We start from the raw sequence: 115,343 nt of genomic DNA, 5'->3' as shown, positions 1-115,343 counted from the left end.
CTACGTGATCTGGAACATACTATTACGTCAGTTCTAATATATCAGTTACAGATCAGTTACGGATCAGGACTTTCAGGTTTAGAAGGAGAAACATGCAGGACGCACTCAACGCCTCGCTCGCAACGGTAGACGCCGACGTCGCCGCCGCCGTTGCACAGGAACTGCACCGCCAGCAGTCCACCCTGGAAATGATCGCCTCGGAGAACTTCGCTCCCTCCGCAGTGATGGAGGCACAGGGCTCGGTCCTCACCAACAAGTACGCCGAGGGCTACCCCGGCAAGCGCTACTACGGCGGCTGCGAGCACGTTGATGTGATCGAACAGCTGGCCATCGACCGGGTCAAGGCACTGTTCGGTGCCGAATTCGCCAACGTCCAGCCGCACTCCGGCGCGCAGGCCAACGCCGCAGCCATGTTCGCCCTGCTCAACCCGGGTGACACCATCCTGGGCCTGTCCCTCGCCCACGGCGGCCACCTCACCCACGGCATGAAGATCAACTTCTCCGGCAAGCTCTACAACGTGGTCCCGTACCACGTCCGTGAGGACGACCTCCGGGTGGACATGGCCGAGGTGGAAGCGCTGGCCCTGGAGCACAAGCCCAAGCTGATCGTTGCCGGCTGGTCCGCCTACTCCCGCCAGCTCGACTTCGCCGAGTTCCGCCGGATCGCCGACCTGGTGGGCGCCTACCTGATGGTGGACATGGCACACTTCGCCGGCCTCGTGGCAGCGGGCCTGCACCCGAACCCCGTCCCCTATGCAGACGTGGTCACCACCACCACGCACAAGACCCTCGGCGGCCCCCGCGGCGGCGTCATCCTTGCCAAGGAGGAGTACGCCAAGAAAATCAACTCCGCCGTGTTCCCCGGCCAGCAGGGCGGCCCGCTGGAGCACGTGGTGGCCGCCAAGGCCGTAGCCTTCAAGCTCGCCGCAACCCCGGAATTCAAGGAGCGCCAGGAGCGCGTCCTTCAGGGTGCCCAGCTGCTGGCCGAACGCCTCCTGCAGCCGGACGTCCAGGAAGCCGGAATCTCCGTGGTCAACGGCGGCACCGATGTGCACCTGGTCCTCGTTGACCTCCGGCACTCCGAGCTCGATGGCCAGCAGGGCGAAGATGCCCTCCACCACATCGGCATCACGGTCAACCGCAACGCAGTCCCGTTCGACCCCCGCCCGCCGATGGTCTCCTCCGGCCTCCGCATCGGCACCCCTGCCCTGGCTGCCCGCGGCTTCGGCGCCGCCGAATTCGCCGAGGTTGCGGACATCATCGCGACGGCGCTCATCGCCTCCGCGTCCACGGGCACCCTGCCCGGGGACACCGCCGTCGAGCTCCGCGCACGCGTTACCGCGCTTGCCGGGCAGTTCCCCCTTTACCCGCATCTTTCCGACAACAGCAGCGACGCCAGCCTGGCCGGTGCAGAAGCAGACCTGATTGGAGCAACCCAGTGAGCGCCCCCCACCTCCCCGAACACCCGGAATTCCTCTGGCGCAATCCGGAACCCAAGTCCTCCTACGACGCCGTGATCGTCGGCGGCGGCGGGCACGGCCTGGCCACCGCATACTTCCTGGCCAAGAACCACGGCATGACCAACATCGCCGTCCTGGAAAAGGGCTGGCTGGCCGGCGGCAACATGGCCCGCAACACCACCATCATCCGTTCCAACTACCTCTGGGACGAGAGCGCCGCCATCTACGAGCACGCCCTCAAGCTTTGGGAAATCCTGCCCGAGGAACTCGAGTACGACTTCCTGTTCAGCCAGCGCGGCGTGATGAACCTGGCCCACACCCTGGGCGACGTGCGCGAAAGCATGCGCCGCGTGGGCGCCAACAAGCTCAACGGCGTTGACGCTGAATGGCTGGACCCGCAGCAGGTCAAGGAACTCTGCCCCATCCTGAACATCAGCGACAACATCCGCTACCCGGTCATGGGCGCCACCTACCAGCCCCGTGCCGGCATCGCCAAGCACGACCACGTTGCCTGGGCCTTCGCCCGCAAATGCGACGAGCTGGGCGTGGACATCATCCAGAACTGCGAAGTCACCGGCTTCCTCAAGGACGGCGACCGCGTGGTGGGCGTCAAGACCAGCCGCGGCACCATCAACACCGAAAAGGTTGGCCTCTGCGCGGCCGGCCACAGCTCGGTCCTGGCTGAGATGGCAGGCTTCGAGCTCCCCATCCAGTCCCACCCGCTGCAGGCGCTGGTCTCCGAACTGCACGAACCCGTCCACCCCACCGTGGTCATGTCCAACCACGTCCACGTCTACGTTTCGCAGGCGCACAAGGGCGAACTGGTCATGGGCGCCGGCGTGGACTCGTACAACGGCTACGGCCAGCGCGGCTCCTTCCACGTGATCGAGCAGCAGATGGCGGCCGCCGTCGAGCTCTTCCCCATCTTTGCCCGGGCCCACGTACTCCGGACGTGGGGCGGCATCGTGGACACCACCCTGGACGCCTCGCCGATTGTTGGCACCACCCCGGTGGAGAACATGTTCGTGAACTGCGGCTGGGGAACCGGCGGCTTCAAGGGCACACCGGCGGCAGGCATGACCTTCGCGCACACCATCGCCACCGGCGCCCCGCACAAGCTGAACGCGCCGTTCTCCCTGGAACGCTTCGAAACCGGCGCGCTCATCGACGAACACGGCGCCGCCGCCGTGGCCCACTAGCCGCTGCCACGAGATAAGGACTAACGCACATGCTGCTGATCCCATGCCCCAACTGCGGCCCGCGGGACGAAACCGAATTCCACTACGGGGGACAGGCCCACGTCGCCTACCCCGAGAACCCCAACGAGCTCAGCGACACGGAGTGGTCCCGCTACCTCTTCTACCGCAGCAACACCAAGGGCACCTTCGCCGAACGCTGGGTCCACAGCACCGGCTGCCGCCAGTGGTTCAACATGCTCCGCGACACCGTGAGCTACGACATCCAGGCGATCTACCCGATGGGAGCCCAGCGGCCTGACCGGGCCGGCACCACCGGCGCCGAGTCCGGTACCGCCAGCGTTGCCGCGGACAGCACCACCACCGGGACCGCCGCGCCCAGCACCTCAGGCACCAGCCTTTCCTCCACCACTGCAGCCCCGGAAGGAGCCACCAAGTGACCTCCCAGAACGCCCGCCTGGCCACCGGCGGCCGCATCGACCGCACCATCTCCTGGCGCTTCACCGTGGACGGCGAGGAGTTCACCGGCCACCCCGGCGACACCCTGGCCTCCGCACTGCTCGCCAACGGCCGCATCGCCGCCGGCAACTCGCTCTACGAGGACCGCCACCGCGGCATCATGTCCGCCGGCGTGGAAGAAGCCAACGCCCTGGTCCGTGTGGAAGCCCGCTTCCCCGGCCACGTGGCCGAATCCATGCTCCCGGCCACCACCGTGTCCCTCGTTGACGGGCTCCAGGCCCTCCAGCTCAACGGCCTGGGCAAGCTGGATCCGGCCGAGGACCGCGCCGAATACGACAAGAAGTACGTCCACACCGACGTCCTGGTGATCGGCGGCGGCCCCGCAGGCCTCGCTGCTGCCCGTGAAGCAGTCCGTACCGGTGCCCGCGTCATGCTGCTGGACGACCAGCCCGAACTCGGCGGTTCCCTGCTCTCCGGCTCCACCGCCGAGGGCCTGGCCGAAACCATCGAAGGCAAGCCCGCCCTGGAGTGGGTTGCCGACGTCGAAGCCGAACTGGTCTCCGGCGCGGAATCCACGGTCCTGAACCGCACCACCGCGTTCGGCGCCTACGACGCCAACTACGTCATCGCCGTCCAGAACCGTACCGACCACCTCACCAGCCCGGCAGCCCCCGGCGTCTCCCGCCAGCGTATTTGGCACATCCGTGCCAGCCAGGTGGTGCTCGCCCCCGGAGCGCACGAGCGTCCCCTGGTGTTCGAGAACAACGACCGTCCCGGCATCATGCTTGCTTCAGCCGTCCGCAGCTACCTGAACCGGTACGCCGTGGCCGCCGGCAGCCGCGTGGTCATCAGCACCACCAACGACAGCGCCTACGCCACCGCCGCGGACCTCGCCGCCGCCGGCGTCAAGGTTGCAGCCGTCGTCGACGCCCGTCCGAAGCTGACCAACGTGGCGACCGCCGCCGTCGAATCCGGCATCCGGGTGCTGATCGGCAGCGCCGTGGCCAACACCTCCGCTGATTCCAGCGGTCGTTTGGACGGCGTCACCGTCCGCAGCATCAACGACGACGGGGAACTCACCTCCGGCGTGGAACAGATCGCAGCAGACCTGCTGGCTGTGTCCGGCGGCTGGAGCCCGTTGGTGCACCTGCACTCGCAGCGGCAGGGCAAACTGCGCTGGGACGACGAGCTGGCAGCCTTCGTGCCCAGCACCGAAGTTCCCAACCAGCAGAGCATCGGCGCCGGCCGCGGCTCGTTCGCCACCGCCGACTGCCTCGCGGAGGGCATCTCTGCCGGCGCGAAGGCAGCGATCGCCGCAGGCTTCGAATCCGCCGTCAAACCGTCCGTGTTCGGCGACCCGCAGGCCTCCGCCCCTACCCGCCAGCTCTGGCTGGTACCGGGAGAGAGCGGCACCCCGGACGACTGGCACCACCACTTCGTTGACTTCCAGCGCGACCAGTCCGTGGCGGACGTCCTCCGCTCCACCGGTGCCGGCATGCGTTCCGTGGAGCACATCAAGCGGTACACCTCCATCAGCACCGCCAATGACCAGGGCAAGACCTCCGGCGTCAACGCCATCGGCGTCATCGCCGCGGCCCTGCGCACGGCCGGCGAGGCTTCCCGGGGCATCGGCGACATCGGCACCACCACCTACCGCGCGCCGTTCACCCCGGTGGCCTTCGCGGCACTGGCCGGACGCCAGCGCGGTGAGCTCTTCGACCCCGCCCGCATCACCTCGATCCACCCGTGGCACGTTGCCAAGGGTGCGCTGTTCGAGGACGTCGGGCAGTGGAAGCGGCCCTGGTACTACCCGCAGGCCGGGGAGGACATGGACGCTGCCGTGCTGCGCGAATGCGCCGCCGTCCGCAAATCCGTGGGCTTCATGGACGCCACCACGCTGGGCAAGATCGAAATCCGCGGCAAAGACGCGGGGGAGTTCCTGAACCGCGTCTACACCAACGCCTTCAAGAAGCTCGCCCCGGGCTCGGCACGCTACGGCGTCATGTGCCTGGCTGACGGCATGATCTTCGACGACGGCGTGACCCTCCGGCTCGATGAAGACACCTTCTTCATGACCACCACCACCGGCGGTGCCGCGAAGGTGCTGGACCACCTGGAGGAATGGCTGCAGACCGAATGGCCTGAGCTGGACGTGCAGTGCACCTCGGTGACGGAGCAGTGGAACACCATCGCCGTCGTGGGGCCCAAGTCCCGCGAAGTGATCGCCAAGGTGGCCCCGGAGCTGGCTGCCAACGGCGGACTCGAGGCCGGGAACTTCCCGTTCATGACATTCCGCGAAACCACCCTCGCCTCCGGCGTCCGGGCCCGGGTCTGCCGGATCTCGTTCTCTGGCGAACTCGCCTACGAGATCAACGTTCCGGCCTGGTACGGCCTGAACACCTGGGAATCCGTGGCCGCTGCCGGAGCCGAATTCAACATCACCCCGTACGGCACCGAAACCATGCACGTGCTGCGCGCCGAGAAGGGCTACCCGATTGTCGGGCAGGACACCGACGGCACCGTCACCCCGCAGGATGCCGGCATGGAGTGGATCGTCTCCAAGGCCAAGGAGTTCATCGGCAAGCGTTCCTACTCCCGCGTGGATGCCCAGCGTGAAGACCGTAAGCACCTGGTCAGCGTGCTCCCCGTGGACCGCACGCTGCGGCTGCCCGAAGGCACCCAGCTGGTGGAAAAGGGACGCTCCACCAACCCCGCCTACGGCCCCGTGCCGATGGAAGGGTTCGTCACCTCCAGCTACCACAGCGCAGCGCTGGGCCGTTCGTTCGGCCTGGCCCTGATCAAGAACGGACGCAACCGCATCGGCGAAACGCTGATTGCCGCCGCCGGCGACCAGCTGGTGGACGTGGTTGTTGCAGAGACAGTGCTTTTTGACTCCGAAGGGACCCGCAAAGATGGCTGAGACAGCAGCTTCCCCCACCCCCGCAAAGACTCCGACGGACAAAGACCTCGCGGTCCGCACCAGCCCGGCCGGAGTGCTCCGGGACGCGTTCGCGGCAGGCTCGCTGGCCGGAACCGTTGAGATCTCCGAGCTCCCCTTCCTCACCATGGTGGGGATCCGGGTGGCCGCAGGCTCCGGCGCTGCGCAGCGCATCGCCGCCGTGACCGGTGGCCTGCCCGCCGGTTCCGGCGCCGTGGCCGGCAGCGGGGACACGTCCGTCCTGTGGCTGGGCCCGGCCGAGTTCCTGGTGGTTGCGCCCACCGAGGCCCACGAGTCCCTGGGCGGTGGCCTGATCCAGGCGCTGCGGGACGCCCTGGGCGGCGATTCCGGCCAGGTGGTTGACCTCTCGGCCAACCGCACCACCTTCGAGCTGACCGGCCCGCAGGCCCGCTCCGTCCTGGAGAAGGGCTGCTCGCTGGACCTGCACCCCCGCGTCTTCAAGGCCGGCACCGCGTACTCCACGGAAATCGGGAACATCCCCGCCCTCCTGTGGAAGACCGGCGAGGAGTCCTTCCGGGTCTTCCCGCGGGCCTCGTTCGCCGAGTTCCTGGGCCGCTGGCTCCTGGACGGCATGCGGGAGTACGCCTCGCCAGAGGTCCCCTGATGGCGCTCAGCGTCCTTGACCTCTTTTCTGTCGGCATCGGGCCCTCGTCGTCACACACGGTGGGCCCGATGCGGGCGGCAAAGCTCTTCGCGGACGGCCTGAAGGGCGACGGCCACCTGGCCTCCACCACCCGGGTCCAGTCCGAACTGTTCGGCTCGCTGGGCGCCACCGGCCGCGGCCACGGATCGGACAAGGCAGTGGTGCTGGGGCTGCAGGGCCTGGAACCGGAGACGGTCAACACCTTCACCGCCGACGACCAGGTGGCTGCTGCGGCACTCAATGCCGAACTCCAGATCGCCGGGACGCACCGGGTGGACTTCAACTGGGAAGAGGACGTGGTCCTCCACCGGCGCAAGTCCCTCCCCGCACACCCCAACGGCATGACGTTCCGGGCGCTGGACCACACCGGTTCCGTGCTGAGCGAGCGGAGCTACTACTCCATCGGCGGTGGCTTCGTGGTGGACGGCGACGCCGAGGGCGCGGACAAGGTGGTGGCGGATGACACGGTGCTGCCGTACCCGTTCTCCACGGCTGACGAACTCCTGGAGATCTGCAGCCGCGAAGGCATGTCCATCTCCGACGTCATGCTCGCCAACGAGCTGACGTGGCGCAGCGAAGCGGAACTCCGGGAGCAGTTGCTGGGGCTCTGGGCCGTCATGAAGGAATGCGTGGAGAATGGCTGCAACGCCGAAGGCATCCTCCCCGGCGGCCTGAAGGTCACCCGGCGGGCGCCCTCGCTGTTCCGTACCCTGACTGCCTCCGCCGCTTCGGCCGAAGCGTCCGCCAAGGCAGCGGCAGCGTCGCCGTCGCCCGTCCAGGCACCGGCCGATCCCTTGCTGGCAATGGAATGGGTGAACCTCTTCGCGCTGGCCGTGAATGAGGAGAACGCCGCCGGCGGGCGGATTGTCACCGCCCCCACCAACGGGGCAGCGGGCATTGTTCCGGCCGTCCTGCACTACTACGTGAAATTTGTTCCGGGAGCCGACGACGATGGTGTGGTCCGCTTCCTCCTGGCGGCGGCCGCCGTCGGAATCCTGTTCAAGACCAACGCCTCCATCTCCGGCGCCGAAGTGGGCTGCCAGGGTGAGGTCGGATCGGCCTGCTCCATGGCCGCCGCCGGGCTCTGCGAGGTGCTCGGCGGAACGCCCCCGCAGGTGGAGAACGCCGCCGAGGTAGGGATCGAGCACAACCTGGGCCTGACCTGCGATCCCGTGGGCGGCCTTGTGCAGATCCCGTGCATCGAGCGGAATGCGATCGCCAGCGTGAAGGCGATCAACGCGGCCCGGCTGGCCCTGCACGGGGACGGCAGCCACAAGGTCTCGCTGGACAAGGCGATCAAGACCATGCGCGACACCGGAGCCGACATGAAAACCAAGTACAAGGAAACCTCCCGAGGAGGACTCGCCGTGAATGTGATCGAGTGCTGAACCATGACTGCCACTGAAACCCACGTCCCCGCGCCCAAGGCGCCCACCACCGTGGAACACGTCCTCACCCTGGACTGCCCGGAAGGGCCCGGCATTGTCCACGCAGTGTCCGGCTTCCTGCTGGAGCACGGCTGCGACATCATCGACAACAAGCAGTTCGGTGAACGCTCCGAAGGCCACTTCTTCATGCGCGTGCACTTCGTCTCCGAGGGCGACGATTCCACGCTGACCGTCCTGCGGGACTCCTTCGCCCCCGTGGCGGAGAAGTTCGGCATGCGCTGGCAGCTGGAACGCCAGGGCTCCAAGCGCAGGGTACTGATCATGGTGTCCAAGTTCGGGCACTGCCTCAACGACCTGCTGTTCCGTGCCCGCGTCGGCGAACTGCCCGTGGACGTGGTGGCCGTGGTGTCCAACCACCGGGACCACCAGGCGCTGGTGGAGTGGCACGGCATCCCGTTCCACCACATCCCGGTCACTGCGGACACCAAGCCCGCCGCGGAAGCCGAGCTGATGGAACTGGTGGACGGCCTCGACGTCGAACTGGTGGTGCTGGCCCGCTACATGCAGGTGCTCAGCGACGACCTGACCCGGAAGCTGGACGGCCGGGCCATCAACATCCACCACTCGTTCCTGCCCAGCTTCAAGGGTGCCAAGCCCTACCACCAGGCGTACGCGCGCGGCGTCAAGACCGTGGGCGCCACCGCGCACTACGTCAACGCAGAGCTGGACGAGGGGCCCATCATCTCCCAGCAGGTGGTGGACGTGGACCACACGTACGGTCCCGAGGACCTGGTGGCCGCGGGCCGCGACACCGAATGCAAGGCACTCTCCAACGCGGTGAAGTGGCACTGCGAGGGCCGGGTCATCCTGCAGGGCAACCGCACGGTGGTGCTCCGCTAGTAAGTGTCTGCGCCGCTACCAGGACTGGAACCGCCTGATTGGCGCCCCGGTCAGCGCCTGACCGGACAGCTTTACAACTGAAGCGCGGCTGGTTGCCCTCTCGGGTGGCCGGCCGCGCTTTTTGCTGCCCCCTGGTACTCCGCCCGGACGTGGCTGGCAGCGCTGAGTCTCCCCACCTTTCGGAGAGCACGACGGCGTGTCCCGGCCACACGCCGTCGTCCGCGGGTTTGCTGGGGTGAAACCCGGGGAGACCCGGCGGGGCGCGCTCCAATTACCGAAGCAGCCCCGCCCCGGGGATCAGGCCTCCGTTGCCGGGGACCCGTCGTCGTCCGCTTCTTCAACCTCGAGCAGCAACGCGGTGCCCTGATACGCCGGCAGGTCGATGAAGAAGCTGTGCAGGTCATCCACCTGGCCCACGGTTTCGCCGCTGAAAAGGTCGCGCACGCTGGCTCCCGGCGGAAGGTGGGTGGACCGGACGCTGCCGGAGATGTCCTGGCCGGAGAAGTTGAGCACGGTGATTTCGACGGCGCCGCCGGCCAGCCCGTTCACCAGGACCAGCAGCCCGCGGTGCGAGACGTCCGGCACGTCCAGGAGCGTTCCTGTCGCGATGCCGTGCTCCTCCCGCACCGCCAGGATCCGCTGGAGCCTGCGGGCAAAGGAGTTTTCGTTCTCCAGCTGTTCCGGGAGCGGCCCGTAGAGGCTGCGGGCGCGGGGCATTCCGGAGGATGAGGCCGTGGCGTCCGGGCTGGTGCCCATGATGTCGTGCGCGCCGCGGTTGATCCAGCGGGTGTCACCCTGCGCGATCAGCTCCCCAACGGTGCCGCGGTCCAGCACCGAAATCCCGGTCAGGTCCCAGCCGGACAGTGCGAAGACGCCCGGCTGCAGCGCGTTGTACATGGACAGCAGGATGTGGGCGTCCAGGACCTGCGCCTCCTGCTCCGGCGTGAGCGCCTCCGGATCCTGGATCCCCAGGGTGGCCATGATGAAGCTGACAGTGGTGCAGGCGATCCCGTTCATGGTGAAAACGGAGTTGTAGGGGGCGTTTTCGCCGGTGAGCCGCTCCCGCATGGTCTGCTGGACGTGCTCGGCGATCTGGGCCCCGGTCATTTCCTGGCCGCCGAGCTCGAAGACGTCGTCCCGGTGGCCCGCGGCGAAGTGCATGAGTTCGTACGTGAGCTCGTCGTGGTTCTGCAGGGCATGGACCAGGGACGCCTGGTCCACCCCGATCTCCTTGGAGAGCCGCAGCGTCAGCCGCAGGAACTCGGTATCCCCGGTGACCAGCGCGAAGTGGTACGCGGGCCGGGTGATGAAGTCGTAGGAAAGGTCGGGGCCGGATTCGGAGGTGGCCTTGATGTCGTCGATGGTCAGGTTCAGTTCCTGGAAGGAGAACCCGCCCACCTTGCGGATCATGGAGCCGATGAGCTGGTTGGCGGCCTCGGACAGCGGGTGCCCCTCGGACCAGCCCGGCTCCTCCTCGGCGCTCTTCTCCACGCCCAGGAATCCGTTGGCATCGAGCCGGAGGGCGCCGGTGCCGAGGTCCACCAGGGAGTGCAGGGCATCGCCCACCACCAGGCGCATGCCGGCGAAGGTGGGGTCCAGCCAGTTGATGGACGGCTGGCCGGCCTTGAAGTAGTGGAGGTAGACCCAGCGGCGGGTCTTGCCGGTGGTGTCCACGATGGCGCGGGTGGCGCTCCAGTTGGTTTCCTTCACGCCGGGTTCGTAGAAGATCACCCGCTGCAGGCGGCCGATGATGTAGCCGGCCTTCTGCAGGGCCTGTTCCGCGTCCGGGCTGAGGTTCACCGAGTCCTTGCCCTCGGGGACGTCCGGCAGCAGGTGCCAGTCCTCCTCAGGGATGTCCACCATGTGGTAGATGCCGGGGTAGTCCCGGAAGTTCATTTCGGCGAGGCGGAAATCGGCGCCCTTGCCGGTGTGGCCCGGGACGATGTCGTCGATGATCGTGCCGCCGTGTTCCGCGGCCACCTCGCACATCCGGCGGAATTCATCCTCGTCGCCGAACACAGGGTCGATGCCCATGCTGATCCGGTCGAAGTGGCCATCCACGCTGGGGGTCTGCATCCATCCGCTGATGCCGCCGGCCAGCTTGACGGGCCCGGTGTGGATGGCGCGGATGCCGATGTTCCGGAACGCCTCCCACATTCCCTCGTCGCCCAGGGCGGACAGGAAGGACTGGCCGGGCTGGGTGATGAAGGACAGGGGATAGGCGGTGAACCACACGGGGGCGCGTTCGACGGCGGCACGCGGGTTGGGGTGCGCGTAGGAGTTCTGCCACATGCTGGCCTGGCCCGAGAGTTGCCTGGCGAGCGTGTTGGCGTCCCCGAGCATCGCCTGGTTCCGCAGCCATTCGACATAGGCTGCGTTGCGTCCGTCGAACTCGAAGGACGGCCTGGTGGCAAGGTACTGGCGGCGCCGGGCGATGGGCCTCAGGGCCTTGGGGCGTGCCGGGTAGAACTGTTCGTCGTAACTGATCTCCGCGTCGGCTGCCTGCTCGGTGGCAGCGGCCGTCTCCTGGCCTTCTTCGACATCGAGGGCATCTGCTTCAAAAATCCCCTCGCTGGTGGTCGGTTCGCTCATGGTTCCTCTTTCCGAAGGTTGCTTCCATGGCCCGGAAGCGAAGCCCCGGGACACCTTGCGCACGAATTCACCGTACCCCGGCGGGCACGGGCTATTCGCGGAACCGCGGCGGTGCGGCAGTAAAGGACTGTCATACGCACCGCTGCGCTCACGGACAAGAACCGGTCGCTGGCGGACAAACGGCCGTATGAGTCCCGCTGCGAAGCTGGATTCCTCAACAACTTCCCCGCTCATGACCGTGAGAAGGACCCTTATGAGTATTTCGAATTCCGAACCCCGGACCACTGACGCTCCGGCCAGGGAGCATTCCACCGCCCTCCGCGCCGGAAGCATCGGAGTGATGGGCATCCTCTTCTTTGTCCTGTCCGCCCAGGCGCCGCTGACCGGCATCGTGGGCGCCTCGCCGCTCGCGGCAGCCCTTGGCAACGGCGCCGGCGCCCCGGGCGCCTACCTGATTGTCGGCGTCGTGATTGTCATCTTCGCGGTGGGCTTCGTAGCCATGAGCCGCAGGATCCAGGCCAACGGCGCCTTCTACGCCTATGTGACGGCCGCGTTCGGCCGGAGAACCGGTGCCGGTGCGGCCTGGCTGGCACTGCTGGCCTACAACACCATCCAGGCGGCCATGTACGGGCTGTACGGTGCGGCCTTCTCGGGGCTGCTCGCCTCCGTGGGCCCCGACGTTCCGTGGTGGCTGCCGGCGCTGGCCACCATGGGCGGCGTCCAGGTGCTCGGGTCCCTGAATATCGAACTTGGCGCCCGCATCCTGGCCCTGCTGGTGGGCCTGGAGGTGGCGGTGCTGCTGCTGTTCGGCTTTACCGTGCTCTTCAGTGGCGGCGGCCCGGAGGGCATCAGCGTTGCGGCCTCCTTCTCGCCCCAGGCCATCGGCGCCGGCGCCCCCGGGGTGGCCATCATGTTTGCCGTGGCGTCCATGTTCGGGTTCGAATCCACCGCCATCTACTCGGCCGAAGCCAAGGACCCGCACCGCACGGTGGCACGGGCCACCTACCTTTCCGTGGGCGTCATCTCGGTGTTCTTTTCCTTCATTTCCTGGATGCTGGTCAGCTATTACGGGCCGTCCAGGGTGATGGACGCGGCAGGGGCAGCCCTGGAATCGGGAGATGCCACCTCCTTCGTGCTCGGCCCGATGGTGGAACTCTTCGGCCCGTGGGCGGGGACGGTCACGGGCATCCTGCTGGTGACGTCGCTGCTGGCAGGGATCATCGCCTTCCATAACGGCATCAACCGCTACCTGCATTCGCTGGCGCTCCGCGGTTCCATGCCCGCCCGGGTGGCCCGGACCAACCGTCACCGTGCACCCGCCATCGCCGCCTGGATCCAGACCGCCGCCGCCGTCGCCCTGGTGATGCCGTTCGCGGCACTTGCCCTGGACCCCGTCCTTACCCTGTTCTCCTGGTTCAGCGGGCTGGCCGTGGCGGCGCTGCTGGTGCTGTACATGCTGTGCTCCGTGGCCGTCGTCGGCTTCTTCCGCCGCGAATCCTCCGGAGCCGGGCTGTGGCAAACGCTGATCGCTCCTGCGCTCGCATCCGTCCTGCTCGCGTGGGTCCTCTACCTGGTGGTCAGCAACTTCACCTCCCTGATCGGCGGCAGCGCGGAAACAGCGGCGGCCCTGCTGGCTGCCGTGCCCGTGGTCTTCGTGGCGGGGGTGCTGGTGGAAGCCAGGGTGCAGCGCCACCTGGACGGTGCCGGCCGCGGAACGGCAAAACCGGACCCGAGCCTCAGCTGAGCGTTGCCCGGCCGGCGGCAGGGCCCGGCGGCAACGGAGTGGCCCGGTGCGGAGCTGACATTTCGCGCCGGGCCAGCCCGTGCGCGGCACAGAACAGCCCGGCTACGGCGATGGCTGCCACCCACGCCGCCTCCGGGCCGGCCGGCCAGGTGCCGGCCAGCCCCAGGAAGGCAGGAACGGTGGCGGTAACGGGGCTGGCCAGCATCAGCGCCCACCCGATAAACGGGTCCATCCGCCGCCGGCCCAGTGCGAGGGAACCGAACAGGGCGCCCCACAGCACCGCCCAGGCGAGCCACAGGACTGCGAGCAGGGGATCGGAACCGACCCAGGCCCCGGCGAGGAGCAGCCCCAGCCCGGCCACCATGCCGCAGAACCAGCCCAGCCCCTTCGATCCCAGGTGCAGCAGCGCGTCCAGCCCCACGTAGACATAGGTCAGACCGAACAGGAACATGCCGGTCACTGTCAGCAGCGGCGCCGCGCCACCCGCCAGGGACATCAGGCCGAGCAGCAGCTGGAGGGACCCCACCGCCAGGTTCAGGATGGCGGCATCCCGCCACGGCAGCCGGTTCAGGGTGGCCAGGCCGTTGACCAGCAGGACGGCGCCGGACAGCAGGAGGCAGAGGTAGGCCATGTCATACCGCCCGTGAACCGCGGTGTCGCCGGACTTCAGATATCGCTGAATGGAATTTTGTTGTCACAATACGGAGATTAGCCCAGAAGGCGGAGTTCGCTTGGCGGTCGGCAGTCGCAATCGGCTAGGTTGAAACGTAAACCTCTTGGGACAGTGCCGCCTCCTGTGTGCCGTCCCGTGTCCGGCCACGGTAAGGAAAACATCATGGATGCACGGCTCGAGGCCATCCGGGACACCGTCCTGGCCAGGAACCCCGGCGAAGCGGAATTCCACCAGGCTGTGGTGGAAGTCTTCGAAAGCCTGGGGCCCGTCCACGACAGGCACCCCGAGTTCCTTGAGGCCGCCATCCTGGAACGGCTGTGCGAGCCCGAGCGGCAGATCATCTTCCGCGTTCCGTGGACCGACGACGCCGGACGCGTCCAGATCAACCGCGGCTTCCGGGTGGAATTCAACTCAGCCCTGGGGCCGTATAAGGGCGGCCTGCGGTTCCATCCGTCCGTGTACCTGGGCATCGTCAAGTTCCTGGGTTTTGAACAGATCTTCAAGAACGCCCTCACCGGCATGCCCATCGGCGGCGGCAAGGGTGGCTCCGATTTCGATCCCCGCGGACGCAGCGATGCCGAAGTCATGCGCTTCTGCCAGTCCTTCATGACCGAGCTCTACCGGCACATCGGCGAATATACCGACGTTCCGGCCGGCGACATTGGCGTGGGCGGCCGCGAAATCGGCTACCTCTTCGGCCAGTACAAGCGCATCACCAACCGGTATGAGTCAGGCGTCCTCACCGGCAAGGGCATCTCCTGGGGCGGGTCCCTGGTCCGCCCCGAGGCCACCGGATTCGGCACGGTCATCTTCACGCAGGAAATGCTGAAGACCCGCGGATCCTCCTTCGACGGCCAGCGCGTGGTGGTTTCCGGTTCCGGCAACGTGGCCATCAACGCGATCGCCAAAGCGCAATCGCTGGGCGCCACCGTGGTGGCCTGCTCCGACTCGTCAGGCTACGTGGTGGACGAGGCGGGCATCGACGTCGGACTTCTTCGTGAGGTGAAGGAAGTGGAGCGCGGCCGCCTGAAGGACTATGCGGAACGCCGCGGCGGCGTCGCGTACGTGGAGGGCGGCTCCGTGTGGGACGTCGACGCCACGGTGGCACTGCCCTGCGCCACGCAGAACGAGCTCGACGGCGATGCTGCCGCCCGCCTGGTGCGCGGTGGCCTCCTGGCGGTCGGCGAAGGCGCCAACATGCCCTCCACCCGCGATGCCGTTGCGGTGTTCCAGGACGCCGGGCTGCTGTTTGGCCCCGGCAAGGCTGCCAACGCAGGCGGGGTGGCCACCTCGGCTTTGGAAATGCAGCAGAACGCCAGCCGGGACTCGTGGTCCTTCGAGCACACCGAAGAGCGGCTGACCGAGATCATGGTGGGCATCCACCACCGCTGCGCGTCCACCGCCGATGAGTACGGCCAGCCGGGCAACTATGTGCTGGGCGCCAACATCGGCGGGTTCGTCAAAGTGGCCGATGCCATGCTGGCCCAGGGCCTGATCTGACCGGGGCTACACCGGGGCCGCCCCGGGATGCCACACCCGGCGGCCGTCCCTGGCCGCGCACCTTCTAGCTGCGGCGGCGCCAGTCCGACGGCGGTACGCCAAACGCATCCCGGAACGTGCGGCTGAAGTGGGCCGCATCCAGGAAGCCCCAGCGGGCGGCCACGGCGCCGACCGGCAGTCCGGCGTGCAGCGGGTCCCGGAGGTCGCGGCGGGCGCCTTCCAGCCGCTGCGTCCGGATCCAAGTGGCCACCGTGGTTCCGGACTCGTGGAAGACGTTGTGCAGGTGCCGGGTGGAAATGAAATGCGCCGCGGCGATGCTGGCCGGCGAAAGCAGCGGATCTGACAGGTTCGCGTCAATGTACTCCCGCACTGCCACCGCCAGCATGGCCTGCGGCTTCATCTGGTCCGGGGAGATGTCCATTTCGGCGTGCAGCATGGTGGACACCAGGTCCAGGGCGTTGGCCGCGAGCCTTGAGCCGCTGGGGCCGTTGAGTACGTCCAGGTTCTGGGACAGCTGCCGAATGAACTGTCCCACGATGCCGCTGAGGCCGCCGTCGCCGGCCATCCGCACTGCCGCCAGCTGCCCCACATACTCCGTGGGCAGGGCGAGGGTATCGCACGGGAACATCACCACCATGATCCGGGTGGTGTCCTCGAAGGCCAGGGTGTAGGGCCTGTTGGTGTCGTAGATGGCGAGGTCGCCGGGCCGGAGGACCGCCTCCCTATTGTCCTGGATCAGCAGGCCGGTGCCTTCAAGCTGCAGGTTCAGTTTGAAGTACCGCTCGTGGGCCCGGGCAATAAGCGCCGGCGTGCGGTGGACTTCGTGGGATGTGGCTGTGACCTCCACGATGGACATCCGGTCCAGGACCCTGGAACGCAGCTGTCCGCGAAATCCCTCAACGTCTGCCGTCCTCGCCGTCAGCGGCACAAAGGACTCCGCCACCAGGTGCTTCCAGTGGTCGAAGGATGAGGCGATGCTGGCGGTGAGGGCCTGGCTGGCGGGGGCCGTAGCCCGGACGGGTGCTGGCATGGCTGCTCCTGACGAGTGGTCACTCTGACGTTCCCCCCGGGACTGTGTCGTGGAACACAGTGACAACAGGTTAGGGTCCGCGGAATCTTTTTTCAACACTTGGCGAAAAAAGACGACGGCAGCACTTTCCCGCGTGCCGCCGTCGAACGTCCCCTGCAGGCGCAGCGGCGTGGAATGATCAGGCCATGGGAGCCATGGAAGGTCCAGACGGGACGCGGCGGGACTTCAATGCGCGCTCGCATCACTCCCGCCTGCGGATGCTGGTGATGCTCGCCGTCGGGCTGGCGACGGCGGTGCTGGTGGGGGTCTTGGGACGTTGGGCCTACGCGCCCGCGCTCGGCTGGGCCGCGGCGTCCGCCACCTACCTGGCCTGGGTCTGGAGCGTCATCGGGCACCTGGGGCCGGAGGCCACCGCCGCCCATGCGCGGCGCGAAGACCCGGGCAGGGTGTTTTCCGACGCCCTGGTCCTGACCGCCACCGTGGCAAGCTTCGCCGGCGTGGGCCTCATCCTCGTTGATGCGTCCAAGGCGGAGGGCTTCGCCAAGGATGCCATCGTGGCCATGGCCCTCGGCAGCATCGCCCTGTCCTGGTTCCTGGTGCACACCCTCTTCACTTTGCGGTACGCCGCGATCTTCTACCGGGACCGGGCCGGGATCGATTTCAACGGGGAGGAACCTCCCCGCTACAAGGATTTTGCGTACCTGGCGTTCACGGTGGGCATGACCTTCCAGGTTTCGGACACGAGCCTCAAGACGCGGGCGATCCGCGGCACGGTCCTCCGGCAGGCGCTGCTGTCCTACCTCCTGGGAACCATCGTGCTGGCCACCACCATCAACCTGGTCTCGGGCCTCGTCCGCTAGGCGGAGCCTGGTGCATGCCCCGGACATGCGAATGGGTGCAGTCCCCCTGAGGGAACTGCACCCATTGATGTACCGGGAGCCGGCCAGGGACTAATCCTTCTTGAAGGCGTCCTTGACTTTTTCGCCGGCCTGCTTCAGGTCAGCTTTGGCCTGATCGGTCTTGCCCTCGGCCTTCAGGCTCTCATCGCCTGAAGCGTGGCCGGCAGCTTCCTTGCCCTTGCCGCCAAGCTTTTCCGCGGCGTTATCAATCTTGTCGTCCAAACCCATGAGCTGCTCCTTGCGTTCGTACCCGCCCCGGGAAGCCCGGAACCTGACCCTCAATACTAAGCATGCTTTTAGTTTCCTGCGTCCCCTTCCCGGCGGGTTTAAGGCAAACTCACAGGATTAGGGTGGGGCGCCTGCGGTGTCCCGGCGGCGGCATGTCCCGGCGGCGGCCTTAGCCGGCACTCCCGGAGGCTACCCTGATCCGGTTCAGCAGCGCAGCAGGGCCAGATAACCGTCCAGCTGCGTGTCGTGGCCGAAGCCTGTCCGGCCCGGCGGGGCAAGTGCGGCCTCGATCTGGGCGCCGAGCAGCATGTTCAGGAGCTGGCGGGCCAGGAGGGAATCGTCGACGGCGGCGCGGACGTCGCCGCTGTTCCGCGCCTCCGCGAGGTAGCGCCGGATGGTGTCCACCCATTCCTCCATGGACTGCCGGTGGATTTCGGCCTTTCCGGGATCGGTGACCGCCTTTTGCCAGAACGGGATCACGATGCGGGCCTCGTTGATGCGTTCTTCGTCCAGGGGGAGGACCTCGAGGCAGAAGGCCTGGAGGGCGTCCAGGCCGGACCTGCCCATGGTGACGTCCGCAATGCGCCGGTTGGTCCGGTTGAACACGTGGCTGAAGGCGAACTCCAGGAGTGTGTCCTTGGTGGGGAAGTAGGGTTTCAGGGCTCCGTTCGCGAAGCCGGCTTCCATGGCGATTTCCCGCATGGTGGCGCCCTCCATGCCCTGCCTGGCGATGATCCGCCAGGTGGCATCCACCAACTCGAGGCGCCGCTCGTCGTGGTCAACAATCTTCGGCACCGCGGCCCACTCCCGGAAATATTTTGGCTCAGACTCTTGTGGGCCATGTTACGGACGTTTATTCTCTACAACTATAGAAAATAAGCCACCGGCAGCCGGCGACGGCCCGATCAAAGGTTTCCCATGACTCTTACCCCCACTGAAACCACCACGGCGTCGGCCTCTGCATCTGCCTATGGGCCGGTCACGGCAGCTGAGATCCTTGAGGTGCGTGCCATCCTCCAGGCCGAGGGGCTCTTTGGCCCGCAGCACCGCATCGCCTACCTGGGGTTGCTGGATCCGGCGCGCGGCACGGATCTCCGTGGTGACGCCGGCGCAGTGAACCGCCGGTTCCGTACCTTCCTCCACGATGTCTCCGGCGCTGCGCCGCGCGATCTTGTGGTCTCGGTGACGCAGCGGCGGGTGGAAACCGCCGTCGAGCTCGATACCGCGGTGACCGGCGAACTGCCGGTCCTCGAAGAGGAGTTCGAGGTGGTGGAGTCACTGCTTGCCACTGACGGACGCTGGCTGCAGGCCCTCGCGGACCGGGGGCTCGACGTCGAAAAGGTCCGGGTGGCACCGCTCTCCGCCGGCGTCTTCGAGTACCCCGAGGAAAAAGGCCGGCGCATCCTCCGCGGCCTGGCGTTCGTCCAGGAGTTCCCGGAGGACAGCGCCTGGGCGCACCCGGTGGACGGACTGGTGGCCTATGTGGACGTGGTCAGCAAGGAAGTCACCCAGGTCATCGACCTCGGCGTGATGCCCATCCCGGTTGAGCATGGCAACTACACCGATCCGGAACTGACCGGGCCTGTCCGCGAAACCCAGAAGCCCATCAGCATCACCCAGCCGGAGGGGCCCAGCTTCGCCGTGACGGGCGGCAACCACGTGGAATGGGAAAAATGGAGCCTGGATGTTGGGTTCGATTCCCGCGAAGGCGTGGTCCTCCACAACCTCGCTTTCCAGGACAGTGACCGGAAACGGCCCATCATCAACCGGGGTTCCATCGCCGAAATGGTGGTCCCGTACGGCGACCCCTCGCCCATCCGGTCCTGGCAGAACTACTTCGACACCGGCGAATACCTGGTGGGCCAGTACGCCAACTCGCTGGAACTGGGCTGCGACTGCCTGGGCGAGATCACCTACCTGAGCCCGGTCATCAGCGACGCGTTCGGCAATCCCCGGGAAATCCGCAACGGCATCTGCCTGCACGAGGAGGACTGGAGCATCCTCTCCAAGCACTCCGACCTGTGGAGCGGAGTCACCTACACCCGCCGCAACCGCCGCCTGGTGATCTCCTTCTTCACCACCATCGGCAACTACGACTACGGCTTCTACTGGTACCTCTACCTTGACGGCACCATCGAGTTCGAGGCCAAGGCCACCGGTGTCGTGTTCACGTCGGCGTTCCCGGAGGGCGGCTCGGACAACATCTCCCAGCTCGCCCCGGGCCTGGGCGCCCCGTTCCACCAGCACCTCTTCAGCGCCAGGCTGGACATGGCCATCGACGGATTCACCAACCGGGTGGAGGAAGAAGACGTCGTCCGGCAGGCCATGGGCCCCGGCAACGAGCGCGGCAACGCGTTCTCCCGGAAGCGCACGCTGCTGGCGCGGGAGTCCGACGGCGTCCGGGAAGCCGATGCGCGGGCCGGCCGCACCTGGGTTATCTCCAACCCCGAATCCCGCAACCGGCTGGGCGAGCCGGTGGGCTACAAGCTCCACTCGCAGAACCAGCCCACGCTGCTGGCCGATCCGGATTCCTCCATTGCCCGCCGCGCAGCGTTCGCCACCAAGGATCTCTGGGTTACCCGCTACGCCGAGGAGGAGCGGTACCCCACCGGGGATTTCGTGAACCAGCACGGCGGCGGAGCAGGCTTGCCCGGGTACGTGGCGCAGGACCGGGACATTGACGGCCAGGACATCGTGGTGTGGCACACCTTTGGCCTCACCCACTTCCCGCGGGTGGAGGACTGGCCCATCATGCCCGTGGATACCGTGGGGTTTAAGCTCCGCCCCGAGGGCTTCTTCGACAGGAGCCCAGTCCTGGACGTCCCCGCGAACCCGAACCAGCAGGCGTCCTCCTGCCACAGCGAGGGCGCCAGCGGTGGTGGCCACTAGCCTGGCGCCCGCCGCGCCGGGCAGCGCAGCCACGCGGACGACGCCGGGCGGCCGGGTCCGTGCCCAGGGTCCTGTCCTGCACCGGCGCCTCTGCGCGGTGGTCACCGCAGTGTCCTGCGGTGCGCACCTGTGGCTGGCTGTCTCGGGGCACCACGGCCCCTGGCTGGGTTTCCTGATGATTACCCTCGCAGCAGTCTGCGTTCCCTGCACCGTGCACATCTGGCGGCACAGCCGGGTGGGGGCCCTGCACCAGGTGGCAGCGTCCGCCGTGGTGATGGTGGCCGTGCACGCTGTCCTCCTGCTGGGCGGGGCCGGTGCGGGGCACGCCCATGGGGGAGAGCCGGCGTCGTCCGCCGTTTCCCTGCCCGCGGCGGCAGCCAGTGCGCAGCTGCTGCTGGTCATCGTCCTTGAACTCACCACCGCGCTGCTCGCCGCAACGCTGGTGGCACGGCTCCGTGCCGCGCACCGGCCTGGCTGAGCCATCCGGTGTCACGCAGGGCACGCTTTTGGCCTTCCCAGGCCCGGTGTTCCGCGGAAAACCGGGGCTCCGCCGTCGGGCGCGCTCCGAAAGGATGCTGCGCGTGACGTGTCCCGGTCCTGCGAGCTACTTCTCGTCCGGCCCCAGGTCCGGGCCGGCCACGAAGCGGACCTCCCGGGTGGTGCTGCCCTGCAGTTCCAGGACGGCGAGCTCGTTGGCGCCCTCGCGGATCAGCGGGCCGGGCACGTACAGGGTGCGCTGCGGGCCGCGGCTCCAGTAGCGGCCCAGGTTGAAGCCGTTGATAAAGGCGTTGCCTTTGGTCCAGCCGTCCAGCCGCAGGTACCGGCCGGCAGAACCACCGGCCGGCCCATCACCGTCAAACGTGGCAAACGAAACGGACGGCCCGGCAACTCCGGTCCCGCCGGACCGTCCGGCGGGAAGCTCCACCGCAGCGGCACGGAACGCCGCCAGTGAAGACAAGTCCACCGGCCGGACGCTCCAGTCCTGCACTTCCACACCGTCCAGCAGCGCCGGACCGGCCAGGCCCTTCGCCTCCCCGATCCGGGGCCCGTAGTTGACCCTGCCCTGGTCCTCCACGAGGACCTGCAGCAAGCCGCCGCCGGGGAGGACGATGGAGCGCTCGCCGAGCTCCCGGCTCAGTGTCCCGAGCGGGAAACCGTCCAGGAAGAACTGCGCTCGGTCTCGGATTTCGCTGAAGGTGAGGACTCCGCCGCGGTCCAGCTGCCGTTCGTAGACGAAGAAGCCGCGATACTGGCCAGTGGCTTCACTCGGCGGCACGGAACCGGGGACGGTCAAGGCGGGGGACGCCGCGGCCACGTCCAGGAGCGGGGCACTGGACGTTACCGGCACGGCCGACGCCGGAACAGCGGCCCGGCGCTCCGGCACCTCCGCGGGAACCGGGAAGTGCTTGGCGATGACGTCCCGGAACGCGAAGTACTTGTCCGTTGGGTGGCCGTCCTCGGTGAGCGGCGCGTCGTAGTCGTAGGAGGTGATGGTGGGTTCGTAGATGCCTTTGTCGTTGGCACCATTGGTGAAGCCAAAGTTGGTGCCGCCGTGGAACATGTAGATGTTCACTGACGCCCCGGCGGCCAGCAGGGCGTCCAGTTCCGCGGCTGATGCGGCGGCATCGGTGGTGTGGTGGTGGGTGCCCCAGTTGTCGAACCAGCCGTTCCAGAACTCCGCACACATCAGCGGCCCGTCCGGCTGCCGCTCCCGCAGGAAGGCCAGCCGCTCGTCCGCGCGCGATCCGAACGTCCCGGTCTTGTGCAGCCCGGGAAGCGAGCCGTCTTCGATCATGGTCCCGAAAGGCTGGTCGCAGGTGAACAGGGGAACCTCGACGCCGGCCCGCTTGGCCGTATCCACGAGATGCTGCAGGTAGGCCTTGTCCGAGCCGTACGCCCCGTATTCATTTTCGATCTGGAACAGGACCACCGGACCGCCGCGGGTGACCTGCCGTTCCACCACGATGGGCAGCAACTGGTCCATGAACCCGTCCACGGCCGCCAGGTAACCGGGCTCGCTGCTGCGCACGCCGATAGCGGGGTCGGTGAACAGCCATGCCGGCAGGCCGCCGTTGTCCCACTCCGCGCAGATATAGGGCCCGGGCCGGACGATCGCTCGCATGCCCTCGGCTGCCACCAGGTCCAGGAAGCGGCCCAGGTCCAGCCCGCCGTCGGTCCGGAAGCTGCCGGGCGCGGGGGAATGCTCGTTCCACGGCACATACGTCTCGATGGTGTTCAGGCCCATAAGGCGCGCCTTGCGGATCCGGTCCGCCCACAGGTCCGGGTGGACACGGAAGTAGTGGATGGCGCCGGAGAGGATGCGGAATGGTTCTCCGTCCAGCAGGAAGTCGCGGCTGCCGATGGCAAAGGTTTGCACGGTGGATCCCGAATCAGTTGGCGGTGCGGAGGGCGGCGGTGTAGGCGTAGGTGGTGTTGCTCCAGATGACGAAGAGCAGTGGCGCGGGTGCCAGGGCGATGCCCAGGACGGGTTGGAGGATGGCGGCGGTGGCGATGATGCCGAGGAGTACGAGGGTGGCGAGGCTGAGGTACCAGCGCTGGACCGCCAGGTAGAGGGCTGCTTTGAGCAGGTTTTTGAGGCGTGTTTCGGGGTGGAGGACGACGCCGGCAATCGCCGTCATGGTCACGGCCAGGGTTGCGGCGGCTGCTACGAGGATCACGGGGACCAGGAGGGCTGCTGCGGGCATGGTTTGGACGATCACGAGGTCCACGCCGAGGAACAGGAGGATGGCGACGGCGGCGAGGCCGAGCGGTGCGGTCTTTCGGAACCCGCGCCGGTACGCGGTCAGGTAGGCGGCGACCGGTTTTACCGCGGCGCCGTCGTCGTGCAGGGCCTTGAAGGCGGCAAAGAGGGCGGCGAGGGAGGGCGGGATGGTGACGGACAGCGCCAGGAAGAACGGCCACGCCGCAGCGGGGTCCGCCACGAGGGCCAGGCACAGCACCAGCGGGGCATTGGCGAACGCCATCAGCACGTTCCCGGCCAGGAAGGTGTAGATGAAGCCGAAGATACCGCCGAACGCCTCGAACCCCGGGCTGGGGATCCGCCCGGCCAGGCCGCGGCGGTTTGCCGGCAGTGGGTGCTTGGCGCCTTCCGGGATGTGCTGTGCCACGGTGGTCATCCTTTCATGCCGCTCGTGGCGATGCCCTGGATAAAGTAGCGCTGGCCGATGAGGAAGATCGCGAGGATGGGGATCACGGAGATTACGGATCCGGTCATGATCATGGCGTATTCGGCGTCGAATTGGCCTACGAAGGAGCGCAGGCCGAGTTGGACGGTCCAGAGCCGGTTGGAGGTGAGGTAGATGAACGGGCCCATGTAGTCGTTCCAGGTGTTGACGAACGTCAGCAGGGCGAGGCTTGCGAGGGCGGGTTTGGAGAGGGGGAGGATGACGCGGGCCCAGATGCCGTATTCGCTGAGGCCGTCGATGCGGGCGGCTTCGCAGAGTTCGTCGGGGATGGTCATGTAGTACTGGCGCATGAGGAACACGCCGAACGCGCCGAAGGCCTGGAGCAGGATGAGGGCGTTGAAGCTGTTGGTGAGGCCGAGGTTCTGCATCATGATGTACTGCGGGACCATGTAGGCCTGCCAGGGCACGGCGATGGTGCCGATGTAGGCCAGGAACAGGACGTCGCGGCCGGGGAAGCGGACTTTGGAGAAGCCGTAGGCTGCCAGGGATCCGGTGAGGACCTGCAGGCAGGTGATGATCACGGCGAGGTAGAGGGAGTTCTGGAGGTAGCCCATCATGGGGATGCGGGTCCAGATGTCGGTGTAGTTGCTCCACACGAACTCGGTGGGGATCCATTGGATGGGGACGGTGAGGACCTGGTTGTTTTCCTTCAGGGAGGAGGAGACCATCCAGATGAACGGCACCATCAGAGCTGCGACGAGGACCACCAGGGCGGCGTAGATGACGAGGTCTGTGGTGCGTTTCTTCGCCTCCCGCGGGGAACGCCGGCGTTCGCTGCGGCGGTCCTCTTCCGCGGTGGCTGCACCGTTCGGGGGCGTGGCTGCGTCGTTGAGATGACTGGTTTTGAGGTCTTCGGCCATGTTGGTCATCAGCGTTCCCTCCGCTGTTGGATCTTGAATTGGAGCACGGTGACGGTCAGCACGATGAGGAACAGCACCAGCGAGATGGCGGACGAGTAGCCGAACTTTCCTTCACCGATGCCTTCCTGGTAAATGAGCTGCGACAGCACGGTGGTGGAGCGGCCGGGGCCACCGTTGGTCATGACGACGATGAGGTCGAAGACTTTGAAGCTGGAGACGGTCAGCATGACGACGACGAAGAACGTGGTGGGGCGGAGCGAGGGGATGGTGACGTTCCAGAAGCGTTGCCAGGCGGAGGCGCCGTCGACTTCGGCGGCTTCGTAGAGTTCGGCGGGGATGGCCTGGAGGCCGGCGAGGTAGAGGACCATGTAGTAGCCCATGTCGCGCCAGACGCTGGTGATGATGACGGCGGGCAGGGCCCAGTCGGAACTGGAGGTCCAGCCGGGTGGGTTGGCAATGCCCACGGCTTGCAGGAACTGGTTGATGGGGCCGCTGTCGGGGCTGAAGAGCATGTTCCAGACCACGGCCACTGCCACCAGTGAGGTGATGTAGGGGAAGAAGATGGCGACGCGGAAGAAGCCGATGCCTTTGAGCTTGCGGTTCAGGAGCATCGCCAGGAGCAGGGCCAGTGCCATGGTCAGCGGGACGTGGCCGATGGCGTAGACCACGGTGTTGCGCAGCGCGATCCAGAAGGAATCGGACGCGAACATCCGCTGGAAGTTGGCCAGACCCACCCACTTAGGGGCGGTGAAGGAGGTCCACTCCATGAAGGACAGCGCGAACGCGGCCAGGACCGGGATCAGGGTGAAGGCCAGGAACCCCAGGAAATTCGGCAGGATGAACGTCCAGCCAATCAGGGTGTTTCGCCGGGCCTGCTTCCGGTTGCCCCGGCTGTGGACAGCCGGGGCAACCGTCGAAGGAATAGTGTCAGTGCTCATGGCTGCCTGTTACTGGCCCAGGACTTCGCTTTTGACGCGCTTGCCCATCTCGGCAACCCCGTCGGACACCGAGCGCTCACCCACCATGATCAGGTCGTGCTCCTGGTTGAGGACCTTGTCCGTGGCGGCAGACTTGTCGCTGACCGGCATTTCCAGGGCAACCTTGTCCGGGGTGAACGCCTTCTTGGAGAGTTCGTCCGTGGGCATGCCGGCAAGCTTGAAGTACTCGGCGGTGATGGAGTCGTTCTGCAGGGCCGGCACAACGCCGATCTTCGAGATGGCCTTGGCGCCTTCCTCACCCGCAGCCCACTCGATGAACTTCTTGGCTGCGTCCGAGTGCGCGGCGTTCTTGTTGACAGCGAAAGCGGTGGGCGAACCGAACGTGGTGACCTTGCCGTCGTCGTTCTTCTGCGGCATCGGGGCCAGGCCCCAGTCCACGGTGGACTTGCCGTCCTTCTTGGCCTGCAGGATGCCGGCGATGTACCAGGTGCCCATGGGCATCATGGCTGCCTGGCCGGTCTCGAACATGGTGCGGTAGCTGGTCTTCTGGCTCTTGGCGGTGCCGAAGTCGAGGGTGGCGCCGCTCTTCTGCAGGTCCAGGGCGGTGTTGTACTGGTCCTCGAAGAAGCCGTAGTCGCCGCTGTTCTGGTCGGCGTCGTCCTGGGCGGCAGCGATGGCCTGCACCACGGAGCGCCAGATGTGGTGGTAGGTGCCGTAGACCTTCTTGCCGTTGGCCTCGGTGGTGAGCTTCTTGGCCAGCGCGGTGTACTCGTCCCACGTCAGGTCAGCGGGGTTCTCCACGCCTGCGGCCTTGAGCAGGTCCTTGTTGTAGTACAGGAGCCAGAAGTCCTGCCGGTAGGGGGCGGCGTAGTACTTGCCGCCGATGTCGAAGGCGTCCAGGCCGGCGAGGTTGTCCTTGCCGACTGTGTCCACCACGCCGTTGATTTCCTGCAGCTGGCCGTTGTTGGCGTAGCGGGCGTAGTCGATGACGTTTTTCATGGTGAGGACGTCCGTGGTGTCTCCGCCGGCCAGCATGGTGGTGACCTTCTGCGGGTAGTCATCGGCGAGGATGTCTACGGGTTCGATGTCGATGTCCGGGTTTGCTGCTTCGTAGCTGTCGAAGAGGGCCTTGAACTCCGGGGTGCCTTCGTAGTTCCATACCGAAACGGTCAGGCGGGTCTTGCCTTCCTGGCCCTGGGGTTCGGCCGGTCCGGCGGCGCCGGCACAACCGGACAGGCCCAGGCCTGCGGTTACTGCCAGTGCGATGGCGGCGAGTGTGGTGCGCTTCATTGCGTGCTCCTTACTGGGTTTTTGGTCTGCCGCGTCCGCGGCCGGGGTGGTTCAGGCGCTCAGGGAGAGGTCTTCGGAGACCACCTGGGCTACGAGCTGTTCTCCGGTGAGGTACCGTTCGAGGTCGTTCAGGGCGGCGTCGGACATCCGCCGGGTTTCGGTGCCGAGGGACCCGGCGATGTGGGGCGTGAGCACCACGTTGGGCAGGTCATAGAGGACCGAATCCTTCGGCAGCGGCTCGGGCTCGGTGACGTCCAGGAGTGCGTGGATCCGCCCGGTGGCGCACTCGGCCTCCAGGGCGCGGGTGTCCACCAGTGAGCCGCGGGCGGTGTTGATCAAGGTGGCGTGGTCCTTCATGGCCCGCAGTTCCGCGGCTCCGATCATGTGCCGGGTTTCCGGCAGCGCCGGGGCGTGGATACTCACCACGTCCGAGGCCGCCAGCAGTTCCGCCAGGCCCACCGGCCGGCCGCCGGCGGCGGCCACGGCGGCGGGATCGGCGTGCGGATCGTGGACCAGGCAGGTGACGTCCTGCAGCTGCTGGACCAGGCGGACCACCCGGCGGCCGATGCGGGAGAACCCCACCACACCGATCACGCGGCCGATGTTGCCCACCTCGCCGCGCGCCGTCGTATAGGACCAGTCCTCACGCCAGGTGCGGGCATCGTTGGCCAGTACCTGTGCCTTCTTCCCGGCCAGCACGATGGACGCGAACGTAAATTCGGCCACCGGGATGGCGTTCGCGTCAGCGCCGTTGGTCACCAGGATGCCCCGGTCCCACAACTCCGGCGTGACGAAACTGCGTACCGTCCCGGCGCAATGGAACACCGCCCGCAGGTTCGGCATCCGCTCCAGTGCCGCCGCATCCAGCCGAGGCACGCCCCAACTGGTCAGCAGGATCTCCACGTCCGCGAGCCGGCCCGCTACCGCCGGATCCTCCAGCGAATCGGTCCACGGCTGCCCGCCCAGATCCACCAGCCCCGCCAACCGGTCCAACCGGGTTGAATCGAATTGGTCAGCAAAGGTTCCGCGGTTCATGACCAGCAGGGCCTTGGGTTTTGGCGACATCCGGGCCTCCCTTCTTTCGTGTTCGTTTGCGCTCACAACCGCAATTCATGTCTTGCATCACATCTAACAATCAGTAGATACTCATGAACAAGATAGAACAACCAAGTTATTCAATGTCGATCCAAAACGATCGTATTCGAACATGAGAGGCGGATGATGACGCCCCCTTCCGGTCCCCGCACCGCGCTGCCGGCACCCGCAGCGCCACTGGCCGCTGCTTGGGGACCCGACAGCTCCCAACCGGCGCTCCTTCGCCTGTTGGCCGGCGCAGCCGGGCGCCTCAGTGTTCCCGCAGCAGGCAGCAAAGCCTGGCATGGCGCGGAGTTGAATCTGCCCGCTCCTGTTGTCCGGCAAGCACAGGAGGAACGGGGAACGCCGTGGCCCCAGCCCCTGGTGTCCCACTACGCCCGGTATTTCCGGGACGGAAACCGGACTGCCTATGAAGGCCTGGTGGCTGCACGCCAGCAGCGGCTGACCCGCGCCGTCGCCATGGCCCTGGCCAGTGATCCCGGCCGCCAGGGAGGGGACGGAGACGAGGCGGAAGCGTGGCTCGACGAGGTCGTCGACGGCGCCTTCCTGCTCTGCGAACAGAGCTCGTGGAGCTGGGCCGCGCACGACGATGTCTTCCGCCGCACGTGCTGCGTTGTTCCGGACCTGGCCACCCCGTACCTGGACCTCGGCGCGGGGGAGGTGGCCGCGCAGCTGGCATGGCTGGACCATGTCCTGGGCAGGCAGCTCGATGACCGGGCGCCGGGGCTGCGGCGGCGCATCCGCCAGGAGGTCACCGGACGTGTCATCCGGCCTTTCCTCGACCGGCTGGACTGGCACTGGCTGGGCCTGGACGGGGATGTCCATAACTGGAATCCCTGGATCCACTCAAACCTGATTGCGGCAGCGCTGTTGCTGGTGGATGACCCCGCCACCCAGGCGCAGGCAGTGGCCCGCTGCATCGAGGGCCTGGACCGTTTCCTGGCATCCCTCCCGGCCGACGGCGCCATTGACGAGGGCTTCGCCTACTGGTGGAACGGTGCCGGGCGGGCCTTGGAGGGGCTGGCCCTGCTGGAACAGGCCACGGGCGGCGTGCTCAACGGCGGCCTGCCGGTGGTCCGCGAATTGGTCGCCTTCCCGCACCGCATGCACATCGGCGGCGCATGGTTCTTCAACGTGGCCGACGGTCCGGCACGCGCTGCGGCTGCCCTTCCCTGGGACATGCTGCACCGCTGGGCAGTCCGTCTGGACGATCCGGAGGCGGCAGCCCACGCCGCCGCCATGGCCACCGGCGCACCGGATCCCGCCGCGGGGCTCGGCCGGGTCCTGCACACGATGCTCGAACGCCCGGATCTCGCTTCCGACGCCCCGCCGCCGCTCGTCGCTGCAACCTACCTGCCATCGGTCCAGATCATGGTGGCCCGCGAAACCGGGGGAACGGTGGAGGGACTGCTCCTGGCCGCGAAGGGGGGCCACAACGGCGAGCACCACAACCACCGCGACGTCGGCTCGGTAGTGGTTGCCGTGGACGGGGTTCCCCTGCTGGTTGACGCCGGGCAGCCCACCTACACCGCCCAGACATTCGGCCCGGACCGCTACGGCATCCGCGCGATGCAGAGCAACTGGCACAGCGTCCCTGCCCCGTTCGGTCTTGAACAGGGAACCGGCAGGGACTTCGCGGCCGCCGTCCTCAATGCGCCTGCCCCGGAGCGGCCGCAGCTGGAGCTCGCACTGGGAGCGGCCTACGGATTCGAACCCCGGGCCTGGATCCGGGCCGCGGAACTGCACCGGGCCCCCGGCCGCATCACCATCGCCGACCGCTGGGACCTTCCGGCACCGGCCGCGGGCGAAACGGCCGACGTCGACATCACCTTCCTGACGGCCGGAACCTTGATCCTCGGCCCGGAAGGGACGGCGACAGTCCGTCCGGACGGCATCCCGGCGGTTGACGCCGCAGACGCGACCCCGCGGGGAGCTGCCCTGCGCTGGGACCCGGCAGCCGTCGTCGTCCTCGTGGACGAATGGCAGCTGGACGATCCGCTCCTCGCCGACGCGTGGGGACCACGGCTGACCCGGCTGCGGTTCCGCACGCGGGCTGCAACTGCACCATCCCCTGCTTTCCGCGCCGCCGGCGCATTCACCCTCACTGTGGAGGCAACACCATGAGCCCTGAACAACCGTCCGAACCCACCGGAAAGTCGTTGTTTTCGCTGCAGCGCCGGGAACGGCTCATGGAGGAACTGAGGGCCCACGGTGCCATCACCGTCCGCGACATCGCGGCGAAGCTGGGCGTCAGCGAACTGACCATCCGCCGCGACGTGAACATCCTCGCGGACGAGGGCCTGGTGTCCCGCGTGCATGGCGGCGCCACGCTGCCCAGCCCGCTGGACCGCTCGGCAGCGGGCCGGGCAGCACAGCACAGCTACTCCATCGGCATGGTGGTGCCGTCACTGGACTACTACTGGCCGCAGGTTATCAGCGGGGCGCGGGCCGAGGCGGAAGAGCAAAACCTGCGGATCATGGTGCGCGGGTCCGCGTACGACGCCGCAGACAACCGCAGGCAGGTGCAGGCCCTGCTGGACACCCAGAACATCGACGGCCTGATCGTGGCGCCGGACATGGGCGGTGACCACGGCCCCGAACTGATCCGCTGGCTGAACGCCCTGCCCATCCCCGTGGTGCTTGCCGAACGGCGTGCGCCGGCGGAGATTCCCGCGCACCGCCTCGAATGGGTGGCCACGGATCACGCGTTTGGCGCCGGCATGGCCGTGCGGCACCTGTGGCAGGAAGGCCACCGGCGGATCGGTTGCCTGACCGATTCGTCCAGCCCCACCAGCCCGCACGTGGTCCGCGGCTGGCACCAGGCCCTGGCCGCACTGAAGATTCCGCTGGAGGGCTCCGTCCACGAGGACTCCGCCAAGCAGGACCCTGCCAACCACGGCAACGGTGGCCGGGCCGGCCACTTCGACCATGTGCTGGAAATGTGCACGAAGACCGGCACCACGGCGATGCTGGTGCATTCGGACACCCAGGCGGTGGCATTCGTGCAGCACTGCGTGGACCGTGGACTCACCGTTCCGGGGGACATGGCGATCGTGGGGTACGACGACGAAGTGGCCTACCTGGCCGAGCCCGCCATCTCCGCCGTCCGGCCGCCCAAACAGTACGTGGGCAAGGTGGCGGTGCAGCTTATGGCCGCCCGGCTGGCCGAGGGCAGGATGCGTCCCGTGCACCGGATCGAGCTGAACCCGGACCTGATCCTGCGGGAATCGTCCATCGGGGCTCCGCGGATTCCTGCTGCCGGCGTACTGCAGGATTCCCTGTGAGCGCCGCGCCCCTGGCCCTGCCCCCGCTGGACCTCAATGTCTCGCCCTATACCGGCCTCACCCGGGACCACTGGTGCGCGTATGCCGACTACCTGCTGCGGTCCGCGCACCGCCATGCCACGGAAGACCACGCCAACCTGTACCTGCCCGGAGCCACCAGCGCTTATGGCCGGAAAAGCGATTCGCTGGAGGCCTTTGCCCGGACCTTCCTGCTGGCCTCATTCCGGATCGCCGGTGATCCGGAGGGCACCGCGTGGCTGGCCGACTGGTACGCCAAGGGCCTCGATGCCGGAACCAACCCCGCGAACCCTGACCGCTGGCCCACCCCGGGCGAACTTGACCAGGCCAAAGTCGAGGCGGCATCGCTGGCCGTGGGACTCGCGCTGACCCGGGACGTCCTGTGGGACCGCCTGCCGCAGCGCGTCCAGGAGCAGCTGGTGGCCTGGTTTGAGACCGTAATCGGCCAGGCATACCCGCCCATCAACTGGGTGTGGTTCCAGATCGTCGTCGAAAAGTTCCTTGCCGGCGTAGGCGGGCGCTGCTCAGATGCGGACATCGACGCCGGGCTGGCCATCCACGACTCCCTGTACCGCTGCCACGGCTGGTTTGCCGACGGCCAGGAGCGCGCCTACGACCACTACGTGGGCTGGGCGTTCCAGGTCTATCCCCAGCTGCTGCAGCTGATGGCGCCGGAGGACCCGCGAGTGACGGCCCGTGCCGAGCTGGACGGCGAACGGCTTGCCGATTTCCTGGACGACGCCATTCACCTGGTGGGGGCTGACGGCGCCCCGCTGGTCCAGGGCCGCAGCCTGATTTACCGTTTCGCAGCGGCAGCACCGTTTTGGGCGGGGCAGTTCGGGGGGCACACCCGGTTGACGCCCGGTGTAACCCGGCGGGCGGCCTCCGGCATCCTGAAGTACTTCCTGGACCGGGGCGCCCACAACGCTGACGGACTGCTGACCATCGGCTTCCATTCCGAGTTTCCGGGGATGAAACAGTCGTATTCCGGCGCGGGGTCCCCGTACTGGGCCGCCAAGGGAATGATGGGCCTCGCGCTTCCCGCCGACCATCCGGTGTGGACGGCCGTCGAGGAGCCGCTGCCGGTGGAAACCGGCGACACGCAGCGCCTCATCACGGCTCCGGGCTGGCAAGTGGACGGGACTGTCTCGGACGGTGTGGTGCGCATCCGCAACCACGGCACCGACCATGCCAACGCCGGCGTCCGGGTGGCCGATTCCCCGCTCTATGCGCGGCTGGGCTACTCCACTGCCACCTTCCCGGACCTTGACGCGGAGTCCGTGGACAACGCCGTCGCGTTCGCCGATGCGGATGGCCGGCTGACGCACCGGACCGGATTCGAGTTCCTTGGCCATTTCAGGCAGGACGGGGTGCAGGTGGGGGCCTCGCGCTTCACCGCGCACTGGATCGAGGTGGATCCCGACGGCGGCCCGGACCACGGGAGCGGCGCTGCGGGAACTGCCACGCCGGGGCCCCAGGTGACGGTGGCCTCCGTGACGCGGGGTGCCGTGGAACTGCGGCTGGTGCGTGTCCGCAACGCGGCAGGCAGCGGCGCACGGCTGCGCATTGGCGGCTGGCCGGTGGACGCCGCGGCCGGCTTGGCCAGCGAGGTCCGCCCCGTTGAGTGGGGCGGGGTCCTTGACGACGCCGGCACCTGGCGCCGCGATGCACCGCACCCGGTGGGGGAGCATCTGGCCATCCCCTGGATTGGCACCGCCGGTGCCGTGGCCGACGCGGACTATGCCGCCGTCGTCGTGCTCTCAGGAGAAGGCTCCCCAGCCGAAACGGGCGAGTTGCGCTTGCTGGCGGATGGCCTGTTCGCCTTCGCCGACGGTGCCACGATCGACGTTGATGCGGTGTTCGCGCAGCTCAATCCCGCCTAGGAACCCCTGGGTCCACTCAACAACCTCTCAACGTTGACGAGTACTCGCGAGTAGCAAAGTAGTCGGAGAGGTACTTAAGACGAGTACTCGCTACTGGTGCCTGTCAAGAGTCCAGCTGATTAATTGGGGCTGTCACTACTTGATTGGCGGGGACCCGGTCAGGGTGGCGGTTGGCGTATCAGGGCCCCCGGAAGCCTGATCCGCCGACGCCCGGACAAGGGGGTGTCGGAGGATCGGGCATCGCGACGTCTACCAGCAGAGGGGGCACCGGGGTGAGCTCAAGGACCTGGCCGCAGATTGGCGGCAGGACCACCGGAGAGGACCTCATCCGCGCCCTGGACGAGTCACGCGCCGGAGTGCTCATCACCGGAGCCTCGGGGAGCGGCAAAAGCTACCTCACCAGCCTCTTGACCAAGGAAATCCGCAATGACGCCTACATTGTGGTGCTCCGGGCCAGCGCCGGCCTCACCGCAAGCCCGTACGGTGCGTTGAACGTTTTGCTGCGGGACCTGGATTCCCAGTTCCTGTCCCATCCTGCGCTGGTCCTCTCCGCTCTGACGGCGCTGCTTACCGCGCGGGCCGAGGGTAAACCCGTGTACCTGGTGATTGAAAATGCAGGGGACGTGGATGAGTTCGCGGGGGCGGTCATCTCCCAGCTCGCCCGCAACGGAACGGCCGGCCTGATCCTGACATGCACCGACCCGCAGCGGCTGGGCAGCGAACTGTCCCGGCTCTGCACGGACGGGTACCTTGCGCGGATCGAGCTCGAACCGCTTCCCCTGCCCGATGCCATCTCCTGGCTGGAAGCGAGCCTGGGTGGCCGCATCTCGGCATCCGCAGCGCACGAGTTCTGGACGGCGAGCGGGGGCAATCCGCACTACCTGAAAATGCTGGCAGGAGAACTGGTTGACTCCGGGGCCCTCGCGGTGCGCGACGGCGTCTGGGTCCTCACCGCTACGGACAGGCCCCACGGCCCTGCCATCACAGACCTGGTGATCACCCGGCTGGGCAAGCTGGGACCCGGGGAACGCATGGCGATGGAGATCGTGTCCCTGGCCGGGACCGTGCCGCTGGAAGCACTGCTGGCCATCGCACTGCCCGACGACGTCGACGCCCTGGAAAAACGCGGGATCCTGGTGGTGGACGATTCCCTGCCACGGATGGTGGGAATGCAGAACCAGCTGCTGTGCGACGTCATCCGCGCCAACATCCCCACCGGCCGCAGCAGCGATCTCCGGCGACGGTTCTGCGAGGCAGTGGAGCCGACGCTGATGCACCCGGCGCTCAGGGTGGCCCTTGCCGCGTGGGCCCTTGAATGCGGTTCGCCGCTCACCGAAGCGGAGGCCCTGCATGCCGCCGCGATGGCCAACACCCGTGCTGACTACCCGCTGGCCCTTCGGCTGGTCCGCTCAGTACCCGGCCATTCACTCAGCGCCGTGGCGGTTGCGGAGGAAACCACCGCCCTCGCGGCCCTCGGTGCCGTCAGCGAAGCCCGTACCGTGCTTCAGCAGTACCGGGAACTGGCCGGTGGCATCGCGGACAGCAACGGTGCGGACACGCCGTCCTCCTCCGACACCCTGCGGTTCCAGCTGGCGGAGGCCGCGGTCCTGCAGTCCGACCGGGAAACCATGGACCAGGCCGCGGAACGCCTCCGGCATGTCCGGAAGATGCTGGACGGGGACCTGATGCCGGGGAATGTTGCTCCCGCTGGCGTGCCGCAGGAAATGCATGGTGGGCCGGACGCTGAAAGGGCCTTACGGGAAGAGCTGGTCCTTGCCGAAGCCCGGGTTGCGGGCCACCTTGGCCGTTACGCAGAAGCCGCGGCGCTGCTGGAGGATGCGCTGCAGGACTTTGAAACCCACGGACCGGAATTCCGCTTCATGGCAGGCAGCTTGTTGTGTGAGGCGTGGGCACTGACCGGGCGGCAGGCCGAGGCAGCCGACATGGCCGGCCAGCTGCTGGCCGACGGCCGGAATCCGATGGTGTCCGCAGCTGCTGCATGGTCGGCAGCAGGGCGGTTGCGGTTCGCGCTGCTGCTGGCCGGCTGCTGGGAAGATTCGGCATCGATGCTGCAGCCGCACTGGGACTCTCCGCTCCCCGCCGGCCAGCCGTTCCCGGCTTCCTTCGACCTGGCACTGGCTGTCCTGCGGTGCCTGCAGGGCAGGGCACATGAGGGCCTGGAATCCCTGGTTCCGCTGATCGGGCAGCTGCGGGTGCGGGATGACGAGGGGATCCTTGGTGTGGCCACTGCAGCGGCTGCCTACGCCTCGGCACTGCAGGGCGAACCGGACCGGGCCGGCAGCTACCTCGCACTGAAAAGGCCGGGGCCTGCGCGGCCCGGACGCCCGATGGAGTGGCTCACGGCCTATTTCACCATCCTCGCCGTGGACGGCGTTGACAGGCCGCAGGCTGCCGGCGACGCACTGGTGCGGCTGGCCGACGACGACCATGCGGCGGGCAACCATGGCCTTGAGGTCCTCGCGCTGGGCACGGCCGTCAGGCTGGGACGGACAGCCACGGCTTCCCGTCTCCTTGACACGGCGTTAAGGTGCGACGGCGACTTCGCCGGACTGTGCGCAGCCTACGCGAATGCGGTACTCGCCCATGACGTGGCCCAGCAGGTGGCCGTCGCCCAGCTCGCCCAGGACCTGCAGCATGACCGGTTTGCCTTCGACGTCGCCGAGGCAGTCATCCGCGGCGCGCATGCCCTGGAAGAGCGCGCCCTGCTCCTGCAGGCCCGCCGGATCGCGGAAACCTGCCGGCACAGGATGCGGGCGCCGGAGGACACGGTGCAGCAGGAAGACCGCATCACCGCGCGGGAACTGGAGATCGCCACCCTCGCCGCCCGGGGCCACAGCAACAAGGCCATCGCCGCCAGGCTGCACCTGTCGGTACGGACGGTGGAGGGGCACCTCTACCAGATCTACGGCAAGTTGAAGATCGTCGAACGCTCGGAGCTGCCGTTTGCCCTGGGCCTGGCTGAGGGGAACCAGCAATGACCGAGGTACTGGCAAGCGAAACGCTCGTTGGGCGCTCGGGCATCCTGGCCGCCGTCGCGGACTGCCTGCTGGACCGCAACGGGCCCGGCATCCTCCTGCTGGGTGATGCCGGGCTGGGCAAGACGGCACTGGTCAACGCGGTGATCCAGGAACTGGGCCACCGCGTGCGGCCCTTCAGGGTGTTCGCCGGGGCCACGCTGGCCGGAGTCCCGTTCGCCGCCCTTGCACCACTGATCACCTCGCTGACGCCTGGCCAGATCAATGAGCCGCTGTCCGTGATGAAGGCCGTGACCGCCGCCCTGAACCCAGCCAGGGAACGGGAATCGGTGCCTGCTGTCCTGGTGGTGGAGGATGCCCAGCACCTCGACGAGGGAAGCGTCGCCGTCCTGGCCCAGCTCACGGCGGCCGAAGTGGCCAAGGTGATCTTCATCTGCCGCCCCCATCCGGCGCCGCCCGGCGAAATCTTTTCGATGTGGTCCGAAGGATTGCTGGACCGCTTCGACCTGCAGCCGCTGAACGGACAGGACGTCGATCAGCTCTGCGCCCAGGTGCTGGGCGCACCCGTGGTCCCCAGCGCAGGCGCGGTGCTCCGCAGGGCCTCCGGAGGCAACCCGATGTTCCTGCTGGAACTCATCGGCAATGCAAGGTCCGCCGGCCAGCTGGTCAACCGGAACGGGGCATGGATGCTGACCTCTGAGCTGCGCGGCAACAGCCTGCGGCTCCTGGATTTGGTCCGGAACCAGATCGTCCACCTGGACCATCTGCAGCGTGAGGCCCTGGACACCGTCGCCCTGGCCGAACCCCTGCCCCTGGATGTGCTGCGGCAGGCCAGTGACCACTACGCCGTGGACGAATTGCAGGAAATGCGGCTGATCACCATCGATTCCGATGCCGAGCAGCACGTCCGCCTGGTCCAGCCGCTGGTGGGCGAAGTACTCCGGCAGATTGTGCCGGCCGCCCGCAGCCTGCGGATCCGCCAGCGCATCCTGCAGCTCCTTGAAAACCGCCCGCAGACCATGGACGGCCTGCTCCGTTATGTGTCCTGGGGGCTCGAAGCCGGTGCCAGGATCCCGGACACCGAAATCCTGGAGGCCGCGCAGCTGGCCAACCGGCTCTTCATCCCCAGCTATGTCGAACGCGTAGCCGGAGCCATCAAGGACCCGGCGCTCAAGCTCGCGGCCCGGGTGGAGGTGGCCCGTGCCAAGTGGTACCGGGGGGATATCCGGGGAACGGCCTGGGAAATCAGCGGGATCGTCGAAAGGACCAACCATCCTGCCACCCTTCGGCAGGTGTCCATGCTTGCCGCGCAACTCGCCAGGCGCCAGGGGTCGGGGCCCAACGCGGTGAAGCAGGCGGCGTACGAATGGGAGGCTGCCCTGGCCCGGATCGCTGAATCCGCCCGTGGAATTGACGCGCAGGAGCTTGAACTGGGACGCCTCGGAAGCCGGCTGCTGGTCCTGGAGGGAATGCAGGCGGAGGGCCGCCACGTGGAAACGGAACGCGAGCTGCGGCAGATCTGGCAACAGGGCGGGGACGGGGAAACCCGGCTGCTCGCAGGAACGCTGCTGGCTGAATCGATGGCCGTCACCGGCAAGCCCCTCTCGGCCCTGCAGGTTCTGGCCGACGTCAAGGACATCCTCGATGCTGCCGGCTACTGGGGCCTGCAGCACACCGGGTTCTTCATGCGCCGCTACATTCTTGCCCTGCTCCATGCCGGCGAGTTCGCAGTGCTTGAGGAGTACCTCAGGAACCACGTGTCCCAGGCGCCCAACTCGCTGATCTACGACGGCGGTGCGCTGCATTTCAACGCGGGCAGCGTGGACCTGCGTCGCGGCAACCTGGGGGCCGCGCTGCCGTGCCTCCGCCAGGCGGTGAGCATGCTCCGGGCGTCGGACCTGCAAAGCGACCTGCCCGACGCCGTCGCTGCCGCGGCCTATGCTGCTTCCCTGCTGAAGTTCCGGGACGTCGCGTCCTCCTACATGCTGGAGCATGAAGCGCTGGCCCGGGACGGGATGGAATCATCCCTGTTGGGCCGGGCCCACGCCGCCATGGCCAAGGTCCAGCAGGTGGGGCTGCGCCCCACGTTGTCCCGGCTGATGTCCCTCGCCGACACCGCGGCAGCCAACGGGGCAGTGGGGCCGGAGATCGATATCCTCGTCCTGGTCCTTCGGGCGGGGGACCTCTCCGTGGTGCGCCGCCTGAAATCCCTGGCGGAAACCAGCGAAGGCCGCACCGCCGAGTTCGCCTTCAGCTACAGCCAGGCCCTGGACGCCAAGGATGCCGCAGGACTCATTGCCCTGAGCGAGGCTGCAGCCAGGGAGGGGTTGGAGCTCGCAGCAGCGGACTACGCGGGCCATGCGCTCAGGATCCTCGAGAGCCGGGGAGACAAGTCCCGCCAGCTGGAAGCACAGCGGCTCCTAAAACGGCGCACCGCGGCCCTGGGGAAGGCTCCCGTGACCACAGGCCAGGGGATGCCGGACCTGTCAAAGCTGACCCGGCGGGAACAGGAGATCGTTGCCCTGGTACAGACGGGTTCAAGCAACAGGGACATCGCGCTCAGCCTCGGACTCTCCCTCCGGACTGTGGAAGGCCACCTGTACCGGATGTTCGCCAAGCTCGGAATCAGCGACCGCGAAAAGCTCATCAGCGGCGACCACGGCGGCGAACACACCGTCTAACCAGCCTTTTTCGTTAACCAGCGCCTGCTGCCGCGCTGGTTTTCGGTGTTGCTTCCGCGGAATTCCGGGCATTCCGGGGCCGCCCGCCCTACCGAGTACCAATGCGAGTGGTGGGCAGCCCCAAGCCACGTAGTCTCGCCGCCGGGTGCGGCGGGCGGGGTCAAAGACGGGTACACCACACTCGCGCCGGGCAAAGGACTTGATTAATACCCTCGTCTTGTTGGCAACCGCCAGCACGAGGGGAAGTGGGCCTCGACATGAAGCGCAGGAAGATTTCCTTTGCGGGGGACAGCCTGATGGCAGTCCGGCCGGAAGGCAGTTCCGATGCGACAGGTCTCCCGCCATTGGCGGGGACCCCCCAAAACGGGCCGGCAGTGAAGGGCGACGTGCCACCTGAGACACGGGCACACTCCTTCTCGCCGCCGGCTTTTATTCACTCTGGAGACATAATGCACCGGGAGGTCGACTGACCATGGCACCGAACACGAAGGTAAAAACCCTCAAGAAACAGGTCGCCGTTGAATCCCATTCCCTGCCGGCTGAGGCAGCGGAATGGACTGAGGGCACCGCGGCGCGGGCAATTCCCGCCCAGGACCAGGTGTTCACATTCGACGTCGCAATCGTCGGCCTGGGCTACGTGGGACTGCCCACCGCCCTGGCCATCAACGCCTCCGGGCGGCGGGTCCTCGGGCTCGACGTCTCGGAGCGGCGGCTGGCAGTGATCCGCGAACAGCAGGCGGACCTGCTGGACTCGGACAAGGAGCGGCTGAAGACCGCCCTGCTGGACCCCTCATTCATGCTGACCAGCGACCTCTCGCTGCTGGCCCACGCCGCCGCCGTTGTGGTCTGCGTTCCCACTCCCGTGGACGCTTACCTTGTTCCCGATCTCGGCATCCTGCGCGCAGCGTGCGCCTCAGTGGTGGAATACGCGGTGCCGGGGCAGCTGCTGATGCTGACCTCCACCACCTACGTGGGCACAACACGGGACCTGCTGGCGATGCCCCTCGCGGCGAAGGGACTCATCCCGGGACGCGACGTGTATGTGGCCTTCTCGCCGGAACGCATCAATCCCGGTGTCGACTCCTTCTCCCACGAGGACGTCCCCAGGGTGGTGGGCGGTGTCACCGCAGCCTGCGGTGAGGCAGCGGAACGGCTGCTCAGCGCCAGCACCAAGCTGGTTCATGTGGTCCCGTCCGCGGACGCCGCGGAGATGACCAAGCTCGTGGAAAACACGTTCCGGGCGGTCAACATTGCCCTGGCCAACGAGTTTGCCCAGATCTGCCATGAGCTGGACATGGAAGTGATGGACGTGATCAACGCGGCCGCCACCAAACCGTACGGGTTCATGCCGTTTACCCCTGGCCCGGGAGTCGGCGGACACTGCATCCCCTGCGACCCGCACTACCTTCTTTGGCAACTGCGCAAGGCCCGCGTGACGGCGCCGGTGATCGAGCAGGCAATGATCGGGATCGCGGGCAGGCCGCATCAGGTAGTGGAAAAGGCGCGGCGGATCCTCTCCGAGCGGAACCATGGCCTGGCCGGCGCGCGGGTGATGGTGGTGGGCGTGGCCTACAAGCCCGACGTCGAGGACCTCCGTGAATCCCCGGCCCTCGAGATCATCGCCGAGCTCATTGCGGACGGTGCCGAGGTGGCCTACTCGGATCCGTGGTGCCTCACCGCGCCGGACGGCAGGGGCGGAACGCTGATCTCCAATCCCGCACCCCAACTGTGGGAAGCGGACCTCGTCATCCTGCACACCAGGCACAGCCAGACGGACCTTGACTGGCTGGAGAACGCCGCTGCAGTGCTGGACACCACCTACCGGCTGCCCAAGGCAGACAACGTCACCAGGCTCTGACCACACCACTCCATTTGGAAGCAGGAAGCATGAGAACAGCAATTACCGGCGGTGCCGGATTCATCGGGAGCCACCTCGTGGAACACCTCCTGGCAGCGGGGGACGAGGTAATTGTCCTGGATGACCTGTCCACCGGCCGGCTTGAGAACCTCAAGGGCGTCATCGGACACCGCAAGTTCCGTTTCATCGAAGGCAGCATCCTTGACCGGGCTGCCGTGGACAAAGCCGTCGCGGGGGCGGACCGGGTGTTCCACCTGGCCGCCGCGGTAGGCGTCAACCTGATCGTTGACCACCCGCTGGAAAGCCTGCGCACCAACATCCACGGCACGGAAGTGGTCCTGGACTCCGTCCTTGAAGCAGGTGCCAGCCTCCTGCTGGCATCCACCAGCGAGATTTACGGCAAGAACACCTCGGACAGCCTTTCCGAGGAATCGGACCGGATCCTGGGCTCGGCCCTGAAATCGCGCTGGACGTACGCTGCGGCCAAGGGCATCGACGAAGCCTTCGCCCACGCCTACTGGCGGCAGTTCGGGCTGCGGGTGGCGATTGTCCGGCTCTTCAACACCGTTGGTCCCCGCCAGACCGGACGCTACGGAATGGTGGTGCCGCGCCTGGTACGCCAGGCGCTCGCGGGCGAACCATTGACCGTCTACGGAGACGGGCACCAGACACGCTGCTTTTCCTATGTGGGTGACATCGTGCCCGCCATCACGCGGATCTCCGAGGACGAGCGCGCGTACGGCAACGCCTACAACCTGGGTGGCAATCACGAGATCTCCATCCTCGCCCTCGCGGAGCGGATCGTGGAACTCGTGGGAAGTGACAGCCCCATCACCCTGGTGCCTTACGAGCAGGCATACTCCGAAGGCTACGAGGACATGCGACGGCGGGTGCCGGACAACACCAAGGCCTTTGGCCTGGTGGGCTTCGACCCGAAGACCACGGTGGACCAGATCATCACCAATGTGGCCGCAGACCACCGGACGTCGAACACGGCGGACGCTTCACGGTGGAAGGTCATTCTCGCCTCCTGAAGGCCGAAGGTCCGGCAAATCCTATACACCAATGACCGGGCCGGGATTAATTTCCCGGCCCGGCCATTGGGCTGCGAATTTCGAAAAAGCGCCGTGAAGATCCGGAAAGCTATGAATTGGCTGTCAATGTGCGCATTTCCCTCGCCGATGCCACGGAATATCAAGGAAAATAAAGTGTCACGGCATACGAAGGAGTCCGGGTTGAGAAGAGCGGCAGCGCCAAATTATCTCCTTGCACCAGCGGGATCGCGCACGTGGCGGATTCGGCACAGCATAAGGGTCCGGTGGGGCTTCGCCGCCGCCCTGTCCTCGGTGGCGCTCATCGCTGCGGGTTGTTCCTCACCTCCTGCCCCGCCGGACGGAGGAAGCTCCTCCGGGGAGGGCGGTTATCCGTGGCACACCAACATTGTGGCCACCACATTCTGGGTGGGCGAACTTTTCGATCCCAAAGCCGACGACGGCAGCCAGGTCATGTCCACCTACGACTCCGGATGGATGCGGAACTACGGCGGTTGCGACGGAGTGATGAAATCAGGGACCTGCGAGACTGAGCCGCGGACGGAAGCCAACCGCTACATGCCCACCGGCATGACGCCCAAGGAAAACCCCTTCTACCTCGACCTGCCCTACGATGACGTCAACGACAGCAAGGCATTCGCGGAACGGGCCAGCGTCATTCCCTGGGCCAAGGATTCCGCATATGCGGGCCGTGAGCAGGACAAATCATTCAGTTATATGAAGAACCAATGGGTCCGGATCCGCAAGGGAAACCAGGAATGCTACGGCCAGATCCAGGACGCAGGTCCCGGCCAGTACCACGACAAGGAATATGTTTTTGGATCCAATGATGCCCGCCCTGCCAATAAGGAATTCAACGGGGCTGGAATGGACGTTTCTCCGGCGCTGAACGCGTGCCTGGGTTTCGAAGACATTGACGGCGAATCGGACACCGTGGACTGGCAATTCGTGACACGGGACCAGGTGCCGGAAGGGCCCTGGCTCGACATTGTCACCACCAGCCAGGTCCGCTGACCCGGCAGGCAACTCCGGCAGGCAGCCCGCCGCGGCGTCACCGCAGCTTGCCCTCCAAACCTGCGGCGAGGGCCTTGGCGAACTGGCCGGGCTCCTGCTGGACTCCGCTGCACACGTGGCTCGCCTGGCCATCGGCAGCGGCGGCTACGCACTCCCGGTCCCTGTTGAGCGACCACATGGATACCCTCTGGATGCCTTGTTGGACGGCAAAGGAGTTGAGGCCACTGGCCGCGTCCAGCCCGAAGACTTCGCCCGGCAGGTCATTGACGCCGATCATCGGAGTCAGGCCCATCTTCGACCAGATCTCCTGGCTGCTGAGGCTGGTCCCTACCCGTTGGTAGCTGAGGCTCAGCTGATCGTGGGTGGAACCGGCGGCCGCCACCGCCGCGTCCAGCATGCTCTGCGAGGACCCGCGGCTGGACCCGTAGTTCATGGTCATGATGTTGACGCCGGCCAGGTCGACCCCGGCGGCCAGCATCTGGTCCACCACGGCAATGCCGTCGTCGGTCAACCCACGTGGTGATGCCGGGAGCGTGAGCCACACGTCCAGTCCGCCGCCCCACCCGTCCTTTTCTTTTTGAAGGGCGGCCACCGCCGCTGCCCGCCGTTCCCCGGCCGGGCCGTTAAGCAGCGCATCTCCCTCGATGTCGAAATCGATGGTGGAAGGGGAGTAGCGCTCCACCACTGAGCGGTAAGCCGCCTGCAGCTGTACCGGGTCCTGGCATGCGACGGCAAGCTCAGTGTTAACTGAACCGCCAAAGGAAACCGCAATGGCGCCGCCGTTGGACTTCAGGGCGGAGATCCGTTGCTCAAGTTTGAGCGCGTCCCTGGCAGCATCGAGGCTGTAGGCATTGCCCCAGCTGGGAGCGCACGGCTGCGAGGAGTCGGCGACGACGAAGGCCAGGGTGACGTTACGGCTGTCCGGCAGGCCGGTCCCGGCTAAGTCGTACGGCGGGTCAACCGTCACGTCCGCATATCCCGAAAACCACGGTTGCTGTGCCATGCCCGCCTCCGCAATGAAACGCCATAGGAAGAAACCGCCAACCACTACCAGCGTTACGGCTGCGGCGACCACGGCGAGCCGGGTGCTGGAACGCCGGTTGCCCGAAGGCAGGTGCACCCTTCCCGCCCGCGATGGTATAGGGGACGCGGCAGCCCTGCTGACCTGGCCGGTGCCCGGTTTGCCTGCCACATGTCCCCCGCGTTGGTCGGATTTCCTGTCCACTCTCCTGAACCACCATTTGACCATAGGCGCCCCATTTTCAGGCCAGGATTCCTTGCATGACGGGGCGCAATTGCCGGGCAGGCAGCGCCGAGTAGTGGCTTCGCGCGGATACGTAATCAAAAAGCCAAATACGGGTACTGCCTACTCGTGTCCGGGGGGAACGGCCCTCCATAGGCTGAGGCTGTGAACGACTGAACTGGTCGGTGGAGAAACGGGTCTCACCATGGAAATCTCGTCAATGAAGGGCGTTGCCCTCCGATGGCCGTGCGCCGCTGCGGGCAGGTCCGCGCCGTGAGCGGCGAGCATCCCGGTTCCGGGACCGCCGGCCCTGGGAATGGCAAGCTGGCGTCAATGCAGGCCCGTGCTTCGCGCAGGAGGGTGGGCCTCCTTGCCGTGTCCTGGATTGCAGTCATTGCCGTATTGACCGGCGGTGCGTCGCTGATGACGGCCAACGGCGGGGACCGCAGCGGCGTTGCGGTGGGCCCGCAAACTTCCGATCCGCCCACCGCAGGCGCTGCGCCGCTGCTGTCAGTTTCCCTGACGTTCGACGGCGGCCGGTCCAGCCAGCGGGAAGCGGCCCGTATTTTGGCTGATCACCAGCTGCGCGCCACCTTCTTCGTCAACTCAGGCTTCATTGGCGCCGCCGGCTTCCTGAACCAGGAGGACCTGCACAGCTTTGCCGAACAGCACCACGAAATCGGCGGCTACACGGTCACCCTGGCCGACCTCACCGCCGTCGAACCCGGCGAAGCGCAACGGCAGGTGTGCAGTGACCGGGCGAAGCTCAGTGAATGGGGTTTCAAGGTGACCAGCTTCGCCTACCCGTTCGGGGCGTCGTCCCCCGCGGCCGAGGAGATCGTGTCCGGCTGCGGCTACAACAGCGCCCGGGGACTGGACCGGATCCGCAGCCCGCACTCCTGCGAGTCCTGCGCCCCGGCCGAGACCGTACGCCCGGAGGATCCCTTCAACACCCGTGCCACAGCCGAGGTGGGCCGCGACTGGACACTGCAGGGGCTCCAGCAGACCGTGGAACAGGCTGAGGCGGCAGGCGGCTGGCTGCAGCTGGCCTTCTACGACATCGATGACTCCGGAAATCCGCTGTCAATCAGCCCGGCCCTGTTCGAACAGTTTGCCGCCTGGTTGGATGCGCGGACAGGCCAAGGCACCATGGGGGTCCGGACAGTCCACGAGGTGATCGGGAAAGTAGCCAAGCCTGTGGTCCCGGGAGTAACTGCACCCCCTGCCGGCCCGGGCGTCAACGCCCTGCGGAACCCTGGGCTGGAAACACCGGGAAAGTATGGCCTGCCGGAATGCTGGCAGGTGGCAGGCTACGGAGAGAATTCGTCCGAACTGGCAACCCTGGCTCCCGGCTTCCGGGACGGCACGTCCCGGAGGCTGGACGTCACGGGCTACAAATCAGGGGACGCCAAGCTCCTGCCGGTCCTGGACCTGGGAGCCTGCGCGCCCAGCGTCACCGCGGGTCACACCTACTCGCTCCGCGCCTGGTACCAGTCCACGGCGCGGACGCAATTCGCCGTGTACTACCGCAACGCAATGGGTGATTGGCAGTTCTGGACGGCCAGCCCGTACTTCCCCGCCAGGACGACGTACGGGCAAGCGGTCTGGGAGACGCCGCCTGTTCCCGACGGCGCAGAGGCCATCAGCTTCGGGCTCAACCTTTTCAGCGACGGCCAGCTGGCCACCGATGACTACGAAATGTACGACACCGTGGGGGCGCCGCCTCCTGCCCAGTGAGCCCCCATCCCCCGGGGGCCTCCCCAAGATGAATCGAGTGGTAAGCCATGAAAACAACCGGCTGCGAGTCTGTGGAAGAACTGCCTCCCCGCGAGGGTGCCCGGCTGGGACTGCTCCGCCGGGCTAAATCCTTGGTGACCGTGGCGGCCGCCCTGGCCCTGGCAGTCGCCGGCCTGGTGATGAGCCCGCCCGCAGCCCAGGCTGCCGCGCCCACGGTGGTCAGCCTGACGTTCGACGACGGCCACGCGGACCAGTTGGCAGCAGCCCAGACCATGAACTCGCTGGGACTGAAGGGTACCTTCTACGTGACCTCCGGCGTCGTAGATACCCCGAACTACTTCACGCTCGCCCAGGTCCAGGCGCTGGCGGCCGCAGGGCACGAAATCGGCGGCCACACCGTGACCCACCCGGACCTCACCACCCTGCCCAGCGATGAAGCCACGCGGCAGGTCTGCAACGACCGCGTCAACCTCAGCAACTGGGGATTCCGGGTGACCAGCTTCGCCTACCCCTTCGCAGCGGCCAACGCCAGCACCGAGACAATCGTCCGGAACTGCGGCTACAACAGCGCCCGCGGGCTGGGCGATATCCGCACCCGATTCAGCTGCGGCACGTGTGCGGTGGGCGAATCCATGCCGCCGGCCGACCCCTATTACACGGCGGCGCCGGACCAGGTGGAAAACACATGGACGCTGGCGGACCTCCAAAGGAGCGTCACGCAGGCCGAGAACGGGGCCGGCGGATGGGTCCAGTTGACGTTCCACCACATCGCCAACAACCCTTCCGACCCCATCACCATCTCGCCCACCCTGTTTAACCAGTTCGCCAACTGGCTGAAGACCCGCCCCGCCACCACCACGGTCAAAACGGTGGACCAGGTCATCGGCGGGACGGTCAAGCCGCTCGTTTCAGGGCCCGCCGTTCCGCCGCCCGGCACGGGCAACCTGGTCAAGAACCCGGGCTTTGAAACGCTCACCAACGGCGTTCCCCAGTGCTGGCAGCAGGGCGGATACGGAACCAACACCCCCACCTTCAGCACCGTCAACCAGGGCCGGACCGGCAGGGGAGCCCAGGTGGTGATGCGGAACTACGCCAACGGTGACGCCAAATGGCTGCCGTCCCTCGACCTGGGCGGATGCTCACCCGCGGGAACGGCCGGGCACAGCTACAACCTGGGCATGTGGTACAAATCCACGGTTCCAACGCAGTTCGCCCTGTACTACCGCAGCGGAATCGGCTCCTGGACCTACTGGACCTCAAGCCCCTGGTTTGCAGCGGCCACCACGTTCCAGAAGGCGTCCTGGACCACACCGGCCCTTCCCGCCGGGGCGAGCGGCATCAGCTTCGGCCTGAACATTTTCAGTAACGGCACGCTGGTCACCGATGACGCCGAGATGTTCGACGCCGCCGCAACACCGCCGCCGCCACCACCGGCGGCGGGCGCGAACCTCGTGCAGAACGCCGGGCTGGAAACTGCCGGCACGGGCACCCTTCCGCAGTGCTGGCAGACGGCGGGCTTCGGAACCAATACCGCCACCTACGCCACGCTGGCCACCGGGGCGCACTCCGGTACTAAGGCCGTGCGGCTGGTGATGAGTAACTACTCAAACGGTGACAGCAAGCTTCTCCCGTCCCTGGACTCCGGTTCCTGCGCCCCACCTGCCATCGCCGGCAAGACCTACTCGCTGCGGGCCTGGTACACCTCCACCGCCACCACCCAGTTCGCGGTCTACTACCGCAACTCCGCAGGGACGTGGGTGTACTGGACCTCGAGCCCCTGGCTCGCCCCAACCGCCACCTACACGCAGGCAAGCTTCACCACACCGGCACTGCCGGCGGGGGCCACCGCCATCAGCTTCGGCCTCAACCTCTTCAGCAACGGCACCCTCATCACGGACGACTACGCGATGTACGACACTGTGGGGGCTCCGGCGCTGTGATTGCTGTTTCGATCATCTTGGTCCTTGGTGTCAGCACCATCTTCTGGACTCTCGTGGGGCTGGTGCGCCTCGCAGGGGAGAACTCCTGGCTGTTGGAGGATTGGAGACACCGGTACCGCACGTGGCGGTCCGTCAGGGCAGGGTTGCCGGCCGTCGCCGCCAGGCCCCGGAGGGGCCGCCACAGGGGAACCGGCATCCGCATCCTGCCGTCCCACGTCGCCGTGCTGGTGGCCGCCCATAACGAGGCGCTGGTGATCAACGAGACCATCCGCGCGGCGTCGAGGCTGGTACCGCGCCGGAACATCCATGTGGTTTCCGACATGTCGACGGACAACACGGCACAGCTGGCACGCGCAGCAGGGGTTAAGGTACTGGAGCTGGAGCCCAACCGGGGCAAGGCGGGCGCCCTGGCCGCCGGGATTGCGCACTTCGACCTGTGCCGGCGGTTCAAGGTGGTGATGCTGCTGGATGCCGATACGCGTCCCACCGAGGATTACCTTCGGACCGGCCTGCCGCTGTTCGCCGATCCAACGGTGGTGGCCGTGGCAGGGAGGGCGAAATCCATCATGGATCCGCCGTCACCCACCGCCATGGGACGGTTCCTGGTGGCGTACCGGGAGCGCCTGTACATCGTGGTGCAGCTCCTGCTGAAGTACGGGCAGGCCGCGCGCGGTGCCAACGTGGTGTCCATCGTTCCGGGGTTCGCCAGCATGTACCGGACCAGTGCGCTGCAGGAGATCGACGTCGTCGCGCCCGGCCTGGTCATCGAGGACTTCAACATGACGTTCGAGATCCACGCCAGGAAACTCGGCAGGATCGCGTTCCACCCGTCCGCGGCGGTGGCCTATACCCAGGACCCGGACAGGCTGCAGGATTACATGAAGCAGGTCCGCCGGTGGATTTTGGGATTCTGGCAGACGGTCCGGCGCCACCGGAAGCAGACGGGCCGGTTCTGGCTGGTCCTGGCGACGTACATTTTCGAGTTGCTGATGAGCTGCGTCTTCTTTGTGCTGCTGCTGCCGGTGTTCCTCGTCTCCATGTTTGCTGCGGTCCAGGTTACGGCCTTCGGCAGCGACTGGGACGTTGCTGTCTTCCTGTCCGGCCTGTTGCGGCCGCAGGATGTGCTGTTCGGTGTCCTGCTGCCGGACTTCCTGTTGACCATCCTGGCAGCGGTTTCCCTTCGCAAGCCGGGGATGCTGCTGATGGCACCGCTGTTCCCGCTGATGAGGATACTGGATGCTTTCCTGTGCCTCCAGGTACTCCCGAAGGCGTTCTCCTCCGCCTCCACCGGCGCCTGGGTCAGCCCGGCCCGCAGGGTGCAGGGGAAAGAGCTGACCCCGGTGACGGCCGGGAGTGGAGCCTCCTGACAACTGTCAGGAGGCTCCGTCAGACGGCCCCGCTCGAGGTGCTGCCGCCTGCTGTCAGTTGCTGACTCCTGAGGTGGTCTCGACAGTCAGCCACGGTCCGGCCGGAACGTTGGCACGGTCAATGAAGCGCCACGAGACGCGGTCGCTGCTGCCGTCCAGTTCGGCGAAGCCAAGGCAGCCGTTCAGGGCGGGGGAGACGTCCATGCCGGCACCCTGGCTGGCGTCGGCGGAGAAGCTTTGGTTGACCGGGCGTGCGTCGCCGGCCCCGAAGACGTAAGCGGAGTCGTGGTACTCGGAGCCGCTGGAGGGGCCGGCATCCTCGATCTGTCCGTAGCAGGTGCTGCCGTTCGGGCCCGTGATCTGGACCCACCGGTTCTTCATGTAGCTGTATCCCTGGTCCGCGCAGTGGTCCGCCCCGGTGGCGGCGTTATCCGCTGCAGCCCAGGGAATCACCCGGCAACGCTCCTGGAAGGCGACGCCGTCGTTCAGGTCGTCGTACGGCAGGTCAAGGTAGAACGGGTTCTGCAGCGGCTTGGGCTGGTTGAGCGGGAAGTATCCGTTGCTGGCAACGCGCCGTTCGGTGGCGCACTTGAAATCGGCGCCGGAACCGGAGCTCACTCCGTCACATCCGCCGTAGTAGCTGCCGGGGCATCCGGCAGCGTCGGCGGCAACGGTGCCGAGCTTGACCCCGGTGTGCTGGAATGCCCACTGGCTGTTGTAGGTGGAGCAGACCTGCGAACCGTCCGAGAGGCTGGCGTTGAAAATCTCGCCAACCCAGAACGTGGTGCTGATGATGTTGCTGTGCAGGGGGTACGCGCTGCTGCCGCTCCCGGTGGCTGCCGCCGGAACAATGGCGGGAGCGGGAGCCGGAGCCGGCGCTGCCGGGGCCGGTGCCTGGGTGGCCGGAGCGGGAGCGGCGGCCGCAGGGGAAGTTTCCGCCGCGGCGACCGGTGTGCTGCTTGGCGTGGGGGCGGGCGTCCGCTTGGGCTGTGCTTTGTCCTTGGCCGGCGACTCGGACGGGCGCTGTCCGGCTGCTTTCGTGGCTGCGGATGTGGTGGCGGACGACTGTGTGGCCGAAACCGTGAACAGTCCGCCGAGGGCCAGTAGCAGCACTGCTGCAAGAGCTGTGATCAGGTGTTTCATGGGATTCATATCTGTTGGGTGCATGGACTCCGAGACCATGGCGAACCCCCGCGGGCGCGCAAAAGTACCGCGCAGCGGCAACGCTGCGCGTCATCTTTTCTATCGCCCGGGATGGTGGATCGCGGTGGGGGCAGTTACATCAATCGGCGCTCGTCAACTCCCCAGCCGCAGGCGCCGGAACCTGCCCACGCCAACCAACCTTACACAGGCCCGGTCCAGCGCCCGAATCGGGAATACCCGGTCCGGGGCCCGAAAATCCAAGTAGTACACACTCAATCCCTGCCTGAAATGGCCCGATACCGTGTGAGCATCTCGACAACGGTCCTACCGCGGCCACCAGGAAATGCGCCCGGTGGCCCTCACCTAAGACAGGACCATGGACAACGCGGCAGGCAACCACCCTTCTCAGGGAATCATCCGGGCAGCGGAGCTGCATGACATTGTTGTCGCACTGTCAGGGCCGGAACCGGCAGGTGTGCTGATCTCCGGCGCCGGCGGTTCGGGCATGACAACCCTGCTGGACGCCGCGGCCTCCGTCCTGGAGGGCACCTTCTCTGTAGTTGCGCGCACCGCGGCCAGTTCCTTCACCGATGTTCCGTTCAGCATTGCCATGGCGCTGATTCCGGACCTGCCCGCGAAATCGAATGCTTCCCCCAGGTTCCTGGTGCAGGCCTCACGCCAGGCGTTGCGCAGCGCCGGGCCACCGGGGGTGCCTGTGCTGCTGGCCCTGGACAATATAGATTTCCTTGACGACCTGTCGCTCTGGCTCCTCAACAGGGTGGTGTCCGAACCGGACATCCGGCTGCTGGCAACCCACCGTTCCGACCGGCCGCTGCGCATGGAACTCATGGAGTCGGTGGTGGCCCGCCAGCTGTCCGTGGTCAACCTTTCCGAGCTTGGTCCGGAACGGATGCGGGACTTCCTGGAGTCCCGCCTTCAGGGCCGGCCTTCCGAAGGCCTGGTCCGGAATATCCAGGCAGCCTCCGCGGGCAACATGCTGGCCGCGAGGCTCCTCCTTGATGCGGTGGTGGCCGGCGGCGGTTTGGCCTGCTCCGGCGGTGAATGGTCGATGACCCGCGACACGCGCGGGGGAACCCAGATCCAGGAGCTCGTGACGCGCCGGCTGGCCAGGTATCCGCACCAGCAGCGGCAGCTGATAGATTTCCTGGCCGTCGGCGAGCCGCTGTCCGTCGGCGTTGCCGAAGCGCTGGCAGGGAGCGTAGCCCTGGCGGAGCTCCGGTCTGCGGGCGCCGTCCGGATCCAGGACGCCGGGCTGCCGGATCCCGCTGCCGCTACCGCAACCCTCAACCATGTCCTCGAAGCCGGTGCTGCCCTGCAGCAGTTGGCGCCGGACCAGCAGCGTGAACTGCGGCTGGCCCTCCGGGGCCAGATGTCCCACGGCGATGCCGGCTCGCTGTGGGACCTGTTCCGCCGCGTCGCCCTGGAGCAGGTAAGCGGCCTGCCTACGCCGGACGCCGACCTGCTGGCTGTCGCGATCGCCGCCAACGACCTGCATGACAGCCACCGCGCCCGGCACGCAGCCGCGGGGGTGACTGCGCCGGAACTCAGGCTCCCGGCCGGCGTCGAACATGCAAGGGCCCTGTACCTCATGGGGGACATCTATGGCAGCGTCCAGTTACTCAGGCGTTTGCTGGCATCCTCGGACGGCGCGGACAACAGGGAATTCCTGCGGGCGGTCTGGCTGCTGGTGCGGGCGCTGTATCCCACATCCCCGGACCCCAACGTTCTGCATGCCCTCGTTGACGATGCGCGACGACGGGTGGAGGCCGCCGTCGATGCCGAGCCTTTTGGCGGGCAGGAGGCACGGGACGAACTGGACGTCCTGCAGTTGTACCTTGACGCCCAGTCCGGCACCTGGCCGCGCGCCGGGGATGCGCTGTACCAGCGGCTTAGCCGGCAGCACACCATAGGCGCCCCACTGGGCAACGATCACCGGGCCGGCGGGGAAACCGGTGGCCCGCCTCCGTTGCCGACTACCGAAGCGGGTGTGCTGCTCATGGCGCTGGTCTCGCAGGGGCTGGCCGTTGGCGGCCGGTTTGCCGAGGCAGTGGAGTTGTCCACCGCCGCCCTGGAATCCCTGGAACGCCTGGCCCGGTGCACTGTGGACTTCCATGCCGTGGTGCTGATCATCCACGGCTCCAACCTGATCTGGCGGGGCCAATGGGGTGGCAGGGAAATGGTGTGCTCGGGGGCGCCGCGGCAGACAGTGGGCCGGCTCAGCTATTTTGAGGGGCCGGCGCACCTGTACCGGGCTTTTGTCCTGGCACGGCAGGGCAGCCTCGACCTGGCGTGTGAGCATTTCCGGCAAGCGAAGGTGCGTTTCGATGAAGCAGACCCGGAAGGGCTGCTTCCGGTCACGCTGGGTGGACTTGCCGCGGCCGCGTGGCTGCTGGGAGACGTGGGGCAGGTCCGCCGCGCCTTGGCAGCCTACGACGCGAGACGGCAGTCCGGCAGCTATCTGGCTGCCCGGCTGGCGGACAGTTACTCTTCGGCGGCCCGTTCGGTGGTGAGCGGTGCAGGCTTATCCAACCGCAGGCTGCTGCAGTTGGCGGATACCGCTGGCAAACGGGGACACCGCGCCCTGGAGAACCTGAATCTGGGGCTTGCGGCACGGATGGGAGCACGCGGAGTGAGGTCCCAGGAGGTGGGCGTGGCGGACCTCGTCTGGAGCGTGCCGCCGGCAATGCTGGGAGAGCCGCAGGACGACCTGCCGGCGTCGCATCCGGAGGCAGCTTTCCCCGGGTACGACGATCCTGAGCAGGACGATGTCCTGGGCGCCGGGGCCGTGCCGCCGGCGGGGACCACTGCTGCACGGCCCCCCGCTTCCCTCCCTGACCTCGGCAAGCTGTCCAACAGGGAGAGGGAAGTGGCCGGGCTGATAGCTTCCGGACTGAGCAGCGCGGAAGCGGCTGTCCGGCTGGGGATCTCCGTGAATACAGTCAACGCCCACCTGCAGCGCACCTACGGAAAGCTCGGGGTTTCGAGCCGGCAGGAACTTTCCGAGGTGTGGAGCCACGGAGAGGATTTCCCGTAGTAGCCGGGCTCGCCAGGAAGGTCGCTCCAACACATTCCCCCACAAAAGGGGCCCCGCCGGTGTGGGCTGCAGTGCAGCTCTCCGGCCGGGCCCTGGTGGTGCCGGGCGTCCCCGCTATAGCGGCAGGGACGTCATGAGTACCGAAATCGACACGAGGCCAAGGACGCACCAGACGAAGGCCAGCTGCCACATCTTGGCTTGGCCCTTCCGGTGGCTTCCATGCCACACCCGCTCCATTTCCTGAGCATCCATGCAGCAATTCTTGGCGGGGGAGTGCCGCTGCGAAAGGGTGGCCGCCACCCTTCTGCGGGTAGGGGGCACTCCAATCACCCAGATGCTACTTACGCATCCGGGGGCGCGCGGAAGGCGGTCCGGAAGCTGGCCGCGGGGACGCTCGGTCCTTGCGGATGCGGGGCGCGGATAACCTGTGGGTATGAAGAACCTGGACCTGAACCTGCTGCCCCCTTTGCAGGTCCTGCTGGAGCTCAAGAACATCTCCCGGGCGGCGGAACGGCTCCAGCTCAGCCAGCCGGCCACCAGCGCGGCGATGGCCAGGCTCCGGCGGCATTTCGACGACGAACTCCTCGTCCGCAACGGCCGCACCTATGACCTCACGCCCTTTGCGCAATCCTTGGTCCCGCTGGTTGATGAAGCCCTGCTGCACATCCAGCGTGCCACCCGGGTGCGGTCAGGCTTCGACCCCGGCACCAGCGAGCGGGAATTCATCATCGCCGCCTCGGACTATGCCGCCGCGCTGATTGTTGGCCCCCTGCGGGGGATCCTCCGTGAGGAGGCTCCCGGAGTGTCAGTGGATTTCATGCCCACCTCCAAATCCGGGATCCAGGGCCAGCTGGCCGACTACTCGAAGATCGACCTTCTGGTGGGACCCACCGGGTACCACATGCAGGGTGCCAGCAGGCAGCTTTTCCGGGACAGCTTTGTGGTGGTCGCGGACGCCGGGAATCCCCTGCTTCAGCAGCCCCGGCTCACACCGGCAGACCTGGTCACGGTGCCGCACGCCGTCGGGTATTTCGGCGAGGGCGTCAGCACCCCGGCGGACAAACTCTTCGAGTCGCTGGGCCTCCAGCGCCGGGTGGCCGCCGTGGTGGCCGGGTTCCTGTCCCTGCCGCTGCTGGTGGAGGGGACGGATCTTGTGGCGATGGTCCCGCGGATGCTGGCCGCACGCGCCGGGCGCGGGGCCAATATCGCGGTCCTGGAATTTGCAGACGGGACCGAGGCATCCCTGGTGGAGGCCATGTACTGGCATCCGTCCCAGACGGAGGACCCGGCAAGCGTTTGGCTGCGGTCCGTGGTCCAGCGTTCGTGCGGCCGGCTGCAGGAACTCTTCCCAGTCAACGCCCATCCCGTGGCCATCCACGCGGCGGGTACCCCGTAGACCCATGGCATGGACCGGCTCCCGGAGGGGGTCCCCGCATAATTCTTCCCTGTGACGGGGTGGTTGCGCAGCCGTAGACTCGTGCTGGAACGAGCCGTGCAGCGACTCAAGCAAACCCAAGGAGGACTGTTATGAGCAATGCAACCACCAGCCCCGAGGCGGCGGCCGCCGCGCAGACCCTGTTCCGGGTGGCTCTGGGAGGAGTGCTCGTGGCTCACGGATCCCAAAAACTCTTTGGCTGGTTCGGCGGAGGAGGCGTCGAAGGCACCAGTAAGGGCATGCACGCCATGGGGTTCCGCCCCGCTAAGACAAGCGCCGTCCTTGCGGGCGTAGGTGAAGCAGGAGCCGGGCTTGCCTTGGCCCTGGGGTTGGCCACCCCCGCCGCCGGCGCCGCTGCCGCAACCACCATGGGCGTAGCGGCCAGCGTCCACGCCCCGAACGGTTTCTTCGCCCAGGAAGGCGGCCTCGAGTACCCGGCCGTGCTGGGCCTGGCAGCCGCCGCCTTCACGATCGGGGGATCCGGACTCTACTCCCTGGATGCGCTGACCGGCCACGTCTTGGACCGGCCGTGGATGCGGATCACCGCTTTGGCCGCGATCCCCACCGCCATCGCAATCCAGGTTTCCCGCCGGCGGAAAGCCCTCGCTGCAGACGATGCCGCTCCGGCCGCCGGCGCTGCCGCGGAAGACGCCTGAGCCGTACCCCGCGCAGCGCCCACGCCGCCAGATCCGTTGCGATCACCCGGGCCCCGGGCTCTGCCGGCAGGAGCGCCTCCGCGGCGCCTGGCCTTACCCTGCTCCGGTGACCACCGCAGTCCGGCCCTCCAACTGGAGGGAAGCCACCTAGATTCCGGAAGGAGCCGCAGCGGCGACCCGGTTGCGGGGGCGGGTCCGGGCTGGGACCCGGGTCAGGGCCTCGCGTCGGCTGCCCACGGTGTTTTGGATGCTTCCGATGCCTTCGACGGTCATGAGCACCACGTCGCCGGTTTTCAGCGCCGGAGGAGTCTGGGCGCCGTTCCGGCCCCAGAGTTCGGCGAGGCAGCCGCTGCCACATGTGCCAGAGCCCAGTACATCGCCCGGCCGAACCACCGAGTCCTGCGAGGCGTAAGCGACCAGCTCCGCGAAAGGCCAGCCCATATTGGAGAGCAGGTCCTGGCCGATCTGTTTGCCGTTGACCTCGACGGACATGGAGATCGACAGGAAGCCCTCGGCGTCATGGCGGTCCTCGAACTCGTCCGCTGTGACGATCCATGGGCCCAGGGTGTTGGCGAAGTCCTTTCCCTTGCACGGCCCCAGGCTGACCTTCATCTCGCGGCGCTGCAAATCCCGGGCGGACCAGTCGTTGAGGACGGTGTAGCCGAAGATGTGCCGGTGCGCCGCGTCCGCGTCCAGGTTCCGGCCGTCGCTGCCGGGAACGCGCCCGACGACGGCTGCCACCTCAGTCTCGAAGTCCAGGTCAACGCACCCGGCCGGGATCCCAATCACCTCGCCGGTGCCGGTCACGGTGTGCGGGTTGGTGAAGTAGAACGTGGGCGCCTCGTACCATTCGGGCACCACGCCGGCGACGCCGTCGATGCTCTTCCGGACGCCCTCAACGTGTTCCTCGAAGGCCACAAAGTCGCGGATGGTGGCCGGCGCCAGCGGGGCGAGCAGCTGCACACCCGCCAGCGGAACCGCCGCGCCGGAGCCGATGGTCCGCCGGGCAATGGCCAGCGTCTCCTCCAATCCGGCGTCCAGCAGGGCTTGCACGTCCTGTCCCGCAGGCAGCGGATGGCAGGCGCCGTCGCTGACAAAGCCGGACTGCGTCCCGCCGTCGTGATTCCACCGGGCAATCTTGACCATGAATCTGTTCCTTAGGCTGGCTGGCTGGCGGTACGGGTTGACGCTGGGGTGATGCCGAGGGCGGCGGCGTTCCCGGCGAGGACCCTGGCCTGGTCTTCCGCCGGAAGCTGCGCATCGACAACCTCCGCCACAGGCTGGTCCGAACCCATGTCGAACGGGTAGTCGGAGCCCAGCAGCACCCGGCCGGGGCCGGCGGCGGCCACGAGGGCCGCCAGTTCGGCCGGGCTGTGCACCAGGGAATCGAAGTAGAGCTTTTTCAGGTAGGACGACGGCGGTTCGGCGCACCCGTGCGCTTCGGGCCGGACCCGCCAGGCGCGGTCGGAACGGCCCAGGGTGGTGGGCAGGTACCCGCCCCCGTGTGCGGCCAGGACCTTGAGGTCCGGATGGCGGTCCAGGACGCCGGAGAAGATCAGGTGGGACAGGGCCACGGCGTTTTCGGCGGGCTGGGAGACCGTGTTGGCGAGGTAGAAGCGGTCCAGCCGCTCATCCAGTGAGCAGCCGAACGGGTGCAGGAACACCAGGGCGCCCAGCTCCCCGGCCCGGGACCAGAATGGTTCCAGCCGCGGGTCACTCAGCTCAACGGTGGTGCGGTCCCCGCCGGGGGTGGCGGCGAAGGAACCGATTTCCACGCCGAGCAGCCCGCATTCCAGTACCGCGTGTTCCAGTGCTTCCACCATGAGGTGCGGGTGCTGCAGCGGAACCAGGCCAAGGCCGTTGAGGCGGTCCGGGGCGCGGTCCACGAAGTCCCGCACGGCCTGGTTGGCTGAACGGGCCAGCTGGAGCGAGAGTTCCTCACCGGCGAAGTAGTAGAAGTGCGACGGCGACGGCGAGACCAGCTGCACCTCCACGCCCTGGGCGTCCATGTCCGCAAGCCGGCGGTCCAGGTCCGTCAGCTGCGGCCAGCGCTCCTTGATCATTTTCCCGGAGGCGGCCATCGATTCGGGCCCGTTGCGACGCACCTCCAGCCCCTGCTGGGCACCGAAGCCCTCGGGGTCGGCCTCGGCCACGAGTTGCTGCAGGGCCGGAAGCAGGATGTGGGCGTGGACATCCACGGTGGGCGCTTGAACAGAAATGGTGCTCATGCGGGTTCCTTCAGCATGGTGGAAAGTGAGTACATCAGGCCGGGCACATTGGCGTCGCGGACGCCGTCGAGCATCCACTGGCCCAGCTGGACGGAGGCGTTCACCACGGCCTTGGCCCGGTCCAGCCGGCGGTCGGTGAATTCCTTCCACAGCGTCTCGGTGAGGTCGTCGGCCTGGATCAGCAGCTCAGCCAGGACGGCCGCGTCCTCCAGTGCCATGGCCGCACCTTGTGCCACCGTGGGCGGGCAGCTGTGCGCGGCGTCGCCGACGATCACGGTGCGGCCGCGGTTCCATGGGCCGTCCACCAGGTGGGTGGTGAACCACGTGTAGTTGATGCGCGCGCTGTGGTCCAGGTTGGCGCGGATTTCCTTCCATGGGCCGCCGTAGGCTGCGGCGAGTTCGGCCATGATGCGGGGCCCGTCCTCGTGCTTGCGCTCCTGGGCCTTCTCCACCAGGTAGGCGTAGATGGTGTCCGGGCCGGTGGGGCAGTAGCCAGCGATGAAGCAGGGGCCGCCGTAGGTCAGGTCGGTGCGGACCACCTCGTCGGGCCGCTCGACGAAAGCGCGCCAGATGCCCATGCCCGTGGGCCTGGGCTCGACGTCGATACCGATCGCCTTGCGGACGGCGGAGTGCAGCCCGTCAGCGCCGATCAGGAGGTCGTAGCTGGCGGCGGTGCCATCGGCCGTGCGTACGGAGACGGACCCGCCGTCGTCCGTTATCTCCGTGACGCTCTTGCCGTAACTGATGCGTGTGCCCGCCTGCTCGGCGCGTTCGCGGAGGATGGCGGTGAGGTCCGGCCGGTACATGCCCATGGTGGCCGGGAGGTCATCGCCGCCGGTACGGATGTCCTCAAGGACTGCCAGGACTGTGCCGTTGGGGTCCGGGGCGCGCAGGCCCAGGGTGCTGAACCCGTAGCCCTTGGCCTCCACCTGGTCCCAGACACCGAGCTGCCGGAGGACCCGGAGGGCGTTCCCCTGCAGGGTGATTCCGGACCCGAGCGTCTGCGGGGCGTCTGCCTTTTCCAGGATCTCCACCCGGATTCCTGCATCGGCCAGGAGGATGGCAGCGGCCAGCCCGGCGGCTCCCGCCCCCACGATTCCGACGTTCTGTACTGCTGCCATCGCTGACTCCTTTGTATTGACGGCGTTACTGCTGGTGGTTGGTGTACTGAAGCTACCGGACTGCAACTACCGGACGGCGATCGGGTTGACGGGTGAGCCGACGGCACCGGTAATGGGCAACGGGGCTGCGGTCAGCAGGAAGTCGTACCTGCCGTCCGCCGTGCACGCCTCCGCGAGAGCGTCCGGATCCCACATCTCGCCGAGGAACAGTCCCAGGTTGGGGATGGCGATCTGGTGGAGGGGCTGGAACGCGCCGTCGAACTCGTTCGGACGGACTTCGAAGCCCCAGGTGTCGGTGGCGATCCCGGCGATTTCGCTGCGGTGCAGCCAGGGTGCGGTGCTGAAGGACAGCCCGGGAGCGGCGCCGCCGGCGTAGTCGCCCCAGCCGTCGCGCCGGACGCGGGTGTACTGGCCGGTACGGATCACCACGATGTCGCCGCGTCGCACTTGGGAACTGGGACCCTGCAGTTCGATGGTCCGCTGGAGGTGTTCCGGTGTGATCGCAAAACCGTCCGGCAGTTCGCCGTCGTCCCGTCCCAGCTCGGGGCCGAGCGCCCGGCCGACGTCGAGCAGCACACCCCGGGTGGCGATCTTGGCCGCGGCTGTTTCGATGCCGGTCACCAGATCGCCTTCGGAGGTGACCACGTCCCCGGCGGCGCGGCCGTTCCAAGCCTTGCCCTGGTCGAAGATGTGGCCCAGGCCGTCCCACTGGGTGGAGCACTGCAGCGGCATGGCGATGACGTCGTCCGCCCCGCCGAAGCCGTGCGGGAAGCCCTGGTTGCCGCGTTCGGCGTCCACCCCCGTGTCCGTCATGGTGTGGACCGGGTTGGTGCGGCGCCGCCAGCCCTTCTGGGGGCCGTTGGTGTCGAACGGCTGGGACAGCGAGAACGCCTCGCCGGACTTCACCAGGGCCGCTGCCTCGACGCGCTTGCCGGGGTCGATGAAATTCAGGGTGCCCAGGACGTCGTCCTGGCCCCAGCGGCCCCAGTTGTTGTGGGCCGCTGCCATGGCGCGGATGCTGCCGAGCGGGTCTTCACGCCGGATAACCGGGGAATCGGTGGATTCCCCGGTGCCGGGTGCTGTGTCCTGGGTGGTCACGGCCTGCTGCTTTCGGTGGGAGTTTCGTCCTTGCAGTGGATGAGCTGGGTGCCCAGTCCGGTGATGGTGCCTTCCATGACGTCGCCGTCTTGGAGGAACCGGCCCCAGTGCTGGCCGTTGCCAGCTGGGCTCCCGGTCAGGACCAGGTCGCCCGGACGCAGCGGCATGATCTGCGAAGCCTCGCTGACGAGCTTGGCCACGCCGAAGATCATGTCCTGCGTTGACTCGTCCTGCATGGCCTGGCCGTTGAGCTTCAGGGTCACCTGGACGTCCTGGGGGTCGCCGAAGAACTTGGCCGGAACCAGCAACGGACCCGTCGGCAGGAAGCCCCGCGCGTTTTTGGCGCGGTACCAGTCCGAACCAATGGCCGGCATGTCCTTGCGGAACACGAATTCCCGCGTAGTGATGTCGTTGACCATGGTGTAACCGAAAACGTACTCCAGGGCTTTCTCCGGGGTGACCCGGAATGCCTCTTTGCCGATCACGGCCGCCAGTTCCAGTTCCCAATCGTCTGACTTGCTGTAGGACGGCAACGTGAGGTCGTCCGTGGCGGAAGCGACCGCCGTCGGGAGCCCGATGAAGAAGTACGGCGTGCCCTGGCCCGCGCGCTTGTCCATCATGGCTGCCGTCTTGGCCCGGACTTCCTCCGCATCCTGCCCTGCCTCGCGGTGTGCCACTGCCAGGTCGATGACGTGCTTGCGGTAGTTGGCGCCGGTCTGCAGAACCTGGGCCGGCTCAACGGGTGCAAGGATTTCGACGGCGGAGCGGTCCAGTCCGGTCTGCTCGCCTGCGGATGCGGCAAGGGAGTCCAGCTGTGACTCGGTGGTGTCCCAGTGCTGGATCAGGGAATTGATGTCCGAATCCAGCGGCAGGACGCGGTCGCCAACGAGCAGGCCCGAGCGGGCCTTGCTGTCGCCGGGTTCCTGGAAGCGGATCAGCGAATAAGTGGTTTCAGCCATGGTGACTTAGCCCCGGCCCTGCTGGGCGTAAGGGTTCAGGAGTGCTTCCTTCATGTCCGGGGAGGCGCCTTCCTCAGTGGCCGTGAAGCCTTCGGCGGGCGGGAAGGACTCGGTCATGGAGTGGGGCATGGCGCCGTTCTTGTAGAAGTTGTTCGAACCCTCGGACGGCTTCCAGGTGTTGGCTTCCCAGTCCGGAACGTAGTTGCGGTAGCCGCCGGAGTTGAGCTCAACGCGCATGCCGGACGGGTCACGGAAGTAGAGGAAGTTCTGCTCGCCCACGCCGTGGATGGAGGGGCCGTACTCCATGGGGGTGCCGTTTTCCATCATGACGTCCGCGGTGCGGAGCAGGTCCTCGGTTGCGTCCACCCAGAAGGCGATGTGGTTGACGCGGCCGGGGCGGTTGGAGGTGTCCAGGACGACGCCGAGGTCGTGGGACTTTTCGTTGGTGGTCAGGACCGAGAAGACGGTGATGGGGGCTTCGTCCAGGTCCACGAATGCCATGACGCGGAAGCCGAGGGCCTCGTTGTGCCACTTGGCGAAGCCGCGGACGTCCGAGCTGGCGACGGTGACGTGGTCGAGGAAACGCGGGGCGGCCGCGTGGCTGCTGCGGCGCTCGGGACGGTCCGGGTAGGTGGATTCAAAGCCGGGCTCGGCCACGAACTTTTCCACCTCATAGAACAGGCGCATGTGGTGGCCGTAGGGACCGGTGAACTCGTAGGCCTTGCCGTAGCCGTGGCCGCCGGCGGTCCAGGCGCCCTGTACGCCGGTGGTTTCGATGCGCTGGGCGGCGGCTTCGAGGGCTGCCTGCGAATTGGTGCGCCAGGCCATGCGGCCGAGGGTGGCCTCGGGGCCTTCGGTGATGACCAGGCTGTAACGGTAGTAGTCGCCCCAGCAGCGCAGGTAGACGTTGCCATCCACCCGGTCAATGATGCGCATTCCGAACTTTTCCTCGTAGAACTTGGCCGAGGCTTCGACGTCGGGGGTGGTGATCTCAAGGTGGGCAAGATGGGAGAGGGGAGTTTCCACGTTGAATTCCTTCTGTGCACTGGCTGCTTCTGTTTCGTGCAGGTCCTGTAACCACTGTGAGCCACTTCATGTATTTGGGAAAGGATACTTTTGCTATAGCAACCATCCGTCGCGCAAATAGCTGGAATGAGTATCGGGGATCCGGGACGGGCGTTGGATGGGCCTGAACTTACGAGCCACGACTCTGCCGGCCGGGCTGGATCCGGGGCTTGTTCGAGCATCTGAGCCTTGTGGCCCCGGCCCCGAACAAGCCCGCGAACAAGCCCGGGAGAAAGCGGCCTGCCGAAACAGTGAGCCCGGAGAAACGTCGAGTTAACCTTCCCGCCCGACGCATGAAACGTCCGCTTGGATACTCTGGTGCAACAAGGTTTACTATTAGCTAACACCAACCCGGACAGGAATGTCTCGATGACAAGTGTCGCAACCCCTGCTGTAACCCCCGCGGCGGAGTTCACCACTCCCGCACGCACAGAGCCGCCGGCAGCCCGCCCGGAAACTCCCGCCGACGCGCCCACCATCTCCCTCGCGGACATTGCCCGCGCCCACAACGTCCGCTTCCTCCTGGCCACCTTCGTGGACATGACCGGCAAACCCTGCGCCAAGCTGGTTCCGGTGGAAGCGGCCGACGAACTCGAAAAGGGCGCCATGGGCTTCGCCGGCTATGCCGCGGGCCTCATCGGACAGAAGCCCCAGGACGCGGACCTCATCGCCGTCCCGGATCTCACGTCCTTCACCCCGGTGCCCTTCATCAAGGAGGGCCTGGCCATCATCCACTGCGATCCGCACGTCAACGGCATGCCCTGGCCCTACGCCCCCCGCGTCATCCTCAAGAACGCCCTGGCGCGCCTCGCGGACCAGGGCATGCAGGCCAAGGTGGGTGCGGAGGTGGAGTACTTCCTGGTCAACAGGAACGACGACGGGACGCTGAGCACCGCAGACGCCCGCGACGATTCGCCCCGGCCCTGCTATGACGCCCGCGGTGTCACGCGCATGTACGAACACCTGACCTCCATCTCCGAGGCGATGAACAGCCTCGGCTGGGGCAACTATGCCAACGACCACGAGGACGCCGCCGGCCAGTTCGAGCAGAACTTCAACTACGCCGATGCCCTCACCACGGCCGACCGCGTGGTCTCGCTCCGCTACATCCTGAACATCCTGGCCGAACAGCGCGGCATGACCGCCACCTTCATGCCCAAGCCGTTCACGGACCGCACCGGCACGGGCCTGCACTTCCACCTCTCCCTATGGTCAGACAGCAACGCACTGTTCCCGGAAGCGGGAGATACAGCGGACGACGGCGGACGCGGCCTCGGGCTGTCCGGCCTCGCCTATTCGTTCATCGGCGGGATCCTGGACCACGCCCCGGCGCTGCAGGCCTTCCTCGCCCCCACGGTGAATTCCTACAAGCGCACCGGTGCCACCACCAGCTCTTCCGGCGCCACCTGGTCGCCGCGGAAGGCATCGTACGGCGGCAACGACCGCACCCACATGATCCGCGTGCCGGACAACAACAGGATCGAACTCCGCTCCGGCGACGGCTCCGCCAACCCGTACCTGGCCATCGCCGCAGCCGTCGCCGCCGGCCTGGACGGGGTGGAGAAGTCGATCGACCCGGGTACGCCGTCCGGTCCGGGGGAGTCCAGGCCGGACGCCCACCTCCTGCCTGCCACGCTGCTGCACGCCGTCGAAGCACTCCGCAGGGACCCGGTCATCCTGGCCAGCCTCAGCGGCGACGCGGCCATCGGCGCCTACTACGCCGACGCCAAGGAAGACGAGTTCCTCAGCTGGCACAACCAAGTCAGCGACTGGGAAATCCGCACGTATTTGACCTCGATCTAGCCAGTCGTCGATCCAGCCCTCCACCACGCCACCAAGAACCAAGCAAAGGACTTTCCATGTGCGGAATCGCCGCGCTGCAGCTGCGCAATCCCTCGCTGCACTCCCAGATGGGCAGCCTGCTGTCCTCAATGCTCTGCCAGATCGTGGACCGCGGCCCGGACTCCGCCGGCCTCGCCGTCTACAACACTCCGGGCCTGGTCTCCCCGGGCACCTCCACACTGAGCCTGCTCGGCAGGGACCAGGGAATCACGACGACGGCACTCACCGCGGGCGTCGCCGCGCTCCTCGCCGGAGTGCTTCCAGCCGATGCGCAGGCCACCGCGCAGGTGGTGGGCGACACCACCCTGGTGAGCGCCGCCGTCGGGACGGACCTTCTGGTGAAGGCCGTCACCGAAACCGTGCCCGGCGCCACCATCATTGGCCGGGGTGAGCACGTGGCCGTGATGAAGAGCGTGGGCCATCCCATGGAGATCGCCGCCGAGCACGGGCTTGAAGGGATGGCCGGAAGCCAGGGCCTGTCCCACACCCGGATGGCCACCGAATCGGCCGTCACAGCAGGCGGCTCGCACCCGTTCTCCGTGGCCGACGATCTCTGCCTGGTGCACAACGGCTCCTTCTCCAACCACGCCACCGTCCGGCGGAGCCTCAAGCGTGAAGGCGTGGTGTTCGACTCCGAGAACGACACCGAGGTGGGCGCCCGCTACGTCGCTTCCCGGCTGAAGCAGGGCGACACCCTCGAGGAAGCACTGGTGAACCTTGGCAAGGTCCTGGACGGCTTCTACACCCTGGTGGTCACCACGGCGGACAGCATGGCAGTGGTCCGCGACCCCATCGCCTGCAAGCCGGCCATCATTGCCGAAACAGCCGACTATGTAGCCATGGCCTCTGAGTACCGCGCCCTGGCCGGCCTGCCCGGCATCGACAACGCCCGCATCTTTGAACCGGAACCCGGAAAGGTCTACACATGGTCACTCTGACAGCCCTCGAAACCACCGCGCCTGAAACAGCTGCACCTGCGGCGTCCGACGGCGGGGCCGCACCCACAGTGGTGGACCTCGCCGATGCCCCGGTACGCAGCCTGAACCAGGCCCTGCACGACGCGGTGGACGGCCAGTCCTGGACCATCACCAGCCCCGGCGGCAAGCACAGCCTCGCGGTCGGCATCAACGCCGACGTCGCCGTGACCATCGAAGGCCATGCCGGCTACTATGCCGCCGGGATGCATCAAAAGGGCAGCGTCACCGTCACCGGCAATGCCGGCGTGGGTCTGGCCGAAAACATGATGTCCGGCACGGTCCACGTGAAGGGCGATGCCTCCCAGTCCGCGGCCGCCACCGGACACGGCGGCCTGGTGGTCATCGACGGCAACGCCGGTGCACGCTGCGGCATCTCGATGAAGGGCGTGGACATCGTGGTGGGCGGCAACATCGGCCACATGTCCGCCTTCATGGCCCAGGCCGGCCGCCTGGTGGTCTGCGGTGACGCCGGTGACGCCCTGGGCGACTCGATCTACGAAGCCCGGATTTACGTCAAGGGCACCGTGGCCTCCCTGGGCGCCGACTGCATCGAAAAGCCGCTCCGCGAAGAGCACCTCGCTGAACTCGTCGAACTGCTCTCCGCCGCCGGCCGCACCGACAACCCCGCCGATTTCAAGCGCTACGGTTCCGCCCGGAACCTCTACCACTTCCACGTCGACAACTCGACTGCCTACTAGGAGGCCCCCGTGACCATCACCTCCGTTCCCGCCCCCGCCCAGGCACCCGCCGCAGCACCAGCAAACATTGCCGAACTGGGCCTCCGCGAGTCCGCCACCTTCGACCGCGCCACCATCGCCGACATCCAGCGCGCCGCCGCCACCGGCGTCTACGACATCCGCGGCTGGGGCGCCAAGCGCAAGGTCCCGCATTTCGACGACCTGCTCTTCCTGGGCGCCTCCATGTCCCGCTACCCGCTGGAGGGCTACCGCGAAAAGTGCGATACCGATGTCGTCCTCGGCGACCGGTACGCCAGCCGCCCGCTGCACCTGGCTACGCCGGTGACCATCGCCGGCATGAGCTTCGGCGCCCTCTCCGCCAACGCCAAGGAGGCGCTGGGCCGCGGCGCGTCCGAGGTGGGCACCTCCACCACCACGGGCGACGGCGGCATGACCCCTGAGGAGCGCGGCCAGTCCAAGCACCTGGTGTACCAGTACCTGCCGTCCCGCTACGGCATGAACCCGGACGATCTCCGCAAGGCCGACGCCATCGAGATCGTGCTCGGTCAGGGCGCCAAGCCCGGCGGCGGCGGCATGCTGCTCGGCCAGAAGATCACCGAACGCGTGGCCGGCATGCGCACCCTCCCGGTGGGGATTGACCAGCGGTCCGCGAGCCGCCACCCGGACTGGACCGGCCCGGACGACCTCGAGATCAAGATCGGCGAACTGCGCGAGATCACCGACTGGAAGACCCCCATCTACGTCAAGATCGGCGCGTCCCGGCCGTACTACGACACCGCGCTCGCCGTGAAGTCCGGTGCGGACGTGGTGGTGCTCGATGGCATGCAGGGCGGCACCGCGGCCACGCAGCAGGTGTTCATCGAAAACGTCGGCATCCCCACCCTCGCCGCCATCCCGCAGGCCGTCCAGGCGCTGCAGGAGCTGGGCATGCACCGCAAGGTCCAGCTGATCGTCTCCGGCGGCATCCGCACCGGCGCCGACGTCGCCAAGGCCATGGCCCTGGGCGCGGACGCTGTGGCCATCGGCACCGCGGCGCTGATTGCCCTGGGCGACAACGACCCCCGCTACGCCGCCGAATACTCGGCCCTGGGCTCGGCCGCCGGGTTCTACGACGACTTCCAGGACGGCCGCGACCCCGCCGGCATCACCACCCAGGACCCGGAGCTCTCCTCCCGCCTGGACCCCGTGGCCGCCGGTAAGCGGCTGGCCAACTACCTCCGCGTCCTCACCATGGAAGCCCAGACCATTGCCCGGGCCTGCGGAAAATCGCACCTGCACAACCTGGAGCCGGAAGACCTGGTGGCGCTGACCATCGAAGCCTCCGCGATGGCCCGGGTGCCGCTGGCAGGCACCAGCTGGATCCCCGGTGTGCAGGGAAGCTTCTGATGGCGGAGTCCTCTGATTACGTGGTGGTGGGCGCCGGCCTGGCCGGTGCCGCCACCGCTTGGCAGCTGGCCGCCCGCGGGCACCAGGTCACCCTGCTGGAGCGGGACGTCCCGGCCGCACACGACGCCAGCTCCCACGGCTCCGCACGGATCTTCCGCTACGCCTACCCGGACCCGTTCTACACGCAGGCCGTCCTTGACGCGAAAGTACTCTGGGACGGCCTCGCCGCCGACGCGGGAACCGAACTGATCACACCATTCGGTGCGGTGGACTACGGCCCCACGCGGCAGCCGGCCCTGCTGGCCGGTTTCCTGGCCGGGGCCGGGATCGACCACGAGCTGCTCTCCGTCGCCGAAGCCCGCCACCGCTGGCCGCAGATCGCGTTCGATACCGAGGTCCTCTGGCACCCCGGGGCAGGGGTCATCGACGCCGAAACCTCCGTGAATGCGATGGTGGCGCTCGCGGTCCGGTACGGCGCCCGGGTGTTGACCGGCTGGGCCCTGGAGCGGGTGGAACGCCTGGGCAGCGGTACCGGCGCCGGGTACCGTCTCCACTCCGCCACAGGAGAAACGCTCGACGCCGGCAATGTGGTCATCAGCGCCGGCGGCTGGCTGCCACGGCTGCTGGACTGCCTGCCGCTGCCGGCCGGGTTCCTCGCCGGCCTGCCGGAATTCACGGTCCGCCAGGAGCAGGCCTTCCACTTCAGGTACCGGGAGGACCCGGGCTACTCCAGTGCCACCTGGCCCACGTTCATCCACAAGGCCACCGACATCCAGGCCTACGGGCTCCCCGGCGGGCGCGACGCCGGATTCGCCGGCCAGAAGGTGGCCGAATACAACGGCGGCCCGCTGATCCGGTCGGCTGCGGAGCAGACCGGCCAGGTGGACCCCGCCAACCGCACCCGCGTGGTGGACTACGTCAGCCGTTACCTGCCGGGCCTGGACCCAGAGCCGTACGCCGAAACAACCTGCCTGTTCACCAACACCCCCACCGAGGACTTCCTCATCGACCGGGCGGACAACCTCACCGTCGTCTCGCCCTGCTCCGGGCACGGCGCCAAATTCGCCCCGCTGATCGGACAGTGGGCAGCCGATCTGGCCACCGGCGCAGCGGCCGTCCCTGACCGGTTCCGCGGCGCCACCTTGCCAACACTCACCACGTAGAACGGATCCCCGTGAGCATTCCCCAGACAGCACCTGCGCGGCCCGCCGTACCCGCCGAAACCACCGGCGCACCCACCGTAACCGGCCTCCTGAAGGAAATATCCGGCGTCGGGCGTGACAGGACGCGCGGCGGCTACTCCCGCCCGGTGTTCTCCACCGCCGAAACGGACCTGCGAAGCTGGTTCATCGAGCAGGCCTCCCGGCGCGGGCTGGACGTCCATACCGACGCCAACGGCGTCATCTGGGCCTGGTGGGACACGGCGACGGGCGTGCGGAAAGATGCGGTGGCCACCGGCAGCCACCTCGATTCCGTCCCCGGCGGCGGTGAGTACGACGGCCCGCTGGGGGTTGCCTCGGCGCTGGTCGCCGTCGACCTCCTCAAAGCACGCAACTTCCGCCCGCGCCGCCCTCTGGCGATCGCGGTGTTTCCGGAGGAGGAAGGCTCACGGTTCGGCATCGCCTGCCTGGGATCGCGGCTCCTCACCGGCGAACTCGACCCCAACAAGGCCCGCAACCTCCGCGACCCGGACGGCAACACCTACGCCGACGTCGCAGCAGCCAACGGGCACGACCCGCGGTTCATCGGCGCCGACTACAAGGCGCTGCAGCAGCTGGGCCAGTTCGTTGAACTGCACGTGGAACAGGGGAGGGGCCTGATCGACCTGGACCAGCCGGTGGCGGTTGGCTCGTCCATCCTGGGCCACGGCCGCTGGAAGCTGGCCATCTCCGGCGAGGGAAACCACGCCGGCACCACGCTGATGAAGGACCGCAGGGACCCCATGATCGCGGCCGCCAAGGTGGTGGTGGGCATCCGCGACACCGCCCGCAAGTACCGTGACGCCCGTGCCACGGTGGGCCGGCTGCAGCCCGTTCCCGGCGGCACCAACGTCATCCCGTCCCGGGTGGACCTGTGGATCGACGTCCGGCACCCGGAGGATTCGGTCACCGCCGCGCTGGTGGAGGCCATCGGGTTGAACGCCCAGGTCCTCGCCGCCGGGGAAGGCTGTTCCGCCAACCTCACCATGGAATCGCTGAGCCCCACGGTGCATTTTGACGGCGGCCTCCGGGACCGGCTGCAGCAGCTCCTGCCTGCTGCGCCGGTGCTGGCCACCGGTGCAGGGCACGACGCCGGGGTGCTGGCGGCGCACCTGCCCACCGCAATGCTGTTCGTGCGTAACCCCACCGGCATTTCGCATTCGCCCGACGAACTGGTGGAGGACCGGGACGCCGAGGCCGGCGCCCTTGCCCTGGCGGACTCCCTGGCCGGGCTCCTGGGCGAGGCCCGCGTCATTGGCTAGCACCGGCGTCGTGCTCCGGAGCCCGCGCGGGCCGCCTAAGATGGCAACCATGACCGAACAGGCCGGGGACCGCGCAGAAGACCAGCAGGCCGGGGATGTTGCCGGGAAGCTGGAGCAGGTCATCGCCGCGCAGGTCCGGCACTACCGCACCGCGGCCGGTCTCTCCTCGGCAGAACTCGCGGCCCGCACAGGACTGTCCAAGGCCATGATCTCGCGGGTGGAAACCGCCACCACTTCCTGTTCCCTGACCACCCTGCAGCGGCTGGCGGACGGGCTGAAAGTCCCCGTCACGGCGCTGTTCCGCGGTGCCGACACGGACCGGGACGCCACGTTCACCAAGAGCGGCCAAGGCAGCCTGACGGTCCGCAGCGGAACCCAGCACGGCCACGAATACCGTGTGCTGGGAACCCTCAAGGGACGAACCGACGCGCTCGAACCAACGCTGGTGACCCTCACGGACGCCAGCGACGTGTTTCCGCTGTTCCAGCACCCGGGCACCGAGTTCATCTACATGCTCTCGGGCCGGATGGTCTACGGCCACGGCTCCTACGAATACGCCATGGAAGCCGGCGATTCCCTGCTGCTGGACGGCGAAGGACCCCACGGGCCGCTGGAGCTGCTGGACCTCCCCATCAGCTTCCTGGCCGTCTCCGCCAGATAGCTTCCGCTGCTGCGCAAAAACCCTGCAGTTCCGGGCATTTTGGCTTGCCCTGTTACTCCTGAAACTCGCGCGTGGATGACTGAAACCAGCATTTAACACGCCCGAAACCCAGCCCGAAATGCCCGCCATACAGTTGGATCACGACGGCAAACTGCCGCCCTCCGCTGAAGATGGCACAGACCCCGCGTCCCTTCCGCCGGAGCGGTTCTGACGGCAAAATTTCCGTTCTCTTCGTCGCATCACGAAAGGGGTTTCCCATGGATTCGGGAAATGTCGCTTGGATATTGGCCAGCTCGGCACTGGTCTGCATGATGATTCCCGCCCTCGCACTCTTTTACGGGGGCATGGTGGGGTCGCGCCGCATTCTCAACATGATGATGATGTGCTTTGGCGGCGCCAGCCTGGTGGCCGTCCTCTGGGCACTCTTCGGGTACTCAATGGCCTTCGGCAACTCCGTGGGCGGGCTGGGGCTGATCGGTGACGTCACCGAGTTCCCCGGCATGGGACAGCTGATGGCCGAGGATAAGGAGGCGTCCATCCCGGTCATCCTGTTCGCCGCGTTCCAGCTGTTCTTCGCCTGCGTCACCACGGCGCTGGTTGCCGGTGCCGCTGCGGGCCGCATGAAGTTCGGCGCCTGGATGGTGTTCGCCGGCATTTGGGCCACCATTGTCTACTTCCCCATTGCGCACTGGGTGTTCGCGTTCAACTCCGCGGACGGCAGCACGGTGGGCGGCTGGATCGCCAACGGCATCAAGGCCATCGACTTCGCCGGCGGCACCGCGGTGCACATGAACGCCGGCGCCGCTGCCCTGGCCCTGGCCCTTGTCCTCGGCAAGAGCTCCGGCTGGCCCAAGGTGGAACACGCCAAGCCGCACAGCCGGCCGCTGGTCCTGGTGGGCGCAGGCCTGCTGTGGGTGGGCTGGTTCGGCTTCAACGCAGGCTCGGCCCTATCCGCCGGACAGTCTGCGTCGGTGGTCTTCCTCAACACTGCCGTGGCCGCGTCCGCCGGCCTGCTGGCCTGGGCACTGGTTGAGCGGTTCCGCCACGGCGCCGCCACCAGCATGGGCGCCGCGTCCGGCCTGATCTCGGCGCTGGTTGCCATCACCCCGGCCTGTGGCGCGGTCAGCCCGCTCGGTGCCGTGGCCATCGGTGCTATTGCAGGCGCTGTCTGCTCGCTGGCCATCGAACTGAAGTTCCGGCTGGGCTTCGACGACTCGCTCGACGTCGTCGGCGTCCACCTGGTGGGCGGCATCCTGGGTACCCTGCTGATCGGCCTCTTCGCCACCGACGCCGCCCCCAACGGGGTCAGCGGCCTCTTCTACGGCGGCGGGTTCGAACTGCTGGGAGTCCAGGCCCTTGCCACCGTCACGGTGCTGGCCTACTCGTTCGGTATCACCTGGATCCTGGCGAAGATCCTGGACAAGACCATGGGCGGCCTCCGCATCAAGCCCGAGGACGAACTGCGCGGCATCGACCTCGCAGCACACTCCGAGCTGGCCTACCTGACGGACGAGGACCCGGTGGACCTGGGCTCGCCGCAGCGGGTCTGACCGGAAGGGGTCCGGCGCAGGCCGGATCCGCATCAACTGCCGGGCGCCCGCCTGCTGGGGGCGGCGCCCGGTTCATGCGCGTCACGTTGTGGCGCGCATTTTCCGTGCCTGCCTAGTGTTCGGTGCACTCCAGGATGCCGTCACGGACTTCCAGCACCGCAGCGCGGACGTGGCTCAGGTGGGTGCGCGGGTCCGGCGCCATGGTGCCGATGTCCTCGCCGCCCCAGTGCGGGTGCGTGAAGTAGACCAGCAGCGCCTGCTGCGCGCCGCCGTCGTCCGCTGCTGCTCCAGGCGGAGCAGGTAGCGGCACCACGTCCGCATGGCGTCCGACGACGGGCCGCCCGTCCACGGTTTCCGGCGCCGTGAGGATCAGGCCGCCCAGGTGTTCCTGCCGGATCCAGGCGCCGGCGGCATCTTCGGAACGGTAGACGGCCTGGCCGCGCCATTCGTCCACGATCATCCAGTAGCTGCCGCCCAGCCGGAAGACCTTGGGGCCCTCGTGCGGGCGCCCGGGGATCGCCACGCCTTCGAGGACCCACGACGCCGGGTCTTCCGGGGTGTCGCTGACCGCGCTGCAGGTGTTCGAACCGCGGGTCTCGTCCTTGTACCAGAGCCGGTAGCGGCCGTCCCCGCACCGGGCCACGGCGGCGTCGATGACCCTGGGGGAGTCGAGCCCGATGGGGCCGAGGTACTCCCAGCGGTTGAGGTCCCGGCTGGCGAACTGGACGATTTCGGCTTTCCCTGTCCAGTCCGTGCGCCGTCCACCGAGTAAGGAAAGGTACATGATCCACTGGTCCCCGATGCGCACGACGTCGGGCGCCCAGAGGGTTGCCGGCAGTTCCGTTCCGGGCGGGATGAGGCCCTCCGCGGTGCCTTGGTAGCGCCAGGTTGCGCCGCCGTCGGACGATCTTGCGATGCCGATGCCGGTCCCGTGCACCCATTCCACGCCGGTCAGTCCCGGAGCGGTGGCGCGGCGCTGGGTGTAGAACAGCACCCACTCATTGGCCAGGTGGTCGGCTACCAGGATGGGATCGGTAGGGCCGTCCCAGACGGGGTCGCGGTAGGGGACCGTGAACGCGTCCGGGCTCAGGTGCGGCAGGGCCTGCGCGGCTGCCCGGGCCGGCGCATCGGGGGCAAGTGGCTCGGCCTGCTGTGGCTGGGGCACATTTTCTCCAACGTTGTAGTTTTCAGTTGGGTACCAGCATAGACCGCGCCAGCAGTGCGTTTGCGGGGAGAAACCGGAGGGTCCGCGGGGAGCCTACTCCTTGAACAGCCCTGCCAGGTCCTCCGCAGTAATGGCCCCGCCGGACAGGGCATCGCCCTCCATGACGTCGGCAAACAGCTGCGACTTCCGGGTCTTCAGCGCCATGACCTTTTCCTCGATGGTGTCCTTGGCAACCAGCCGGTACACCATCACGTTCCGGGCCTGGCCGATCCTGTGGGTCCGGTCCACGGCCTGGGCCTCGGACGCCGGGTTCCACCACGGATCGAGCAGGAAGACGTAGTCGGCCTCGGTGAGGTTGAGCCCGAATCCGCCGGCCTTCAGCGAAATCAGGAACACCGGGGCGCTGCCGTTCTTGAACTCGCTGACCACGTCGGCACGGTTCCGGGTGCCGCCGTCGAGGTAGCAGTACTCGATCCCTTCCTCGTCCAGCCGCTCCCGGACCTTGCCCAGGAAGCCGGTGAACTGGCTGAAGATCAGGGCCCGGTGCCCCTCGGCTACCAGGTCCTCGAGCTGCTCGAACAGCACATCCAGTTTGCTGGACCGGACCGCGGACAAGGAAGGGTCCACCAGCGAGACGTCCAGGCTCAGCTGCCGCAGCAGGGTCAGCGACTGGAAAATGGTGAACCGGTTCTTGTTGACGTCCTCGATCAGCCCCAGGATCTTCTGACGCTCGCGCTGCAGGTGCGTCTGGTACACCTTCTGGTGCCGCGGGTTCAGCACCACTTCCAGGATCTGCTCCTGCTTGGGCGGCAGGTCCTTGATCACCTGGTCCTTGGTGCGCCGCATCATCAGCGGCCGGACCCGGCGCCGGAGCTTCTCCAGTTGGCCCTTGTCGCCGTTCTTTTCCACCGGCTTCTGGTAGTACTCCGCGAAGCGCTTGGGGCTGGAGAACAGGCCCGGCGCCACAATGGACGTCAGCGCCCAGAACTCCATCAGGTTGTTCTCCAGCGGGGTACCGGTGATGGCCAGCTTGAAGGCCGCCGGCAGCTTCCGGGCGCACTGGTACGCCTTGGACTGGTGGTTCTTCACGAACTGCGCTTCATCCAGCACCAGTCCGGACCACTCGCGGGAGGCATACGACTCATAGTCGATACGGAACAGCGCGTAGGAGGTAATCACGACGTCGGCCCCGCCCAAGGAATCCGCCACGTCCTGCCCGCTCTTGGCAAAGGTTTCGCCTACGGTGCGGACGGCGAGGCCAGGGGCGAAGCGCGCGGCTTCGAGCGCCCAGTTGCCCACCACGCTGGTGGGTGCCACCACCAGGAAGGGCGCGACGGCGGCGGGCCGGGTGTCCGCAGGCTCCGCACCCGGGGTGCCAGTGCCGCCGTCGGACGAACCAGCGACGGCCCCCGAAGCCAAGTCCGCCGGAACCGAAGCGTCCGGAACCGAAGCGTCCGGGAGCGCCGCAGCGGCCTCGACAGCCAGTTCCTTCGCCGCGCACATCAGGGCGAGCGCCTGCACGGTCTTGCCCAGGCCCATGTCGTCCGCGAGGACCCCGCCCAGGCTGTGCTTGTACAGGAAGCTGAGCCAGTTGAACCCTTCGAGCTGGTACGGGCGCAGCTCGGCGTTCAGGGAAGCGGGCAGCGGCAGCCCGTCCATGCCGCCCTCCAGGAGGCCGCCCACCGCGGAGCGCCACGTGGCCGCCTGCTGGTCCACGATTCCCAGCTGCGCCAGCTCATCCCAGAGGCCGGCCTGGAACCGGCTGATCTGCAGCGGCGCATCCTTGTTGTCCTGCAGCGAACGGGCCTCTTCAATGAGGGCGCGCAGCTGATGCAGTTCCGGCAGGTCCAGGGAGAAGTACGCACCGCTGGGCAACAGCATTTTGGTCTGCCCGGAAGCCAGGGCGGAGAACACGGCGGCGAAGGACACCGGCTGGCCCTCCAGCGAAATCTGGATGCCGAGGTCGAACCAGTCGCGCTGCTCGGTGGCCTTGGTGGAGATGGACACCACCGGCGCTTCCTCGGCCTCGCGGTAGTCGGCGATGTCCCCGGCCGTCTCCACGTCCACGTCCCGTGCTTCGCGCAGCCGCGGCAGCACCTCTTCGGTGAAGGCGAGGGTGTCCAGCCCCTTCAGCTCGGCGGAGGCCGCCAGCCGGGGTGTGCCCCAGCCGCCGGTGGAGGACTCGCCCAGCGCGGCCACAACGTCCCACGGCTGCCCGATGCCTTCCAGGATGCGGGACTCCGCGGTGTCGTCCCGGTAGCCCTGGTCACCCGGGTGGCGCCACAGCGGCTGGGCCGTCACATGGTTGCCGCTCTTGTAATGCCATTCCCAGTGCAGCCGGAGCCGGTGGTCGTTGCCGTAGTTCGCCAGCAGGGACAGCGAGGGAACGGCCAGCGTGGGCAGCTCCACCGATTCGTCCCGGGCCGTGACCCGCGCGGTCTGCTTCAGCTTGGGGTAGAAGCCGGTGAGGAACCTGGATTCATCCTTGGCAGGGATGTGCAGTGTGCTGCCTGCTGTGACAAATGCCAGCAGTTCCTCGCTGAGCCCGCCCTCCAGGGGCGCCAGCGTGAGGACGCCATCCGGATCGGGAACGCCCGGCAACGATGCCTCCCCGGTGGTGAAGAAGATCCCGTGCGCGGGCCGGCCAATGGTCCCGGCGGCCGCCGGATCGATCTCTTCGCCCTCCACGGTGATGGTGGGCGCCAGCTCCAGGCCGCCGTCGGACGTAATGCCCGGGATGGCGGGTTCCGGCTGTTCCGGTCCCGCGAGCGGAGTGCCGTACCGGCTGAGGGAAAGCGCGACGGCGGCAGGCGCCTCGGCGAGCCGCACGGGTTCCGAGCCGCGCGAGTTGACCAGAACGAGCCCGATCTTCCGGGCGTCGGCCAGCAGGCTCCACAGGTTCTTCCCCGAGTAGGAGTTCAGCCCCAGCCACAGCCCGGAGGCGTTGTGCATCCGGCTGGCCACCGCCGAGTGGGATGCCAGGAATTCCTGCAGCCACTCGACGTGTTCCTGGTTCGATTCCCGCCGGAAGTTCAGGTAGTTCAGGGTGTTCCAGGAGACGTCGCCGCGGATCCACTTGCCTTTGGCACCCATGATCACGGGCCGGGCCTTGAGCTGCCGGACGCTGCGAACCGGGTCCCGCCGGCCGGTGTAGGAGAAGTGCGGGGCCGGTTCTTCGACCTCGAACTGCAGCGCCAGCGGCACACCGCTGCCCGAAGGAGCCGATCCCGGCTTGGCAATCAGCGGGTTGAGGGCCTGCTCCCAGTCGGACAGGACGGCCCCGCCGGGCTGGTGCGAGACCTGCGTGGACGTTGACGGAGCCAGCAGCTGGACCCGTGTGGCCGGATTGTCTTCAGCTGCGAACAGCAGGGCGGCAACGTGCTTGCAGTCTTTCCGCACAGGGCAGCTGCACACACCCACCGTGCAGCTCCAGCCGCCGCCCTTGCGGACCAGCTTGGCGGTGGTGGAGTACGGTGTGTCCGCGCTTCCCCTGACCTTGCCCAGCATGAGCCCGGTGCCGGCGTCGAACGATATCCCGGTGACCCGGCTGCCCATGGCATAGGCAAGCCCGGCCGCGAGCGAGCGGTCGTTGATGGCGGGGGTCTGTATTGCCAGTGCCGCACTCTCGTCCGGTTGGGATGGCATGGTGCGCGCTACTTTCAGCAGCCCACGGAAGGGCCGGGTCCGTCGGGTGGTTATCTGATCCATCTTAGTTCGCCCGGCAGCCCGGCCGTGCCGCGGCCCCGGCACCTGCCTCCCATGAAAACTTCGCCTGACGTTCATGTCCCCCTCCACGGGGCGGCAGTTTTGCGGACGTAGCGTGAAAAATGTCCGCAGCACCAGCCAGCAGTGAGGGATTCCATGATCACCACCCAGCAGCCCGTCGTCCTGACCAGCAGCAGCATCGAAGCAAGCGATGAGGAAGCCGTGGCGGCCAACGTCAGCGTGGTGGATGCCATGCACACCGCGCTCCTGGCTACTGATGAAATGTCGCCTGTTGCCGTCCGCAGCTACTACGTGGATTTCTACCTCACCCAGGCGCTGGAGGGCGGCTTCGCGCAGTACGCCTTCATGTCCGTTGACCGCAACGAGACGGACACCGTCATCCGGGAGGGCATGGCCGGCATGGGCGCCACGGCGCACCTGGACCTGTTCAACCGCGCAGCGGCAGCCTACGGGGACCTGTCCGAAGAGGACACGGAGCACTACCTGGACGGACCGCTGGATGACGACGACGAGGTGCCGGCCGGGGTCCTTGCCATGGAAGAGCTCGACGGCGAGTTCGAGGAACTGCTGGAACGGGAGAACATCACCGCCCTCAACGCGGCGTGGCTGCGCGGCCAGGCGGACCTGCTGGTCCTCGACGACGAAGAGGTGGGCGCCTACATCCAGCAGCTCGCTGCCCAGATCCCCGACCTGGCGGAGCGCCAGGCCAGGGCGGCCGAGGAAGCCCTGGGGGATGCACCCGACTTCGAAATCATCATCCGTGAACTGTGCAGCATTGCCGGCTACGAGCTGGCCAGAATCACCATGGGTGACCCCAACTACGTGCACGACGGCGAAAAGACCCTCGCGTGGTACTTCAGCACCGATCACGGCGACTTCCTCATGGTTGAGGAGGACGACGAAGCCTTCATGATCAACCCCGAAACGCAGGAGATCGTGGCGGCCGTGGAGTTCGAAGAGGCTGACGCCGGGCTGGTCGAAGCCTAGGAACGGGCCTGCCTGTCCTGCTCACGGCCGTTTAGCGCCAGGGGCCCGCATCCGCTGTAACGCAACAGCGAATGCGGGCCCTTCCCGCCAAAAGAACCGGCTGACCGGCGCCCCGAAACCGGGCTTCCGGAAAACTTTCACAGCACCCGTAACCTTTCCGGACCGCCCGGCGATGTAGGAGGTGATGGGCCCGCCCGGCGGGCCCGAACCACAAGTGTTGTCTACGTTTGGAGTGTCTTATGTCGTTGTTCACCGTTCTCGCCACCAGTAAAGTCGCCGCCGGAGTCCTGGCAGCAGGCACCCTGGCCGTAGGTGGAACCGGCGCAGCCGCCGCTTCCGGTGTCCTCCCCGCCGAAGCCCAGCAGACCGCACACGAACTCTTCGGCGCTCCGGCCCCGAAGCTGGCTGCCAACGCCGCTACCGACGCCCTTGAAGGCACCGCCGGCGCCGCGGCCAGCACCGATGCTGAAGACGTCAAGGCTGCCGCTGATTCCACGGCGAAGGCAACAGCCTCCGCCGACGCCACTGCTTCCGCTGACGTCGACGCCAAGGTCAACGAGGACAGCGTTGCTGCCAAGGGCTCCGCTTCCGCCGCCGCCGACTCCGCCGTGGACGCCGCAGGTGCTGCAGCAATCGGCCTTTGCACCGCCTTCACCCACGGTGGCCTGAACGCTTCCTCCGAGGGCTTCTCCTCGCTGAAGCTCGCCGCCGACGGCGAAGCCAACATCGACAGCTACTGCGCTGATGTCGCGGCTGACGCCGATGCCGCAGCAAAGGCTGCCGCATCCGCCAACGGTTCCGCCGCCGTCGACGCCCACCGTCCGGAACTCCCGGCCGTCCCCACCGTGCCGGCCGTTCCTGCTGTTCCCGCCGTCCCCGGCGTGGACGACGCCCCCAAGGTTCCGGCTGTGCCCGCAGTTCCCGCCATTCCGGGCAACAGCGTAGACGTACCTTCCGTTTCCGCCCGCTAGCAGCAGTTGGCTAGGGTGGACTGCGGGAAACGGTCTTTGCCGCCTGCCCCCGCAGTCCACCGCGGCTGGTAAGCCGCAGCCGGGGCAACGCGCCGGCAGCCTGCAGATGGAACCGGGAAGGGCGCGCGCACGCCATATCCCGGAATGGAGGAGCCGCTGGTGCTGGACACTATGGCCCACGCAGAAACCGAAGAATTCGAGAACACAGCCGGAGCAGATCCCGCTGTGTTGTTTGCTGCTGCCTACCGGTCCTTCGCCGGCCCGGTTCAGGGTTATCTCACAGCGCGCGGCGTCGATGATCCCGAGGCCGTGACCCAGGACGTCTTCCTGGCCTTCTACCCCAGGATCGAAAGCCTCACGGGCGGCTTGCAGGGCGCAAAATCATTGATCTTCTCCATCGCTCACGCCCGCATGGTGGACCACTACCGCCGGCTGGAGCGCAGGCCGCAGCTGACGCCCTACGATCCCCACGACGACGCCCGGACGTCCCCGTCCGCGGAGGACCACGCGGTGGAACTTACCGGAGGGGCGGCCGCCATGCTCGAAGGGCTGGCCGACGAACACCAGGAAGTCCTGGCCCTCCGCATCGTGGCGGACCTGTCCATCGAACAGGTGGCCGCCATCATGGGCAAAAGCGCCGGAGCCATCAAGCAGCTCCAGCGCAGGGCCCTCCAAAACCTCAAGGCACAGACGCTCAAAAGAAACCAGGCGAATCATGAGTGACACCGCAGGATCCCGCAGTGAAGGATTCGTTGACCAGCTGCTGCTCGAGGCAGACGTGGACGACGACGGCCAGCTCCGCCCCGCCCTGTTGCAGCTCCGCGCCCTGGGCGCCGAAGTTCCCGAGCCCTCGGCCGCCGTCGCGGCGCTGCTCGAGCGTGCCCGCACGGCCGGGTCCGGCGAAACCGCTGCTGAGCCTGCTGACCCGGCCGAACCCGCGGCGGATTCCCTTGCCGCCGTGGCCGATGCCCCGCATGGCGTAAGCGGCCCGCCCGGCGACGAGCTTGCCGCGCGGCGCCGGGCGAAGCGCCGGGCCGCCCTCACCGCGCTGACCCTGGGCGTCACCCTGACCGCCGGCGGCGCTGTTGCTGCCGCGTCCGATCAGGGCATCCGCGATTCGTTCGCCCACCTCAACCACGCCGTGACCTCCTTCGTCACGGGATCCGGGCCCGCCGGACAACGGCAGGCCCCCGTACCCCCGGCGCAACCGAAGGAACCGGCGGCGCCTGCCCCGGCTGCGCCGGTAAGCCCGGCTGGGGTGCCCACGGCACCTGTGCCGGCTGAGGCACCTGCCGGGGCGCCGGCGTCGGACGCTCCCGCTGTTCCGGAAGGCGTACCGTCCCCGCCCGCGACACCGGGCAAGCCTGCTGGCGTGCCAGGGCCAGGGTCATTGCCTACGGCCGTCCCCACCGGGGTCACGGACAGGCTGCCCCAGCGGCCGCAGGTGCCACTGCCGGAAGTGCCGCAGCTTCCGCTGCCCACCACGCTTCCTGCAGCCCCCCACCAATAGGCGCCTGCAGCCCGTCTCTGTGCCTGGGGATCTGTGCCTGAGTCCCCGTGCCCGCGAAAACTGTGCCCGGGAAAGCTGTTTCCACGAAGCCAAGGGCCTGGCGGTCAGCCCCTAATAGGCGGCGCCGCTGGCCGTCTGGATCATGCTGCCGGACGGGTTTGCCAGGTACCAGACGTTGTTGACGCCCTGGCCCAGGACATCTCCGGGCTTGGTGTCCTTGGCAAAGTAATACAGAGGCATGCCTTCAAGCGTGACCTGTTGCTTGCCGTCCGCCGTGGTGATGGTGCCCAGCTTCCCGGTCACACCGTCGGCCGACGGTGTGACGGACGTGGTGGTCAGCGGCGGCCACGCCTTCAGGCAGGCATCAGCACATGCACTGGTACCTGAGTCCTTGGTGTCCTTCGTGAAAAAATAGACGCTCATGCCTTTGGCGTCCACCACGATGGTGCCCGCGCTGGAGGACGCCGTCTTGAGGTCCACGGCGGCGCTCGAGGTACCGGTGGAGGTGGCGGACGGTGAGGTGGTCGCCGCAGAAGTGGCCGGGGCGCTTGCCGTGCCGGCCGGGGTGGAAGCCGGCGTGGTTCCGCTGCTTCCGCCGCAGGCGGCCAGTGCAGCAGTGAGGGCCAAAATGGCGAAACCTGCACCCAAACGGGATTTCATGGTTGCTCCTTTGCTGGTGTCCGGCGTCGGATCACCGGACGCTAACCGGTATGACGCCTCCGGGTGAAGAATGGTTCAAGGCGCCGGCAAAACAGGGTAGGCCCGTTCGGTTGAACCATTTGCCCGGAAACGGCGTCTGAATGGACAAACAGCGGATGAACGCGGGGCAGGAGGATGGGATGCCGCTCGACGAGGATGCGGTGGAGTCCCTCTACCGTGAACACGGCACGGCGCTGCGGCGGTTTGTGCTCAGTGCATCGCGGGACCCGCAGCTGGCCGAGGACGTGGTGCAGGAAACCGTGCTGCGTGTCTGGCAGCAGGCACCCGACATCAACGGCAGCATCCGCAGCTACCTCTACCGGACGGCCAGGAACATCATGATCGACAACTACCGGCGCGCCCAGCGCCGCCCCGCCGAAACCCTGGAGGGCGAGCCATCCCGCCAGGCCGGGGTCATGGAGCGCGTGGACGGCCTGCTGAACCGGGTGCTGATCGAGGAGGCCCTCCTGCGACTCAGCAAGGAACACCGGGACGTCCTGGTGGCGCTGCACTACAGCCGCTTCACGGTCAACGAGGCCGCCGCCCAGCTCAATATCCCCAGCGGTACCGTGAAGTCCCGCGCCTACTACGCCGTGCGGGCCCTGCGGACCATCCTGGATGAGATGGGGGTGGAACCATGACCTCGGACCCCCACCACCTGCTGGGTGCCTACCTGTTGGGCGGGCTCGACGCCGGAGACCGGGCAGTGTTCGAATCGCACCTGGGGCAGTGCCGCGAATGCCGGGACGAGCTCGCCGGGTTGGAGACACTCCCCGCGCTGCTCGACGCCCTTCCAGTGCCGGACGCCCTGGCCCTCACGTCGGTTCCCGGCGCCACGGAATCCGGCGCCACGGAATCCGGTGCCACCGAGCCCGGTGCCAAGGAGCCCGTGCCTGCGGCCGGGCTGGCGGACGCCCTGCCCGCGGCCTTTCCCCGCCCGGCCGCGGACCAGGTTCCCGCGTCGCGGCCGCTGCTGCACGAACTTGCGCGCCGTCGCCGGACATTGCGACGGCGGTGGGTAGCGCTCGCAGGCGCCGCAGCCGCTGCCTGCCTTGCGGTGGGCCTCGCCGTGGGACCGCTGCTGGTGCGGGCGCCGCAGCCGGACGCCACCTACTCGGTGCAGTCCGGCGGAGGGCTGCAGTTCAGCATCGACCTGGCCCGGAAGACCTGGGGCACCGAACTGGCAGTGAACGGCAGCAGCCTGCCGTCCGACGGAACGCTCTCGCTGTGGGTCAGGGACCGCGACGGCGGCGAGGACCGCGCCTGCGCCTGGACGGCCACGCCCAGCGGCCGGGTCAAGGTCACCGGCGCCACGCCGATCCAGCTGGGCAGGATCTCCAGTGTGGAACTGCGGGACGGGACGCAGCAGGCGGTCGCCGTAATCACCGTTCCCTAAGCGGTGCGGCCGCGGAGTTCCTGGAACTCCGCCTGGAGGCCGGCGTCCTCGCAAGCCCGCGCGAACGCCTCGATCCGCTTCTCGATCTCCCGGCCCAGCAGCCAGGTGCCAATCTTTTCCATCAGTGGCCGCAGCAGCGCCGGGCGGCAGGAAAAGGTGTACTTCCAGACGGCCCGGGTGCCGCCGTCGTCCGCCGTGAAGCGCCAGCCCCCACCGAAGTTTTCGAAGAACCAGGGCCCGGCCACCATGGTCATCCCTACGTTCCGGGGCGGCGCATAGGAGACGTACTCGCTGACCATCACCAGTCCCAGGCGGGACCGCGTCCGGGTCCTGACCCCTTTGCCGGCCTGGGCTGCGCCGTCCAGGAAGCCCTGCGCGGAGATGAACGGGTCCCATTTCAACCGGAAGGAACCCGTGGTCTGGGAGAAGGCGAAGGCCGTCTCCGGATCGGTGCGGATATGGCGTTCAGCGCGTACCTGGGGCATGGTCCAACCCTAGCGACACGCGCAGCACCCCGGCGGCGCCGGGCCGGGGGCTGCGAGGCGGCCAGGCCCGGCCACCTCAAGTACGTCCTGCCCGGACTACTTGATCATCCGGGCGATCTTGGCCCGCACGATCATGTACACGCCGTAGCAAATCAGCCCTGCCCCTACCGCAGCCAGGAGGTAGATCCCCATGGGCTGGTCCCGCAGGCCGCGCAGGCCGCCATCCAGGCCCGTGGACTGTTCCGGATGGGATTGCCACGAGGCAATGGCGATCAGCAGCCCGGTCAGCAAGAGCACCGTCCCCTTGGCCACGTAGCCGGCCACGCCCAGCACCGTGACGGCGGTCCTGGCGTTGGGATTGCTGGGCAGCACCAGATGCTTTTCGAAGGATTTCCGCAGCCCGCGGATGGCGTACACGACGCCGGTGACGGCGATGGCGGTCCCCAGCAGTACCAGCAGGGCGACGCCGCCCGGAGCCTTCATCAGCGAGAAGGTCAGGTCGCTGGCGGCTTTTCGGTTGTCTTCGTCATGTCCTGTGCCCATGGCAAAGGACATCAGCGTCAGGGCCATGCCGGCGAACACGATTGCCTGCGCTGCGGCTTTGGCCTTGTTGGCGGCCTTTTGCTTGGCCGGAAGGTGGGTGTAGTCGAAGATTGCATCGCTGGCCTGCCAGATGGCCAGGGCAGCGCAGGCGGCGAAACTGGCCCACAGCAGGAACGGGCCGGCGGGCTGGGTAGCCAGCTCGGCCACCGCCCCGCTGAAGTCCGCGCTGCCTGTTCCACCGGTGGCGAGGCGGATGGCTATGGCACCCACCAGGAGGTGCAGTATGCCGCTGGCCGCGAATCCCGCCCTGGCCAGCACTTCCAGTGCCCTTGAGTTGGTGACGGTTTCAGCCGCATCAGCGGCCTGCTTAAGTTCTCTTTTGATGGCAGTTCCTTTGTGCATGCGCCGGACGGTGGCGCTGTGGTTCACCGGTGTGCGTGCCCCACACAAGGTAATCGTGCCACGCCGGTTCGGATGATGGGGAGGGATCCCCATCGCCCCGGTCCGGTGGTTGTGCAACCATAAGCTTCAGCGATTCACATTCACCGCGAACCACCCGGGGGAACACCATGACTTTTTACGGCGCTGACGTCAGCCAGCTGCGGGCGCTGGCCAAGGCAGTGGACCAGGCCGCCTCCCTGTTGAGCAGCCGCGCAGGTTCGCTGCAGGGCCAGATCCAGTCCGCACCGTGGAAAGGGGCCGACGGCGCCCGTTTCCGCCAGGACTGGAGCTCCAGCCACCGGCCCAACCTGGAAAAAGTGGTCTCCAGCCTCCGGGCCAACTCCAAGATCCTGATGAAGCACGCGGACGAGCAGGAGAAATCCTCCAACTCCTCCGGCGGAGGCGGCGGGGGCGGCACCTGGGACAAGATCAAGTCCCTGGCCGGGCAGGCGCGGGACTGGCTGCAGGAGCAGGCAGCAGCCGCGGCGGCCGCGGCCGAACACCGCAAGGAACTTGAGTCCGGCCTGGACCGTATGCTCAACGCCAGCCCGGAGGAGCAGGCCAAGTGGTGGGCAGGCCTGTCCGAGGCGGACCGGAAGTACCTGATCGAGGGCGAAGGCGAGGACGGTCCCTTCGCCAAGGACCTTATGCGCATGGACGGCGGCATTCCCGAGTCCGCGCAGCAGCTGGCCAAGGAACACCTGCAGGAACTGGCCAAGGCGGACATTCCGGTCTACACGGAGGCCGGCAAGGCCTCCATCGAAGCCCGCGTCGCCTGGGTGCACGGCGGTGCCGAAGTAGGCACCGAAGTGGTGGAGAACGCGGACGGCTCCGCCACCATGAAGGTCTACGGAAACATGGGCCTGGGCGTCAATGACACCTCGGGCACGGCTGGCGTCACCCTGAGCGGCGAAGTTTCGCGGGAGTACAAGTTCGCCAGCGTGGAGGAAGCCATGGCTGCGCGGGCCCAGATGTACCGGGACCTGCCGCCGGACAGCATCAGCGACATCAAGGACGTTGCCGGCAACCCGCCCGGCTACGTCCTGGACACCATCAACGATGCCGCCGGAGACAACGGCTCAACCGGCCAGACGGACAAGGCCAAGGGCACGCTGTCCCTCGAGGCGGAGGGCGAGAGCGGGGCAGCTTCCGGTTCTGCCAAGCTGGACCTCTCCTACGAACGTAACCTCACGGACGGCACGGCGACCGCCAGCGGCGAAGTGTCAGCCCAGGGCAAGCTCAACCTGGACGGACGGACGTTCGAGGCCTCCGGCAAGGGCGGCCTGCAGGTCAACATGGACAAGGGCAACAACATCGATTCCGTGACGGTCTCGATGGAAGGCACCGTGGCGCAGGGCGTCACGGAGGGCACCGACGTGAAGGCTGCCAAGGTGGAATCCTCCGTGTCCGCCGGAACCCAGGGCACCGTGAAGATCAACGTGGACTACACCCCGGAGAACCGGGCCGTGGTGGACAGCTACCTGCGCAACGTCGCCCTGGGCAACGACTACGGCGCAGCGCGTGACGCCGCCAAGCTGTACGAGGCCGGCTCAGCCACCGTGCAGGTCAACAGCGTGGTAACCGCCTCCAACGAGGCCGGCTTCGACGTGAAGCTGGGCGAGGTGGAGGTCAAGACCGAAAGTTCGGCCACCACCAACGTGTCCACGTACTATAAGGTCCCCAACGACACCAAGCTCGAGAGGCTCTGAACCCATGTCAGTGCACATCGAATCCCCGCTGGGGTTTACCGCAGACTTCCCTGAGTACACCCAGGTCCTGGATGATTCCAGCGCCGGTCCCAACACGGAGCAGTACGGCCTGCTGGGCGGAGTCCTGGTCACGGTCATCAAGGACGACAACTCGGTGCAGGACGCGCCGCAGGCCACGGGCTGGGCGCACCTGATGGCAGGGTTCTACCTTGAGGAGCGCGGCGGAACCCTGCTGGCTGAAGGCGAGCTCGGCCTGCCGGGCAAGTCCGCGTACGCCGTGGTGGCGGGCTACACCGACGCCCAGGGATCACCCAAAGTAGCGGCGACGGTAGGCGTGCTGGAAAACGGCCGGTTCATCGGCGTCGTGGTGATCTGGCCCTACACCAGCCCCGAAGCGGAGCCGCGCCTGGACCTGCTCAAGGAGGTCGTCTCCGCCATCAGCGTCAGCTGAGTTCTTCAGCCGGCGCGATGGCAGCGCCCGGTTGTCAGGCCTGGCGCCTGCGGTAGCAAAGATCGAAGATCAGCCGGCCGGCTTCGTGGGCCTTTGCCTCGAAGCTGGTCCTGATCCTGCCTTCGAACCGGGGAGCCCAGCCGCCGGTCTCATCCACGCCCTCGTTGGGACCGGTGTGGCCGGTGCTGACCGGGGCTCGGCCCTCGCGGACGGGGGCGCCACCCACCACGGATTCGACGCCGGACTGCCACACCTGAGTCAGCGGGCTCTCCGGTCCGCGGCGCTCGCCGGTGTGCAGGTTCTCGAAGTCGGCGGACCCTGCCATCACGTCGCGGACGTGGATGGCGTAGTTGGACCAGTCGGTGGCAATCCGGAACAGTCCGCCAGACTTCAGCGCACGGGAGGCAAGTCCGGCGAACTCCGGCTGGATGAGCCGGCGCTTGTGGTGCCGGGACTTGTGCCAGGGGTCCGGGAAGAAGACCCAGAGTTCATCGACGGAGCCTTCGGGCAGCATGGTGGCCAGCACCTCAGGGGCGTTGGCCTCCACCACGCGGACGTTGGTGAGGCCACGGCCGTTGATCTTGATGATGGTGTTGGCCAGGCCGGGCGTGTAGACCTCAACAGCCAGGAAATCCGTGTCCGGGTTCTGTTCTGCGGCGTGGCAGATGGCATCGCCCAGGCCCGAACCGATTTCCACCACCAGCGGCGCCTTGCGGCCAAACTCCGCCTCGGCGTCGAACGTGTAGTCCGGGTGGACCGACGTGTTGGCGACGTGCCGGGGGACGTCCACGGCCCACCGTTCTGCGTGCTCCTCCCAGGCGGTCTGGCGCCGGCCCTGGAGGCGGGTGCCGCGGCGCACGAAGCTGACCGGCCGGCCACCGTAGGTGCCGAAGGACGCCTGCGTTCCGGGCGTCACCGGCCTGGGGACATGCGGCTGCTGGGGGTTTTCGGGGGAATCGCTCATCCCTTCCAGAATACCGGCAGGCAACGCCGGCCGCCCGCCCGGCCCCATCATCCGTCCGGCTGGCCCCATCGTCCGCCCGCCGGCGGGCGGATGGACCTCGCGAACCCGGACGGACCCTGCGGGATCAGTAGAACAGCATGGGCACATACCTCAGCGAGAGGACCAGGGCGATCACGAAGAGGACGCCGGACACCCAGAGCGATGCCACCGCCAGCCCCCAACCGCCCGATCGGCCTGTGGATTTCCTGATGACCGATACAGCCAACGGGACGGCCACGAGCCAGCAGGCCAGCGGCAGGCTCAGGAAGACCAACGGCGCCACCCAGGGCGCATGCGAAGGGCCTTCATCCGGGTAGGTCATCAGCACGGCGATAAACGCGAGGGGACTGGAAATGTAGAGCGTGGCCGGTGCCACGATGGACAGCACCAGGCTGGCGATGGCCTTGGCGGAAACCCGCTGTCCGGGGACGGGCGGAATGGACTCTTGGAGGGGCTGCGCGCTCATGTTCTCCCTGCTGGGCCGGATTGGCCGGTAGTTGGGCAGCGGACGGGTAAAGGACTTCGTTTGGCAGTGGTCCGCGTCTCCAAACTAGGAAAGCGCAGGCCGCCCCAAAAGCCACCGGTTCCCGTATGTGGATAACCTCCGGGTGCGTGGTGGCGGCGGCAAGTTGCCGGAGCCGGGCACCCGCCAGCGCGGGTGCTGCAAGAATGGGCGGGTGACGGAAGCAACGAGTGCCGGGGCAAGGAAGCAGCGGCAACAGGAACCGGATGAGCTGAGCCCAACGAGGCGCCCAGGCGGGAGCAGCCTGGTTGATGCCGAGATCGACGAAACGCCCGCCCCCGCACCAACCCGGGTGGGCAGCCGCAGGCAACTGGCCTACCTGGGACTGTGCCTGGTGCTGATCGGGCTGAACCTCCGGACTGTGTTCTCCAGTTTCTCGGCGGTACTTCCCGAGATCACGGCCCAGGCGTCGCTCCCTGGCTGGGCCGTCGTGGTGCTGACGACGGTGCCGGTCACCCTGCTGGGGGTGTTCGCGCCCCTGGCTCCGGCGCTGGCGCGGAGGTTCGGCGCCGAACGCGTGCTCCTCGGTGCCATGGCCGTGCTGACTGCGGGGCTGTTGCTCCGCCCTGCTGACCTTGGACTTCCCGGCGGGCACCTGCCCGGCCTCCTCGCCGGAACTGCGGCGTGCGGTGCGGCCATCGCGCTGTGCAATGTCCTGCTCCCCGGCCTGGTCAAACGCGACTTCCCGCACCGGCTGGGCCTGATGGGCGGGCTGTACACCACGGCCATCTGTGCCTCGGCCGCGCTGGGGGCCGGCTTCACCTACCCGGTCTACTCGGCTGCGGGGGAGTGGACCGTGGCCCTGTGGTTCTGGGCGCTGCCGGCCGCCGTCGTCCTTCTTCTCTTCCTCCCCGTGGCCCTGCGCCAGCATCCTGCCCGGCACCAGGCCGTCAGGGACGGAGTGAACGTGTGGCGTTCAGCGGTGGCCTGGCAGGTCACCATCTTCATGGTGCTGCAGGCCATGATGTCCTTCAGCGTCTTCGCCTGGCTGGCGCCCATCCTGCGGGAACGCGGCGTGGACGGCGCCACCGCCGGGCTGATCGTCTCGGTGAGCATCGTGCTGCAGATGCTGGGTTCACTGTTCGCTCCCTCCCTGGCGGCACGGTTCCGGGACCAGCGGGCCATCAATACCGTTGTTGCCCTGATGACCGGAGGCGGTTTCGCGCTGAGCATCTTCGGGCCGCTGGACCTGGTCTGGGTATGGGCGGGCCTGCTGGGGCTGGGACAGGGCAGCCTCACCGCGGTGGCCCTCACCATGATCATGCTCCGCACCCGCGACGGGCACACTGCCGCGCACCTGTCCGGCATGATGCAGGGCGTCGGGTACGGCCTCGGCTCCACCGGGACCCTGATGGTGGGCCAGTTGCACCAGGGAACAGGGACCTTTGCCGCCGCCGGCTTCCTGTTCCTCGTGGTGGGGCTGCTGGCCGCCGTCTTCGGCTACCGCGCCGGCCGCAACAGGTATGTGGGGTAGGTGGCGGTGCACGACTCCACCCTCCCCGCAACAGAGCCCACGGCCGGCATCCTCCAGCGGCCCTACCTGTGGGTCACCGTGGGGACTTGCGCTCTGGTGTTCCTTGCTGCCTTCGAATCGCTGGCGGTGACCACCATCATGCCGCTGGTCAGCCGCGAACTGGACGGCGCAAGCCTCTACGCCCTCGCCTTTGCCGGCCCCCTGGCAACAGGGGTAATCGGCAACGTGGCCGCCGGCAACTGGTCCGACCGCCGCGGCCCCACCGCCCCCCTCTACGCCTCCGTGTCCCTGTTTGTGGTTGGCCTCCTGATCGCGGGCACCGCAGTGTCCATGCCGATGCTCGTGGCCGGCAGGCTGGTCCAGGGCCTCGGCGGCGGCGCCCTGACAGTGGCTCTCTACGTCCTGGTGGCGCGGATCTTTCCGGGCGCGCTCCATCCCAAGATCTTCGCGGCGTTCTCCGCCGCCTGGGTAATCCCGTCGCTCGTGGGCCCGTTTGCCGCCGGCATCGTGGCACAGGTCTTCAGCTGGCACTGGGTTTTCCTGGGCGTCGTGGGCCTCGTCATTCCGGCCCTGCTCATGATCGCCCCGGTGCTGAAGGGGATGGACCGGCCGGGAACGGCGGCACCCGCAACGCCCTGGGCCATCGGCAGGCTGGGCTGGGCGGCGCTCGCCGCCGTCGCGGTGCTGGGGCTGAACCTGTCCGCCGAGGTCCGCATCCAGGGCTTTCCGGCCGCCACCGCGGTCCTGGCCGTCGCCGCCGTCGCGCTTGCCCTTGCCGCCGTCCGGCCACTGGTTCCCCGCGGAACCCTCCTCGCCCGGCGAGGGCTGCCGAGCGTCATCCTGGCCCGCGGACTCGCGTCAGCCTCGTTCTTCGGCGCCGAGGTCTACCTGCCGTACCTGCTGATAGAGCAGTATGGCTTCACGCCCACCTTCGCCGGCCTCACCCTCACCGGCGGCGCGCTGGCCTGGGCGGCGGCAGCGGCCGTGCAGGGCCGGCTGGGTGACCGCCTGTCCCATCCCGGCGCGGTCCGTACCGGGGCATTCATGGTCCTCGGCGCGGTCATCCTCGCGCTGGCCACCACCGCGCTGCACTGGCCCGCCGCCGTCGCGATCGTGGGCTGGATCTTCGCCGGCGGCGGCATGGGCCTGCTCTACCCGCGGCTCAGCGTGATGACCCTGGCACTGTCCACAAAGGACAACGAAGGCTTCAACTCCTCGGCCATGTCCATCTCCGACTCCCTTGGCGGGGCACTGGCACTGGCCACCACGGGCATCGTCTTCACGGCGTTCACGACGACGGCGGCCTCCTTCGCCGGTGTCTTCACCTTCGCTGCGCTGGTGGGCGTCGCCGCGGCGGTGGTGGCGCCGCGGGTCACCTCCCGTGCGGGGTGAACCCCGGTCAGCGGAGCCGGGTGGCCCGCAGCACGACGTCCGCGATGGTGGCCTGCTGGCCCTCCGGCCCCGTAACCGGGCGCTCCCGGCTGGTCAGCACTTCCACCTGCCAGCCCGGGCCCTCCAGGGCCAGTTCCCGGACCAGGTCCTCACCCTTGTAGAACATGTCCCCGTGGTGGTGCCCGCCGCCCCACGGCGGCAGCCGGTCCGGGTGGTGCCCAACCACCAGGAGCGTTCCGCCGGGTTTCACGGCTTCTGCTGCGGTCCGCAGCGGAAGCCGCCAGTCGAGTTCCTCGGAGTGCAGGAACTGCGAGGTCACCAAGTCGAAGGCGCCCTCAGGCCGCCACTGTTCCAGGTCGGCCCGCTGCCACGTGATGCGGCTGGCCGGCGCACCCTCCGCAGCCTGCACGCTCTCGCGCCCGAACACGGCTTTTTCGTGGGACTGCGCCCGTTCCAGGGCAACCGCTGAGACGTCGACGGCGGTGACCGTCCAGCCGTGATGGGCCAGCCAGATGGCGTCGGCACCTTCGCCGCAGCCCAGTTCCAGCGCATGTCCCGGTTCCAGGCCCCCGGCCTCACGGACCAGCTGCGGGTTCGGGTTTCCGCTCCAGAGCTGCGTCTTGGTGCGGTACCGCTCGTCCCAGGCCGCGGCCGGATCTATGCCGGCCCTGGCGCCTTCGGCTCCGTTATGGTCCGGGCTGGTGCCGTCGGCACTGTGGTGGTCCGCACTGGTGCTGTCCGCGTTGGTGCCGTGCCCGCCGGTGGAGGCGCCGTCGTCGTGCGTTTCGTGGTGGTGCGCCGCGTGTTCGCTCATGCCTCAACCCTGCCTTGTGGCACCCGGCAGGGCAACGGCCGGAGTGGCCGCGGATGCCGTCACTTATACGCCGATGGGGCAAGGATGCTACGATAGTGGAACTTGATGTGCAGTGATGCCCTGGTAACCCTTCATTTAGGGACAGGGCTTTTTTCATGTGAGAGGCACATCCTGCGTCGATGAACGCATTCCATTTGGTCCCGGCTGGCTGCCCCTTTATGCAGCAGAACGGTTGATCACCTGAATTTTCTTCGGCGAACCCCTGGTCCAACCGGTGCCGGGGGCCGATATCCGCCTGGATACCGCCTGAAAGATCGTATTAAATACATGACTACTTTTGCTGCCCTCGGTACTCCCAAGGCCCTTGCAGACACCCTTACCGCGCAGGGGATTGTTGAGCCGTTCCCCATCCAGGTCAAGACCCTTCCGGACACGCTGTCCGGACGCGACGTCCTGGGCCGCGGCCGGACCGGCTCCGGTAAAACCATTGCTTTCGCTATCCCGCTTGTAGCAAGACTCGCTGAGCGGGAAGCCAAGCACTTCCGCAAGCCCGGCCGCCCCATGGGTCTGGTGCTGGCACCCACCCGTGAACTGGCCACCCAGATCAACGCCACCATTGAGCCCCTGGCAAAGGCCGCCGGCCTGAACACCACCGTGATCTACGGCGGCATCTCCCAGGCCCGCCAGGAGAAGGCGCTGCGGGCCGGCGTCGACATCGTCATCGCCTGCCCCGGCCGCCTGGAGGACCTGATCCGCCAGCGCATCCTCACCCTTGAGGCCGTGGAGATCACCGTCCTGGACGAGGCAGACCACATGGCCGACCTCGGCTTCCTGCCCGTGGTCAAGAAGCTCATGGACATGACCCCAAGCCAGGGCCAGCGCCTGCTCTTCTCGGCAACCCTGGACAACGGTGTGGACAAGATCGTCCAGCGCTACCTGTCCAACCCCCTGACCCACTCCGTGGATGACCCGCAGGCCGCGGTGACCACCATGGAACACCACGTGCTGGTGGTCAACGACCAGACCGTCAAGAAGCAGCTGATCGTGGAGCTCGCCTCCGGCGCCGGCCGCCGCGTCCTCTTCATGCGGACCAAGCACCACGCCCGCAAGCTGGCCAAGACCCTCACCGACGCCGGAATCCCCGCCGTCGACCTGCACGGCAACCTCTCGCAGAACGCCCGTGACCGCAACCTGGCCGAATTCTCCAACGGTGACGTCCGCGTCCTGGTGGCCACCGACGTCGCCGCCCGCGGTGTGCACGTCGACGACGTCGAACTGGTCATCCACGTCGACCCGCCCACCGAGCACAAGGCCTACCTGCACCGCTCGGGCCGTACCGCCCGCGCCGGTTCCGACGGCACCGTGGTCACGCTGACCCTGCCGGAGCAGCAGTCCGACGTGAAGAAGCTGATGAAGGCCGCCGGTGTCGAGGTCAGCTTCGAGCGCGTCACCGCGAACTCCCCGCTGGTCGCCGACCTGGTGGGCGAAATGGCTGACAAGATCGATCCGCGGACCCGCGCTGCGCTGCTGGCCAAGAAGGCTGCGCAGCAGGGCGGCGGCACCTCCACCGGTGCCAACGCCGAGCGCAAGCGCGCCCGCCGCCAGGCGTCCCCGTCGGCTGGTGGCCGCGGTGGCCGTGGCGGCAGGGGCAAGGTCTCCGCCGAGCCCACCCGTACCGACGTTCCCCGCGCCCAGCGCCGCGCTGCTGCCTTCGAAGGCCGCACCGAGGCCCGCGCCGCCGTCGACGCCGTACGGGAGCAGAACGAGGACCGCTCCGTGGCGGCAGCATCTGCCCGGCGCAATGCCCGCGGCCGTGGCACCGCCAGCACCCACCGCAACGACGTCCCCGCAGCAGGCGGCCGCGCAGCTGCCGGCCGTGGTTCGGACGGACGCTCTTCGGAGGGCCGCACCGATTCACGCATTACCCGCAGCGAGGCACCCCGCGGCGGCTCCGGCCGTCCCGCTTCGGGCGGCGGGCAGCGCAGCGGACGTCCGGCTACCGGCCAGCGTGCAGCAGCCGGTGCGTCCGGTGGCCGTGGCCAGCGTTCCGCCGGAGCAGCCAGCGGCGGTTCCAAGGCAGTCTGGTCCTCCAACACCGGCGGCACCTCGGGTGGTTCCTACAGCGCCGGCTCGGGCAACGGTTCCGGCCGTCCGGCACGCAGCGGTCCCCGCCGCGCTTCCGCGCCTGCGTCGAACGAGCGCCGCGGCCGCTAATCCCCGCCAGTCTGCCGGGGCCCAGCGCCCAGTTAGTCCATCGAGTGCTCCGTAACTGCCCCTTGAAGCTTCATAGGGGCAGTTACGGAGCACTTGATGCGGTTAAGGGCTACCAGCCGCGGGCGCGCCATTCCTCCAGGTGCGGCCGTTCGGCGCCCAGGGTGGTGGGCTTGCCATGGCCGGGATGGACGACGGCGGTGTCCGGGTAGGCGTTGAACAACCGCTCGGTGACGTCGTCCAGGAGCTGGGCGAACCGTTCCGGGTCTTTCTGGGTGTTGCCCACGCCGCCCGGGAACAGGGAGTCGCCGGAGAAGATGTGCGCCAACCCTTCAGGGTCCTCGTACACAAACGCGATTGAGCCCGGGGTGTGGCCGCGCAGGTGCACCGCCGTCACGTTGAAGCCGTCGAAGTTACCTACGTCGCCGTGGCTGAGCCGGACGTCCACCGGAACGGGCAGCGCCTCGGCGTCGTCCGTTCCCGCGGCGGTGCGCGCCCCCGTAGCCTCCACGAGTTCCTTCAGGGCCCGTACGTGGTCCCAGTGCTGGTGCGTGGTGGCGATGAGGGCCAGGTGCGGCTCGGCCTTGGTGTCCGCGGCGCCGTCCGCTATCAGCTGCCGGATGGCCGGGAGGTCGTCGGCGGCGTCGATCAGCAGTTGGGCGCCGCTCTCCTTCGCCGTCAGCAGGTACACGTTGTTGTCCATCTCGCTGACGGAGATGCTGCGGATGGTCAGGGCCGGCAGGTCGTACAGAAGTGAGTCCATAGGCTTCAGTCTAGGGACGCCGGTGGCCCGGGCTCTGGAACCCGGGCCACCGTACAGGCGCTACAGACCCAGCGGCAGGGTTTCCGAGTAGACCTGCTTGGACGGGGGTGCTGCCAGGATCTCGCCCAGGGTGCTCTTGCCCTCCGGGGTAGTGCGCCAGGCCGCGTAGTCGTCGTGGTCCTGCGTTGTGGCCCAGGTTTCCACCACCAGGATGTGGCAGGGGTCGGCGTCGTCCACCAGCGCCTCGATGCCCTGGTTGCCGGGCCAGGCGCGGGTGGCGGCGAGCGTTTCGGCCAGATACGTCGCGGCCTCATCCCGGCGTGCGGGATCGATCCGGACCTCAAAATGGACAATGGCGGGCATGGTGCTCCTTGGCTTGTGGGAGTAGGGCCGGTCCAGCCAACCCTACTGCTGCAACCAGCGCCGGGACCGCTTTCTTCCCCTGCAAACCCGGGCGCATACGCGCGATTTTTGCCGTTGGCCACGTCACGGGCAGCCGTGACCGGATTCATATAAGTGGTCCATTCCGTGGACCCGTTGGTAGCGTCGAAAGCCAAGCCAGACTCAATACGACGCCCGGCCTGATCTTTATTCGGTGTGCCCTGAGCGGCACCGTACGCCCGGCGTCTGGACCGCAGCCTCAAAACTGGAACGGGATCTGATGAGCCAGAATGCAGTACCGCCCGTGGACACCACGGGTCCTGAGAAAGAAGAACGAACGCCACCCGCGATCTGCGGAGACACCAACAAGAGCGCCGGCCCGGCGGCCAAAACCCGGGTCAACAAGACCGTTTTCCTCGGCTCGGCCATCGGTGTGGTGGGCATCGCCTTGTGGGCGATCCTCGCCAAGGACAATGCCGACGCCGTCATCGGCGCCATGGTGGGCTGGGTTTCCACCAACATGGGCTGGTACTACTTCCTCATCGTCACCGCGGTGGTCATCTTCGTCCTCATCGCCGCCCTGTCCCGGGTGGGCAAGACCAAACTGGGCCCGGACCACTCCAAGCCGCAGTTCGGGATGTTCACGTGGGCCGCGATGCTCTTCGCGGCAGGAATCGGCATCGACCTGATGTTCTTCTCCGTCTCCGAACCCGTCAGCCAGTACCTTGCACCCCCGCAGGGCGAAGGTGGGACCGCGGAAGCCGCACGCCAGGCGCTGGTGTGGACGCTGTTCCACTACGGCATCACCGGCTGGGCCCTGTATGCCCTCATGGGCCTGGCGCTGGGCTACTTCTCCTACCGCCACAACCTGCCGCTGAGTATCCGCTCGGCCCTGTATCCGATCTTCGGCAAGAAGATCGAAGGGCCCATGGGGCACGCAGTGGATATCGCTGCGCTGCTTGGCACCATCTTCGGCATCGCCACCTCCCTGGGCATCGGCGTCGTCCAGCTCAACTACGGGCTGAACTTCATGTTCGGCATCCCGGAAAACCTGGCAGTGCAGATCGGCCTGATTGTCCTCTCCGTGGTGATGGCAACGGTCTCCGTGGTGTCCGGCGTTGAAAAGGGCATCCGCCGGCTGTCCGAACTGAACGTGATCCTGGCCGTGGTCCTCATGCTGTTCATCCTGGTGACCGGCAAGACCAACTTCCTGCTGGACGGGATCATCCAGAACATCGGCGACGTGATGAGCCGTTTCCCCGCCATGACCCTGGACACCTTTGCCTACGACCGGCCCACGGACTGGATGAACGCCTGGACGCTGTTCTTCTGGGCCTGGTGGATCGCCTGGGCGCCGTACGTGGGCCTGTTCCTGGCCCGCATCTCCCGCGGCCGCACCATCCGGCAGTTCGTGCTGGGTACCATGACCGTCCCCTTCCTGTTCATCGTGCTGTGGATCTCGATCTTCGGAAACTCCAGCCTGGACCTGATCATGAACGGCAACGCCGCGTTCGGCGAAACAGCCATGAACTTCCCGGAGCGGGGCTTCTACAGCCTTCTGGCGCAATACCCGGCCGTTCCCGTCACGGCCGCGGTGGCAACCTTCACCGGGCTGCTGTTCTACGTCACGTCCGCTGACTCCGGCGCCCTGGTCATGTCCAACTTCACCTCGCACCTGAAGGACGCGGACTCGGACGGCCCGGAGTGGATGCGCGTCTTCTGGGCAGTGGCCACCGGCCTGCTCACCCTCGCTATGCTGACCGTGGGCGGGGTGACCACCCTGCAGAACGCCACCATCGTGATGGGCCTGCCGTTGTCACTGCTGCTGGTCCTGATCATGCTGGGCCTCTACAAAGCGCTGCGGGTGGAGAACTCGCTCAACGACAGCTACCGTGCCAGCCTTCCCGGCATCATCACCGGACGCGCCGCGGATCAGCGCTCCGGCCGGACCTGGCGGCAGCGGCTCTCCCGCGCCATGAGCTACCCCGGCAGGAAGCAGACCACCCGCTTCGCCGAGACAGTGGCCATCCCTGCGCTGCAGGAGGTGGAGGCGGAACTGCGTGAACAGGGCGCCGAAACCACGCTGACCATCTCCACGGTGGAGGCCTGCGGGATCCCCAGCATCGACCTGCAGCTGGCCATGGGGGAGGAACGGGCCTTCAAATACCAGATCTACCCGGTCCAGTACGAGACCCCCAGCTACGCCACCCGGCGCGCCGACCCGGACGACCACTACTACCGCATGGAGGTGTTCTCCCTGGAAGGCAGCCATGGCTACGACCTCATGGGATACACGAAGGAACAGGTCATCACCGATGTCCTGGACCACTACGAACAGCACCTTGAATTCCTGCACCTGAACCGTGCAGCGCCGGGAAACACGCTGCTGGTTGAGGACCAGGTGGCAAAAGACAATTGGGAATCCGACTTCGACATGCAGGAGGAAACAAAGTGAGCACGTCTACGCTTTTCATTGGCGGCAGCTGGACGGCAGCGTCCGACGGCGGCACCCGGGAGATCCACTGCCCCGCGGACGGGGAGCTGGTTGGCTCCGTCGCGGAAGCCACGGCGGCCGACGCCGAGCGCGCCATTGCGGCTGCACGGGCCGCCTTCGACGGCGGTGAGTGGGCCGGAAAGTCCGCGCTGGAGCGGGGAACGTTCCTGCTTCAGGTAGCCAACCGGCTGCGCGAACGCAAGGACGACTTTGCCCGTGCAGAGACGCTGGACACCGGCAAGCGCCTGGCGGAAAGCGAAATCGACATGGACGACATCGCCAACTGCTTCGAGTACTTCGGCAAGCTGGCCGGCCAGGACTCCGGCCGGGTGGTGGACGCAGGCAGCCCCACCGTGGTCAGCCGCATCGAGTACGAACCGGTGGGCGTCTGCTCCCTCATCGCACCGTGGAACTACCCGCTGCTGCAGGCCGCCTGGAAGATTGCGCCCGCGCTGGCAGCCGGCTGCAGCTTCGTCCTCAAGCCCAGCGAACTGACGCCGCACACCTCCATCCTCATGATGGAAGTCCTCCAGGAGCTGGGACTGCCCAACGGCGTCGCCAACCTTGTCCTGGGTGACGGCAAGGTGGTGGGCCCGGTCCTGTCAGGCCATCCGGAGGTGGACCTGGTCTCCTTCACCGGCGGCCTGGAAACCGGAAAAGCCATCGCCGCCTCGGCGGCCGGCACAGTCAAGAAGGTGGCGCTGGAACTCGGCGGCAAGAACCCGAACATCATCTTCGCGGACGCCGACTTCGACGCCGCCCTGGACAACGCCCTCAATGCAGCGTTCGTCCACTCCGGCCAGGTGTGCTCCGCAGGTGCCCGCCTGATCGTGGAGGAATCCGTTGCGGAGAAGTTCGTGGATGAGCTGGTCCGCCGCGCCAAGCAGATCCGGCTGGGCGGCCCGTTTGATCCGGCCGCCGAAACCGGCCCGCTGATCTCCGCCGCCCACCGGGACAAGGTCACCACCTACGTGGAGAAGGGCATTGCCGAAGGTGCCCGCCTGCGCTGCGGCGGCGTATGGGGTGAGGGTGAGCTGGAGAAGGGCTTCTACTACCTGCCCACCGTCCTGGATCAAGTCAAGAGCGGCATGTCCGTGGTGGTGGACGAAGCCTTCGGCCCCGTCGTCACCGTGGAGACGTTCAGCACCGAAGAGGAAGCCGTGAAGATAGGCAACGACACACACTACGGCCTGGCCGGAGCTGTCTGGTCCCAGGACGCCGGCAAATCCCAGCGGGTAGCCCGGGCGCTCCGCCACGGCACCATCTGGATCAACGATTTCCACCCCTACCTGCCGCAGGCGGAGTGGGGCGGATTCGGCCAGTCGGGCGTGGGCCGCGAACTTGGCCCCACCGGCCTGGCCGAATACCAGGAAGCCAAGCACATCTACCAGAACATCGATCCGCAGGTCACCGGCTGGTTCAGCGATCATGCCGCCGCTGCAGAGGGGAAGTAGGACACATGGCAAACGGAACCAAGACTGAATTCGATTACATCGTGATCGGCGGCGGCTCCGCGGGGGCTGCCGTGGCGTCCCGCCTGAGCGAGGACCCGTCGCTGGAGGTGGCCCTGGTGGAGGCAGGCCCCGATGACCGGAACCTGCCCGAGATCCTGCAGCTGGACCGCTGGATGGAACTCCTGGAGTCCGGCTACGACTGGGACTACCCCATCGAGGAGCAGGAAAACGGCAACTCGTTCATGCGGCATGCCCGCGCCAAGGTGATGGGCGGCTGCTCCAGCCACAACTCCTGCATCGCCTTCTGGGCGCCCCGTGAGGACATCGATGACTGGGAGCAGAAGTTCGGCGCCACCGGCTGGAACTCCGAGCTGGCCTACCGGCTCTACCAGCAGCTGGAAACCAACGAGGACGCCGGCCCGGACGCGCCCCACCACGGTGACTCCGGCCCCGTCCACCTGATGAACGTCCCCGCCAACGATCCCACCGGCCGCGCCATGCTCGAAGCCTGCGAGCAGTCCGGGATCCCCAAGGTGAAGTTCAACACCGGCGAGACGGTGATCAACGGCGCGGGCTTCTTCCAGATCAACCGCCGCGCGGACGGCACCCGTTCCTCCAGCTCCGTGTCCTACATCCACCCCATCATGGACCGGAAGAACTTCACGCTGCTGACCGGCCTGCGTGCCAAGGAGCTGACCTTCGACGACGCCAACCGGTGCACCGGCGTGGCCGTGGTGGACAACGGCTTCGCCAAGACCCACCTGCTCACCGCCCGGTCCGAGGTGATCGTCTCCACCGGCGCCATCGATTCACCCAAGCTGCTGATGCTCTCCGGCATCGGCCCGGCGGCCCAGCTGACTGAGCTCGGCATCCCGGTACGCGTCGATTCCCCCGGCGTGGGCGAGCACCTGCAGGACCACCCGGAGGGTGTCATCCAGTGGGAGGCCAAGCAGCCCATGACGGAGACGTCCACGCAGTGGTGGGAGGCCGGCATCTTCACCACCACCGAGGACGGCCTGGACCGCCCGGACCTGATGTTCCACTACGGGTCCGTACCGTTCGACATGCACACCCTGCGCCAGGGCTTCCCCACCACGGAGAACGGCTTCTGCCTCACGCCCAACGTCACGCACGCCCGCAGCCGCGGAACGGTGAAACTGCGCAGCAAGGACTTCCGGGACAAGCCCAAGGTGGACCCCCGCTACTTCACCGATCCCGAGGGCCACGACATGCGCGTGATGGTGGCCGGCATCCGGAAAGCACGGGAGATCGCTGCCCAGCCGGCGCTGTCCGGGTGGGTGGGAACCGAGCTGTACCCCGGCGCCGACATCCAGAGCGACGAAGAGATCACCGAGTACATCCGCCAGACCCACAACACGGTGTACCACCCGGCGGGGACGGTCCGGATGGGTGCAACCGGGGACCGGATGTCGCCGCTGGATCCCGAACTCCGGGTCAAGGGCGTCACCGGCCTGCGCGTGGCCGACGCGTCCGTCATGCCGGAGCTGACCACCGTGAATCCGAACATCACCACCATGATGATCGGCGAACGGTGTGCCGAGCTGGTGCGGGCGGCCCGCACCGCCTGACCTTCCGCTGAAACTCCCCACCTTTCGCGGTTACGAAGGCAGGTACGACGGCGTGTCCCGGGGACACGCCGTCGGCCCGCCTCAAAGGTGGGGAAACTCAGCGGCGCTGCCACCAGGCCTGCCGCTTGGAACGCAAGTTGGTCAGAGCCAGGGGATGATGCGGTCAGCGCCGTGGCGGGTGGACCTGATCAGGACGGCGTTGGCCTCGTCCGGCCCATTGGCCCACGCTTCAGCGGCGTCCGGTGCCATCCCGAATGAGACGTGCCGGGCCACCAGGCGGCTGATCCGCAGCTCGTGGGTCGTCTCCAGGAACCACACCTCGTCCAGCTGCGCCCGGATCTCTTTCCACGGCTCCTGATTGGCCAGCAGGTAGTTGCCCTCGGTGATGACCAGCGGAACGTCGGCCGGCACCGCGATGGACGCCGCCACCGGCTCATCCAGGGTGCGCCGGAATTCCGGCGCGTAAACGACTGCCTCATCCCGTGCCGCCAGGCGCCGGAGCAGCGAAAGGTACCCGCCGGCGTCGAACGTGTCCATGGCGCCCTTGCGCTGCCGCAGCGGGGTGCCATCGATGATGGCGTTCCCCAGGTGGAATCCGTCCATGGGCACCACCACCGCCGTTCCGGCGCCGAACTGCTGCTGGAGCCAGGCAGCCAGGGTGGATTTTCCGGAACCGGGCGCCCCGGCGATGCCCAGGATGGTCCGCGTTCCAGAGGCCAGCCGGCGCCGGAGCGCGTCCACGGCCTGGGCGATCTCGGGGGAGTCCATGGCAAAAGCCTAAAGGCCAGGGCAGCGCCGCTGAACCTCCCCACCTTTGCGGCCACCATGGCGGCGGACGACGGCGGGTCGCCGGGACACGCCGCCTGCCCGCCTCAAAGGTGGGGAAAGTCAGCTCGCGGGAGCCGGCTGCTTCTTCTCGGTGGGCAATGCCTTGAGCCCGGCGGCGCAGCCCACGATCCCGGCGATGAACAGCAGCTTCAGCACGCTGAAGGGTTCCACGCCGGTGGCCATTGCCCAGCCAACTGTCAGGGCAGCCCCGATGCCTACCCAGATGGCGTAGGCGGTGCCCAGCGGGATGGACCGGATCGCCAGGCCCAGGCCCAGCATGCTGAGGGTGGCGGTGACCAGGAAGACCACCGTGGGCAGCGGCTTGCTGAAGCCGTCGGACAGGCCCAGCGCAGTGGCCCAGACCGCTTCGAGGACGGCTGACGCCAAGAGCACCAGCCACGGAGCTGAACGCTGCAACATCACGCCACCACCTTCAGGCCAACCACGCACGCGGCGATGCCGGTCAGCAGGAGCAGGCGCGCCGCCGTCGGGCGTTCAACCTTGCTGGCCATCGCGTAGGCGGATGTCAGAACGACGCCGACGCCCACCCACACCGCGTAGGCGGTGCCGGTGGGAATGGTTTGCATGGCGAAGGCCAGGCCGCCGGTGCTGGCGGCGACGGAGACCAGGAAGAGGATGGAGGGGGCGATGCGGCGTTTGCCGGATGCCTGCGCTGCGCGGTGCAGGGCGGCGGCCCAGACGGCTTCGAGCGCCCCGGACAGAACCAGGATTAACCACGACATGACAGATCCTTTGGCCAGTCTTGTCGCGTGCCGGGTACTGAACCGTCGTCCGGAGGCTCGGGTGCGGAGCCTTGGTTTCCAACATAGCAACGCCCGACGCCGGGTGGCCACCGTTGGTGCCCAAGCTCACCACAGGTGCCTGCTACCCAGTTGGCCGGGGTGCAGGTTAGGGCGCGCCGCCTGCGGCAACCGGCGCGTTGGCGTCGCGGCCGCCGTCGCCGACGGTTTCCCGGGCGATGAAGTTTTCGATGTCGAAGAGGTTGTCCGCGCGTTCGGCGATGTTCAGCAGGGTGGCCATGGACGCCACCTCCTCCACCTGTTCCTTGAGGAACCAGAGCATGAACTGCTCACCCAGGGCATCTTTTTCGGTGCGGGCAGCACGGAACAGGTCCTCGATGTTCCTGGTGACTTCCTTTTCCTGCTGCAGCGCAAGGGCCAGCGGCTCGGTGACCTTGGCGAAGTCGGCCCGGACGGCCGGAACGCCCGGAATGTTGAAGGGGATGTCCCAGTCCAGCATGTACTGGACCATCATCATGGCGTGGTTCCGCTCCTCCACGGACTGGCCGTAGAAGCAGCGGGCCAACTGGGGCCGGTTCGCGGACGGTTCAGTCCGCTGCAGGATCGATGGACACCACGGCCAGGAACCCGCGGCCGGTGACCTCCGGAGTGGCGTCATCAGATCCCACCACCGCGTCATAGCGCCCCAGGTCGGCGGAGCCGCCGGCTCCGTCACCCACCGCGGCCTGTCCCTGCAGCAGCACGGCCACCTGTCCCGCAAACACCGGATGGGCGCGCTTCTTCGAAATTTCGATGACGGATGCGTAGCCCTTGAAAGCGTCGGACCTGGTGATCACGTTCAGATTCCGGATGTCTCCGGTGGGCAGCGCGGCGGTGGTGGAAGCGCCGCCGTCGAACCGGAATGGCCGGTACTTTTCCACGGGACGTTCGGAGCCGTCCACGCTGAGCAGCAGGAGTTCGCCCTCCACCACGGTGAGCACGCGCTCGCATCCCGGGAATGCCGAGAAATCACCGGCCTTGGTGACATCGGCGAGGCTGACCCGCCAGCCCCACCCGTCAGCCTGGTCTGCCGGGCCACTGAGGATTTCCCGCGTGGTGCCGCCGCCGTTGCGCCAGGGTTGGGCCTTGAGTTCTGCGAAGCGGATGATCTGCATCTGCCCAGCCTAGTTCGCGGCCGGTGTTGACCGGTCCCGCCGCGTGGCCAGTGTGCGGTTTGGTTACGTGGGCACGCATCGCAGGTTGGACCCGTCCCTGCTACTCTCCTGCGGGGGGTCAACACGAAAACAGCCTGAAGGAGCCCGGGAATGTTCGTCAAAGTGTGTGGTCTCAGCACGTCTGAATCCATCCAGGAAGCGGTGGATGCCGGGGCGGATGCGGTGGGATTCGTCCTGACCGCCAGCCCGCGGGTGGTCTCGCCGGGCCAGGTTGCCACCTTGCTGGCTGACGTGCCGGCTAACGTTTCCCCCATTGCCGTTTTCCGCCACGAGCCTGTGGCCGACGCCATTGCCATTGCCCGCGCCGCGGGACTGCAGTGGATCCAGCTGCACGGCGAGCGCACCCGCGCGGATGTTGCCACAGTGCACGACGCCGGCATGAAGCTGGTCAGGGCCGTCACCGTTGGTGCCGGGCCGGATGAGTTGGAGGACTGGGGCGAAGACCTCCTCCTCATCGATGCCGCCGTGCCCGGCTCGGGTGAGAGCTGGGACTACGCGTCCATGGCGGATCTCCCCGTCCTGCAGGGCCGCCAGTGGTTGCTCGCCGGCGGGCTGGACGCAGGCAATGTCCGTGACGCTTCCGTGGCGGCCCACGCTTGGGGCGTGGACGTGTCCTCCGGTGTGGAGGCATCCCGCGGCGTCAAGGACCTGTCAAAGATCCGTGCCTTCGTGGGTGCCGCGAAGGCCGGCGCGAAGGTTTAGGGCTGCCCGGAACCAGCTCCCGGCGGTGTCAGCGGGGCCAATTCAGGGTCCGCTCAGGGGAATCCCCTACGTTCCGGTCCGCGGTCCCGGTGGACAATGGATGCATGAAGACACTGCTCAACATCATCTGGCTGGTATTCGGCGGCTTCTGGCTGGCCCTGGGCTACTTCGCGGCCGGGATCATCTGCTGCCTGCTGATCGTGACCATCCCGTGGGGCATCGCCTCGTTCCGGATCGCGGCCTACACGCTCTGGCCGTTTGGGCGCATGGTGGTGGACAAGCCCGGCGGCAACGGTGTCTTCTCGCTGCTGGGTAACGTCATCTGGCTGCTGGTGGCCGGCATCTGGATTGCCGTGGGACATGTGGTCACCGCGTTCGCCATGGCCGTCACCATCATCGGCATCCCGCTGGCCATCGCCAACCTGAAGCTCATTCCGGTATCGCTGATGCCGCTGGGCAAGCAGATCGTGCCCACCAGCACCCCGTTTGTGAGCACCTACCGCTAGTCGCGGCTCTGGTTGTTAGGCAGGGTCCGGCGACCACCAATGAGTCACCTGCGCCGGAAAACCCCGTCCGCCAGGATGGCAACGGCGTCGCTGTCGTCCAGTTCCGCGGCGATGTCCACGTCCGCGGCGTAGCCGGCGCCCGCCAGTTCGCGGCCGCTGGCGCAGCCGTGCAGCATCTCCCGCAGCCGCGGCTCGGCAGCCTCGTAGACTGCCATTGCCGCCACGGATTCGGGCGAGTAGCCGTGCCGGCCGTCCCTGCCTTCATCCGCGTCGTAGCCGCCCCTGCCCGTGGCAGCCAGGCCTGCGATGAAGGCGCCGGCACCGATCTGGTCCTCCACTGCGGGGCGGAGGGATCCGTCGTGCCAGCGTTCGCCGGCGGCGATCACTGCAATCACGGCGTCCTCCGGCACGTTCGCAGCCACCCAGTCGGCCGTTGCGGCCGCGTTGCGGAGGGACACCGCGGCCACCAGCGGAACGTGGCCGGCCAGTTCATGGCAGAGCGCCGAGCCGTTGGGGGAGGGGAGTACTACCCGGTCCAGGGAGTCCGCGGCACGCAGGCTGGCGGGGGACAGGCTCAGCCCGCCGCCGTCGCGCGGTCCGGCAAGCTGTGCACCGTGGTGGGCGGCGAAGTCCTCGGCGCTGGTGTCCTTCCACGCGTAGGGGAGCACCTCCGCGCCACGGTCCAGCGCCACACTCACACAGGTGGTGAAGGACAGGACGTCCACCACCACGGCAAGGTCGGCGCCGGACGTGATGGCGGCTGCGCCGGGTGCCCACTCGAAGCGGACAGTGTAGGGAAGCTGCCAGTGCGCGGCATTCGCCGTCCTGGTGTGCCGCGGGTTCGAGCCGGGTGCGTTCATTCCAGTTCGTCCTTCAGGTTGCGGTGCGCGGGGTCCTCCCACAGCGCCTTCGCGCGGGGGCTGTTGAACAGCGGTTCCAGTTCGAGCAGATGGCGTACGACGGCGGCACGGCCGGCGGCGAAGTCGGAGTCGCCGATGTGCGCATAATCTTTGCGCACGGCAGCCACGTAGCGCGCGTATTGGTCCGGTTCCCCGCCGAGGACGGAAAGGTCCGCGTCGCAGAGCAGGGCGCCGCCGTCGTCCCCCGGTTCAGGCCGGTGGTCAGAGGTCAGGCGCACCAGCCGGGCAACTTCGTCCACGTCAGCTTCGGGGAGCCCGGCCTCCGCCAGCCGGTCCTCTGCCAGGCGTGCCGATTCCTCCTCGTCCTGTCCTGCTGTTCCGCGGTAGACGGCGTCATGGAACCAGGCGGCCAGCAGCACCGTGCGTGGCGGTTCGGCGGGCTCCGTAAGCAGGTCCAGCGCCTCGAGGACCGAGAGCAGGTGGGTGCAGCCGTGATAGTGCCGGTGCGGTTCGCTCCAGCGGTCCAGCAGGTCCAGGAACAGGGCATCATGGCCGTCCATGATGGTGTTCCACCGGTTCAGCAGCGGCACCTTAAGGGATTTGTTCCGCTGCCGCGCCGGGATCCGCAGGCCGCTGGCGATCAGCTTCCGCACCAGGACGCGGGCCTCAACGGGCACGGCACCGGCAGCCACAAGGTCATCAAAGCGGCGCTCCGGCACATCGTAATGGTCGCCGTCGAACGCCCGCTCCGGGATTCCCACTGCGCCGGCGAAGGCATGCAGCTCATCCAGCGACGTGTCTGACACCAGGTGCGAGAAGTGCGTTCCGTGGGCAGGCCACAATGGCGGGTCCAGGTAAATGGCCATGCAGGAAGTGTAGTGCCGCGGCCCCGCCGCCGCGTGGCAGCGCGACACCCGCAGGAAACAACGCCGGAGTCACAATCCGATCTGCGGAATGAACCCGTGATCTTGTCCGCAAATACGAACTATCATGGGCGCATGACCCTCATCCGCGTTTCCGAGGCCGCCCGCTTCCTCGGTGTCAGTGACGATACTGTGCGGCGCTGGACGGACAACGGTTCCCTCACGGCCCTCAGGGACGAGTCCGGCCGGCTGGCCGTGGACGGGCTGGAGCTCGCCCGGCACGCCCAGAAACTCGCCCAGCTTCCCGACGATCCACACCGGACCGGAAGTTCGGCGCGCAACAGGTTCGTGGGGCTGGTGACCGGCATTACGGCAGACAAGGTCATGGCGCAGGTGGAACTCCAGTGCGGGCCCTTCCGGGTGGTGTCCCTGATGAGCAGCGAAGCCGTCCGGGACCTGGGGCTTGAGCTGGGCTCGGTGGCCACGGCGGTAGTCAAGGCCACCACCGTCATCATCGAAACCCCCCAGGGGAAGGGAACGGTATGAAACGAAGCCTTATGACGGCGGTCGCTGCCCTGGCGCTGGCGGCCGGACTGGCCGGATGTGCGGGCAGCGGCGCACCGGCGGGCGGCGCAGGCACCTCATCTGACGCTGCCGCCACTACCCTGACCGTCTTCGCCGCGGCATCGCTCAAGTCCAGCTTCACCGAGTTGGCGGACACGTTCGAGGCGCAGCATCCCGGCACCCGCGTCAGCCTGAGCTTCGCCGGCTCCTCGGACCTCGCCACCCAGATCAACCAGGGCGCCCCCGCGGACGTTTTTGCCTCCGCGGACACCAAAAACATGGACAAAGTCACCGGGGCGGGACTGGCCGACGGTGAGCCCCGGGTTTTCGCAACCAACACCCTGGTCATTGCGGTCCCGGCCGGGAATCCCGCACGTGTCACCAGGTTCCAGGACCTCGCCAGGGACGGCCTCCGGCTGGTGACCTGCGCCAAGCAGGTGCCCTGCGGTGCGGCCGCAGCCACGGTGGCGGGCAGGGCAGGGGTCACCCTCCGCCCGGTCAGCGAGGAAAACGCGGTGACCGACGTCCTGGGCAAAGTAACCTCCGGCGAAGCCGACGCCGGCCTGGTGTACGTCACGGACGTCAAGTCAGCCGGGGACAAAGTGGAAAGCATCCAGTTCCCGGAGGCCCGAGCGGCCGTCAACAGCTACCCCATCACAGCCCTGTCCGGGGCAAAGGACAAGGAATCCGCCAAGTCCTTCATTGACCTCGTGCTGGGATCCGACGGCCAACAGGTTCTCGCCAAGGCCGGGTTCGGCGCAGGCGGACAATGAAGCTCCGGGCGCGGCAGCCGTATACCGGCATCCCCCGGTGGGTTTCCGGACTCGCTGTCCTGGCGGCCCTGGTGGTGGTCCTGCCCCTGGCAGCCATCGTGGCCCGGGTCAACTGGGCAAACTTCATCCCGCTGGTCACCTCTGAGTCTGCGCTGGACGCCCTGGGCCTTAGCCTGCGCACGTCGGCCGCGAGCACGCTCCTGTGCATCGTGCTCGGTGTCCCCCTCGCCCTCGTCCTGGCTCGCGGCAGCTTCCCCTTCCAGCGGCTGCTCCGCTCCCTCGTGCTGCTGCCGCTGGTGTTGCCGCCGGTGGTAGGCGGCATTGCGCTGCTCTACACCTTCGGCCGGCAGGGACTCCTGGGCGGCGCCCTGCAGGTCGTCGGCATCCAGATCGCTTTTTCCACCACCGCCGTGGTCCTTGCCCAAACCTTCGTGGCACTGCCGTTCCTGGTGGTCAGCCTGGAAGGAGCGCTGAGGATCGGCGGGCAGAAGTACGAGGCCGTGGCCGCCACCCTCGGCGCCCCGCCGGGCGTCGTGTTCCGCCGCGTCACCCTCCCGCTGATCCTTCCCGGGCTGGCCTCCGGAGCCGTGCTCTCGTTTGCCCGCAGCCTGGGCGAATTCGGCGCCACCCTCACCTTCGCCGGCAGCCTCCAGGGCGTCACCCGCACCCTGCCGCTGGAAATCTACCTCCAGCGCGAAACCGATCCCGAGGCCGCCGTCGCCCTGTCACTTGTCCTGGTGGCCGTCGCGGTAGCAGTGGTGGCGCTTGCCTACGGCCGTTCGGGCGGACTGCAGCGCCAAGGCCCGGCACCAGGGGCCCGTTCTTCCCAGCGCCCGACGACGGCGGGCACCGCGGGCGGGACTGTCCGGTGAGCTTTTCGTTCCAGGCAGCCGTGGCCCAGCGGGATTTCGACGTTTCCCTCGCACTGGGGCCCACCGAAACCGTGGCGGTGATGGGCCCCAACGGCGCGGGCAAATCCACCCTGCTGTCCACCATCGCGGGCCTGGTCCGGCCGGACACCGGGCGGGCCGAACTCAATCGCCGGACGCTGTTCCACCTGGGGTCCGGGATCCATCAGTGGACGCCGCCGCACCGCCGGGGAACGGCACTCCTGGCCCAGGAACCCCTGCTCTTTCCGCACCTCACAGCGGCGGACAATGTGGCCTTCGGGCCCCGGAGCGCCGGCGTCCCGCCGCGAAAGGCAAGGGAACGCGCCCTCCAGTGGCTGGCCGAAGTGGAGGCTGAAGCCCTGGCGGGCCGCCGCCCAGCCGGCCTGTCCGGCGGCCAGGCGCAGCGCGTGGCCGTCGCCCGTGCCCTCGCTGCCGGCCCCGGCCTCCTCCTGCTGGACGAACCCATGGCGGCCTTGGACATCCATTCGGCCCCGCTGCTGCGGCGGCTGCTGAAACGGGTACTCGCGGACCGGCAGGCCATCATCGTCACCCACGACGTGCTGGATGCGCTGATGCTGGCGGACCGCGTGGTGGTCCTCGAGAATGGGCGCATCGCGGAGGATGGCCCCACCCGTGAGGTGTTGGAGCGCCCGCGCAGCCCGTTCGCGGCCGGCCTGGCCGGGCTCAACTTCGTCACCGGCACGCTGACGGCTTCCGGGATCCGGACAGCCGGCGGACAGGCCATTGCCCGGGGCCTCGACATCGCGGGGCAGCTGGAGGAGCCGGGCGAAAGAGGCCAGGCAGGCGCCGCCGGGCTGCCGGGCGCTGCCGTGTTTCCGCCGTCGGCCGTGTCCGTGTTCCTGACGGACGCACACGGAAGCCCCCGCAATTCCTTTCCTGTGGAGGTCACCGAGCTTGAGCCCCATGGAGACCAGATCCGGGTGCGTGGAGGCGGCCTGGCCGCGGACATCACACCTGCGGCCTCGGCAGAGCTGGGCCTGGCGCCGGGGGTCCGGGCCCACTTCGTGATCAAGTCCGCGGCGGTTTCCATCTACGCGACATGATTTACAAGTTTATTTACACGTCTTGTCAAACTCAGTGACAAACTTCACAACGTTCCGGTACCGTACGGATGGGCGGCAGGCCATCGCCGCCACCCATCAACCGGAACCGACCCCGTCCGCGCCTCAACCGGCAGCGGTGCGGGGTCACCTGCGAAGGAGCCACCGCTGTGAAAATCGCCAGAATCCTTGCCGCCGTTGCCGCGACTGCTGCGCTGATGGGCCCGCTGCCCGCGCAGGCCGCGCCCGCGCCGGGCGGTGACACTGGAAGTCCCGATATAGCCGGCGGCAGCACCACCACCATTTCCGCAGCCCCTTATGCAGCGCAGATTTCCTTCGATGCCACCGGCACCAACGTAGGATGCACCGGCAGCCAGATCTCGGCCAGCTGGGTGATCACGGCGAAGCACTGCAATTCCGCCTCCCTGCAGTCCGTCCGGCTGGGGACCACTTATCTGGAGGCCGGCGGCACCGTGAAGACCGTGGCCGCCCGCTACGCCTCCAGCACCGGCGATGTCCTGCTGCTGAAACTGTCCACCCCGCACTACGGCTCCTACGTGGGGCTCTCCAGCTCGTTCCCCGCCATCGGGGCTCCGGCGAAGGTGTACGGCTGGGGAGACCAGACCGAAGGCGCGGGCACCATGTCCTACAATCTCAAGACGGCCGACGTCACCGTGGCCGGCCAGGGCGCGGACACCTACGGCGGAGCCTCCGTCCGGACGCAGTCCCAAAGCGGGCACACCCTGGGCGGCGACTCCGGCGGTCCGCTCATTGTCAACGGCAAGCTGGCAGGTGTCCTGTCGACGTCGAGCATCCTGCCCAGCCCCAACCCGTCCAGCTTCACCAGGTACTACAACGACCACGCGTCCGTGTCCCGCAACCTTGGCTGGATCACCAGCGTCTCAGGGGTGGGCGCCTCCTGAGTTCCGGTCTTCTCGAATTCCGGCCGTCCCGGTAAGGGGTGGGCGGTGCCGGTTCGCGAGGGATGCCGTGGGGCCGGCCGGCCGGCGGGTGGCTTGTTGGGGGAGCCGCCAGCCGGTTTTGCACGTCCTGCTGGGAACCAGGCCCGCCGGGAATCGGGCCTGCAGGGAAGCGCCGAAGGTTCGCTGTGGGAAAACAGGGCCAAAGGGCTGCGCTTTTCAAACTTGAGCGGAGTACACTCAACCTCAAGAAAGCCCGCCCCTGAAAGGAGCCCTCTTTGGACGTCAAATTCACCACCAAGAGCCAGGAGGCTCTTTCGGCTGCCGCCATGAACGCCTCAACGGCCGGCAACCCGCAGGTGGAACCCGCCCACATACTCAAGGCCCTGATGGACCAGCGCGACGGCGTGGCGGTGGCACTGCTGAAGGCCGCCGGCGCCGAACCGGATGCCGTCAGTGTCCAGGCCAGCAGCGCCATCAAGTCACTTCCCTCGGCTTCGGGTGGATCTTCGCAGCAGGCCCAGCTTTCGCGCCCGGCGCTGCAGGCCATCCAGAACGCCAAAACCGAGGCCGAAAACCTCGGCGACACCTTCGTGTCCACCGAAGTCCTCCTGCTGGGCCTCTCTGCCGGAAGTGACGCCGTCGGGCGCCTCCTCCGCGACGCCGGCGCCTCCCACGAAGCCCTGGTGGCCGCCCTGCCCGGCGTCCGCGGCGACCGGAAAGTCACCAGCCAGGACCCGGAAAACACCTTCCAGTCGCTGGAGAAGTTCGGCACCGACCTCACGGCCATGGCCCGCTCCGGCAAGCTGGACCCGGTGATTGGACGCGATACCGAAATCCGCCGGATCGTCCAGGTACTGAGCCGCCGCACCAAGAACAACCCGGTGATCATCGGGGAGCCCGGCGTGGGCAAGACCGCCGTGGTGGAAGGACTCGCCCAGCGCATCGTGGCGGGGGACGTCCCCGAAAGCCTGCGCGGCAAGACGCTGATCGCCCTGGACCTGGCATCCATGGTGGCCGGCGCCAAGTACCGCGGCGAATTCGAGGAGCGGCTCAAGGCCGTGCTCGAGGAGATCAAGAACTCCGAAGGCCAGATCGTCACCTTCATCGACGAGATCCACACCGTGGTGGGCGCCGGCGCTACCGGGGACTCCTCCATGGATGCCGGCAACATGCTCAAGCCCATGCTGGCCCGCGGGGAACTGCGGCTGATCGGCGCCACCACCCTGGATGAATACCGCGAGAACATCGAAAAGGACCCGGCCCTGGAACGCCGCTTCCAGCAGGTCTACGTGGGGGAGCCCAGCGTCGAGGACACCATCGGCATCCTCCGCGGACTGAAGGAACGCTACGAAGCGCACCACAAGGTCACCATCGCGGACTCCGCCCTGGTGGCCGCCGCCACCCTGTCCAACCGCTACATCTCCGGGCGGCAGCTTCCGGACAAGGCCATCGACCTCGTGGACGAGGCCGCGTCCCGGCTGCGCATGGAGATCGATTCCGCCCCGGAGGAGATCGACCAGCTCCAGCGGCTGGTGGACCGGCTCACCATGGAGGAATTGGCCCTCCAGGACGAAAAGGATGCCGCCTCCGTGGAGCGGCTCGCCGCGCTGCGGGCTGACAAAGCTGACCGCGAGGAGGAGCTTAACGGTCTCAAGGCCCGCTGGGAAGCCGAGAAGGCCGGCCTCAACCGGGTGGGTGACCTGAAAGCCAAGCTCGACGAACTGCGCGGCGCGTACGAGAAAGCTGCCCGGGAAGGCGACCTCGAAACCGCCTCCCGCGTGCTCTACGGCGAGATACCGGCGCTGGAACGCGAGCTCACCGCCGCTGCCGAGGCCGAGGCTGCCGTGACGGACAAGTCATCCCAGATGGTGGCCGAACAGGTGACCGCCGATGACATCGCCGAGGTCATCTCCGCCTGGACCGGCATCCCTGCCGGGCGCATGCTGCAGGGCGAAAGCCAGAAGCTGCTGCACATGGAGGAGGAGCTGGGCCGGCGGCTGATCGGGCAGGCCAAGGCTGTTACTGCCGTCTCGGATGCTGTCCGCCGTGCGCGTGCCGGTATCAGCGATCCCAACCGGCCCACCGGTTCATTCCTGTTCCTGGGCCCCACCGGCGTGGGTAAGACCGAGCTGGCCAAGGCCCTGGCGGACTTTCTGTTCGATGACGAGCGTGCCATGGTGCGCATCGACATGTCCGAGTACGGCGAGAAGCACTCCGTGGCCCGGCTGGTGGGCGCCCCTCCGGGCTACGTCGGCTACGAAGAGGGTGGCCAGCTCACCGAGGCCGTCCGCCGCCGTCCGTACTCTGTGGTGCTGCTGGACGAGGTGGAGAAGGCCCACCCCGAGGTCTTCGACATCCTGCTCCAGGTGCTCGACGACGGCCGTCTCACCGACGGCCAAGGCCGCACCGTGGACTTCCGCAACGTCATCCTGGTACTGACGTCCAATCTGGGCAGCCAGTTCCTGGTGGACCAGACCCTCAACGCCGAGGCCAAGCGGAACGCCGTGATGGCCACGGTGAACGCGTCCTTCAAGCCGGAGTTCCTGAACCGGCTTGATGAGGTGGTCCTGTTCGACGCCCTCACGGTGGAGGAACTCGGCCACATCGTCGAACTGCACGTGGACGAGCTGGGCCGCCGACTGCACGAACGCCGGCTCACCCTGGAGGTTTCGGAGGGAGCCAAAGCCTGGCTGGCCCTTTCCGGCTTCGACCCCGCCTACGGTGCCCGCCCGCTGCGCCGACTGGTGCAGCGCGAGATCGGCGACCGGCTGGCCAAGGCCATCCTCGCCGGTGACATCAACGACGGCGACACCGTGGTGGTGGACACAGCGGCCGATCCGGGCGAGCTCACCAACGGCAACGTGGATGCCCTCACCGGCGCCCCGTCGGCCGGGTTGTCGGTGCGCCGGAAGGACTAGCGGATCCTCACAGCGTGCTGTCCGGGCGGATAACCGTCAGGGCAGCACGCTGGCGTTGATGACGTTGCCGTTCGGGGCCGTCACATAGCAGTCCGCCCGGCGGTCCCCGGCGTCCCAGCTGGTGCTGCTGGGGAAGCTGCGCTGGTAGTTGAGCTGGAAGCTATTGGCCGCCGGTCCCAGCTTGGTGGCTTGGCAGACCTCCAGCGCCTTGGCCTTCAGCGTTTCTGCGCCGGGGTAGCGCTCACCTGCGGGATAGCGGAAGACGCCCACCAGCTGTGCGGAATGGCCCGTGTCGCAGGGCACCACGGTTGAGGCCAGCGATTCCGGATCAAAGTCCTTGAAGCAGTCACCCACAGCGTAGTCGGCAGGCTTGACGCCGTCCCTGGGCAGCGGCAGCGGCGTCACCCGCGGCGTGGGGGTGGTTTCCAGGACGCCGGCCTGGCCGCCCTGTGCCTGCGGGGAGGTTGCGCCCGAGTTGAGCCACAGGGCCAGCCATACGAGCCCGCCCACCACGGCAACGAGTACGACGGCGAAGAGCGCCTTCCACAGTGCCTTTGCCCTGGGTGCCCGGTTCGGTGCGGTGGAGGCGGATGGGGTGGAATCGGAGGCTCCGGAGGCCGAGGAGCCGGGTTCGGCGTGCTGCTGGGGCCACGTCACGGATGCCGGGGCGGGGGCGGCGTCTACCTGGGGGATGCCGGCCGTTGGCGGGGAGGCTGGTTTCGGCGGGACGTCCTGGGGGTTCACGGCTGCATCCTCCTGCGTTGTCGTCGCGTCAGTACTGTAAAAACCCGCTGTCCGAAGGGTTTTGGCAGCTGCCTGAAGCGACTCTACCGAAGAAAAAACCCGGAAACCCGCGGGCGGACCGGGGAATGGTAACCCAAATGCCCACGGGGGCGCGTCGGGCGGCAAGCAGGGGCCGCAGAAAGCATGTAATCTAGGTGTACGACAAATTGACCAAACATTCCGGGGCCTCACCGATCGCCAAGGTGACCACCTCCGGTCCAAGTACAAAAGGGGGTCACGCCATGGGGCGCGGCCGTCAAAAGGCAAAAGCTACCAAGCAGGCTCGGGACATCAAGTACTACTCCCCGAACACTGACTACTCGGCACTTCAGCGTGAGCTGACGGGCCCAGGCAGTCGTGTAACGAGCCATTACGCCAATGAGCCGGTGGAACCGGACTATTCGGCTTATGTGGATAAGTACGCGGATGATTTGGAAGATGAGGACGACGAGGTAGACACCCGTCGCATCGGCTAGTCGTCGCCGCTGAGCGAATTCTTTTGCAGCACCATCATTGCTGACCTCGGTCACAAGGCCCGTGGGCACGCCTCTTTACAGTGCGTGCCCACGGGCCTTTCCGTCGACGTCAGGCTCTTTGCCGCCTCTGCCACCCTCCGGGATTGCCGTTCGATGCCACGGCACACCGGCCGGCCACTGCGTGGACGGCGGCCGGGGCTTCCCATAGGCGTCCGTGTAGCGTTGGTCCCATGCCAACTGTGAACACCTACCCGCAGGGTGCCCCGTGCTGGGCTGACCTTCAGACGCCGGACATCGATGCCGCCAAAAAGTTCTATGCGGCAGTGTTCGGGTGGCGTTTCGAGGACCACCCAACTCCGGACGGCCGCAGTTACGCGATGGCCTTCCTGGGTAACGACGTGGTGGCCACCATCGCACCGCAGAACCCCATGCAGGCATCTGGTTCCGCTGCCCAGTGGAACGTCTACCTGGCCGCGGAGGACGCCCGCAGCATAGCCGGCGAAGCAGTCCACGCCGGCGGTGCCGTGCAGTTCGGCCCCGAAGAGGTGGGGGACACCGGCGTCATGGTCTTCCTGGACGCGCCGGGCGGCGGTACCACCGGAGTGTGGCAGGCCGGAACACACCGCGGCTCAGGACGGTACAACGGGCCCGGTGCACTGTCCTGGGCCGAGCTGCTCACCCCTGAGCCCCAGGCCGCCATCGGATTCTTCCAGCACCTGTTCGGGCATGACGTCACGGAGTACCCGCAGGACGACGGCGGCACGTACAGCACCCTGATGGTGGACGGCAAGGAGGTGGCCGGGGTGGCGCCGGACGATGGACCGGCCGGCTGGCAGATCTACTTTGGCGTGGCGGACCTCAGCGCCGCCGTGCAGGCCGTCAGGGATTCGGGCGGCGAGGTCCTGGTGGCACCGGACGACAGCTCCGGCGAGGGGCCGGCCACCATCCGCGACCCGCAGGGCGGTGTCCTGAGCCTGATCGAGGTTGCCGGCTAAGCTGCGGCTGGCTTCTTAAACAGCAGGTCCCGCCGGCAGTGCGCCGGCGGGACCTGATAAGTGTTGGCTACGCGTAGGAGTTGACCATGCGGACTGCGCCGCCGTCCACGCCCTTGGCGCCCTGGACGTAGTCCGGGCCGGACTTCAGGATGGAATCCGAGTCTGCGGCGACGGTGCCCATCACCCAGGACGGCAGCCCGCGTTCGTTCAAACGCGCGACGGCGGCATCCGCGGCTTCGGGGGAGACGATGGCCACCATGCCCACGCCCAGGTTCAGGGTGCGTTCCAGGTCGGCCAGCGGCACGTTGCCGAGTTCGGATACAAGCTTGAAAATGGCCGGCAGTTCCCAGGTGGCGCGGTCCACGGTGGCCACCAGGCCCTGCGGCAGGACCCGGGCAAGGTTGGCTGCGAGGCCACCACCGGTCACGTGGCTGAAGCCGTGGACCGCTGCAGAACCGGTGACCGGGAAGGTGCGGGCCAGGTCCAGGCAGTCGGCGGCGTAGACGCGGGTGGGCTCGAGCAGTTCTTCACCCAGGGTGCGGCCCAGTTCGGAGACTTGGCGGTCCAGGGCCCAGCCGGCGTGGTTGATCACGCGGCGGACCAGCGAGTAGCCGTTGGAGTGCAGGCCGGAGGAGGCCATGCCGATCACAACGTCGCCCGCGCGGACGCGGTCCGGTCCGAGGAGGGC

96 protein-coding genes, 1 pseudogene and 1 riboswitch (1 of these 98 only partly in view) are annotated in these 115,343 nt (G+C 67.5%); of the genes and pseudogenes, 58 read left to right on the top strand and 39 right to left on the bottom strand.

Annotated features, from left to right (window positions below):
* Positions 1-92: 92 nt before the first annotated feature.
* From glyA to purU, 7 genes are read left to right on the top strand one after another with little or no spacing between them, the layout of a single operon-like run.
* Positions 93-1,442: a serine hydroxymethyltransferase gene (gene glyA, locus ACP3TD_RS18940; RefSeq protein ID WP_426764529.1), complete on the top strand. Its 1,350-nt coding sequence runs from the start codon at positions 93-95 to the stop codon at positions 1,440-1,442.
* Entirely contained in the window at positions 1,439-2,659 is a 1,221-nt protein-coding gene (locus tag ACP3TD_RS18935) for a sarcosine oxidase subunit beta family protein (protein ID WP_056081278.1), read from the top strand. Before glyA ends, ACP3TD_RS18935 begins: the two co-directional genes overlap by 4 nt.
* Positions 2,660-2,688: 29 nt before the next feature.
* Positions 2,689-3,096, top strand: a complete 408-nt coding sequence (locus tag ACP3TD_RS18930) for a sarcosine oxidase subunit delta (protein WP_426764528.1) — start codon at positions 2,689-2,691, stop codon at positions 3,094-3,096.
* Positions 3,093-6,035, top strand: coding sequence for a sarcosine oxidase subunit alpha family protein (locus ACP3TD_RS18925; RefSeq protein WP_426764526.1), 2,943 nt, complete (start codon positions 3,093-3,095; stop codon positions 6,033-6,035). Before ACP3TD_RS18930 ends, ACP3TD_RS18925 begins: the two co-directional genes overlap by 4 nt.
* Positions 6,028-6,678: a sarcosine oxidase subunit gamma gene (locus ACP3TD_RS18920; RefSeq protein ID WP_426764524.1), complete on the top strand. Its 651-nt coding sequence runs from the start codon at positions 6,028-6,030 to the stop codon at positions 6,676-6,678. Before ACP3TD_RS18925 ends, ACP3TD_RS18920 begins: the two co-directional genes overlap by 8 nt.
* The gene (locus tag ACP3TD_RS18915) at positions 6,678-8,105 is read left to right on the top strand and encodes an L-serine ammonia-lyase (protein WP_314214874.1); all 1,428 of its coding nucleotides are present in this window, start codon (positions 6,678-6,680) and stop codon (positions 8,103-8,105) included. The genes ACP3TD_RS18920 and ACP3TD_RS18915 overlap by 1 nt, the downstream gene beginning before the upstream one ends.
* 3 nt (positions 8,106-8,108) lie before the next feature.
* Positions 8,109-9,005, top strand: coding sequence for a formyltetrahydrofolate deformylase (gene purU, locus ACP3TD_RS18910; protein ID WP_426764522.1), 897 nt, complete (start codon positions 8,109-8,111; stop codon positions 9,003-9,005).
* Between the two features lie 297 nt (positions 9,006-9,302).
* Here the strand turns inward: purU and treS are convergent, their stop codons facing one another.
* Positions 9,303-11,597, bottom strand: coding sequence for a maltose alpha-D-glucosyltransferase (gene treS / locus ACP3TD_RS18905; RefSeq protein WP_426764521.1), 2,295 nt, complete (start codon positions 11,595-11,597; stop codon positions 9,303-9,305).
* A 253-nt stretch (positions 11,598-11,850) separates the two neighbouring features.
* Here treS and ACP3TD_RS18900 point away from each other — a divergent pair, with 253 nt between their 5' ends.
* On the top strand, positions 11,851-13,341 hold the full coding sequence (locus ACP3TD_RS18900) for an APC family permease (RefSeq protein ID WP_426764520.1): 1,491 nt from the start codon (positions 11,851-11,853) through the stop codon (positions 13,339-13,341).
* Here the strand turns inward: ACP3TD_RS18900 and ACP3TD_RS18895 are convergent.
* On the bottom strand, positions 13,334-13,972 hold the full coding sequence (locus ACP3TD_RS18895; protein ID WP_426764518.1) for an AmiS/UreI family transporter: 639 nt from the start codon (positions 13,970-13,972) through the stop codon (positions 13,334-13,336). The genes ACP3TD_RS18900 and ACP3TD_RS18895 overlap by 8 nt on opposite strands.
* A gap of 204 nt (positions 13,973-14,176) precedes the next feature.
* Here ACP3TD_RS18895 and gdhA point away from each other — a divergent pair, with 204 nt between their 5' ends.
* Positions 14,177-15,514, top strand: coding sequence for an NADP-specific glutamate dehydrogenase (gdhA, locus tag ACP3TD_RS18890; RefSeq protein ID WP_426764516.1), 1,338 nt, complete (start codon positions 14,177-14,179; stop codon positions 15,512-15,514).
* A gap of 64 nt (positions 15,515-15,578) precedes the next feature.
* Here the strand turns inward: gdhA and ACP3TD_RS18885 are convergent, their stop codons facing one another.
* Positions 15,579-16,544, bottom strand: coding sequence for a helix-turn-helix domain-containing protein (locus ACP3TD_RS18885; protein WP_426764515.1), 966 nt, complete (start codon positions 16,542-16,544; stop codon positions 15,579-15,581).
* Between the two features lie 257 nt (positions 16,545-16,801).
* Here ACP3TD_RS18885 and ACP3TD_RS18880 point away from each other — a divergent pair, with 257 nt between their 5' ends.
* Positions 16,802-17,404 carry a DUF1345 domain-containing protein gene (locus ACP3TD_RS18880; protein WP_426767303.1) on the top strand — a complete coding sequence of 201 codons (603 nt, stop codon included), beginning with the start codon at positions 16,802-16,804 and terminating at the stop codon, positions 17,402-17,404.
* Between the two features lie 90 nt (positions 17,405-17,494).
* Here ACP3TD_RS18880 and ACP3TD_RS18875 read toward each other — a convergent pair whose 3' ends face one another.
* Positions 17,495-17,671 (bottom strand): CsbD family protein, encoded by a 177-nt coding sequence (locus tag ACP3TD_RS18875; RefSeq protein ID WP_045730732.1) that lies wholly within the window; start codon positions 17,669-17,671, stop codon positions 17,495-17,497.
* A gap of 204 nt (positions 17,672-17,875) precedes the next feature.
* On the bottom strand, positions 17,876-18,466 hold the full coding sequence (locus tag ACP3TD_RS18870) for a TetR/AcrR family transcriptional regulator (protein ID WP_426764514.1): 591 nt from the start codon (positions 18,464-18,466) through the stop codon (positions 17,876-17,878).
* A 123-nt stretch (positions 18,467-18,589) separates the two neighbouring features.
* On the opposite strand from ACP3TD_RS18870, the gene ACP3TD_RS18865 reads away from it, so the two are divergent.
* Together ACP3TD_RS18865 and ACP3TD_RS18860 are read left to right on the top strand one after the other, a co-directional pair.
* Entirely contained in the window at positions 18,590-20,560 is a 1,971-nt protein-coding gene (locus tag ACP3TD_RS18865; protein WP_426764513.1) for a primary-amine oxidase, read from the top strand.
* The gene (locus tag ACP3TD_RS18860; protein WP_426764512.1) at positions 20,547-21,038 is read left to right on the top strand and encodes a hypothetical protein; all 492 of its coding nucleotides are present in this window, start codon (positions 20,547-20,549) and stop codon (positions 21,036-21,038) included. Before ACP3TD_RS18865 ends, ACP3TD_RS18860 begins: the two co-directional genes overlap by 14 nt.
* A gap of 126 nt (positions 21,039-21,164) precedes the next feature.
* Here the strand turns inward: ACP3TD_RS18860 and ACP3TD_RS18855 are convergent, their stop codons facing one another.
* From ACP3TD_RS18855 to ACP3TD_RS18830, 6 genes are read right to left on the bottom strand one after another with little or no spacing between them, the layout of a single operon-like run.
* The gene (locus ACP3TD_RS18855; RefSeq protein WP_426764511.1) at positions 21,165-22,937 is read right to left on the bottom strand and encodes a glycoside hydrolase family 35 protein; all 1,773 of its coding nucleotides are present in this window, start codon (positions 22,935-22,937) and stop codon (positions 21,165-21,167) included.
* Positions 22,938-22,950: 13 nt separating this feature from the next.
* Entirely contained in the window at positions 22,951-23,697 is a 747-nt protein-coding gene (locus ACP3TD_RS18850; RefSeq protein ID WP_426764510.1) for a DUF624 domain-containing protein, read from the bottom strand.
* Positions 23,694-24,635, bottom strand: a complete 942-nt coding sequence (locus ACP3TD_RS18845) for a carbohydrate ABC transporter permease (RefSeq protein ID WP_426764509.1) — start codon at positions 24,633-24,635, stop codon at positions 23,694-23,696. Before ACP3TD_RS18845 ends, ACP3TD_RS18850 begins: the two co-directional genes overlap by 4 nt.
* A complete protein-coding gene (locus ACP3TD_RS18840) occupies positions 24,635-25,564 on the bottom strand; it encodes a carbohydrate ABC transporter permease (protein ID WP_426764508.1) in 930 nt (309 codons plus the stop codon). Before ACP3TD_RS18840 ends, ACP3TD_RS18845 begins: the two co-directional genes overlap by 1 nt.
* Before the next feature lie 9 nt (positions 25,565-25,573).
* The gene (locus ACP3TD_RS18835; protein WP_377201997.1) at positions 25,574-26,854 is read right to left on the bottom strand and encodes an ABC transporter substrate-binding protein; all 1,281 of its coding nucleotides are present in this window, start codon (positions 26,852-26,854) and stop codon (positions 25,574-25,576) included.
* Positions 26,855-26,905: 51 nt separating this feature from the next.
* The gene (locus ACP3TD_RS18830; RefSeq protein ID WP_426764507.1) at positions 26,906-27,919 is read right to left on the bottom strand and encodes a hydroxyacid dehydrogenase; all 1,014 of its coding nucleotides are present in this window, start codon (positions 27,917-27,919) and stop codon (positions 26,906-26,908) included.
* Between the two features lie 153 nt (positions 27,920-28,072).
* Between ACP3TD_RS18830 and ACP3TD_RS18825 the strand changes: the two genes are divergently transcribed.
* From ACP3TD_RS18825 to ACP3TD_RS18790, 8 genes are all read left to right on the top strand, one after another.
* Entirely contained in the window at positions 28,073-30,073 is a 2,001-nt protein-coding gene (locus ACP3TD_RS18825; RefSeq protein WP_426764506.1) for a heparinase, read from the top strand.
* Complete coding sequence (locus ACP3TD_RS18820; RefSeq protein WP_426764505.1) at positions 30,070-31,233, top strand: LacI family DNA-binding transcriptional regulator; 1,164 nt, start codon at positions 30,070-30,072, stop codon at positions 31,231-31,233. Before ACP3TD_RS18825 ends, ACP3TD_RS18820 begins: the two co-directional genes overlap by 4 nt.
* Complete coding sequence (locus ACP3TD_RS18815) at positions 31,230-33,134, top strand: DUF2264 domain-containing protein (protein ID WP_426764504.1); 1,905 nt, start codon at positions 31,230-31,232, stop codon at positions 33,132-33,134. Before ACP3TD_RS18820 ends, ACP3TD_RS18815 begins: the two co-directional genes overlap by 4 nt.
* A gap of 272 nt (positions 33,135-33,406) precedes the next feature.
* Positions 33,407-36,133, top strand: a complete 2,727-nt coding sequence (locus tag ACP3TD_RS18810) for a LuxR C-terminal-related transcriptional regulator (RefSeq protein ID WP_426764503.1) — start codon at positions 33,407-33,409, stop codon at positions 36,131-36,133.
* Entirely contained in the window at positions 36,130-38,811 is a 2,682-nt protein-coding gene (locus tag ACP3TD_RS18805) for a LuxR C-terminal-related transcriptional regulator (protein ID WP_426764502.1), read from the top strand. The genes ACP3TD_RS18810 and ACP3TD_RS18805 overlap by 4 nt, the downstream gene beginning before the upstream one ends.
* Positions 38,812-39,283: 472 nt before the next feature.
* Positions 39,284-40,669, top strand: a complete 1,386-nt coding sequence (locus ACP3TD_RS18800) for a nucleotide sugar dehydrogenase (RefSeq protein WP_426764501.1) — start codon at positions 39,284-39,286, stop codon at positions 40,667-40,669.
* Positions 40,670-40,698: 29 nt separating this feature from the next.
* On the top strand, positions 40,699-41,703 hold the full coding sequence (locus ACP3TD_RS18795) for a dTDP-glucose 4,6-dehydratase (RefSeq protein ID WP_426764500.1): 1,005 nt from the start codon (positions 40,699-40,701) through the stop codon (positions 41,701-41,703).
* A 408-nt stretch (positions 41,704-42,111) separates the two neighbouring features.
* The gene (locus ACP3TD_RS18790) at positions 42,112-42,735 is read left to right on the top strand and encodes a hypothetical protein (protein WP_426764499.1); all 624 of its coding nucleotides are present in this window, start codon (positions 42,112-42,114) and stop codon (positions 42,733-42,735) included.
* 37 nt (positions 42,736-42,772) lie between these two features.
* Here the strand turns inward: ACP3TD_RS18790 and ACP3TD_RS18785 are convergent, their stop codons facing one another.
* Complete coding sequence (locus ACP3TD_RS18785) at positions 42,773-43,738, bottom strand: chitinase (RefSeq protein ID WP_426764497.1); 966 nt, start codon at positions 43,736-43,738, stop codon at positions 42,773-42,775.
* Positions 43,739-44,311: 573 nt separating this feature from the next.
* Between ACP3TD_RS18785 and ACP3TD_RS18780 the strand changes: the two genes are divergently transcribed.
* Genes ACP3TD_RS18780 through ACP3TD_RS18770 form a run of 3 tightly spaced genes read left to right on the top strand, consistent with a single transcriptional unit; the run spans position 44,312 to position 49,022 of the window.
* The gene (locus ACP3TD_RS18780; protein WP_426764496.1) at positions 44,312-45,715 is read left to right on the top strand and encodes a polysaccharide deacetylase family protein; all 1,404 of its coding nucleotides are present in this window, start codon (positions 44,312-44,314) and stop codon (positions 45,713-45,715) included.
* A 47-nt stretch (positions 45,716-45,762) separates the two neighbouring features.
* Positions 45,763-47,655, top strand: coding sequence for a polysaccharide deacetylase family protein (locus tag ACP3TD_RS18775; RefSeq protein ID WP_426764495.1), 1,893 nt, complete (start codon positions 45,763-45,765; stop codon positions 47,653-47,655).
* Complete coding sequence (locus tag ACP3TD_RS18770; RefSeq protein ID WP_426764494.1) at positions 47,652-49,022, top strand: glycosyltransferase family 2 protein; 1,371 nt, start codon at positions 47,652-47,654, stop codon at positions 49,020-49,022. The genes ACP3TD_RS18775 and ACP3TD_RS18770 overlap by 4 nt, the downstream gene beginning before the upstream one ends.
* A gap of 54 nt (positions 49,023-49,076) precedes the next feature.
* Here the strand turns inward: ACP3TD_RS18770 and ACP3TD_RS18765 are convergent, their stop codons facing one another.
* On the bottom strand, positions 49,077-50,165 hold the full coding sequence (locus ACP3TD_RS18765; RefSeq protein WP_426764493.1) for a hypothetical protein: 1,089 nt from the start codon (positions 50,163-50,165) through the stop codon (positions 49,077-49,079).
* Positions 50,166-50,541: 376 nt separating this feature from the next.
* On the opposite strand from ACP3TD_RS18765, the gene ACP3TD_RS18760 reads away from it, so the two are divergent.
* Positions 50,542-53,220 (top strand): helix-turn-helix transcriptional regulator, encoded by a 2,679-nt coding sequence (locus ACP3TD_RS18760; RefSeq protein ID WP_426764492.1) that lies wholly within the window; start codon positions 50,542-50,544, stop codon positions 53,218-53,220.
* A gap of 114 nt (positions 53,221-53,334) precedes the next feature.
* Here the strand turns inward: ACP3TD_RS18760 and ACP3TD_RS18755 are convergent, their stop codons facing one another.
* Positions 53,335-53,472: a hypothetical protein gene (locus ACP3TD_RS18755; protein WP_156368405.1), complete on the bottom strand. Its 138-nt coding sequence runs from the start codon at positions 53,470-53,472 to the stop codon at positions 53,335-53,337.
* Between the two features lie 181 nt (positions 53,473-53,653).
* Here ACP3TD_RS18755 and ACP3TD_RS18750 point away from each other — a divergent pair, with 181 nt between their 5' ends.
* Positions 53,654-54,616: a LysR family transcriptional regulator gene (locus tag ACP3TD_RS18750; protein ID WP_426764491.1), complete on the top strand. Its 963-nt coding sequence runs from the start codon at positions 53,654-53,656 to the stop codon at positions 54,614-54,616.
* Between the two features lie 131 nt (positions 54,617-54,747).
* Complete coding sequence (locus ACP3TD_RS18745; RefSeq protein ID WP_426764490.1) at positions 54,748-55,311, top strand: DoxX family protein; 564 nt, start codon at positions 54,748-54,750, stop codon at positions 55,309-55,311.
* Between the two features lie 147 nt (positions 55,312-55,458).
* Here ACP3TD_RS18745 and ACP3TD_RS18740 read toward each other — a convergent pair whose 3' ends face one another.
* The 6 genes from ACP3TD_RS18740 to ACP3TD_RS18715 all read right to left on the bottom strand — a co-directional run bounded on the left by ACP3TD_RS18740 (position 55,459) and on the right by ACP3TD_RS18715 (position 61,743).
* Positions 55,459-56,457: a fumarylacetoacetate hydrolase family protein gene (locus ACP3TD_RS18740; RefSeq protein ID WP_426764488.1), complete on the bottom strand. Its 999-nt coding sequence runs from the start codon at positions 56,455-56,457 to the stop codon at positions 55,459-55,461.
* A gap of 11 nt (positions 56,458-56,468) precedes the next feature.
* Positions 56,469-57,539 (bottom strand): amidohydrolase family protein, encoded by a 1,071-nt coding sequence (locus tag ACP3TD_RS18735; RefSeq protein ID WP_426764486.1) that lies wholly within the window; start codon positions 57,537-57,539, stop codon positions 56,469-56,471.
* Positions 57,536-58,660, bottom strand: coding sequence for an FAD-dependent monooxygenase (locus ACP3TD_RS18730; RefSeq protein ID WP_426764485.1), 1,125 nt, complete (start codon positions 58,658-58,660; stop codon positions 57,536-57,538). Before ACP3TD_RS18730 ends, ACP3TD_RS18735 begins: the two co-directional genes overlap by 4 nt.
* 66 nt (positions 58,661-58,726) lie before the next feature.
* On the bottom strand, positions 58,727-59,758 hold the full coding sequence (locus ACP3TD_RS18725; protein ID WP_426764484.1) for a cyclase family protein: 1,032 nt from the start codon (positions 59,756-59,758) through the stop codon (positions 58,727-58,729).
* Complete coding sequence (locus ACP3TD_RS18720) at positions 59,755-60,717, bottom strand: fumarylacetoacetate hydrolase family protein (protein WP_426764483.1); 963 nt, start codon at positions 60,715-60,717, stop codon at positions 59,755-59,757. Before ACP3TD_RS18720 ends, ACP3TD_RS18725 begins: the two co-directional genes overlap by 4 nt.
* 6 nt (positions 60,718-60,723) lie before the next feature.
* Entirely contained in the window at positions 60,724-61,743 is a 1,020-nt protein-coding gene (locus tag ACP3TD_RS18715) for a VOC family protein (RefSeq protein WP_426764482.1), read from the bottom strand.
* 408 nt (positions 61,744-62,151) lie between these two features.
* Between ACP3TD_RS18715 and glnT the strand changes: the two genes are divergently transcribed.
* The 8 genes from glnT to ACP3TD_RS18675 all read left to right on the top strand — a co-directional run bounded on the left by glnT (position 62,152) and on the right by ACP3TD_RS18675 (position 71,357).
* Positions 62,152-63,585, top strand: coding sequence for a type III glutamate--ammonia ligase (glnT, locus tag ACP3TD_RS18710; RefSeq protein ID WP_426764481.1), 1,434 nt, complete (start codon positions 62,152-62,154; stop codon positions 63,583-63,585).
* Positions 63,586-63,641: 56 nt separating this feature from the next.
* Complete coding sequence (locus tag ACP3TD_RS18705; protein ID WP_426764480.1) at positions 63,642-64,562, top strand: glutamine amidotransferase; 921 nt, start codon at positions 63,642-63,644, stop codon at positions 64,560-64,562.
* Positions 64,550-65,299, top strand: coding sequence for a protein glxC (locus tag ACP3TD_RS18700; RefSeq protein WP_426764479.1), 750 nt, complete (start codon positions 64,550-64,552; stop codon positions 65,297-65,299). The genes ACP3TD_RS18705 and ACP3TD_RS18700 overlap by 13 nt, the downstream gene beginning before the upstream one ends.
* Before the next feature lie 9 nt (positions 65,300-65,308).
* Positions 65,309-66,685 carry an FMN-binding glutamate synthase family protein gene (locus ACP3TD_RS18695; RefSeq protein ID WP_426764478.1) on the top strand — a complete coding sequence of 459 codons (1,377 nt, stop codon included), beginning with the start codon at positions 65,309-65,311 and terminating at the stop codon, positions 66,683-66,685.
* Positions 66,685-67,848 carry an FAD-dependent oxidoreductase gene (locus tag ACP3TD_RS18690; protein ID WP_426764477.1) on the top strand — a complete coding sequence of 388 codons (1,164 nt, stop codon included), beginning with the start codon at positions 66,685-66,687 and terminating at the stop codon, positions 67,846-67,848. Before ACP3TD_RS18695 ends, ACP3TD_RS18690 begins: the two co-directional genes overlap by 1 nt.
* An 11-nt stretch (positions 67,849-67,859) precedes the next feature.
* Entirely contained in the window at positions 67,860-69,146 is a 1,287-nt protein-coding gene (locus ACP3TD_RS18685; protein ID WP_426764476.1) for an allantoate amidohydrolase, read from the top strand.
* 49 nt (positions 69,147-69,195) lie between these two features.
* On the top strand, positions 69,196-69,807 hold the full coding sequence (locus tag ACP3TD_RS18680; RefSeq protein ID WP_426764475.1) for a helix-turn-helix domain-containing protein: 612 nt from the start codon (positions 69,196-69,198) through the stop codon (positions 69,805-69,807).
* 257 nt (positions 69,808-70,064) lie between these two features.
* Positions 70,065-71,357, top strand: coding sequence for an ammonium transporter (locus ACP3TD_RS18675; RefSeq protein WP_426764473.1), 1,293 nt, complete (start codon positions 70,065-70,067; stop codon positions 71,355-71,357).
* Positions 71,358-71,469: 112 nt separating this feature from the next.
* Here the strand turns inward: ACP3TD_RS18675 and ACP3TD_RS18670 are convergent, their stop codons facing one another.
* Entirely contained in the window at positions 71,470-72,522 is a 1,053-nt protein-coding gene (locus ACP3TD_RS18670) for a family 43 glycosylhydrolase (protein WP_426764472.1), read from the bottom strand.
* Positions 72,523-72,615: 93 nt separating this feature from the next.
* A complete protein-coding gene (locus ACP3TD_RS18665) occupies positions 72,616-76,167 on the bottom strand; it encodes an SNF2-related protein (protein WP_426764471.1) in 3,552 nt (1,183 codons plus the stop codon).
* Between the two features lie 216 nt (positions 76,168-76,383).
* Here ACP3TD_RS18665 and ACP3TD_RS18660 point away from each other — a divergent pair, with 216 nt between their 5' ends.
* The 4 genes from ACP3TD_RS18660 to ACP3TD_RS18645 all read left to right on the top strand — a co-directional run bounded on the left by ACP3TD_RS18660 (position 76,384) and on the right by ACP3TD_RS18645 (position 79,716).
* Positions 76,384-77,235 carry a DMP19 family protein gene (locus ACP3TD_RS18660; RefSeq protein ID WP_426764469.1) on the top strand — a complete coding sequence of 284 codons (852 nt, stop codon included), beginning with the start codon at positions 76,384-76,386 and terminating at the stop codon, positions 77,233-77,235.
* Positions 77,236-77,474: 239 nt separating this feature from the next.
* A complete protein-coding gene (locus tag ACP3TD_RS18655; protein ID WP_426764468.1) occupies positions 77,475-78,206 on the top strand; it encodes a protein tyrosine phosphatase in 732 nt (243 codons plus the stop codon).
* Positions 78,207-78,350: 144 nt separating this feature from the next.
* A complete protein-coding gene (locus tag ACP3TD_RS18650; protein ID WP_426764467.1) occupies positions 78,351-78,929 on the top strand; it encodes an RNA polymerase sigma factor in 579 nt (192 codons plus the stop codon).
* The gene (locus ACP3TD_RS18645; RefSeq protein ID WP_426764466.1) at positions 78,922-79,716 is read left to right on the top strand and encodes a hypothetical protein; all 795 of its coding nucleotides are present in this window, start codon (positions 78,922-78,924) and stop codon (positions 79,714-79,716) included. The genes ACP3TD_RS18650 and ACP3TD_RS18645 overlap by 8 nt, the downstream gene beginning before the upstream one ends.
* A gap of 111 nt (positions 79,717-79,827) precedes the next feature.
* Here the strand turns inward: ACP3TD_RS18645 and ACP3TD_RS18640 are convergent, their stop codons facing one another.
* Positions 79,828-80,376 (bottom strand): COG4315 family predicted lipoprotein, encoded by a 549-nt coding sequence (locus tag ACP3TD_RS18640; protein WP_426764465.1) that lies wholly within the window; start codon positions 80,374-80,376, stop codon positions 79,828-79,830.
* A gap of 179 nt (positions 80,377-80,555) precedes the next feature.
* Here ACP3TD_RS18640 and ACP3TD_RS18635 point away from each other — a divergent pair, with 179 nt between their 5' ends.
* Together ACP3TD_RS18635 and ACP3TD_RS18630 are read left to right on the top strand one after the other, a co-directional pair.
* A complete protein-coding gene (locus ACP3TD_RS18635; RefSeq protein ID WP_426764464.1) occupies positions 80,556-81,056 on the top strand; it encodes a sigma-70 family RNA polymerase sigma factor in 501 nt (166 codons plus the stop codon).
* Positions 81,053-81,811, top strand: coding sequence for an anti-sigma factor family protein (locus ACP3TD_RS18630; protein WP_426764463.1), 759 nt, complete (start codon positions 81,053-81,055; stop codon positions 81,809-81,811). Before ACP3TD_RS18635 ends, ACP3TD_RS18630 begins: the two co-directional genes overlap by 4 nt.
* On the opposite strand, the gene ACP3TD_RS18625 is transcribed toward ACP3TD_RS18630, so the two are convergent.
* Together ACP3TD_RS18625 and ACP3TD_RS18620 are read right to left on the bottom strand one after the other, a co-directional pair.
* Positions 81,808-82,296: an SRPBCC family protein gene (locus tag ACP3TD_RS18625; protein ID WP_426764462.1), complete on the bottom strand. Its 489-nt coding sequence runs from the start codon at positions 82,294-82,296 to the stop codon at positions 81,808-81,810. The genes ACP3TD_RS18630 and ACP3TD_RS18625 overlap by 4 nt on opposite strands.
* A 96-nt stretch (positions 82,297-82,392) precedes the next feature.
* On the bottom strand, positions 82,393-83,241 hold the full coding sequence (locus tag ACP3TD_RS18620) for a DUF1206 domain-containing protein (protein ID WP_426764461.1): 849 nt from the start codon (positions 83,239-83,241) through the stop codon (positions 82,393-82,395).
* 167 nt (positions 83,242-83,408) lie between these two features.
* Between ACP3TD_RS18620 and ACP3TD_RS18615 the strand changes: the two genes are divergently transcribed.
* Positions 83,409-84,989, top strand: a complete 1,581-nt coding sequence (locus tag ACP3TD_RS18615; protein ID WP_426764460.1) for a hypothetical protein — start codon at positions 83,409-83,411, stop codon at positions 84,987-84,989.
* A 4-nt stretch (positions 84,990-84,993) separates the two neighbouring features.
* Positions 84,994-85,440 carry a hypothetical protein gene (locus tag ACP3TD_RS18610; protein ID WP_426764459.1) on the top strand — a complete coding sequence of 149 codons (447 nt, stop codon included), beginning with the start codon at positions 84,994-84,996 and terminating at the stop codon, positions 85,438-85,440.
* 34 nt (positions 85,441-85,474) lie between these two features.
* Here the strand turns inward: ACP3TD_RS18610 and trmB are convergent, their stop codons facing one another.
* Complete coding sequence (gene trmB, locus ACP3TD_RS18605; protein WP_426764458.1) at positions 85,475-86,404, bottom strand: tRNA (guanosine(46)-N7)-methyltransferase TrmB; 930 nt, start codon at positions 86,402-86,404, stop codon at positions 85,475-85,477.
* A gap of 124 nt (positions 86,405-86,528) precedes the next feature.
* Positions 86,529-86,909 (bottom strand): hypothetical protein, encoded by a 381-nt coding sequence (locus tag ACP3TD_RS18600; RefSeq protein ID WP_426764457.1) that lies wholly within the window; start codon positions 86,907-86,909, stop codon positions 86,529-86,531.
* Between the two features lie 211 nt (positions 86,910-87,120).
* Here ACP3TD_RS18600 and ACP3TD_RS18595 point away from each other — a divergent pair, with 211 nt between their 5' ends.
* Together ACP3TD_RS18595 and ACP3TD_RS18590 are read left to right on the top strand one after the other, a co-directional pair.
* On the top strand, positions 87,121-88,440 hold the full coding sequence (locus tag ACP3TD_RS18595) for an MFS transporter (protein ID WP_426764456.1): 1,320 nt from the start codon (positions 87,121-87,123) through the stop codon (positions 88,438-88,440).
* A gap of 6 nt (positions 88,441-88,446) precedes the next feature.
* Positions 88,447-89,832: an MFS transporter gene (locus ACP3TD_RS18590; RefSeq protein WP_426767301.1), complete on the top strand. Its 1,386-nt coding sequence runs from the start codon at positions 88,447-88,449 to the stop codon at positions 89,830-89,832.
* A gap of 7 nt (positions 89,833-89,839) precedes the next feature.
* Here ACP3TD_RS18590 and ACP3TD_RS18585 read toward each other — a convergent pair whose 3' ends face one another.
* Positions 89,840-90,646, bottom strand: coding sequence for an SAM-dependent methyltransferase (locus tag ACP3TD_RS18585; protein WP_426764455.1), 807 nt, complete (start codon positions 90,644-90,646; stop codon positions 89,840-89,842).
* Positions 90,647-90,973: 327 nt separating this feature from the next.
* On the opposite strand from ACP3TD_RS18585, the gene ACP3TD_RS18580 reads away from it, so the two are divergent.
* Positions 90,974-92,860, top strand: coding sequence for a DEAD/DEAH box helicase (locus ACP3TD_RS18580; protein ID WP_426764454.1), 1,887 nt, complete (start codon positions 90,974-90,976; stop codon positions 92,858-92,860).
* Positions 92,861-92,969: 109 nt separating this feature from the next.
* Here the strand turns inward: ACP3TD_RS18580 and ACP3TD_RS18575 are convergent, their stop codons facing one another.
* A complete protein-coding gene (locus ACP3TD_RS18575; protein WP_426764453.1) occupies positions 92,970-93,620 on the bottom strand; it encodes an MBL fold metallo-hydrolase in 651 nt (216 codons plus the stop codon).
* Between the two features lie 60 nt (positions 93,621-93,680).
* The gene (locus ACP3TD_RS18570; protein WP_426764452.1) at positions 93,681-93,983 is read right to left on the bottom strand and encodes a putative quinol monooxygenase; all 303 of its coding nucleotides are present in this window, start codon (positions 93,981-93,983) and stop codon (positions 93,681-93,683) included.
* 298 nt (positions 93,984-94,281) lie between these two features.
* Here ACP3TD_RS18570 and betT point away from each other — a divergent pair, with 298 nt between their 5' ends.
* From betT to ACP3TD_RS18555, 3 genes are read left to right on the top strand one after another with little or no spacing between them, the layout of a single operon-like run.
* Positions 94,282-96,456 (top strand): choline BCCT transporter BetT, encoded by a 2,175-nt coding sequence (betT, locus tag ACP3TD_RS18565; RefSeq protein ID WP_426764451.1) that lies wholly within the window; start codon positions 94,282-94,284, stop codon positions 96,454-96,456.
* Positions 96,453-97,949: an aldehyde dehydrogenase family protein gene (locus ACP3TD_RS18560; protein WP_426764450.1), complete on the top strand. Its 1,497-nt coding sequence runs from the start codon at positions 96,453-96,455 to the stop codon at positions 97,947-97,949. The genes betT and ACP3TD_RS18560 overlap by 4 nt, the downstream gene beginning before the upstream one ends.
* Positions 97,950-97,954: 5 nt before the next feature.
* Entirely contained in the window at positions 97,955-99,538 is a 1,584-nt protein-coding gene (locus ACP3TD_RS18555) for a GMC family oxidoreductase (RefSeq protein ID WP_426764449.1), read from the top strand.
* Between the two features lie 141 nt (positions 99,539-99,679).
* Here ACP3TD_RS18555 and ACP3TD_RS18550 read toward each other — a convergent pair whose 3' ends face one another.
* The 5 genes and pseudogenes from ACP3TD_RS18550 to ACP3TD_RS18530 all read right to left on the bottom strand — a co-directional run bounded on the left by ACP3TD_RS18550 (position 99,680) and on the right by ACP3TD_RS18530 (position 102,281).
* A complete protein-coding gene (locus ACP3TD_RS18550; protein WP_426764448.1) occupies positions 99,680-100,306 on the bottom strand; it encodes a nucleoside/nucleotide kinase family protein in 627 nt (208 codons plus the stop codon).
* Positions 100,307-100,426: 120 nt separating this feature from the next.
* Complete coding sequence (locus ACP3TD_RS18545; RefSeq protein ID WP_426767299.1) at positions 100,427-100,786, bottom strand: DMT family transporter; 360 nt, start codon at positions 100,784-100,786, stop codon at positions 100,427-100,429.
* Positions 100,786-101,109, bottom strand: a complete 324-nt coding sequence (locus ACP3TD_RS18540; protein ID WP_426764447.1) for a DMT family transporter — start codon at positions 101,107-101,109, stop codon at positions 100,786-100,788. The genes ACP3TD_RS18545 and ACP3TD_RS18540 overlap by 1 nt, the downstream gene beginning before the upstream one ends.
* Positions 101,110-101,118: 9 nt before the next feature.
* A riboswitch (guanidine-III (ykkC-III) riboswitch) is annotated at positions 101,119-101,184 on the bottom strand.
* 91 nt (positions 101,185-101,275) lie between these two features.
* Positions 101,276-101,698: pseudogene (locus tag ACP3TD_RS18535) on the bottom strand (ferritin); the annotation flags it as partial.
* A 16-nt stretch (positions 101,699-101,714) separates the two neighbouring features.
* Entirely contained in the window at positions 101,715-102,281 is a 567-nt protein-coding gene (locus ACP3TD_RS18530) for a HutD/Ves family protein (protein WP_426764446.1), read from the bottom strand.
* Between the two features lie 150 nt (positions 102,282-102,431).
* Here ACP3TD_RS18530 and ACP3TD_RS18525 point away from each other — a divergent pair, with 150 nt between their 5' ends.
* Both ACP3TD_RS18525 and ACP3TD_RS18520 read left to right on the top strand, forming a co-directional pair.
* Positions 102,432-103,043 carry a phosphoribosylanthranilate isomerase gene (locus ACP3TD_RS18525; protein ID WP_426764445.1) on the top strand — a complete coding sequence of 204 codons (612 nt, stop codon included), beginning with the start codon at positions 102,432-102,434 and terminating at the stop codon, positions 103,041-103,043.
* 104 nt (positions 103,044-103,147) lie between these two features.
* Positions 103,148-103,549, top strand: coding sequence for a YccF domain-containing protein (locus tag ACP3TD_RS18520; protein WP_426764443.1), 402 nt, complete (start codon positions 103,148-103,150; stop codon positions 103,547-103,549).
* A 44-nt stretch (positions 103,550-103,593) separates the two neighbouring features.
* Here ACP3TD_RS18520 and ACP3TD_RS18515 read toward each other — a convergent pair whose 3' ends face one another.
* Together ACP3TD_RS18515 and ACP3TD_RS18510 are read right to left on the bottom strand one after the other, a co-directional pair.
* Complete coding sequence (locus ACP3TD_RS18515) at positions 103,594-104,409, bottom strand: 2-phosphosulfolactate phosphatase (protein ID WP_426764442.1); 816 nt, start codon at positions 104,407-104,409, stop codon at positions 103,594-103,596.
* A complete protein-coding gene (locus ACP3TD_RS18510; RefSeq protein WP_426764441.1) occupies positions 104,406-105,275 on the bottom strand; it encodes a DUF4031 domain-containing protein in 870 nt (289 codons plus the stop codon). The genes ACP3TD_RS18515 and ACP3TD_RS18510 overlap by 4 nt, the downstream gene beginning before the upstream one ends.
* A gap of 132 nt (positions 105,276-105,407) precedes the next feature.
* Here ACP3TD_RS18510 and ACP3TD_RS18505 point away from each other — a divergent pair, with 132 nt between their 5' ends.
* The 6 genes from ACP3TD_RS18505 to clpB all read left to right on the top strand — a co-directional run bounded on the left by ACP3TD_RS18505 (position 105,408) and on the right by clpB (position 112,401).
* A complete protein-coding gene (locus tag ACP3TD_RS18505; protein WP_426764440.1) occupies positions 105,408-105,818 on the top strand; it encodes a TOBE domain-containing protein in 411 nt (136 codons plus the stop codon).
* Positions 105,815-106,609 carry a molybdate ABC transporter substrate-binding protein gene (gene modA, locus ACP3TD_RS18500; protein ID WP_426764439.1) on the top strand — a complete coding sequence of 265 codons (795 nt, stop codon included), beginning with the start codon at positions 105,815-105,817 and terminating at the stop codon, positions 106,607-106,609. Before ACP3TD_RS18505 ends, modA begins: the two co-directional genes overlap by 4 nt.
* Complete coding sequence (locus ACP3TD_RS18495; protein WP_426764437.1) at positions 106,606-107,481, top strand: ABC transporter permease; 876 nt, start codon at positions 106,606-106,608, stop codon at positions 107,479-107,481. Before modA ends, ACP3TD_RS18495 begins: the two co-directional genes overlap by 4 nt.
* Positions 107,478-108,563, top strand: coding sequence for a sulfate/molybdate ABC transporter ATP-binding protein (locus ACP3TD_RS18490; protein WP_426764436.1), 1,086 nt, complete (start codon positions 107,478-107,480; stop codon positions 108,561-108,563). The genes ACP3TD_RS18495 and ACP3TD_RS18490 overlap by 4 nt, the downstream gene beginning before the upstream one ends.
* Positions 108,564-108,730: 167 nt before the next feature.
* The gene (locus ACP3TD_RS18485) at positions 108,731-109,483 is read left to right on the top strand and encodes a S1 family peptidase (protein WP_426764435.1); all 753 of its coding nucleotides are present in this window, start codon (positions 108,731-108,733) and stop codon (positions 109,481-109,483) included.
* A 275-nt stretch (positions 109,484-109,758) separates the two neighbouring features.
* Positions 109,759-112,401, top strand: a complete 2,643-nt coding sequence (clpB, locus tag ACP3TD_RS18480) for an ATP-dependent chaperone ClpB (protein ID WP_426764434.1) — start codon at positions 109,759-109,761, stop codon at positions 112,399-112,401.
* Positions 112,402-112,437: 36 nt separating this feature from the next.
* Here clpB and ACP3TD_RS18475 read toward each other — a convergent pair whose 3' ends face one another.
* Positions 112,438-113,145, bottom strand: a complete 708-nt coding sequence (locus ACP3TD_RS18475; RefSeq protein ID WP_426764433.1) for a septum formation family protein — start codon at positions 113,143-113,145, stop codon at positions 112,438-112,440.
* Positions 113,146-113,426: 281 nt separating this feature from the next.
* On the opposite strand from ACP3TD_RS18475, the gene ACP3TD_RS18470 reads away from it, so the two are divergent.
* Both ACP3TD_RS18470 and ACP3TD_RS18465 read left to right on the top strand, forming a co-directional pair.
* Positions 113,427-113,660, top strand: coding sequence for a DUF3073 domain-containing protein (locus ACP3TD_RS18470; RefSeq protein WP_426767298.1), 234 nt, complete (start codon positions 113,427-113,429; stop codon positions 113,658-113,660).
* A gap of 230 nt (positions 113,661-113,890) precedes the next feature.
* The gene (locus tag ACP3TD_RS18465; protein WP_426764432.1) at positions 113,891-114,655 is read left to right on the top strand and encodes a VOC family protein; all 765 of its coding nucleotides are present in this window, start codon (positions 113,891-113,893) and stop codon (positions 114,653-114,655) included.
* A 67-nt stretch (positions 114,656-114,722) separates the two neighbouring features.
* On the opposite strand, the gene purM is transcribed toward ACP3TD_RS18465, so the two are convergent.
* Positions 114,723-115,343: the 3' portion of a phosphoribosylformylglycinamidine cyclo-ligase gene (gene purM / locus ACP3TD_RS18460; RefSeq protein WP_426764431.1), read on the bottom strand. 537 nt of this gene lie beyond the right edge of the window; 621 of the gene's 1,158 nt are visible here — the last part of the coding sequence; the start codon falls outside the window, past its right edge — the gene reads right to left on this strand; its stop codon occupies positions 114,723-114,725.

The sequence above is a fragment of the Pseudarthrobacter sp. 1G09 genome (assembly GCF_050038305.1).
Lineage (GTDB): Bacteria > Actinomycetota > Actinomycetes > Actinomycetales > Micrococcaceae > Arthrobacter > Arthrobacter equi.
The sequence above is the reverse complement of the archived record's forward strand: the minus strand, read 5'-3'. Positions and strand labels throughout refer to the sequence as shown.

Bases quoted from the DNA above. Each gene is read 5' to 3' on its own strand.
- treS (WP_426764521.1), bottom strand. From the start codon at position 11,597: ATGAGCGAACCGACCACCAGCGAGGGGATTTTTGAAGCAGATGCCCTC.
- glyA (WP_426764529.1), top strand. From the start codon at position 93: ATGCAGGACGCACTCAACGCCTCGCTCGCAACGGTAGACGCCGACGTC.
- ACP3TD_RS18505 (WP_426764440.1), top strand. From the start codon at position 105,408: ATGACCCTCATCCGCGTTTCCGAGGCCGCCCGCTTCCTCGGTGTCAGT.
- ACP3TD_RS18575 (WP_426764453.1), bottom strand. From the start codon at position 93,620: ATGGACTCACTTCTGTACGACCTGCCGGCCCTGACCATCCGCAGCATC.
- ACP3TD_RS18665 (WP_426764471.1), bottom strand. From the start codon at position 76,167: ATGCCATCCCAACCGGACGAGAGTGCGGCACTGGCAATACAGACCCCC.
- ACP3TD_RS18625 (WP_426764462.1), bottom strand. From the start codon at position 82,296: ATGCCCCAGGTACGCGCTGAACGCCATATCCGCACCGATCCGGAGACG.
- ACP3TD_RS18510 (WP_426764441.1), bottom strand. From the start codon at position 105,275: ATGGCCATTTACCTGGACCCGCCATTGTGGCCTGCCCACGGAACGCAC.
- ACP3TD_RS18705 (WP_426764480.1), top strand. From the start codon at position 63,642: ATGTGCGGAATCGCCGCGCTGCAGCTGCGCAATCCCTCGCTGCACTCC.
- ACP3TD_RS18470 (WP_426767298.1), top strand. From the start codon at position 113,427: ATGGGGCGCGGCCGTCAAAAGGCAAAAGCTACCAAGCAGGCTCGGGAC.
- gdhA (WP_426764516.1), top strand. From the start codon at position 14,177: ATGGATGCACGGCTCGAGGCCATCCGGGACACCGTCCTGGCCAGGAAC.
- ACP3TD_RS18765 (WP_426764493.1), bottom strand. From the start codon at position 50,165: ATGAAACACCTGATCACAGCTCTTGCAGCAGTGCTGCTACTGGCCCTC.
- ACP3TD_RS18635 (WP_426764464.1), top strand. From the start codon at position 80,556: ATGCCGCTCGACGAGGATGCGGTGGAGTCCCTCTACCGTGAACACGGC.
- ACP3TD_RS18850 (WP_426764510.1), bottom strand. From the start codon at position 23,697: ATGACCACCGTGGCACAGCACATCCCGGAAGGCGCCAAGCACCCACTG.
- ACP3TD_RS18895 (WP_426764518.1), bottom strand. From the start codon at position 13,972: ATGGCCTACCTCTGCCTCCTGCTGTCCGGCGCCGTCCTGCTGGTCAAC.
- ACP3TD_RS18930 (WP_426764528.1), top strand. From the start codon at position 2,689: ATGCTGCTGATCCCATGCCCCAACTGCGGCCCGCGGGACGAAACCGAA.
- ACP3TD_RS18760 (WP_426764492.1), top strand. From the start codon at position 50,542: ATGGACAACGCGGCAGGCAACCACCCTTCTCAGGGAATCATCCGGGCA.
- ACP3TD_RS18495 (WP_426764437.1), top strand. From the start codon at position 106,606: ATGAAGCTCCGGGCGCGGCAGCCGTATACCGGCATCCCCCGGTGGGTT.
- ACP3TD_RS18620 (WP_426764461.1), bottom strand. From the start codon at position 83,241: ATGCACAAAGGAACTGCCATCAAAAGAGAACTTAAGCAGGCCGCTGAT.
- ACP3TD_RS18785 (WP_426764497.1), bottom strand. From the start codon at position 43,738: ATGGCACAGCAACCGTGGTTTTCGGGATATGCGGACGTGACGGTTGAC.
- glnT (WP_426764481.1), top strand. From the start codon at position 62,152: ATGACAAGTGTCGCAACCCCTGCTGTAACCCCCGCGGCGGAGTTCACC.
- ACP3TD_RS18800 (WP_426764501.1), top strand. From the start codon at position 39,284: ATGGCACCGAACACGAAGGTAAAAACCCTCAAGAAACAGGTCGCCGTT.
- ACP3TD_RS18740 (WP_426764488.1), bottom strand. From the start codon at position 56,457: ATGGTCAAGATTGCCCGGTGGAATCACGACGGCGGGACGCAGTCCGGC.
- ACP3TD_RS18465 (WP_426764432.1), top strand. From the start codon at position 113,891: ATGCCAACTGTGAACACCTACCCGCAGGGTGCCCCGTGCTGGGCTGAC.
- ACP3TD_RS18615 (WP_426764460.1), top strand. From the start codon at position 83,409: ATGACTTTTTACGGCGCTGACGTCAGCCAGCTGCGGGCGCTGGCCAAG.
- ACP3TD_RS18675 (WP_426764473.1), top strand. From the start codon at position 70,065: ATGGATTCGGGAAATGTCGCTTGGATATTGGCCAGCTCGGCACTGGTC.
- ACP3TD_RS18820 (WP_426764505.1), top strand. From the start codon at position 30,070: ATGAGCCCTGAACAACCGTCCGAACCCACCGGAAAGTCGTTGTTTTCG.
- ACP3TD_RS18610 (WP_426764459.1), top strand. From the start codon at position 84,994: ATGTCAGTGCACATCGAATCCCCGCTGGGGTTTACCGCAGACTTCCCT.
- ACP3TD_RS18550 (WP_426764448.1), bottom strand. From the start codon at position 100,306: ATGGACTCCCCCGAGATCGCCCAGGCCGTGGACGCGCTCCGGCGCCGG.
- ACP3TD_RS18755 (WP_156368405.1), bottom strand. From the start codon at position 53,472: ATGGATGCTCAGGAAATGGAGCGGGTGTGGCATGGAAGCCACCGGAAG.
- ACP3TD_RS18780 (WP_426764496.1), top strand. From the start codon at position 44,312: ATGCAGGCCCGTGCTTCGCGCAGGAGGGTGGGCCTCCTTGCCGTGTCC.
- ACP3TD_RS18540 (WP_426764447.1), bottom strand. From the start codon at position 101,109: ATGTCGTGGTTAATCCTGGTTCTGTCCGGGGCGCTCGAAGCCGTCTGG.
- ACP3TD_RS18520 (WP_426764443.1), top strand. From the start codon at position 103,148: ATGAAGACACTGCTCAACATCATCTGGCTGGTATTCGGCGGCTTCTGG.
- ACP3TD_RS18660 (WP_426764469.1), top strand. From the start codon at position 76,384: ATGATCACCACCCAGCAGCCCGTCGTCCTGACCAGCAGCAGCATCGAA.
- ACP3TD_RS18750 (WP_426764491.1), top strand. From the start codon at position 53,654: ATGAAGAACCTGGACCTGAACCTGCTGCCCCCTTTGCAGGTCCTGCTG.
- ACP3TD_RS18840 (WP_426764508.1), bottom strand. From the start codon at position 25,564: ATGAGCACTGACACTATTCCTTCGACGGTTGCCCCGGCTGTCCACAGC.
- ACP3TD_RS18525 (WP_426764445.1), top strand. From the start codon at position 102,432: ATGTTCGTCAAAGTGTGTGGTCTCAGCACGTCTGAATCCATCCAGGAA.
- ACP3TD_RS18585 (WP_426764455.1), bottom strand. From the start codon at position 90,646: ATGAGCGAACACGCGGCGCACCACCACGAAACGCACGACGACGGCGCC.
- ACP3TD_RS18745 (WP_426764490.1), top strand. From the start codon at position 54,748: ATGAGCAATGCAACCACCAGCCCCGAGGCGGCGGCCGCCGCGCAGACC.
- ACP3TD_RS18640 (WP_426764465.1), bottom strand. From the start codon at position 80,376: ATGAAATCCCGTTTGGGTGCAGGTTTCGCCATTTTGGCCCTCACTGCT.
- ACP3TD_RS18700 (WP_426764479.1), top strand. From the start codon at position 64,550: ATGGTCACTCTGACAGCCCTCGAAACCACCGCGCCTGAAACAGCTGCA.
- ACP3TD_RS18655 (WP_426764468.1), top strand. From the start codon at position 77,475: ATGTCGTTGTTCACCGTTCTCGCCACCAGTAAAGTCGCCGCCGGAGTC.
- ACP3TD_RS18885 (WP_426764515.1), bottom strand. From the start codon at position 16,544: ATGCCAGCACCCGTCCGGGCTACGGCCCCCGCCAGCCAGGCCCTCACC.
- ACP3TD_RS18580 (WP_426764454.1), top strand. From the start codon at position 90,974: ATGACTACTTTTGCTGCCCTCGGTACTCCCAAGGCCCTTGCAGACACC.
- ACP3TD_RS18830 (WP_426764507.1), bottom strand. From the start codon at position 27,919: ATGTCGCCAAAACCCAAGGCCCTGCTGGTCATGAACCGCGGAACCTTT.
- ACP3TD_RS18545 (WP_426767299.1), bottom strand. From the start codon at position 100,786: ATGTTGCAGCGTTCAGCTCCGTGGCTGGTGCTCTTGGCGTCAGCCGTC.
- purU (WP_426764522.1), top strand. From the start codon at position 8,109: ATGACTGCCACTGAAACCCACGTCCCCGCGCCCAAGGCGCCCACCACC.
- ACP3TD_RS18515 (WP_426764442.1), bottom strand. From the start codon at position 104,409: ATGAACGCACCCGGCTCGAACCCGCGGCACACCAGGACGGCGAATGCC.
- ACP3TD_RS18875 (WP_045730732.1), bottom strand. From the start codon at position 17,671: ATGGGTTTGGACGACAAGATTGATAACGCCGCGGAAAAGCTTGGCGGC.
- modA (WP_426764439.1), top strand. From the start codon at position 105,815: ATGAAACGAAGCCTTATGACGGCGGTCGCTGCCCTGGCGCTGGCGGCC.
- ACP3TD_RS18650 (WP_426764467.1), top strand. From the start codon at position 78,351: ATGGAGGAGCCGCTGGTGCTGGACACTATGGCCCACGCAGAAACCGAA.
- ACP3TD_RS18825 (WP_426764506.1), top strand. From the start codon at position 28,073: ATGATGACGCCCCCTTCCGGTCCCCGCACCGCGCTGCCGGCACCCGCA.
- ACP3TD_RS18600 (WP_426764457.1), bottom strand. From the start codon at position 86,909: ATGAGCGCGCAGCCCCTCCAAGAGTCCATTCCGCCCGTCCCCGGACAG.
- ACP3TD_RS18735 (WP_426764486.1), bottom strand. From the start codon at position 57,539: ATGAGCACCATTTCTGTTCAAGCGCCCACCGTGGATGTCCACGCCCAC.
- ACP3TD_RS18775 (WP_426764495.1), top strand. From the start codon at position 45,763: ATGAAAACAACCGGCTGCGAGTCTGTGGAAGAACTGCCTCCCCGCGAG.
- ACP3TD_RS18805 (WP_426764502.1), top strand. From the start codon at position 36,130: ATGACCGAGGTACTGGCAAGCGAAACGCTCGTTGGGCGCTCGGGCATC.
- betT (WP_426764451.1), top strand. From the start codon at position 94,282: ATGAGCCAGAATGCAGTACCGCCCGTGGACACCACGGGTCCTGAGAAA.
- ACP3TD_RS18555 (WP_426764449.1), top strand. From the start codon at position 97,955: ATGGCAAACGGAACCAAGACTGAATTCGATTACATCGTGATCGGCGGC.
- ACP3TD_RS18795 (WP_426764500.1), top strand. From the start codon at position 40,699: ATGAGAACAGCAATTACCGGCGGTGCCGGATTCATCGGGAGCCACCTC.
- ACP3TD_RS18900 (WP_426764520.1), top strand. From the start codon at position 11,851: ATGAGTATTTCGAATTCCGAACCCCGGACCACTGACGCTCCGGCCAGG.
- ACP3TD_RS18920 (WP_426764524.1), top strand. From the start codon at position 6,028: ATGGCTGAGACAGCAGCTTCCCCCACCCCCGCAAAGACTCCGACGGAC.
- ACP3TD_RS18570 (WP_426764452.1), bottom strand. From the start codon at position 93,983: ATGCCCGCCATTGTCCATTTTGAGGTCCGGATCGATCCCGCACGCCGG.
- ACP3TD_RS18915 (WP_314214874.1), top strand. From the start codon at position 6,678: ATGGCGCTCAGCGTCCTTGACCTCTTTTCTGTCGGCATCGGGCCCTCG.
- ACP3TD_RS18680 (WP_426764475.1), top strand. From the start codon at position 69,196: ATGACCGAACAGGCCGGGGACCGCGCAGAAGACCAGCAGGCCGGGGAT.
- ACP3TD_RS18690 (WP_426764477.1), top strand. From the start codon at position 66,685: ATGGCGGAGTCCTCTGATTACGTGGTGGTGGGCGCCGGCCTGGCCGGT.
- ACP3TD_RS18835 (WP_377201997.1), bottom strand. From the start codon at position 26,854: ATGAAGCGCACCACACTCGCCGCCATCGCACTGGCAGTAACCGCAGGC.
- ACP3TD_RS18530 (WP_426764446.1), bottom strand. From the start codon at position 102,281: ATGCAGATCATCCGCTTCGCAGAACTCAAGGCCCAACCCTGGCGCAAC.
- ACP3TD_RS18630 (WP_426764463.1), top strand. From the start codon at position 81,053: ATGACCTCGGACCCCCACCACCTGCTGGGTGCCTACCTGTTGGGCGGG.
- ACP3TD_RS18730 (WP_426764485.1), bottom strand. From the start codon at position 58,660: ATGGCAGCAGTACAGAACGTCGGAATCGTGGGGGCGGGAGCCGCCGGG.
- ACP3TD_RS18645 (WP_426764466.1), top strand. From the start codon at position 78,922: ATGAGTGACACCGCAGGATCCCGCAGTGAAGGATTCGTTGACCAGCTG.
- ACP3TD_RS18720 (WP_426764483.1), bottom strand. From the start codon at position 60,717: ATGGCTGAAACCACTTATTCGCTGATCCGCTTCCAGGAACCCGGCGAC.
- ACP3TD_RS18865 (WP_426764513.1), top strand. From the start codon at position 18,590: ATGACTCTTACCCCCACTGAAACCACCACGGCGTCGGCCTCTGCATCT.
- trmB (WP_426764458.1), bottom strand. From the start codon at position 86,404: ATGAGCGATTCCCCCGAAAACCCCCAGCAGCCGCATGTCCCCAGGCCG.
- ACP3TD_RS18880 (WP_426767303.1), top strand. From the start codon at position 16,802: ATGCTGGTGATGCTCGCCGTCGGGCTGGCGACGGCGGTGCTGGTGGGG.
- ACP3TD_RS18845 (WP_426764509.1), bottom strand. From the start codon at position 24,635: ATGACCAACATGGCCGAAGACCTCAAAACCAGTCATCTCAACGACGCA.